General features: G+C 34.7%; 106 protein-coding genes (2 of these 106 cut by a window edge). 69 read left to right on the top strand and 37 right to left on the bottom strand.

What is annotated here, in order from left to right; all coding sequences use genetic code 11:
• A protein-coding gene (locus MQX03_RS09730) for an MBL fold metallo-hydrolase (protein WP_242802765.1) crosses the window boundary here: on the bottom strand, positions 1-979 show its 5' portion. The gene continues 431 nt to the left of window position 1, outside the view; the window shows 979 of its 1,410 coding nt (coding positions 1-979); the start codon lies at positions 977-979; the stop codon falls past the left edge of the window.
• Between the two features lie 112 nt (positions 980-1,091).
• Complete coding sequence (locus tag MQX03_RS09725; protein ID WP_242802764.1) at positions 1,092-2,147, bottom strand: hypothetical protein; 1,056 nt, start codon at positions 2,145-2,147, stop codon at positions 1,092-1,094.
• 165 nt (positions 2,148-2,312) lie between these two features.
• Between MQX03_RS09725 and MQX03_RS09720 the strand changes: the two genes are divergently transcribed.
• From MQX03_RS09720 to MQX03_RS09640, 17 genes are all read left to right on the top strand, one after another.
• Positions 2,313-3,839, top strand: coding sequence for a helicase HerA-like domain-containing protein (locus MQX03_RS09720; RefSeq protein ID WP_242802763.1), 1,527 nt, complete (start codon positions 2,313-2,315; stop codon positions 3,837-3,839).
• Between the two features lie 114 nt (positions 3,840-3,953).
• On the top strand, positions 3,954-5,177 hold the full coding sequence (locus tag MQX03_RS09715) for a 3'-5' exonuclease (RefSeq protein ID WP_242802762.1): 1,224 nt from the start codon (positions 3,954-3,956) through the stop codon (positions 5,175-5,177).
• Positions 5,178-5,433: 256 nt separating this feature from the next.
• Positions 5,434-6,633: a diaminopimelate decarboxylase gene (lysA, locus tag MQX03_RS09710; RefSeq protein ID WP_242802761.1), complete on the top strand. Its 1,200-nt coding sequence runs from the start codon at positions 5,434-5,436 to the stop codon at positions 6,631-6,633.
• A gap of 44 nt (positions 6,634-6,677) precedes the next feature.
• Entirely contained in the window at positions 6,678-7,124 is a 447-nt protein-coding gene (locus MQX03_RS09705) for a hypothetical protein (protein WP_242802760.1), read from the top strand.
• A 215-nt stretch (positions 7,125-7,339) separates the two neighbouring features.
• Positions 7,340-9,073, top strand: coding sequence for a thiamine pyrophosphate-dependent enzyme (locus MQX03_RS09700; RefSeq protein WP_242802759.1), 1,734 nt, complete (start codon positions 7,340-7,342; stop codon positions 9,071-9,073).
• A complete protein-coding gene (locus tag MQX03_RS09695) occupies positions 9,073-10,317 on the top strand; it encodes an MFS transporter (RefSeq protein WP_242802758.1) in 1,245 nt (414 codons plus the stop codon). Before MQX03_RS09700 ends, MQX03_RS09695 begins: the two co-directional genes overlap by 1 nt.
• 111 nt (positions 10,318-10,428) lie before the next feature.
• Positions 10,429-10,914 carry an energy transducer TonB gene (locus MQX03_RS09690; RefSeq protein ID WP_242802757.1) on the top strand — a complete coding sequence of 162 codons (486 nt, stop codon included), beginning with the start codon at positions 10,429-10,431 and terminating at the stop codon, positions 10,912-10,914.
• 3 nt (positions 10,915-10,917) lie between these two features.
• Positions 10,918-11,319 (top strand): energy transducer TonB, encoded by a 402-nt coding sequence (locus MQX03_RS09685; protein ID WP_242802756.1) that lies wholly within the window; start codon positions 10,918-10,920, stop codon positions 11,317-11,319.
• Entirely contained in the window at positions 11,312-11,803 is a 492-nt protein-coding gene (locus tag MQX03_RS09680) for a hypothetical protein (RefSeq protein ID WP_242802755.1), read from the top strand. The genes MQX03_RS09685 and MQX03_RS09680 overlap by 8 nt, the downstream gene beginning before the upstream one ends.
• Entirely contained in the window at positions 11,769-12,038 is a 270-nt protein-coding gene (locus MQX03_RS09675; RefSeq protein ID WP_242802754.1) for a hypothetical protein, read from the top strand. The genes MQX03_RS09680 and MQX03_RS09675 overlap by 35 nt, the downstream gene beginning before the upstream one ends.
• A gap of 164 nt (positions 12,039-12,202) precedes the next feature.
• The gene (gene miaB, locus MQX03_RS09670; RefSeq protein WP_242802753.1) at positions 12,203-13,639 is read left to right on the top strand and encodes a tRNA (N6-isopentenyl adenosine(37)-C2)-methylthiotransferase MiaB; all 1,437 of its coding nucleotides are present in this window, start codon (positions 12,203-12,205) and stop codon (positions 13,637-13,639) included.
• A gap of 255 nt (positions 13,640-13,894) precedes the next feature.
• Entirely contained in the window at positions 13,895-14,401 is a 507-nt protein-coding gene (locus tag MQX03_RS09665) for a hypothetical protein (protein ID WP_242802752.1), read from the top strand.
• Complete coding sequence (locus MQX03_RS09660) at positions 14,373-15,173, top strand: tetratricopeptide repeat protein (protein ID WP_242802751.1); 801 nt, start codon at positions 14,373-14,375, stop codon at positions 15,171-15,173. The genes MQX03_RS09665 and MQX03_RS09660 overlap by 29 nt, the downstream gene beginning before the upstream one ends.
• Positions 15,174-15,216: 43 nt before the next feature.
• Complete coding sequence (locus MQX03_RS09655; protein ID WP_129535658.1) at positions 15,217-16,500, top strand: sigma-54 interaction domain-containing protein; 1,284 nt, start codon at positions 15,217-15,219, stop codon at positions 16,498-16,500.
• Between the two features lie 26 nt (positions 16,501-16,526).
• Complete coding sequence (locus tag MQX03_RS09650; protein ID WP_242802750.1) at positions 16,527-17,228, top strand: hypothetical protein; 702 nt, start codon at positions 16,527-16,529, stop codon at positions 17,226-17,228.
• 17 nt (positions 17,229-17,245) lie between these two features.
• Positions 17,246-17,767, top strand: a complete 522-nt coding sequence (lptE, locus tag MQX03_RS09645; RefSeq protein WP_242802749.1) for an LPS assembly lipoprotein LptE — start codon at positions 17,246-17,248, stop codon at positions 17,765-17,767.
• A 1-nt stretch (position 17,768) separates the two neighbouring features.
• Positions 17,769-19,919, top strand: a complete 2,151-nt coding sequence (locus MQX03_RS09640) for a hypothetical protein (protein WP_242802748.1) — start codon at positions 17,769-17,771, stop codon at positions 19,917-19,919.
• A gap of 45 nt (positions 19,920-19,964) precedes the next feature.
• On the opposite strand, the gene MQX03_RS09635 is transcribed toward MQX03_RS09640, so the two are convergent.
• The 4 genes from MQX03_RS09635 to MQX03_RS09620 all read right to left on the bottom strand — a co-directional run bounded on the left by MQX03_RS09635 (position 19,965) and on the right by MQX03_RS09620 (position 22,479).
• Positions 19,965-20,579 carry a DUF4126 domain-containing protein gene (locus MQX03_RS09635; protein ID WP_242802747.1) on the bottom strand — a complete coding sequence of 205 codons (615 nt, stop codon included), beginning with the start codon at positions 20,577-20,579 and terminating at the stop codon, positions 19,965-19,967.
• 182 nt (positions 20,580-20,761) lie between these two features.
• Positions 20,762-21,136, bottom strand: a complete 375-nt coding sequence (rnpA, locus tag MQX03_RS09630; RefSeq protein ID WP_242802746.1) for a ribonuclease P protein component — start codon at positions 21,134-21,136, stop codon at positions 20,762-20,764.
• Entirely contained in the window at positions 21,123-21,860 is a 738-nt protein-coding gene (locus MQX03_RS09625) for a tRNA threonylcarbamoyladenosine dehydratase (protein WP_242802745.1), read from the bottom strand. Before MQX03_RS09625 ends, rnpA begins: the two co-directional genes overlap by 14 nt.
• The gene (locus tag MQX03_RS09620) at positions 21,853-22,479 is read right to left on the bottom strand and encodes a TatD family hydrolase (protein ID WP_242802744.1); all 627 of its coding nucleotides are present in this window, start codon (positions 22,477-22,479) and stop codon (positions 21,853-21,855) included. The genes MQX03_RS09625 and MQX03_RS09620 overlap by 8 nt, the downstream gene beginning before the upstream one ends.
• Before the next feature lie 94 nt (positions 22,480-22,573).
• On the opposite strand from MQX03_RS09620, the gene MQX03_RS09615 reads away from it, so the two are divergent.
• From MQX03_RS09615 to MQX03_RS09590, 6 genes are all read left to right on the top strand, one after another.
• On the top strand, positions 22,574-23,203 hold the full coding sequence (locus MQX03_RS09615) for a TetR/AcrR family transcriptional regulator (protein ID WP_242802743.1): 630 nt from the start codon (positions 22,574-22,576) through the stop codon (positions 23,201-23,203).
• A gap of 97 nt (positions 23,204-23,300) precedes the next feature.
• Complete coding sequence (locus MQX03_RS09610) at positions 23,301-24,296, top strand: outer membrane protein assembly factor BamD (RefSeq protein WP_129535666.1); 996 nt, start codon at positions 23,301-23,303, stop codon at positions 24,294-24,296.
• 41 nt (positions 24,297-24,337) lie between these two features.
• The gene (locus MQX03_RS09605) at positions 24,338-24,661 is read left to right on the top strand and encodes a DNA-directed RNA polymerase subunit omega (RefSeq protein ID WP_129535667.1); all 324 of its coding nucleotides are present in this window, start codon (positions 24,338-24,340) and stop codon (positions 24,659-24,661) included.
• Positions 24,662-24,785: 124 nt separating this feature from the next.
• On the top strand, positions 24,786-25,988 hold the full coding sequence (gene coaBC, locus MQX03_RS09600) for a bifunctional phosphopantothenoylcysteine decarboxylase/phosphopantothenate--cysteine ligase CoaBC (RefSeq protein ID WP_242802742.1): 1,203 nt from the start codon (positions 24,786-24,788) through the stop codon (positions 25,986-25,988).
• A 121-nt stretch (positions 25,989-26,109) separates the two neighbouring features.
• Positions 26,110-27,012, top strand: a complete 903-nt coding sequence (gene porD, locus MQX03_RS09595) for a type IX secretion system protein PorD (protein WP_242802741.1) — start codon at positions 26,110-26,112, stop codon at positions 27,010-27,012.
• Between the two features lie 69 nt (positions 27,013-27,081).
• On the top strand, positions 27,082-28,731 hold the full coding sequence (locus MQX03_RS09590; protein WP_242802740.1) for a DNA repair protein RecN: 1,650 nt from the start codon (positions 27,082-27,084) through the stop codon (positions 28,729-28,731).
• A 60-nt stretch (positions 28,732-28,791) separates the two neighbouring features.
• Here the strand turns inward: MQX03_RS09590 and MQX03_RS09585 are convergent, their stop codons facing one another.
• A complete protein-coding gene (locus MQX03_RS09585) occupies positions 28,792-29,196 on the bottom strand; it encodes a helix-turn-helix transcriptional regulator (RefSeq protein WP_242802739.1) in 405 nt (134 codons plus the stop codon).
• A 124-nt stretch (positions 29,197-29,320) separates the two neighbouring features.
• Here MQX03_RS09585 and MQX03_RS09580 point away from each other — a divergent pair, with 124 nt between their 5' ends.
• From MQX03_RS09580 to MQX03_RS09550, 7 genes are all read left to right on the top strand, one after another.
• Positions 29,321-31,402 carry a hypothetical protein gene (locus tag MQX03_RS09580; protein ID WP_242802738.1) on the top strand — a complete coding sequence of 694 codons (2,082 nt, stop codon included), beginning with the start codon at positions 29,321-29,323 and terminating at the stop codon, positions 31,400-31,402.
• Between the two features lie 408 nt (positions 31,403-31,810).
• On the top strand, positions 31,811-32,449 hold the full coding sequence (locus MQX03_RS09575; protein WP_242802737.1) for a hypothetical protein: 639 nt from the start codon (positions 31,811-31,813) through the stop codon (positions 32,447-32,449).
• Between the two features lie 304 nt (positions 32,450-32,753).
• Positions 32,754-34,220 (top strand): DUF5687 family protein, encoded by a 1,467-nt coding sequence (locus tag MQX03_RS09570; protein WP_242802736.1) that lies wholly within the window; start codon positions 32,754-32,756, stop codon positions 34,218-34,220.
• A gap of 4 nt (positions 34,221-34,224) precedes the next feature.
• A complete protein-coding gene (locus MQX03_RS09565; RefSeq protein WP_129535672.1) occupies positions 34,225-34,938 on the top strand; it encodes an ABC transporter ATP-binding protein in 714 nt (237 codons plus the stop codon).
• Positions 34,939-35,088: 150 nt separating this feature from the next.
• Positions 35,089-35,649 (top strand): RNA polymerase sigma factor, encoded by a 561-nt coding sequence (locus tag MQX03_RS09560; protein WP_129535673.1) that lies wholly within the window; start codon positions 35,089-35,091, stop codon positions 35,647-35,649.
• Complete coding sequence (locus MQX03_RS09555) at positions 35,636-36,247, top strand: hypothetical protein (protein ID WP_242802735.1); 612 nt, start codon at positions 35,636-35,638, stop codon at positions 36,245-36,247. Before MQX03_RS09560 ends, MQX03_RS09555 begins: the two co-directional genes overlap by 14 nt.
• Before the next feature lie 30 nt (positions 36,248-36,277).
• On the top strand, positions 36,278-37,315 hold the full coding sequence (locus MQX03_RS09550; protein WP_242802734.1) for an outer membrane beta-barrel protein: 1,038 nt from the start codon (positions 36,278-36,280) through the stop codon (positions 37,313-37,315).
• 78 nt (positions 37,316-37,393) lie between these two features.
• Here MQX03_RS09550 and fumC read toward each other — a convergent pair whose 3' ends face one another.
• Entirely contained in the window at positions 37,394-38,788 is a 1,395-nt protein-coding gene (gene fumC, locus MQX03_RS09545) for a class II fumarate hydratase (protein ID WP_242802733.1), read from the bottom strand.
• A gap of 341 nt (positions 38,789-39,129) precedes the next feature.
• Between fumC and MQX03_RS09540 the strand changes: the two genes are divergently transcribed.
• Both MQX03_RS09540 and MQX03_RS09535 read left to right on the top strand, forming a co-directional pair.
• Positions 39,130-40,737: a fumarate hydratase gene (locus MQX03_RS09540; RefSeq protein WP_242802732.1), complete on the top strand. Its 1,608-nt coding sequence runs from the start codon at positions 39,130-39,132 to the stop codon at positions 40,735-40,737.
• Positions 40,738-40,920: 183 nt separating this feature from the next.
• Positions 40,921-41,211, top strand: coding sequence for a hypothetical protein (locus MQX03_RS09535; RefSeq protein ID WP_242802731.1), 291 nt, complete (start codon positions 40,921-40,923; stop codon positions 41,209-41,211).
• A gap of 97 nt (positions 41,212-41,308) precedes the next feature.
• Here the strand turns inward: MQX03_RS09535 and MQX03_RS09530 are convergent, their stop codons facing one another.
• Positions 41,309-42,181 carry a helix-turn-helix transcriptional regulator gene (locus MQX03_RS09530; RefSeq protein WP_242802730.1) on the bottom strand — a complete coding sequence of 291 codons (873 nt, stop codon included), beginning with the start codon at positions 42,179-42,181 and terminating at the stop codon, positions 41,309-41,311.
• A 143-nt stretch (positions 42,182-42,324) separates the two neighbouring features.
• On the opposite strand from MQX03_RS09530, the gene MQX03_RS09525 reads away from it, so the two are divergent.
• From MQX03_RS09525 to MQX03_RS09500, 6 genes are all read left to right on the top strand, one after another.
• Positions 42,325-44,394 carry a T9SS type A sorting domain-containing protein gene (locus MQX03_RS09525; RefSeq protein WP_242802729.1) on the top strand — a complete coding sequence of 690 codons (2,070 nt, stop codon included), beginning with the start codon at positions 42,325-42,327 and terminating at the stop codon, positions 44,392-44,394.
• Between the two features lie 180 nt (positions 44,395-44,574).
• Positions 44,575-45,660, top strand: coding sequence for a peptide chain release factor 1 (gene prfA / locus MQX03_RS09520; RefSeq protein ID WP_129535681.1), 1,086 nt, complete (start codon positions 44,575-44,577; stop codon positions 45,658-45,660).
• Between the two features lie 95 nt (positions 45,661-45,755).
• Positions 45,756-46,433: a hypothetical protein gene (locus MQX03_RS09515; RefSeq protein ID WP_242802728.1), complete on the top strand. Its 678-nt coding sequence runs from the start codon at positions 45,756-45,758 to the stop codon at positions 46,431-46,433.
• 165 nt (positions 46,434-46,598) lie between these two features.
• The gene (locus tag MQX03_RS09510) at positions 46,599-48,644 is read left to right on the top strand and encodes a prolyl oligopeptidase family serine peptidase (RefSeq protein ID WP_242802951.1); all 2,046 of its coding nucleotides are present in this window, start codon (positions 46,599-46,601) and stop codon (positions 48,642-48,644) included.
• 121 nt (positions 48,645-48,765) lie between these two features.
• Positions 48,766-50,892 (top strand): methylmalonyl-CoA mutase, encoded by a 2,127-nt coding sequence (gene scpA / locus MQX03_RS09505; RefSeq protein WP_242802727.1) that lies wholly within the window; start codon positions 48,766-48,768, stop codon positions 50,890-50,892.
• A gap of 119 nt (positions 50,893-51,011) precedes the next feature.
• Positions 51,012-51,515: a hypothetical protein gene (locus tag MQX03_RS09500; RefSeq protein WP_242802726.1), complete on the top strand. Its 504-nt coding sequence runs from the start codon at positions 51,012-51,014 to the stop codon at positions 51,513-51,515.
• Between the two features lie 67 nt (positions 51,516-51,582).
• Here the strand turns inward: MQX03_RS09500 and MQX03_RS09495 are convergent, their stop codons facing one another.
• From MQX03_RS09495 to MQX03_RS09485, 3 genes are read right to left on the bottom strand one after another with little or no spacing between them, the layout of a single operon-like run.
• Complete coding sequence (locus MQX03_RS09495; RefSeq protein ID WP_242802725.1) at positions 51,583-52,743, bottom strand: FtsX-like permease family protein; 1,161 nt, start codon at positions 52,741-52,743, stop codon at positions 51,583-51,585.
• 5 nt (positions 52,744-52,748) lie between these two features.
• Positions 52,749-53,396 (bottom strand): ATP-binding cassette domain-containing protein, encoded by a 648-nt coding sequence (locus tag MQX03_RS09490; RefSeq protein ID WP_242802724.1) that lies wholly within the window; start codon positions 53,394-53,396, stop codon positions 52,749-52,751.
• Positions 53,389-54,831: a DUF4836 family protein gene (locus MQX03_RS09485; RefSeq protein ID WP_242802723.1), complete on the bottom strand. Its 1,443-nt coding sequence runs from the start codon at positions 54,829-54,831 to the stop codon at positions 53,389-53,391. Before MQX03_RS09485 ends, MQX03_RS09490 begins: the two co-directional genes overlap by 8 nt.
• Before the next feature lie 674 nt (positions 54,832-55,505).
• On the opposite strand from MQX03_RS09485, the gene MQX03_RS09480 reads away from it, so the two are divergent.
• From MQX03_RS09480 to MQX03_RS09465, 4 genes are all read left to right on the top strand, one after another.
• The gene (locus MQX03_RS09480; RefSeq protein ID WP_242802722.1) at positions 55,506-56,897 is read left to right on the top strand and encodes an RtcB family protein; all 1,392 of its coding nucleotides are present in this window, start codon (positions 55,506-55,508) and stop codon (positions 56,895-56,897) included.
• Between the two features lie 92 nt (positions 56,898-56,989).
• The gene (gene prfH, locus MQX03_RS09475) at positions 56,990-57,688 is read left to right on the top strand and encodes a peptide chain release factor H (protein ID WP_242802721.1); all 699 of its coding nucleotides are present in this window, start codon (positions 56,990-56,992) and stop codon (positions 57,686-57,688) included.
• A complete protein-coding gene (locus MQX03_RS09470; protein ID WP_242802720.1) occupies positions 57,675-58,184 on the top strand; it encodes a tetratricopeptide repeat protein in 510 nt (169 codons plus the stop codon). The genes prfH and MQX03_RS09470 overlap by 14 nt, the downstream gene beginning before the upstream one ends.
• A gap of 25 nt (positions 58,185-58,209) precedes the next feature.
• Positions 58,210-59,208, top strand: coding sequence for an enolase C-terminal domain-like protein (locus tag MQX03_RS09465; RefSeq protein ID WP_242802719.1), 999 nt, complete (start codon positions 58,210-58,212; stop codon positions 59,206-59,208).
• 26 nt (positions 59,209-59,234) lie between these two features.
• On the opposite strand, the gene MQX03_RS09460 is transcribed toward MQX03_RS09465, so the two are convergent.
• Both MQX03_RS09460 and MQX03_RS09455 read right to left on the bottom strand, forming a co-directional pair.
• Entirely contained in the window at positions 59,235-59,522 is a 288-nt protein-coding gene (locus tag MQX03_RS09460; RefSeq protein ID WP_129535697.1) for a cytochrome C, read from the bottom strand.
• Between the two features lie 34 nt (positions 59,523-59,556).
• Positions 59,557-59,850: a c-type cytochrome gene (locus MQX03_RS09455; RefSeq protein WP_129535698.1), complete on the bottom strand. Its 294-nt coding sequence runs from the start codon at positions 59,848-59,850 to the stop codon at positions 59,557-59,559.
• 179 nt (positions 59,851-60,029) lie between these two features.
• Between MQX03_RS09455 and meaB the strand changes: the two genes are divergently transcribed.
• Complete coding sequence (gene meaB, locus MQX03_RS09450; protein ID WP_242802718.1) at positions 60,030-61,013, top strand: methylmalonyl Co-A mutase-associated GTPase MeaB; 984 nt, start codon at positions 60,030-60,032, stop codon at positions 61,011-61,013.
• Here meaB and MQX03_RS09445 read toward each other — a convergent pair.
• Positions 61,010-61,555, bottom strand: coding sequence for a DUF4251 domain-containing protein (locus MQX03_RS09445; RefSeq protein WP_242802717.1), 546 nt, complete (start codon positions 61,553-61,555; stop codon positions 61,010-61,012). The genes meaB and MQX03_RS09445 overlap by 4 nt on opposite strands.
• A 107-nt stretch (positions 61,556-61,662) precedes the next feature.
• On the opposite strand from MQX03_RS09445, the gene MQX03_RS09440 reads away from it, so the two are divergent.
• On the top strand, positions 61,663-62,469 hold the full coding sequence (locus tag MQX03_RS09440; protein WP_242802716.1) for a M48 family metallopeptidase: 807 nt from the start codon (positions 61,663-61,665) through the stop codon (positions 62,467-62,469).
• 44 nt (positions 62,470-62,513) lie between these two features.
• Positions 62,514-62,825 (top strand): hypothetical protein, encoded by a 312-nt coding sequence (locus MQX03_RS09435; protein WP_129535701.1) that lies wholly within the window; start codon positions 62,514-62,516, stop codon positions 62,823-62,825.
• A 37-nt stretch (positions 62,826-62,862) separates the two neighbouring features.
• Here the strand turns inward: MQX03_RS09435 and MQX03_RS09430 are convergent, their stop codons facing one another.
• The 11 genes from MQX03_RS09430 to MQX03_RS09380 all read right to left on the bottom strand — a co-directional run bounded on the left by MQX03_RS09430 (position 62,863) and on the right by MQX03_RS09380 (position 72,938).
• Complete coding sequence (locus MQX03_RS09430; protein ID WP_129535702.1) at positions 62,863-63,501, bottom strand: outer membrane beta-barrel protein; 639 nt, start codon at positions 63,499-63,501, stop codon at positions 62,863-62,865.
• On the bottom strand, positions 63,485-64,300 hold the full coding sequence (locus MQX03_RS09425; RefSeq protein WP_229982849.1) for an ABC transporter ATP-binding protein: 816 nt from the start codon (positions 64,298-64,300) through the stop codon (positions 63,485-63,487). Before MQX03_RS09425 ends, MQX03_RS09430 begins: the two co-directional genes overlap by 17 nt.
• Positions 64,300-65,052 carry an MlaE family ABC transporter permease gene (locus MQX03_RS09420; RefSeq protein ID WP_242802715.1) on the bottom strand — a complete coding sequence of 251 codons (753 nt, stop codon included), beginning with the start codon at positions 65,050-65,052 and terminating at the stop codon, positions 64,300-64,302. The genes MQX03_RS09425 and MQX03_RS09420 overlap by 1 nt, the downstream gene beginning before the upstream one ends.
• 27 nt (positions 65,053-65,079) lie before the next feature.
• Positions 65,080-66,450 (bottom strand): exopolysaccharide biosynthesis polyprenyl glycosylphosphotransferase, encoded by a 1,371-nt coding sequence (locus MQX03_RS09415; RefSeq protein WP_242802714.1) that lies wholly within the window; start codon positions 66,448-66,450, stop codon positions 65,080-65,082.
• 40 nt (positions 66,451-66,490) lie between these two features.
• A complete protein-coding gene (locus MQX03_RS09410; protein WP_242802713.1) occupies positions 66,491-67,120 on the bottom strand; it encodes a 7-carboxy-7-deazaguanine synthase QueE in 630 nt (209 codons plus the stop codon).
• Positions 67,121-67,126: 6 nt separating this feature from the next.
• Complete coding sequence (locus tag MQX03_RS09405) at positions 67,127-68,011, bottom strand: bifunctional 5,10-methylenetetrahydrofolate dehydrogenase/5,10-methenyltetrahydrofolate cyclohydrolase (protein WP_129535705.1); 885 nt, start codon at positions 68,009-68,011, stop codon at positions 67,127-67,129.
• Between the two features lie 18 nt (positions 68,012-68,029).
• Positions 68,030-69,670, bottom strand: coding sequence for a glucose-6-phosphate isomerase (gene pgi / locus MQX03_RS09400; RefSeq protein WP_242802712.1), 1,641 nt, complete (start codon positions 69,668-69,670; stop codon positions 68,030-68,032).
• Positions 69,671-69,877: 207 nt separating this feature from the next.
• Complete coding sequence (locus MQX03_RS09395) at positions 69,878-70,486, bottom strand: hypothetical protein (protein ID WP_242802711.1); 609 nt, start codon at positions 70,484-70,486, stop codon at positions 69,878-69,880.
• The gene (locus MQX03_RS09390) at positions 70,476-70,985 is read right to left on the bottom strand and encodes an RNA polymerase sigma factor (RefSeq protein WP_242802710.1); all 510 of its coding nucleotides are present in this window, start codon (positions 70,983-70,985) and stop codon (positions 70,476-70,478) included. Before MQX03_RS09390 ends, MQX03_RS09395 begins: the two co-directional genes overlap by 11 nt.
• 25 nt (positions 70,986-71,010) lie before the next feature.
• Positions 71,011-71,880: a TraB/GumN family protein gene (locus MQX03_RS09385; protein ID WP_242802709.1), complete on the bottom strand. Its 870-nt coding sequence runs from the start codon at positions 71,878-71,880 to the stop codon at positions 71,011-71,013.
• Positions 71,881-72,035: 155 nt separating this feature from the next.
• The gene (locus MQX03_RS09380; protein ID WP_242802708.1) at positions 72,036-72,938 is read right to left on the bottom strand and encodes a DUF4349 domain-containing protein; all 903 of its coding nucleotides are present in this window, start codon (positions 72,936-72,938) and stop codon (positions 72,036-72,038) included.
• A gap of 203 nt (positions 72,939-73,141) precedes the next feature.
• Between MQX03_RS09380 and MQX03_RS09375 the strand changes: the two genes are divergently transcribed.
• Positions 73,142-74,500: an acyl-CoA dehydrogenase family protein gene (locus MQX03_RS09375; RefSeq protein ID WP_129535711.1), complete on the top strand. Its 1,359-nt coding sequence runs from the start codon at positions 73,142-73,144 to the stop codon at positions 74,498-74,500.
• 92 nt (positions 74,501-74,592) lie between these two features.
• Here the strand turns inward: MQX03_RS09375 and MQX03_RS09370 are convergent, their stop codons facing one another.
• Entirely contained in the window at positions 74,593-74,970 is a 378-nt protein-coding gene (locus tag MQX03_RS09370) for a MauE/DoxX family redox-associated membrane protein (RefSeq protein ID WP_242802707.1), read from the bottom strand.
• Between the two features lie 151 nt (positions 74,971-75,121).
• Here MQX03_RS09370 and MQX03_RS09365 point away from each other — a divergent pair, with 151 nt between their 5' ends.
• Positions 75,122-75,277, top strand: coding sequence for a bacteriocin-like protein (locus MQX03_RS09365; protein WP_242802706.1), 156 nt, complete (start codon positions 75,122-75,124; stop codon positions 75,275-75,277).
• A gap of 80 nt (positions 75,278-75,357) precedes the next feature.
• Here the strand turns inward: MQX03_RS09365 and MQX03_RS09360 are convergent, their stop codons facing one another.
• Both MQX03_RS09360 and lon read right to left on the bottom strand, forming a co-directional pair.
• On the bottom strand, positions 75,358-76,470 hold the full coding sequence (locus MQX03_RS09360) for an AI-2E family transporter (protein ID WP_242802705.1): 1,113 nt from the start codon (positions 76,468-76,470) through the stop codon (positions 75,358-75,360).
• A gap of 71 nt (positions 76,471-76,541) precedes the next feature.
• Positions 76,542-78,947: an endopeptidase La gene (lon, locus tag MQX03_RS09355; protein ID WP_242802704.1), complete on the bottom strand. Its 2,406-nt coding sequence runs from the start codon at positions 78,945-78,947 to the stop codon at positions 76,542-76,544.
• A 256-nt stretch (positions 78,948-79,203) separates the two neighbouring features.
• On the opposite strand from lon, the gene MQX03_RS09350 reads away from it, so the two are divergent.
• The 17 genes from MQX03_RS09350 (at position 79,204) to MQX03_RS09270 (ending at position 102,432) form a co-directional block, all read left to right on the top strand.
• A complete protein-coding gene (locus MQX03_RS09350; protein ID WP_242802703.1) occupies positions 79,204-81,345 on the top strand; it encodes a peptidylprolyl isomerase in 2,142 nt (713 codons plus the stop codon).
• A gap of 127 nt (positions 81,346-81,472) precedes the next feature.
• The gene (locus tag MQX03_RS09345; RefSeq protein ID WP_229982830.1) at positions 81,473-82,423 is read left to right on the top strand and encodes an MlaD family protein; all 951 of its coding nucleotides are present in this window, start codon (positions 81,473-81,475) and stop codon (positions 82,421-82,423) included.
• A gap of 9 nt (positions 82,424-82,432) precedes the next feature.
• On the top strand, positions 82,433-83,767 hold the full coding sequence (locus MQX03_RS09340) for a (Fe-S)-binding protein (RefSeq protein ID WP_242802702.1): 1,335 nt from the start codon (positions 82,433-82,435) through the stop codon (positions 83,765-83,767).
• A 77-nt stretch (positions 83,768-83,844) separates the two neighbouring features.
• Complete coding sequence (locus tag MQX03_RS09335) at positions 83,845-84,630, top strand: (Fe-S)-binding protein (RefSeq protein ID WP_242802701.1); 786 nt, start codon at positions 83,845-83,847, stop codon at positions 84,628-84,630.
• A 210-nt stretch (positions 84,631-84,840) separates the two neighbouring features.
• Positions 84,841-85,329: a hypothetical protein gene (locus MQX03_RS09330; RefSeq protein WP_242802950.1), complete on the top strand. Its 489-nt coding sequence runs from the start codon at positions 84,841-84,843 to the stop codon at positions 85,327-85,329.
• 50 nt (positions 85,330-85,379) lie between these two features.
• On the top strand, positions 85,380-86,102 hold the full coding sequence (locus tag MQX03_RS09325) for a class I SAM-dependent methyltransferase (protein WP_242802700.1): 723 nt from the start codon (positions 85,380-85,382) through the stop codon (positions 86,100-86,102).
• A 58-nt stretch (positions 86,103-86,160) separates the two neighbouring features.
• The gene (locus MQX03_RS09320; protein WP_242802699.1) at positions 86,161-87,282 is read left to right on the top strand and encodes a glycosyltransferase family 4 protein; all 1,122 of its coding nucleotides are present in this window, start codon (positions 86,161-86,163) and stop codon (positions 87,280-87,282) included.
• Between the two features lie 143 nt (positions 87,283-87,425).
• The gene (locus MQX03_RS09315; protein ID WP_242802698.1) at positions 87,426-88,928 is read left to right on the top strand and encodes an asparagine synthetase B family protein; all 1,503 of its coding nucleotides are present in this window, start codon (positions 87,426-87,428) and stop codon (positions 88,926-88,928) included.
• Positions 88,929-90,176, top strand: a complete 1,248-nt coding sequence (locus MQX03_RS20585) for an oligosaccharide flippase family protein (RefSeq protein WP_394801743.1) — start codon at positions 88,929-88,931, stop codon at positions 90,174-90,176.
• A gap of 13 nt (positions 90,177-90,189) precedes the next feature.
• Positions 90,190-90,699: a hypothetical protein gene (locus tag MQX03_RS09305; protein ID WP_242802696.1), complete on the top strand. Its 510-nt coding sequence runs from the start codon at positions 90,190-90,192 to the stop codon at positions 90,697-90,699.
• Between the two features lie 91 nt (positions 90,700-90,790).
• Positions 90,791-92,059, top strand: a complete 1,269-nt coding sequence (gene serS, locus MQX03_RS09300; RefSeq protein ID WP_242802695.1) for a serine--tRNA ligase — start codon at positions 90,791-90,793, stop codon at positions 92,057-92,059.
• A 235-nt stretch (positions 92,060-92,294) separates the two neighbouring features.
• On the top strand, positions 92,295-93,851 hold the full coding sequence (locus MQX03_RS09295; protein WP_242802694.1) for a T9SS type A sorting domain-containing protein: 1,557 nt from the start codon (positions 92,295-92,297) through the stop codon (positions 93,849-93,851).
• A 6-nt stretch (positions 93,852-93,857) separates the two neighbouring features.
• Positions 93,858-97,253, top strand: a complete 3,396-nt coding sequence (locus MQX03_RS09290) for a hypothetical protein (protein ID WP_242802693.1) — start codon at positions 93,858-93,860, stop codon at positions 97,251-97,253.
• A gap of 9 nt (positions 97,254-97,262) precedes the next feature.
• Positions 97,263-100,634: a DUF6443 domain-containing protein gene (locus tag MQX03_RS09285; protein WP_242802692.1), complete on the top strand. Its 3,372-nt coding sequence runs from the start codon at positions 97,263-97,265 to the stop codon at positions 100,632-100,634.
• Positions 100,635-100,774: 140 nt separating this feature from the next.
• A complete protein-coding gene (locus tag MQX03_RS09280) occupies positions 100,775-101,050 on the top strand; it encodes a hypothetical protein (RefSeq protein ID WP_242802691.1) in 276 nt (91 codons plus the stop codon).
• A 108-nt stretch (positions 101,051-101,158) separates the two neighbouring features.
• Positions 101,159-102,079 carry an RHS repeat-associated core domain-containing protein gene (locus MQX03_RS09275; RefSeq protein ID WP_242802690.1) on the top strand — a complete coding sequence of 307 codons (921 nt, stop codon included), beginning with the start codon at positions 101,159-101,161 and terminating at the stop codon, positions 102,077-102,079.
• A 74-nt stretch (positions 102,080-102,153) separates the two neighbouring features.
• Complete coding sequence (locus MQX03_RS09270; protein ID WP_242802689.1) at positions 102,154-102,432, top strand: hypothetical protein; 279 nt, start codon at positions 102,154-102,156, stop codon at positions 102,430-102,432.
• 320 nt (positions 102,433-102,752) lie between these two features.
• Here the strand turns inward: MQX03_RS09270 and MQX03_RS09265 are convergent, their stop codons facing one another.
• The 8 genes from MQX03_RS09265 to MQX03_RS09230 form a co-directional block, all read right to left on the bottom strand.
• Complete coding sequence (locus MQX03_RS09265) at positions 102,753-103,517, bottom strand: sulfite exporter TauE/SafE family protein (RefSeq protein ID WP_242802688.1); 765 nt, start codon at positions 103,515-103,517, stop codon at positions 102,753-102,755.
• Entirely contained in the window at positions 103,508-103,960 is a 453-nt protein-coding gene (locus MQX03_RS09260) for a FixH family protein (protein WP_242802687.1), read from the bottom strand. The genes MQX03_RS09265 and MQX03_RS09260 overlap by 10 nt, the downstream gene beginning before the upstream one ends.
• Positions 103,961-103,972: 12 nt before the next feature.
• A complete protein-coding gene (ccoG, locus tag MQX03_RS09255) occupies positions 103,973-105,427 on the bottom strand; it encodes a cytochrome c oxidase accessory protein CcoG (protein WP_242802686.1) in 1,455 nt (484 codons plus the stop codon).
• Positions 105,428-105,525: 98 nt separating this feature from the next.
• A complete protein-coding gene (locus MQX03_RS09250; RefSeq protein WP_242802685.1) occupies positions 105,526-106,404 on the bottom strand; it encodes a cbb3-type cytochrome c oxidase N-terminal domain-containing protein in 879 nt (292 codons plus the stop codon).
• 100 nt (positions 106,405-106,504) lie between these two features.
• The gene (locus MQX03_RS09245) at positions 106,505-106,702 is read right to left on the bottom strand and encodes a cbb3-type cytochrome oxidase subunit 3 (RefSeq protein ID WP_242802684.1); all 198 of its coding nucleotides are present in this window, start codon (positions 106,700-106,702) and stop codon (positions 106,505-106,507) included.
• A gap of 12 nt (positions 106,703-106,714) precedes the next feature.
• Positions 106,715-108,976, bottom strand: a complete 2,262-nt coding sequence (gene ccoN / locus MQX03_RS09240) for a cytochrome-c oxidase, cbb3-type subunit I (protein ID WP_242802683.1) — start codon at positions 108,974-108,976, stop codon at positions 106,715-106,717.
• 5 nt (positions 108,977-108,981) lie between these two features.
• Entirely contained in the window at positions 108,982-109,203 is a 222-nt protein-coding gene (gene ccoS, locus MQX03_RS09235) for a cbb3-type cytochrome oxidase assembly protein CcoS (RefSeq protein WP_242802682.1), read from the bottom strand.
• A 109-nt stretch (positions 109,204-109,312) separates the two neighbouring features.
• Positions 109,313-111,691, bottom strand: coding sequence for a heavy metal translocating P-type ATPase (locus tag MQX03_RS09230; protein ID WP_242802681.1), 2,379 nt, complete (start codon positions 111,689-111,691; stop codon positions 109,313-109,315).
• Between the two features lie 90 nt (positions 111,692-111,781).
• Here MQX03_RS09230 and MQX03_RS09225 point away from each other — a divergent pair, with 90 nt between their 5' ends.
• The 5 genes from MQX03_RS09225 to MQX03_RS09205 form a co-directional block, all read left to right on the top strand.
• Complete coding sequence (locus MQX03_RS09225) at positions 111,782-112,495, top strand: Crp/Fnr family transcriptional regulator (protein ID WP_242802680.1); 714 nt, start codon at positions 111,782-111,784, stop codon at positions 112,493-112,495.
• Positions 112,496-112,554: 59 nt separating this feature from the next.
• Positions 112,555-113,370, top strand: coding sequence for a 3-methyl-2-oxobutanoate hydroxymethyltransferase (gene panB / locus MQX03_RS09220; protein ID WP_129535744.1), 816 nt, complete (start codon positions 112,555-112,557; stop codon positions 113,368-113,370).
• A complete protein-coding gene (locus tag MQX03_RS09215; protein WP_242802679.1) occupies positions 113,370-113,696 on the top strand; it encodes a hypothetical protein in 327 nt (108 codons plus the stop codon). Before panB ends, MQX03_RS09215 begins: the two co-directional genes overlap by 1 nt.
• Positions 113,696-114,382 (top strand): RluA family pseudouridine synthase, encoded by a 687-nt coding sequence (locus tag MQX03_RS09210; RefSeq protein WP_242802949.1) that lies wholly within the window; start codon positions 113,696-113,698, stop codon positions 114,380-114,382. Before MQX03_RS09215 ends, MQX03_RS09210 begins: the two co-directional genes overlap by 1 nt.
• Positions 114,383-114,529: 147 nt before the next feature.
• Positions 114,530-115,343, top strand: partial view of an Ig-like domain-containing protein gene (locus tag MQX03_RS09205; protein WP_242802678.1) — the beginning only. Its footprint extends 1,301 nt past the window's final position; 814 of the gene's 2,115 nt are visible here — the first part of the coding sequence; it begins with the start codon at positions 114,530-114,532; the stop codon falls past the right edge of the window.

Here is a 115,343-nt window from a genome sequence, read left to right as displayed (position 1 = left end):
CTTCCTCTTCGGTTCCTTCGTCTGCAACCAAAAGCAAAGGATGTTTTACGTCAACAATTAAACTTCCAACCCATGGTGCGAAATCTCCTTTCAAACCAATATTAATAGAGTTTGGGATAAATCCTTTGTGGAATTCCCCGGCACCTCTCGTATCTAAAATTAAAGCTCCGGTTTCTTCGGCAAAACTTTCAAAATCTTCTACAGCAATTGGGCTTAAGCCTTTTGTCATTACATCGTCAAGGCTGTCGTAACCACCTTTGTTCATCGCAACATTCATCCCGAAATATTTAGGTGGAGCCGTCAGTCCGTCTAGAACTTCTTTGATGAATGACTCTTTATCTGGCTGATTCAGAGCGTAATTAGTTTTTCTTTGATTTCCTAAAATATCTACAGTTTCTTTCTGCATGTTTTTTCCGCAAGCTGAGCCAGCGCCATGTGCCGGATAAACGGTAATGCTGTCATCCAAAGGCAAGATTTTACTGTGAAGGCTTTCGTACAAAATTCCGGCAAGATCTTCCTGCGTCATGCTTCCTGCTTTTTGGGCAAGATCTGGACGTCCTACATCACCTAAAAATAAAGTGTCACCTGTGAAAATTGCAGTTTCAACACCGTTTTCGTCAATCAGAAGGTAAGTTGTACTTTCCATGGTATGACCGGGAGTGTGAAGTGCTTTTATTTTGATATTTCCGATTTCGAAAATCTGATTGTCTTCAGCAATGATTGCGTCAAAATCTGGTTCTGCAGTCGGTCCGTAAACAATCGGTGCATCTGTTTTTTTACTTAAATCTAAATGTCCTGAAACAAAATCTGCGTGAAAATGAGTTTCAAATATATATTTTAAGGTAACGTTGTCTTTTTCAAGGCGGTCAAGATAAGGTTTTACTTCTCTCAGCGGGTCTATAATTGCGGCTTCATTTTCTGATACGATATAGTATGCGCCTTGTGCTAAACAGCCTGTATATATTTGCTCGACTTTCATCTTGGGATTGAGAATTTTTTTTGTTCTTTAATCTACAAAAATCGTATTTTATTTTTTAAAACCTGCTAAAATAAAATATCTGTTATGATAGAATAAATCTATAAAGTTTTATTTAGTCTAAATTGTAAAATAATTGATAGTGAATTTCATCAAGCTCTTTAGAAATTTTATTATCATTTTTAAATTGAAAGTAGGCTTTTTTATTTGCGTTGCCTTCAGGGTAATTAATTACTCCTAGATACTTGTCATAAATATAATTTTTGATTTGTTTATTATCAGAGATTATTGTCATATCCTCAAAATACTTTTGTGTTTCGGGAGTTATTTTCCAGTCATTTTTATGCATTCTGTAAAATTCTAACATCTTTTCAGTTGCGTACACTTCAGATTCAATTTGCATATCATTAAATCCGGTGAGAACATCTTTTATATCTGAATTCTTTTTTAGCCACTCTATTTTTGCTTCTGCAGCAGCAATTGTTGCCTTATTTATCATAGAATCTCTTTTGACAATAGGAGAAAGTTGAATGTCTGGCGCATCGTTTACAGGTAATGTCTTTACTGATGCAATATTCAAAACATCAAAGTAATTTTCTGTTTTCTGTCTCAAATCAACCAGTTGTTCGTTGGTCATGTCATCACTTGAAATTCTTATCTTAAATGTCCATCCTCCACTTTCGTAAATGGCAAGCAAAGAATTTTTTTCGACAGGTCTTATACCTTTAAAAAAATCTGACTCGACAACTGAGTTTTTGAATAATGAATAAATGTAATGTACATTGAGTTGATCATTAGAGAGACTTCCGAATAAAGGTTCCATATCAACACGTGATTCTGAGTTTTTGTTAATGGCAACCAAATAGCTGAAAAATTCATCTCTTAAAATCTGATTGCTTATTTTCTTTTTCGGATAAATATAAACCGTTAATACTGTTCTGCTCCTTTTAGATTGTTGTTGTACGTAGCTGATTGCCATGTTTTGATTCTTAGAATCAAAGGTGCGTACGACCTCTCTCTGAAAACCTGCCCAAATTTTTGGAAAAACAGTTTTTGTCGCCTGATGGGTAAAGTCTTCTTTTATTTTCAAATCAACAGGTTTTTGATTCTGCTGACAAAAAGCAGTAAATGATATAAGATAAAAGAGAAAAAGAGAAAATTTTCTAAACATGTGAATTTATTTAGTTTGATAAATTGCGTTTTATTCTTGAGTTGGTAATGTGTTTGCGAAATTAAATTTATTTTAATGAAAAAATGCAAAAATTAATGTGATTAAATAAAAGAGATTATTAAAACTTTTCTAAAAAACTTTATCTTTAGATGTTAAAAATATCAAATGGCAGACAAAACAAAATTTATTGACGAACTTTCGACAAGATATACTCCAAAAGGAGAACATATAATTCTGGGAAAAGGAATGCTAGACGGCGATGTTGTCACAGAGGTCAATGTCACGATTCCTTTAAAAACTATTAACCGTCACGGTCTGATTGCCGGAGCCACCGGAACCGGAAAAACAAAAACACTTCAGGTTTTCGCTGAGCAGCTTTCTCATGCGGGAATTCCGTCTTTGGTTTTAGACATCAAAGGTGATTTTTCAGGAATTGCCGAGTCCGGACAAATGAATTCCATCATTGAAGAACGCTATGCAAAAACACAGCTTCCTTACAATCCGCAGGCCTTTCCGGTTGAATTGATGAGTATTTCCGGTGGAAAAGGGGTGAAGTTAAGAGCTACTGTTACAGAATTCGGACCTGTTTTATTAAGTAAAATTTTAGAACTCAATGATACGCAGCAAAGCATTATGTCAATCGTTTTCAAATATTGCGACGACAAAGGTTTGCCTTTAATTGATTTAAATGATTTAAAGAAAGTCCTGCAATATGTGACGGATAACCCTCAAGGTAAAGCTGAATTATCAGCCAATTACGGATCGATCGCATCCGCTTCTTTGGGTACTATTTTAAGATCTATTGTTGCTTTAGAGCAGCAAGGAGCCGCAGATTTCTTTGGAGAGTTAAGTTTTGATGTTCACGATTTGCTTGAAACAAGAGATGGAAAAGGTGTTGTCAATATTTTGAGAGTTGCTGATATTCAGAATAAACCGCAGTTATTTTCAACATTTATGCTTTCGCTTTTTGCTGAAATTTACATGACGTTTCCGGAAGAAGGCGACAGCGGAAAACCAAAATTGGTTCTTTTCATCGATGAAGCACACTTAATCTTTGACGAGGCTTCAAAAGCTTTGGCTTCTCAGATCGAAACAATGGTAAAATTGATCCGTTCAAAAGGTGTGGGAATTTATTTTATTACTCAAATTCCTGGCGATGTTCCGGAAAATGTGCTTTCTCAATTAGGTTTAAAAATTCAGCATGCGCTAAGAGGTTTTACCGCAAAAGATAAAAAAGAAATTTCTAAAGCCGTAGAAAATTATCCCACAACAGAGTTTTATAACGCCTCTGAGTTAATTCAGAATTTAGGAATTGGTGAAGCCTTTATCACCGCTTTGGACGAAAAAGGAATTCCAACACCATTGGTTCATACATATCTGATTTCTCCGGAATCCAGAATGGATGTTTTGAATGATGCAGAAGTTTCAGAATTAATTTCAAAGTCTGCATTGGTTTCAAAATACGAAAAGCCAGTTGACAGCGAGTCAGCGTATGAGATTTTAGTTAATAGAATGGAGCAGGCAGTTGAAAATTCAGCTCCTACACAAAAAACTAAACCTGTAAAAGAAGAACCGGGAATGTTTGAACAGGTTCTAAAAAGCAGAGCCGGTAGAACTTTTGCCAATACTCTGATGCGTGAAGGAGCAAAAGCGATTTTGGGCATGTTCGGTTTAGGCGGAAGAAAAAGATAGGCGTCTATCTTTTGCAGTTTTTAACGTATTTTGATTATTTTAGCAGAATTCCATAGGTGCTGAGATTTTTAAGGTTCAGTTTTTGATAGAAATTCTAAGTTAGATAAGAAATAAATGTATTCGATTATAGATATAGAAAGCAATGGTGCAGGGTTCAGGAAAGAATGCATTATCGATATCGCCATTTTTAGATATGATGGTCATAAAATTGTCGACCAATTTATTTCCCTTGTCAATCCTGAAAGTGACATCACGCCTTTTGTTCAGAAATTGACCAATATTAGCCCGAAAATGGTTAAAACCGCTCCGAAATTTCATGAATTGGCAAAAAGAGTCGTTGAAATTACAGAAGGCACAACGTTAGTAGGGCACAACATCGATTTCGATTACAGAATGCTTCGTCAATCGTTTCAACGCCTTGGTTATGATTTCAAAATCAACACTTTAGATACAATTCCTTTAGCAAAAAAACTGATTCCTGATGAGGTAAGTTATTCATTGGGAAAATTGGTAAGATCGCTCGGCATTCCTTTAGTCAACGCGCATCGTGCAGAAGGTGACGCAAGAGCAACTTTAGAATTGTTTAAATTGTTGGTTTCAAAAGATACCGAAAACGAGATTATTCAGGAGCAGCACGAAGAGACGAATGCTAAGACTTATATCAACAAAATCAAATTGTTAACTCAAGATTTGCCGAGCGAAAAAGGTTTTGTTTATTTCCAGAATGAATCTGGGAAGATTATTCTTTCCGAGTATGTTCAGGATATCAATAAGTTTTCAAAAAAGCTTTTCAATTCTAAATCGAAAAAATTTGAAGAAATTCAGCGTGATGTTGAGCAGATCAATTTTGAATTAACGGGAACTGATATCATTGCCAAGCTGATTTTAAATTCAAAAAACATCAAAAAGAGAGAGTCTTTGCCTTTTGGTTTGTATTTTAGAAACAATAAATATGTTGCTGAAAAAAATACATTGAATAAAACTGAAAAGCCAATTCTGAAATTTAAAGCTTTTACTCAAGGGTCTAAGGCAGTTCAGTTTATCAGTAAAATTGATGAATATAAAGATGTTGAAGTTTTTAAGAAGAAGATTGATTTCAGAAAAAGAAACGAACTATGGTTGGGAAGTGGTAGAAAATTAGGAGAAAAATTGTTTTTAATCATAGAAAACGGAAAAGCAGTTTCTTATGGTTTCTATGAATTGTTTACCCAAATTCAGACTTTAAGTAAAATCTCAAAATTAAAAATCGATTTGCCTATGTCTGCATCAGATCTTACCAATGACTTGCAATTGGCTTTGATTAAAGGTGATTTTGAGACGTTGCCGTTACCGAAATAAGAGAACAATTTACAATCAAATGTATTTTTATTAAGAAGAAAATCCATTTCAAATTCAATTTCTCAAAATAAATAGTATTTTTGCAAAAGAATAAAAATAAGCAATGCAAAATTTTAAACAAAAACAAACCGGAAAAAAGGGAGCTGTAAAGTTTTCAAAGGTTTGGAATACCTAAAAGAGTTGTGTTGCATAAAAAATAATTATTGTGGCAGACTCTTTTCGAAGAATCTGCCTTTTTTTATGTAAAATTTAAAATATGAATCCAAAAGAATTATTAAAGATTGCCCAAGAATTTGGCACACCAGTGTATGTTTACGATGCTGAATCGATCAAAACTCAATACGAAAAACTTACATCTTCTTTTTTAAAACACACCAAGTTCTTTTATGCTGCAAAGGCTTTAACGAACATCAATATTTTAAAATACATAAAGAACCTCGGCGCTTCTTTGGATTGCGTTTCGATTAGTGAAGTGAAATTAGGTTTAAAAGCCGGTTTTCCTAAAGAAAAAATACTGTTTACTCCCAATTGTGTTGACTTAGCTGAAATAGAAGAAGCAATGATGCACGGTGTTCATATTAATATCGATAATATCTCAATTCTTGAGCAATTCGGGAACAAATACGCAAATACATATCCTATTTTTGTAAGAATCAATCCACATATTTATGCTGGCGGAAACCATAAAATTTCCACAGGACATATCGATTCAAAATTTGGAATTTCTATTCATCAGATGCGTCACATCGAACGTGTGATGAAAAGCACCAACTTGAATGTAGAAGGTCTTCACATGCATACAGGAAGCGAAATTAAAGATCCTGAAGTATTTTTGCAGGCTCTTGAAATTATGCTTGAATTATCTGAACATTTCCCGAACTTGAAATATTTGGATATGGGAAGCGGTTTCAAAATTCCTTATCAGGAAAGCGATATGGAAACAGATGTGAAAGCCTTAGGTAAAAAAGTTGAGAAAGCGATTTCAGATTTTTCTAAAGAAACAGGTAAGAAATTTGAACTTTGGTTCGAACCTGGGAAATTTTTGGTTGGAAAATGTGGATATTTATTGGTGAAAGCGAATGTTATCAAGCAAACTACGGCAACCGTTTTTGTTGGGGTTAATTCAGGATTTAATCATTTGATCCGTCCGATGTTTTATGATTCTTACCATACCATTGAGAATTTGTCAAACCCAAAAGGTGCTGAAAGAATTTATACCGTAGTTGGAAACATCTGTGAAACTGATACTTTTGCTTGGGACAGAAAATTAAATGAAGTAAGAGAAGGTGATGTTTTGGCTTTCCATACAGCCGGAGCTTACGGTTTTGAGATGAGTACAAATTTCAATTCAAGATTAAAACCTGCTGAAGTTCTTTTCTTAGACGGAAAGGCACATCTGATCAGAAAAAGAGATGAATTTGAAGATCTTTTGAGGAATCAGATTGAAGTTTTGTAAATTTCACTAAAAGGTGTATCTTTAAAATACCGAAAAATTACATCATGAAAAAATTACTTTCAGTTTTGGCTATTGCTGTTTTTACATTTTCTTTTTCTCAGACCAATGTTAGCGTAAAGTCTGATAAACAACAATTGGAAAAAGTGTATAACGGAGGTCAGGCAAAATTCAATAAAGATTTGCAAAATAATTTAGGACATACTGCAAATGCTTTTCAGGCGCTTGGAGATTTTAAATTAAATTTCAGTATTGATAAAGACGGAAAAATTTCTGATATCAAACTTTTCCCGCAACTCTTTGATCAGGCATTTGAAAGAGAAGTGAAAAGAGATGTATTGCGAATGAAAAAACATTTTGCCAATAATACCAATCAGAAAATTTCTGTTGCTCTGAATTTTTCCAGAGACTACATAGATTCCGGAAATAATGGTGCTCTATTGACGAATGACAATTACGCAACGTCTCAACAAAGCTTTTGCTCAACAAAATAATTTAAATTAAATAAAAATCATACTCCGCAAGAAATTGCGGAGTATTTTTTGCTCTATACGGAAAATAAGATGTTGAATAAATTTTGATCAATGCTTCTTTAAGAATCTTTTATTAACTAAATTTGATTGTTCGTTTATCATTCGAAATCATGAATAATCAATTGATTTCAGATTCTATTTTCTAAGTAGAAATTAATCTAAAAAAAATAGTAATTATGGCTAAAAATATTGCAGAGCAAATTGTTGAAATGCTCGAAAATGCCAATGTCAAAAGAATATACGCAGTAACTGGCGACAGTCTCAATCATTTAAATATCGCTGTGAAAAAAAGCAGCATCGAGTGGATTCATGTAAGGCACGAAGAAGTTGGAGCTTACGCTGCCGCCGCAGAAGCGGAACTGGATGGTTTTGCTGTATGTGCAGGAAGTTGCGGTCCCGGTCACGTCCATTTGATCAATGGAGTTTACGAAGCCCACAGATCGCATGTTCCGATGTTGGTAATTGCATCAACGATTCCAAGCAATGAGATGGGAATGGATTATTTTCAGGAAACGAATACCATAAAATTATTTGACGATTGCAGTTATTATAATCAAATGATTACAAGACCGGAACAGGTTCAGAGAACTTTGCAAACGGCGATTCAGCATGCGATTTCTAAAAAAGGTGTTGCCGTAATCGGACTTCCCGGTGATGTTTCCGAGCTTGATGCTGAAGAAGCGACAACTTCCAATCAGATATTCAGAACAAATCCTGTGATTCGTCCTTCAGATGAAGAATTAAATCATTTGGCAAATTTGATTAATGAAAGCAAAAAAGTAACGATTTATTGTGGCATCGGTGCCGAAAAATCGAACGTTGAGGTTGTGGAATTAGCGAAATTTTTAAAAGCTCCTATTGGATATTCTTTTAGAGGTAAAATGGCCATTCAGCCGAATAACCCAAATGAAGTAGGATTGACGGGACTTTTAGGATTACCTTCAGCTTATCATGCGATGCACGAAGCTGATCTTGTACTATTGTTGGGAACAGATTTCCCTTACGAGAAATTTATGCCTGTAAAAAATAAAATCGTTCAGATTGACGAAAGTTCTGAAAGATTGGGGAGAAGAGCAAAACTGGAGTTAGGTCTTACAGGTGATGTTAAAGAGACGATCAAAGCTTTACTTCCCTTATTAAAAGAAAAAACAGATATCAACTTTCTCAATCAGCAATTGGAATTTTACGAAAAAGTAAAAGAACACCAGTTGACTTATGTAAAAGAGTTCGGAAAAGAAGACGCTATTCAGCCAGAATATGTTGCACATACTTTAGATCAGATTGCGAAAAATGATGCAATTTTCACCGTTGATACAGGAATGTGCTGTGTTTGGGGAGCAAGATTTATTACAGGAACAGGCGAGCGTAAAATGTTGGGTTCTTTCAATCACGGATCGATGGCGAACGCAATGCCGATGGCAATCGGAGCTTCTTTGGCATATCCCGGAAGACAGGTGATTGCGATGTGTGGCGACGGCGGTTTGTCAATGCTTTTAGGCGATATGGCAACTATTTTTCAATATAAGCTTCCAATCAAACTGATTGTTTTCAACAACCGAAGTCTCGGTATGGTAAAACTGGAAATGGAAGTCGGCGGAATGCCGGATAACGAAACCGATATGATTAATCCGGATTTTGCGATGATTGCACAGGCGATGGGTTATCCTGGGAAAAATGTTCACAAACCGGAAGAAGTTGCAGGAGCTATTACCGAATGTTTAAATCATGACGGACCTTTTCTTCTCAATATTTTCACGAATCCAAATGCTTTGGCGTTGCCTCCCAAAATTAAATTTGAGCAGGTGATCGGAATGACAAAATCTATGGCGCAGCTTATGCTTGGCGGAAAGATGGAGGAAGCTTTAGACACTGTAAAAAGTAATTATAAACATATCAAGGAATTATTGTAATGAGTAGTACTTTGAAAAAATTCTATGTCATTGCGTGGGTATTTGGTCTTATATTTTACTTTTTAGATTACGTGATCAGAGCTGCTCCGGCGGTAATGATTCCGGAATTGGTCAATAATTTTAAAACTACCGAACTGAAACTGATCAGCATGGTAGGAACTTATTATTACACCTATTCTACCTGTAGTTTAATTGCGGGAATTGCTTTAGATAAATTTGGAGGTAAACGCTCTCTTTTTGCAGGTTGTCTGATTTTAGGATTAGGATGTTTATTTTTTTTAATTTCAAGCCAGACCGCCGGAATTACAGGAAGATTATTACAAGGAGCAGGTTGTGCTTTTGCGTTTCCCGGCTGTGTATATCTTGCCAGTAAAGGTTTTTCATCAAAATCTTTGGCAACAGCCATCGGAGCAACACAATGCATCGGAATGTTGGGTGGAACTGCGGGACAATTTTTAGTAGGACCTTGGGTGGAAGAAGGAATTAATATCAACAGTTTTTGGCTTTGGTCTGGAATTATCACCATTATTACAGCTGTTTTGCTCTACTTTTTTACTCCTAAAGATGATCAGTCTGATGAGCCCGAGGAAAAGCCGCATCAATCTGTTGGTTACTTAGAAACCTATAAAGTTGTTTTTAAAAACCCACAATCCTGGCTTTGCGGAATTATTTCAGGACTTCTTTTTGCGCCAACAACGATATTTGCAATGACCTGGGCAGTTGCTTTTTTCGAAAAAGATAAGCAGTTTCTTTTCCGTGATGCAACGATTACCAGTGCGATGGTTGCTTTTGGTTGGGCTTTTGGTTGCCCGTTACTAGGCTTTATTACCGATAAAATAGGTCGCAGAAAACCTGTTTTGGTTGGTGGAGCATTATTGATGATTTTAAGTTTTCTTCAAATGATTTACCTTCCGGATATGTATGCTGCAAAAATCAGTATGTTTATTTTTGGAGTAGGTTCGGGTGCAGCGATGATTCCGTATTCTGTGATTAAAGAAACCAATCCTGATTATGTAAAAGGAAGTGCTACGGGAGCAATCAACTTTATTACTTTTGGCGTTACCACTTTACTGAGTCCGGTTTTCAGCAGATGGTTTGGGAAAAGTTTAGATATTTCTGCGGGAAATTTACATTTTGAGCAATCCGTTTTATTCTGGGTTGCAGGAATTGTTTTGGCGATTTTAATTTCATTTTTACTGAAAGAAACCGGAAGCAAAGTCAAAAATCAAACGATAGCTGTTTAAATAATTTAAATACGACAATATTAATTAAACTTCGCACTCATGTGTGAAGTTTTTCTTTTTTATAAATTATCTAAGTTTTATCTTTGTTTTAAGAATTTAAAAATGAAAGCCATGAAAAATTTAATTTTATTATTAACCATTTTTGCTTTTAATATTTCTTTTGCACAGGATGATCTTGAGCAGAGAGATGATTCTTTCATTATAGAAAATAATAAAAACCTTTTAAAAATTGATATCAAGGAACCATTTCTACAGGTATCATTAAAAGACTGTAAAGATTTTAAAGCTGCAGGTTTTGAACGTGGTGTTACTTCTTATAAAGAACTTTTGAAAAAATATATGTTTACTTATTTGAATTCAGATTATTATACTTTAACAGGAGAGTTCACATTTACACTAACCATTGATGCTACCGGGAAAGTCATTGATGTGGAAGGCTCACCAAAAGTTGTAAATAGCGAAGTTTTCTTTGATGATATGCAGTATGTTGTAAGAAGAATCAAGAAAAGCTGGATTCCCGCAACCTGCAACAATCAACCTGTAAAATCTGAAATGAAACTTAAAATGAACTTTTCTTCGGTATCAGCGGATTTTTAATTTATGAAAAAATATATTTTACTTTTTTTCCTGTTTGTTGGTTTTATGACGTTCGCTCAGGAAACGCAAAACGAAAACAGAATATCGGCCAATGCAGAATTTCCAGGTGGAGATTCTGCTTTTTCCCAAGAATACCTGAAAATGATTCATGCCTACATCGACTTGGGAAAATATGCTGTAAATGGGCAGTTTGTTTTTATTTTTGATATAAATTCCAACGGGAAAATAAGTAATCTAGATGTTTTGCCAAAAGTGAAAAACAGCGAAATGTTCATTGAAGATATGCAGTTTGCAATCAAAAGAGTAAAGCAAAAATGGAAACCCGCAATGAAAGAAGGAATTCCTGTTGTTTCAAAAAAAGTTATTAAAATCAATTTTACTTCAGACCATTTTGATCATGATTAAAAAAATATTATTTTTATTAAGTACTGTAACTTCTGTTCTTCAGATAAATGCACAAGTTTTATACAATTATCCGAAGGGTCAGGACTTTTATGAAGGTGGGCGAAAAGGTCTTTTCGAAGATGTTCAGCAGGTTGTTGTAAAAAATAATATAAAACCGTGCGAAAAAACAGAAGCATTATTTATGAGATTTATTGTGTATCCGGACAGTAAAGTAAAATATGTTGCTGATGATGATACAAGTGCTGTTGAAAATAATAAGTGTTTGAAAAGTAAAGTGCTGGAAGTAATAAAACAGACTAATAATTGGAAGCCTGCCGAAATAGATGGAAAAAAAACACCGGCAATGTTTTGTGTCCTTTTTTCGGATGATTTGTTATTGAATAATAAGCCGGATGAAGAAGATTTCTCAAAACCGGTTTACATCTACAAAGATAAAGAAAGCGATATTTATGAAATTCAGAGAAAATTTTGCGAAATGTTTTGACGCAAACGGTTATCGTTCAAATGCAGATTATTCTTTCGTATTAAATTTTGATGTTGATACTAGTGGAGATGCTGGATTCTTTTACATAGAGAATCAATCAAATTTAGAAAAGTTCAACGAGATGGTCGTAAAATGTGCATCTAATACAAAAAAATCATATTGGAAACCAGGTTACTACAAGGGAGTGCCGGTAAAACAAGTTTTTAGAATGCCAATTAGATTTAATGCAAATTAATTGAATTTTTCTAAATCGACTATTTAAACTATAATTGCTTTTCTGACATTCTGTCACAATATTTTGTATCTTTGCAAATTCAACAAGTTTAAAATTTAATGTTTTTTTAGTTCAAATTTTTATTGAGCAGTTAGCTTTAAATTTTAAGCCTTAAACAGACTATAGTGCAAGAAAAATATATAGACGAAACAAAGCAGGGAGAGGCATTTGCAATTGCAGAGAAAACAGGTAATTCTAAAAAACTTTTTTTAGAAAGCTACGGCTGCCAAATGAATTTCTCTGATTCTGAAATTGTTGCCTCTATTTTGAATGATCAGGGTTACAACACCACACTAAAAGTTGAGGAAGCAGATTTGATTTTATTAAATACATGTTCCATTCGTGAAAAAGCTGAGCAGACCGTGAGAATGCGTCTTGCACAGTTCAAGAATCTTAAAAAAGAAAGACCCAATATGACCGTTGGTGTTTTAGGTTGTATGGCTGAGAGGCTCAAAACTAAGTTTTTAGAAGAAGAACAATTGGTCGACTTAGTTGTTGGTCCTGATGCTTATAGAGATTTACCCAATCTTTTAAAAGAAACCGAAGACGGAAGAGATGCCATCAACGTAATTTTATCCAAAGAAGAAACGTATGCAGATATTAATCCTGTTCGTTTAGGCGGAAATGGCGTGACCGCTTTTGTGACGATTACCCGTGGGTGCGACAACATGTGTACATTTTGTGTAGTTCCTTTTACGAGAGGAAGAGAAAGAAGCCGTGATCCGCATTCAATTTTAGAAGAATGTAAAGGTCTTTGGGAAAGTGGTTACAAGGAAATTACCCTTCTCGGGCAAAACGTTGATTCTTACCTTTGGTACGGAGGCGGTCCCAAAAAAGATTTTGCCAAAGCATCAGAAATGCAAAAAGCTACTGCAGTTGATTTCTCAAAACTTCTCGATTCTGTTGCTAAAGCTGTTCCTCAGATGAGAATCAGATTCTCTACATCGAATCCTCAGGATATGAGTCTTGATGTATTCAGAACGATGGCAAAACATGACAATATCTGTAATTACTGCCACTTGCCGGTTCAGAGCGGAAGCAACAGGATGTTGGAAGCCATGAACAGACAACATACCCGTGAAGAATATTTAGAATTAATAAGAAAAGCGAAAGAAATCGTTCCTGATATTTCTTTTTCACAAGACATGATCATCGGTTTCTGTGGCGAAACTGAAGAAGATCACCAAGATACCTTAAGTCTGATGAGAGAGGTAGAATTTGACTATGGTTATATGTTCTCTTACTCTGAAAGACCGGGAACGCCGGCTCACAAAAAAATGGAGGACAATATTCCGGCTGATGTTAAACAAAGACGTTTGGCAGAAGTAATTGCTTTGCAAGGTGAATTGTCTAGAAAAAGAATGGAAGGTTATGTTGGTAGAGTTCACAGCGTTTTGATTGAAGGAATCTCAAAGAAAAACAAAAACCAATGGAAAGGCAGAAACTCTCAAAATGCAGTTTGTGTTTTTGATATGCTGGAAGGTCAGAAATTGGGTGACATTGTGGATGTTTTTGTTCACGGTAATACGCAGGGCACGCTTTTAGGGGAAACGGTTAAGTAAATAATTTTTTATGGCAGCTTTATCCGCCCTCCGTTCCCGCTTTTTTGCTCGTCGTTCCTCCTCGCAAAAAGAGCTCCACTCAGGTCGGGCTGCAAATTGTGTTTTCAATACAAGATTTGAAGCTAAAAGTAAAGATTTACAAAAAATATGTTTATCATGATTGTCTCTAAAATTGATACAAATAAAGATATAAACAAGATTATATTAAATTTTAGAAGAAAACGTTATTAGAATTTTACATTATTATAAGCACAAATGAAAAATATATTTCTCATCATATTGTTAATACCTCTGCTGATTAATTGTCAGACAGAAAAAGCAGTTTCAAAATATCCAAGTCATGTAGGGAATATAGAATTTGATGAAAAGCTAGATGATCCTAATTTTAAAAGGTGTCTTGATGAGAAATATGTTTTTCAATACTATAATGATTCAAAAGGGTTTCAATATAAAAGTGAAAAAAGAGGAATCGAAAAAGAAATTCTGACACTAAATCTTCCAGAAAATAAAGAAGCAAATGGCTATATTACGATTCGTTTTGTAGTCAATTGTGAAGGGAAATCTGGAATGTTCAGAATGCAGCAGATAGATAATGAATACAAAGAATATACTTTCGACAAAAAATTATCAGATCAGTTACTTAATTTTACAAAAAAATTAAATGGCTGGATCCCTAAAGAAATTGAGGAAAAAAAAGTAGACTATTACCAGTATCTAACCTATAAAATTGAGAATGGAAAAGTTTCAGAAATATTACCTTAGTCTTTTAATTCTCGTAGTTTATTCTAATTTACAATCACAGGTAAATTGTAATGTCATGCAAAATGACGATTGCAAAAAGGCATGTGAGTTATTTAACTATTGGGGTGAATATCAAGGATTAATAGAATCCCAGGAAGGTTTTGATAAAGCAATTGAATTATGCCCGAATTTTGCTAATTCTTACATGGAAAAATCAGTTCCATATTTGAAAAGGGGAGATTTTATCAGCTGGAAAGCCCTAATTGACAAGGCAGTGAACCTTGATCCGGCAAAATATTTAGGATATCGTGGTTGGTGCAGGTACCAATTTCTAAGAGATTACAAAGGCGCAATTGCAGATATTGAGGCTTTAGAGAAAATTTATCCTACAGGATATTTAGGGTATTCTGCCAATGGCGATTACGAATTGCATATCGCTAAAGCGATTTGTTATTCGGCTTTAGGACAAAAAGATAAGGCGATTTCTATCATAGAAAATCAGTTGGCAAAAAAGGAACATAATGTTGGTTTGTTCGATTATTACCAATTGGGTGTAACTTATTTTGAACTCAGCAAATACGACAAAGCTTTAGAAAACTTCGAAAAACAAAGCAAACAGTACGATTTTGCCGAAAATATTTATTTTAAAAGTAAAGTTGCTAAGATAAGAAACAAAGATTATTTAGATTTAAAAAAGATGGCTTTAAAAAGCTACGATGAAGGTAAAACCATGAAAGATGGTTACACACATCATTTCAACAAAGTTTACAGAGCAGAAATAGAAGAACTGTAAATTTTAAAAATCTTTAATTTTTTTTAATCTTTAAATCAAGAAAATGGCAGACTTACAATCTATAAAAGCACGCTTTGGAATTATCGGAAATTTTCCGGCTCTAAATCGTGCCCTCGAAAAATCTATACAAGTTGCACCTACCGATATTTCCGTTTTGGTTATTGGGGAAAGTGGTGTGGGGAAAGAATTTATCCCAAAAATCATTCATTCAGAATCGAAAAGAAAACATCAGCCTTACATCGTTGTCAACTGTGGCGCAATTCCTGAAGGAACGATCGATTCAGAGCTTTTCGGACATGAAAAAGGTGCGTTTACAGGCGCTACAGCAACCCGAAAAGGATATTTTGAAGTGGCAGATGGTGGAACAATTTTCCTGGATGAGGTTGGTGAACTGCCTTTACAGACGCAGGTTCGTTTGTTGAGAGTTTTAGAAAGTGGTGAATTTATGAAAGTAGGTTCTTCGCAGGTTCAGAAAACCAATGTGAGAATAGTTGCGGCAACCAATGTCAATATGATGAAGGCGATTCAGGATAACAGATTCCGTGAAGATTTGTTTTATCGTTTGAATACCGTTCAAATTGATATGCCCGCTTTGAGAGAAAGAAAAGGTGATATTCACTTGCTTTTCAGAAAATTTGCGATTGATTTTGCGGAAAAATACAGAATGCCGGAATTGCAGCTCGAAGCTAGCGCCGTTCATTATATCGAAAATTATACTTTTCCGGGAAATGTGCGACAACTGAGAAATTTGGTAGAGCAAATGACGGTTGTAGAAACCGATAGGAGTGTAACTGTAGCAAAATTGACAGAATATATTCCTATGGATTCTCATTTGCCAATGGTGGTAAATCATCCCAATACGCAAAAACAGTCCGATTTTGGAAACGAAAGAGAAATCATGTATAAGATTCTCTTTGATATGAGAAATGATATTAATGATTTAAAATCCTTAACTTCGGAATTGATAAAAAACAGAGGTACATCAGACTTAAGCAATCAGGAAAAGAATTTGATCAATAGAATTTATACGCCTGAGCCACAGCAAAATGCAAGCCCGAACTCTTTGTTGTTTTTTGAAAATAATAATAACCAAAATGTTCAAACTCCGACGATTATTTCAAATTCTGAAGATCATTACGAAGATTTTGAAGACATTGAGGTGGAAGAAAACAGACCCGAATCTTTATCACTTCAGAACAATGAAAAAGATTTGATTATCAAAGCGTTAGAAAAACATAACGGAAGGAGAAACAGAGCCGCAGATGAGCTTGGTATTTCGCAGAGGACTTTATACAGAAAAATAAAACAATACAACTTAGAAGACTAAATCAATAAACATTAAATCAAAAAATTATGAACGTAAACTTTACCGCAAAACCAATCAATTTTAAATTAGGAGAATACCTGAGCAAAGGTTTTGAACTTTTGAAAAAAGATTTCGGAAATATTTTTGTAGCATTTTTATGCTGCCTTGTAATGGGGATTATTCCTTTCTGCGGAATGTTGGGAGCCGGAAATTTCTATCAGTATCTGAGAAAAGTAAACAGAGGTCAGCAGGCAAGTCCGAGTGATATTTTTAATTTCGATAAATTTATGCCTTACTTTATTGTACAGCTAATATTGATCGGAGGGATTTTATTGTTATATATTCCGTTTATTTTCCTAATGCCGGCTATAGCTTACACTCAGGGCGATGATCCGTCTCCGGTGCTTTCACTTATTATGATTCCTTATATGCTGATTATTTATGCAGCAATTTTATATTTTGTATTGAAAGGATTTTATATTCCGGCATTGATTTCTTTCAAAGATGTGACAGATATCAAATCTGCTTGGAATACTTCAAAAATTATGACCAAAGATAATTTACTGTCAATATTCTTGTTCTCACTAGTGGTAGGAATACTTTCTCAGATAGGCATTATTGCCTGTGGTATTGGTGTGCTTGCTACATTACCTTTTATGTATGTTGCAAACTATTTTGCTTATGAAGATGCAATGAGCCAGATTGAGCGTGATGAGATTTCAGAAATTGGAATCCAGGAAAAATATTAAGATTTAAAAAAGTTACAATGAGTCAGTTTAAAAACCTCTTTCTTTTAATAATTTGTGTCGGATTTTTAAATTCATGCTACACATTCAGCGGTTCGTCATTGAAAGATGAAAAAACAGTGCAGATCAATGAATTTCCAAACAACTCACCTTTGGTAAATCCTACTTTGTCTCAGCAGTTTTCAACAGATATTCAGAACAGGTTTTTACAGAGAACGACTCTTAAAGGAACAAAGCAAAATCCGGATATTTTAATTGAAGGTGAAATCACAGATTACACGATTACACCCACCACAATCAGTTCTACCACGCAAAATACGGCAGCAGGAGTTATTCAGGATTCACAAAATAAATTGACCATTACTGTAAAAGTGCATTATGAAAATAAAGTGCGTCCCGAGGCAAGTTTTGACAGAACCTATTCTGATGAAGCTGTTTTCAACAGCAGCTTGTCTCTGAATGCCATAGAAACATCTCAGGTGAAAATTGCGACAGACAGAATTATCAATAAAATATTTAACGACATCGTAGCGAATTGGTAAGATGATAAATACTAGAGTTTTAGAATTATTAAAAAATCCGAAAAATATTCAGTCAGAAGATCTCCATCTTTTGAAAGAGGAAATTAATTCTTTCCCCTATATTCAAAACATCAGAGCGCTGCATTTGTACGGTGTTCATTTGTATGACAAAGAAAATTATCAGAAAGCACTTTCTGCAACCGCTGCGTACACGACGGATAAAAAAATACTGTATCAGCTGATTAATGGTAAAATCCAAAAGATTAAGCCAGAAATTATTGCAGAAAAGCAGGAAGTAATTCCGGAAAAAACAATTGAAACTCCAGTTATAGAAACCGAAATTGTAGTAGAAAATGCAATTCCGGAAGAAGAAGTTTCGGTGAGAAAAGCTCCTAAAAGTTTTGCTGATCATGATTACGAAGCTGCTTCTGAAGGATTACTTGCAGATCAACCAGAAATAAAACATTTGGTTGTAAACGGTGAACGCAATAGAATTTTGTTTGATGGTGAAGAAAACTTTCTGGATGAAGATAATAATGAAACAATTGACCTTGAATCTACTCTAGAATCAGGTGTGATTGTAACTCATAAAACAGTTTCAAATCAAAATAATTTAGATGAATCTGCCAAAGAAGATGCAATTGTTGCAGAAGAATTAGCAGGAACTTTTTCTGAAACTGTGATTGATGAAACTCCCATTCCGGAAACTCAGATCGAAGAAATCACCGACAATGCTGAATTAAATTTAGAAGAAATTGTATCTAAATCTGATTTAAATAAAAACGAAGAAGTTGTAGAAGCTCCAAAGTCAGAAGTTATTATTAACCAAGATAAAATCGATTCAGAAAAAGTTACTGAAAAAGTCAATGATGAAAGCGAAGTAAGTTTCCAGAAAGTTGAATCTTTCCCAACGGAAAAGGAACTTTTAACTCAAGAAAATGTTGAATCTGATTTAAATAAATCTGAAGAAATTACAGAAGTTTTAAATCCGGAATTAATTATTGAAGAAGAAAAAATAGAATCTGAACAAGTTGCAGAAAAAATAAATGATGCGGCTGAATTAAGCTTCCACGCAACAGATTCTTTCCTTCCGGAAGTTAAAATCGAATCTAATAAAACTGCTGAGAATTTACAGTCTGTAACTCCAAAATCAAATATCAACAAGCATGAAGACGAAATGCGCCGTTTGATAGAAGAAGTGGAGAAAAGGATGAAAACAAATAAAGAAAATGCTCCGGAAAAAGCGCAAGTTGAAGAAGAGGAAATCAGCCACGATATCAGTTTTGCAGAAACTCAGGCATTTCATGTAGGCGAAGAGCAAAAAGTTGCTGAAGAAGTGGTGGTGAAAGCTGCTGAGTCAATCGTTGAAGAGAAATTAGAAGAAGAAACATCTCAGGATCATATTGAAACTACAGAAGAGGTTTTAGAAACAGAAAAAGAAGCCATTTCCGTATGGAAACCTATGACTTTTGAAACCGGCCGCCTGGATTCTGTATCGGATAAGTCTACTGAGGCTTCCCAACCAAAAGAAGAAGTTCAAAAAGCTGAAGAAGCTCCAAAACTCGAACCTATAGTAGAAATTCAAAAAGAAATTCCGGTTGAAGTTCAATCTATAGTTGTTGAATCTACTGAAGCCTCAAATGTTTCGAAAGAAATTGAAAACGAAGAAACTCAGGAAGAGCAAAATAATGACGCTCCGGTAATGAACGTTTCGTTCTTTGGATCTGGAATTGCAAGTTTAGGGCAGTCTTATAAATCTGATCAAAAAGAAAAGGCAGACGCTAAAGAATTGGAAGATAAAATAGCTCAGCAGAAAATTGACGACAGCAATGTTCCCGGATTTATCAATACATGGCAAAGCTGGTTGAAAATCGACCGTGCTGAAGAAACGCCAGTAGACAAAACGGAGATCAAAAATAAAGTCATTGAGTCATTCATCGAAAATAATCCGAAAATCAGCCAGTTAAAAGATGAGGTTAATTTCGTTGTAAAAGAAAAAACAGACGATATTTCCCACCTGATGACCGAGACTTTAGCGAATTTGTATATCGAACAAAAACTGTACTCAAAAGCGGTCAATGCCTTCTTAATTTTGTCGAATAAATTTCCGGACAGAAAAGAATATTTTGAAGAAAAAATTCAGGAAATAAAAGATAGCAGAAGTAAAAATTAAATTAAATAAAAAACGGCAGAAGTGAATTTCTGCCGCTTTTGCTTTTTATGTATTTGTAGTAAAACTTAAATCTTTCTTACTTTTCAATTTTCGCCAGGCTTTTCGGCCAAAAAATATAACGAGAATCAAAGTAATGACAGTGAAAATCGCTGCTATAAAAGGTGCTGCCATTGCTAAAATAGCCATAATTCCTGCACCGGCAGTTTCAGTAGTTCCCACAACTGAATTTCCTAGTCCGCCCGTCGTTGCGGTAGATGCTGCCCGAATTCCTGCAAAACCTGTACTTATTGTTGCAGCCGTTCCGCCACCAGCAATCAATGCCAAAGCCCACTGCGGAAACGTCCCCAGCTCGGTAAACTGGCTTGCAAATAATATGGAACCTGCCACCGTTGCCATCGGTATCGAAATAGTATCGAGTAAATGATCTATAAAAGGAATATAATACGCTAAAATTTCAGCAATCATTGCAATTCCTGTGGTGATTAATGCGGGTAAAGAGGAGATCCATTCAAAGCTTTCGCTCATAGGAATCCAATGGAAATAGGAAGCTAAACTTACCGCAAACATCGGTAAGAAAACTCTGAAACCTGAAGCTGCCGCCAAACCGATACCGATAAAAGCACTCAGGACATAAGGTAAATAGGGAACTTGATCTAACATTTTATTCGTCAATTGTTTGCTTAAAGCTACAAAAAAATATAAAATGTCAATCGGAATTTATTTTTGTAAAGAATTCAGTGTAACAGAAATAAAAATCTGCTTGATCAGCTCAATCTGCGAGATGAAAATAAAATGTTTCAGTTTTAAAACAAAAAATCTGTAAAATTCATGGGAAATTAAACTCAAGTCTTCTTCTGCGACTGACACAATTTGATAAACTGCGCCTCAACCTCCTGAAACTTTTCAGGCATTTCAGCAGAAACCCAAAACAGCATCGCCGTAGTTTTTTCGCCGAAATATTCTTTAAACAAATCTTTATTCAGTCGATAGCATTCTCTCAAAAGCCTTTTGATACGGTTTCTATGAACTGCTTTTTTAAAATATCTCTTAGAAACGGAAACTCCCAATTTTACGTTATCTGTCACCAAATCCGGATGATTTTTCAGAATAATGATTCTCAGATTTCCACTGTTTTTCCATTTGCCTTTTTCGAAAAGCAAAGTGATTTCATCCTTTTTTTTGAGTTTTTCCGCTTTCGGATATTTAAAGTTCTGCATCCGTCTTTTTCACTAAATGATTGATGACTTCCGCAGCCGCATACAATCCGAAGATTGCAGGAATAAAACTGATGGTTCCATAGAAAGATCTTTTATAATTGCTTCCGTCGGTCATTTTCAGGCTGTCTTCATCCTGAATTTCGCTTGAGAAGACACATCGGATACCTTTATCTATTTTTTCCTTCTTCAGCCTTTTTCTTACCTGTTTTGCAAGATGGCATTCTGCAGTTTTGTGGATGTCTCTCACCAATACTTTAGAAGGATCAGATTTTCCACCGGCCCCCATAGAGCTTACAATTTTGATTTTTCTTCGCTTAGCTGCAATGATTAAGCTCACTTTTGGAGTGATGCTGTCGATACAGTCTAAAATATAATCGAATTTTCCTCCATCTAAAACTTCAGCCATCCTTTCCGGATTCAGAAACTCGTTGATCTTTGTCAATTCAAGTTGTGGGTTAATGTCCATCAATCTTTCTGCAACGACTTCCACTTTATGTTTTCCTACAGTTGAATGAAGTGCAGGAAGTTGTCTGTTAATGTTGGTAATATCTACAGTGTCGCCGTCTACGATAGTCATTTTTCCAATCCCGGCTCTTGCCAGAAACTCGGCAGCAAAAGATCCTACGCCACCTAAACCTACTACGAGAACAGTCGCATTATTCAATATATTAATGCCTTCTTCTTTGATCAGAAGCTCTGTTCTTTCCAGCCAAAACTTATCCATTTTTTATCGTATCTAAATTTTCTACAATCTGTTGTTGAAGTTGTTCTATCGAAATTTTCTTTATTTCTGAAACTTTTTGATATAATTCTTTGATGTCAAAATTATCATTATCAGTTTCTAAAAAGAGTTTATCTAAAGGAACAGTTTTCAAAGTATTCTGCAAAGATAGATGATACAAAACAGCTTTCCCAAAACTCAGATAAAAATTATTCTTCAGAAGATCATCTGCAACGCTCTGTTTTTTATTAAAACCATGAATGATCATCGCTTGTTCAGATTTTTTTCTGAACGAAATAACTTCGTAAAATTTCCGTACACAATGAATGATTAAAGGTTTTTTAATCTCATTGGCCAATTGAATCTGTCTTAAAAAAACTTCTTCCTGAATTTTCATATCCACAGAAACGATGCCATCCAAACCGCATTCTCCAATTGCAAAACAATTTTCATTAATGATAGATTTTAACCATTTGAATTGATTATCAGTGTTTTCTGGTTGGATGTCTTGTGGGTGAATTCCTGCGGAAAAATAAAAATTTGGCGGAGTTTTTTCAATATCCAAATTGTAAATTCCGGAGCTTAAATTTTTCTTGTGATGATGAAAATCAAAAAAATCCATATTCAAAAATACAATAAATAAAAGGTGAGCAAAAATTATTAAACGTTCGTTTATTAATATGTTAAAAATTTCTTAACTTTACTAAAAACAACACATGGGGAAAAAATTCACAGACAAGCAGATTCATATCTTAGATATTGCCGAAGAGTTGATTGCAAGAAAGGGTTATGAAGGAACTTCGGTACGAGATATTTCTTCGAAAGCTAATATCAATGTGGCGATGATTTCATATTATTTTGGTTCAAAAGAAAAGATGATGTCTTATCTTTATCAATACCGTGTGTTGAAAACGAGAGAGAATTTTTCTGAATTTGCCGACACCATCAAAGATGGAAAACCGGAAATGCAGCTGAAAGAAATGATCAAGTACATCGTTGCACAGCTTTTTAAATACAATTATTTCCACGGTTTTGTGACTCAGGAATTGCGCCATACTGAAAACCTGAAAGACGAACTTCTCGATTTTTATCAGTTATTTGTCAAAAAATTAGATGATGTTATCAAAAAAGGAGTGACTTCGGGAGTTTTTACGTTTACTCCAAAACCTGAAGATATCTTGACAACCATTATTGGGTCTACACTTTTTGTGATTCGAAATAAAAACTTCTATGAACTTTATGTTCCTCATAAAGATGATGAAACTTACACCAAAGAAGCTGAAAAAAAAGTAAGAATGAATCTTTTGATGAATGTTTTTGCCGTTTTGGGATACGCAGCCGACTAATTTTGCGTTAAATAATCATAAAAAAAAATCTTTTAGCAAAAAAGTTATATTTTTGCAAATTAATAGGTCGGTAAAACCGAAAACTGTTGAATTTTATATGAAGAAATATATTTTAGGTATTTTTGCCATAGCTGTCATTTCGGCGTGCACAAGTCAGCAAGATAAAGCGATGAAAAGTGCGGATAAAACTTTTATCCTAAAAGCTGCTAATGAAAATTTCGCTAAAAAAAAGTGGAAAAATGCTTTAGCACTTTACGACAGACTTCCTAATCTTGTTGCAGGTACAGATGATGCTCCGAATGTGGTTTTCAATTCTGCGTATGCAAATTATTACGATAAAAACTACAAATTGGCAGGTCACCAATTTAAAAACTTTGCAGTAAGTTTTCCTCAGGATAACAGAAAAGAAGAAGCATCTTATATGTCTGCTTTATGTTACTATAACGGCTCTATGGATTATAACTTGGACCAGACTAGTACAGAATTGGCAATCAATGAGCTTCAGGATTTCCTGACCAATTATCCAAACTCAGAAAGATCAAAAAACATCAATACTTTGATTGATGAGTTATCTTACAAATTAGAGTTTAAAGCCTACGAAAATGCTAAACAGTATTTCAAAATGGCTGATTATAAAGCTACAAGTGCTGCTTTCGAAAATGTTTTAGAAGATTTCCCAAGTACAAAACTTCGTCCGAAAATCTATGATTACATGATGAAATCTCGTTATTTCTTAGCGATTGGGTCAGCTTATGATTTGAAAGACGAGCGTATAGAAAGTGCTTTGGCATTCACAAAACAAGTAGAAAAAGAGCTTCCGGATACAGAATATTCTAAAACAGCAGTGGATTTTAGACAAAAACTGGAAAAAGAGAAAAAAGATTTTGTAGTTGTAAAGAAACTGAATGACGAGAGAATCGCAGTATTCACAGCAAAACAAAAAAAGATCGCTGATAAATTGGCTCAAGACACAAAAACTGAACAACAAATCAAGGATCAAGTGTCAAACGAGAAAAAAGCAATGCAAATTCAGAGAGACAGCGCAGCGTTACAAACACCTCCGCCGGCAGCTACTTTCAGAATCCAAAGATAATTCGTAAATTTGCCATCTTATAATTAAATAATTTTCTGAAAATGAGCGTAAAAGATACAAAAGCAGAAGTAAATACTATTACTTACGATAAAGATAAGATTGAAGAAAAAGTAGGTTCAATCTATGAAGCTATTGTTATCATGGGGAAGAGAGCTGAGCAGATCAATGCAGAAATCCGTACTGAATTACACAATAAATTAGACGAGTTTGCAGTTCACAATTCTACATTGGAAGAAGTTTTCGAAAACAGAGAGCAGATTGAAATCTCTAAACATTACGAAAAACTTCCAAAACCAACTTCTATCGCTATCCAGGAATGGTTAGACGGTGAAGTATACTTTAGAAAGACTGAAGAGAGAAACTAATCACTCCGGTGATTTTTTATAAATGAAGGTCATAAAGAAATTATTTTCTTTATGACCTTTGCTGTTGCTACAAGTTTCCATTCTTAGAAAAAAGAAGTATTTTAGTGCTTTAAAAATAATCTACATGAATATTTCCAGGAAAAAGATTCTCATTGCCGTTTCTGGTGGAATTGCTGCCTACAAAATTCATTTTCTCATCAGAGATTTTGTGAAAAAAGGGGCAGAAGTTCAGGTCATTATGTCTCCTGACGCAGAGCATTTTGTAACGAAGTTGAGTCTTTCTACTTTATCTAAAAATCCTGTTTATACAGATTTTTACGGCGACAACGGAACGTGGAACAGTCATGTAGAGATGGCACTTTGGGCAGACGTAATTATCATGGCACCTTGCACGGCTAATACTTTAGCCAAAATGGCTCATGGCATTTGCGATAATTTAATGATTGCAACTTATATGTCGGCCAAATGTCCGGTTTTCATCGCTCCTGCAATGGATTTGGATATGTATCAACATCCGTCTACTAAACAAAATTTAGAATTGGCAGAAGATTACGGCCACATTGTAATTCCTGCAGAAAGTGGAGAATTGGCAAGCGGTTTAATCGGTCAGGGAAGAATGGCAGAGCCGGAAACCGTTTCAAAAGCGGTAGAAGATTTTTTTAGTTTAAATGAAAAGAAATCTTTACAAAATAAAACAGTTTTAATTACAGCAGGACCTACGTATGAAGCCATTGATCCTGTAAGATTCATAGGAAATCATTCTTCAGGAAAAATGGGATTTTCTTTAGCTGAAGAGGCTGCAAAACGCGGTGCGAAAGTGATCTTGATCTCGGGCCCAAGTTCTCTCAATTCAAAACATGAAAATATTCAGCTTCACAGAGTGACTTCTGCAAGGCAAATGCTTGATAAAGTATTTGAATTTTATGATGGAATTGATATCGGAATTGCCAGCGCAGCCGTTGCAGATTACGCTCCGAAGGAAGTTGCTTCAGAAAAAATTAAAAAAAACGAAGACACTTTTACCATTGAATTAATTAAAAATCCTGATATTCTAAAAACTATGGGCGAGAAAAAGTCTCATCAGTTTTTAGTTGGATTTGCCCTTGAAACTCAAAACGAAGAAGAAAACGCAAAAGGAAAATTGGCGAAGAAAAATCTGGATATGATCGTTCTCAATTCGCTTCGTGATGAAGGTGCAGGTTTTAAAAATGACACCAATAAAATAAAGATATTCACCAAAACAGATAAAATAGAATTTGACCTAAAATCAAAAGAAAATGTGGCAAAAGATATTCTCGATACCATTGAAGCTCAGATTCTAAAATAATTTTTATAAATTTCCGTTCTCAACATTTAGATCATAATGAAATCGCCATGATGGGTTTTGATTATCAAACACCGAATAATAGGCGATAACATATGATCTTTAAAAACAATTAAAGCTACATATGAAAAAATATATAACACTTTTATTTTTACTTCTTTTTTTCAATTTTAGTTTCTCTCAGGAGCTTTTGGCAACGGTTCAGGTGAATGCTCAGCAATTGGGAGGTAGTAACCAGCAGGCTTTTAAAGCTTTGGAAAAAAGTCTTAGAGATTTTGTCAACAATACAAGCTGGACAGGGAAAAAGCTTCAGAATTTCGAAAAAATCAAATCTAATTTTGCTATTGTTCTTAGTGAAAGAGACGGTAACAAATATAAAGGGAGTATTGTTATTCAGGCAGTTCGCCCGGTTTTCAGTTCGTCTTACGAATCTCCACTGTTGAATCTTCAGGATACAAAATTTGCTTTTGATTATGTTGAAAACGAAAATTTAGTCTTTAACGAAAGACAGTTTTCAGGAAAAAACTTAATTGATGTTATCAGTTTTTACGTTTACTTGATTTTAGGTTATGATGCCGACAGCTTTCAGGCTTCGGGTGGAACGCAGTGGTTTACAAAAGCACAGCAGATTGCCCAAAATTCTCAAAACCGTGGATATGACGGTTGGGGACAAATCAATGATCCGAGAAGCCGCTCTATTTTGATCGGAGAGATTTTAAATCCGAACATGAGTCAACTTCGTCAGTCGATGTACACGTATCACAGAGCTGGTTTAGACGGGATGTTTAATCAGGATCAGACACAGTCTAAAAAGATTATTTTTGATGCATTAATGCAGTTGAAAACGTACGAAAACTCATTCCAGCAGAATTATTTCTTCAATACATTTATCAATACCAAAAATGATGAGATTTTCAATATTTTCAACTCAGGAAACAACGGTGGAATTGTATTGAATGACTTAAAACAGTTGATGATCATCTTTGCACCAAAATTTGCCGACACCAAATGGAATAAGTGGAGGTAAAGCATCTTATTCTTGAATTCTGAATTCTAAAATTTTATATTTGCAGTATAAAGAAATCTGCCACTCATCATGCTTTCGAGAATATACATTAAAAATTTTGCCCTTATTGATGCATTAGATGTGTCCTTAAAAAATGGTTTACAGGTGATTACCGGTGAAACCGGAGCCGGAAAATCTATTATTTTGGGTGCACTTCGACTGATCTTAGGTGAAAGAGCTGATGTAAAATCAATATCAAAAACTGACGAAAAAAGTATTGTCGAAACTGAATTTGACCTGAATAATCAGTTTAAAAAGTTCTTTATAGAAAACGATCTTGATTACGAACATCAAACCATTATCAGACGTGAAATTTTGCCTTCAGGAAAATCAAGAGCGTTCATCAATGATGTTCCAGTGACTTTGGATGTGCTAAAAGAACTGACTTCCCAATTGATCGATATTCACTCGCAATTTGAAACGTCTAATCTTTTTACGGCAGATTATCAGTTTAAAATTATCGACGGGCTTTCAGATAATAAAAAGATTATTGAAGAGTATCAGCAGGATTTTTTAGAATTTCAAAGCCTAAAAACACAGCTTAAAAAATTTCAAACACAGCTTTCAGAAAATACGAAAGAAAGCGACTACAAACAGTTTTTGCTGAATGAACTGGAAGATCTGAAATTGGATGATGTAGATTATAACGATTTGCAGAATCAGCTTTCTGTGCAGGAAAATGCAGGAATGATTTCTGAAAATATTGCTCAGATTCTCTCAAGATTCCACCAGGAAGAAATCGGGATTCTTTCTTTCTTTAATGAAGCTAAAAATAAACTGTCGAAAATTGCAGATGTTTCTCACTCTTTTTCTGAATTAGATGGAAGGTTGGAAGGTTCTTTTGTTGAATTAAAAGATATTCTTCAAGAATTGGAAGACGAAGCGGAAAAAATCGAGATCAATCCTGAAAATTTGGTCATCCTTTCTGAACTGAATAATAAAATCAACGCTTTATTTCTGAAACATAATGTTTCTGATCTTGACGAATTAAAAGAAATCAGAGATCAATTATCCGGCGAACAAAAAGGAACTGCAGAAATTGAAGCATATATTTCAGAAATTGAAATGAATATTGCTAAAAAAGAAAAATCCCTTCAGTCTTCAGCTGAAAAACTTTCAAAAAACAGAAAGAAAAGTGTTCCTGTTTTCATTAAAAAAGCAGAAGATTTATTAAAAAAATTAGGTCTTGAAAAAGCCAAAGTAGACATCGAATTGAGAGACGTTCCTGAATTCAATCAATTCGGGAAAGAGACTATTCAACTTTTGTTTCAGGCAAATTCAGGATTTCCACTAAAACCGATTCAGACTGCTATTTCCGGAGGTGAAAGATCACGTGTGATGTTGGCTGTAAAGAAAATCATTGCGGAAAGCGATATGCTTCCCACGCTTATTTTAGATGAAATCGACACCGGAGTTTCCGGAAAAGTAGCCGAAGAAATCGGAAATCTGATGCGTGAAATGTCTCAGGATATGCAATTGATTGTCATCTCCCACTTAGCGCAGGTTACGGCAAAAGGAAATGACAATTATAAAGTGGTAAAAGAAGATATCAACGGCAAAACGCAGTCGACAATTATCACTTTAAACGAAGAAGAAAAATTAAATGAGATTGCACAGTTGCTTTCCGGAAGTAAGATTACGGAGGCGGCTTTGGCGCAGGCAAAAGAGTTGATTGGTTAATTTATTTTCGAAAACGATTATTATGAGTATCTCATGCTGAGCCTGTCGAAGGATCTCATCTTATCTTATTTTTTTTTCTAGTTCTTCAATTCTCTTCTTTAGCAAAGCAATCTCAGTGTCTTTTTGTTGAATTTCTTTTTTCAGCATTTCCATCAATTCTTTTTGGCTTTCCAAAAGAAACTCAGGAATATTACAATAAAAATTTCCTGCAATACTTCCAAAAGAACTGCTGGTTACAGTGTTTTCGAAATAATTATTAATATTTGTTACTTCTTCAGATTCTTTTATTTCATCAACATTCGTTTCCAATAATTTTGAAATTCTTTCCCATTCTTCCTCAGAAATTTCAACCTCACCTTTCTCTTTGCGGCTGTATTGGGTTTGGCTGATATTCAGATATTCTGCAAGATCTTTCTGTGTAAAATCTTTTTCGTTTCTTCTTTTGATTAATTTTTCCTTTACCATAAAGCATTTTTTACAAATGTAGAAATTATTCGAATATAACCGAATATAGTCGAATAAAAAATATGAGTGAATTATTTGAAAATTGTTTTATTATTGCATCATTAAAATTACAAAAACAACAAAGATGAAAAAACTCAGTTCCCTGATGCTTTTGGCATTGGCATTATTTTTTACTTTAATGGGCTGTAGAGAAGAAGACCTTTACGTTCAGAAAAGTACCAGCACCCAACTTTCTACAACAGAAGATGTACACAAGCGATATACCTCTTCTTACATTTCCTCAAGAACATTACAGCAAGACCTCAAAAATGTTAAAGTAAAAAATTCTGTTGCAGATGCTTTAAGCAGGATGCCGAAAGCAAATGTGTCAAAATCACAGTTTGGGGACGCTTCCGTGTATGAATGTATTTATGACGCTGTAGAAAATATCAGTACCTACACGCTTCCTTTAGTCGAATACTCTGCAAAGAACCCTTATTTTCTGAAGCACATCATCACTGTAGAAAACGGAGTTGAGAAAAGTGGTTTCATGAAAATAATTCCCCTTATGGTACCGGCGACAAATACAGAGGTTTTAGACAGCTTTTCGGGTACTGTGCAGATTCTTGATGAAAACATGAAAGTTTTCAGTCAAAGTACGTATAGTAATGGTGTTTCTCAAACAGCGCAGACGGGCTCATCTTCTGTATCTTCTAAATTTGACTGTACAAATGTTTTGTACGTTATTGTGCATGGTTGTACCAGAGGAGATAATCATCCGCCGGGGGCTACGTGTGATAATGGAGAAGTAAGTGATGGTTACTATGAGCTTACCACTCAATTGATATGTGGAAATTGGGGACCAGAGGACAACACTATTGCTCCGAGTGAAGGAACGATTGGCGGTGGCGGTGGTGGTGGTGCAACGATTGCACATCAGCTGCTCAACCATTCATTATTTCAGCATGCAAGTCTTCTTTTAGACCCGAACAAAAGAGACTTACTAAACCTTGCGATGGCTTATATACAACCGATTGGTATGTTAACTGGGATTACTTTAGAAGATTCTCAGGTTATTGCCATCAACCAGAAGCTTGATGTTTTTATGAACAATCCTCAGCTTTTTGATAATTTTGATTTGCTGCAGAATGTTTGGAATACCACAAATTACTATTTTCCGGGAACAGCCAACTACTACGACCAAAGAATCGTAAAGCTGATGCAAAATCTTTTTGATAACCCTACGCAGCAAAATGCAGATTTAATTTTTGGAGCTACGCAATTTTATATGCAGAATCCAAATACTACTTTGGCGGAGTTTCAGCCAATGTTAACATTTGCACACAACTTTTTACAAGAAAATCCTAACACAATAAATCCTGAACAAATATTTCAAAGACTAAAAGATTTAGATAACGCGTTGACCCAAAATCCAAATTTTTTGATAAATATTCCTTGTTCACAACTACCAGATTGGCAAGAGTTAGCTAACCATCCTATACCGCAATCTGTTATAAATAAAATATTTCAACTTAATGGTAATACTAGTTGGTTTAGCAGCACCGTTATTCAAAATTTAGACTACTCTAAATCTTTTACGGTAAATATGGATGTGTACCCAGTTAAAATTACTAACATGCCTGAAAAATCACCAGGAGTGAAATATACTCATGCAGAATTTTTCGATTACTTTCGAAAAAACATAAATAATTTTACAGATATTAATCACGGCAACTTTTATCCAGTTGTTGAACCCCAATATGGAATTGATGACACTCAACTTTGGTATTCTAATAATCCAATTGGTTCTTTAATTACAATAAAAATTCCAGCTGATAATGGCACTGTTGTTTGTAGTGGTTTTAATTCTCAAGCGTGGATTTTCACAACGGTTAAATCGCCTTGGGATGGAGAGCATCCTGTAAGTGGGAATAGATTATTTGGTTATTTCGTTGATGCTGCAGGAAATATGGTTATATATACTAGAGGTGTAGATAGATTTACCACAAAAGTCTCTAATAATGCGTTACAATATACTGTTGAGAGTTTTGGGTATTCAGAAGCTAAAACAATGTGGCAAAATATGCAGCAAAAAGTTTCTACATTTGTGAATAATAAAAATGGAAACTCTTCAATTATTCCTGGTGTTGATTATACACCAAGTTATATATTTATAAAAGATTATCTAAAAGGAAATAAACCATTAACAGCATTAGGATGTCACTAAAGTTTTATACCATTTTTAACTTTTTGTTTTTTTTATTGATACTATTAATATTTTCGATATTAGCAAGTGTTTTAATTTGCATAGTACAATATAACTTCCAGTATTTGATTTTATATTTATTTCGCATGATAAGTCATGTTTTTGAAGCATATAACTTGTTTTGGATTAGCTGCTTTTTCATTATTTACGTGCTGATATCATATTATTTAAATAATTCTAGAAATATATTTTTTGTTGTTTTATTAGGGTCGGTACTAGGTATTATATTATATCAGTATGATTTAAGAGCAATCTTTATTTATAAAAGTCTACCATTAGATAATTTTTTTTACATATATTTTATATCATATGCAATTACATTAATTTGTGGATATAAATTATTGAAACAATTATGGAAAAACATTAATTATGAAAAATAGAATAATAATAACATTTATATTACTCATAGCATTGAGCATTCATGCTCAATCTTACACTTTTGATTATGATTTAAAAATTCGATGTGTTAATCCAAAAGGAAAACCAAAAATTTCTACAGGACAATATATTTTAAATTCTGATAATCCTAATTATAAGATGCATATAAGGCAAGATAAAACAGGTGTGTTGATTGATAAAATTGATAGTGAAAAGTACATTATGTATGATTTTCTACACTCTAAAATATCCAATAAAAATTTTTTTAACTTTTATCCGAGTAGGGAAATTAGTTATTCCGATAATAAATTAATAGATCATATAGATGTAGAGAAAATAGGAGAGAATAAATATTTTATAAAATGCTATCCCACAAAAAAAAGTAAACATACTAATTTAGAAATAATTGTTAATCTTAAGCCAATAGATAAAGACTTACTAAGATTTTATTATTTAGATTTGGGTGATAGTATTCGCCAAAAACTTATTGATAGCTTGAAAGAAAAATTAGAAGGGAATTATAATTATCTGATCGAAAGTTTTTCAACAAATTATAGAAATGGTTATAAAACTGAAAGCTATATAGATGGTATAGAAAAGATTAATCTTAAAATTATTACACCAAAATAATAAAACCGCAGAAATTTCTGCGGTTTTATTATTGATCTAATGTGCTTACCCTAAACTCTAAAGGATTATACCAAAAGCTCTCGACGTTTTATACAAATCGTCGAGAGCTTTTAAAAAAATGCAGGCGTGCTTTTTAAAATTGCACGCCAGCATTTTATTTTTGCTTGCTTAGCTTTTCAAATTTAAAATAGTTGTATCCAAATAATTGAAAGATTTTTTACAGTAAAATACCATTAAAACTCAGTTTTTGCATAAATTCTGTAACAAATTCTACATTATATTTACTAATGTAAAAAAGTAAACTATGTTTGTAAAGTTCCTGAAGTTAGAAATCAAAAGTTTTTTTCGTGGCACTTCCGTCGGAATTAATCTGGCAATGAAGATATTCCGGTTTTTAGGAATTTTATCGATGATTGCTTATTGCATCGGGGTGGGTTTTCTTGCTTTTTTCTATGTAGAGAAAGAAATGGAACAAGACCCTTTAAAGGTGGTTTCAAAATTCATGATTATCGTGTGGGTGGCTGATCTGATTTTTAAATATATGATGCAGCAGATGTCTACACAAAACATCAAACCGTTTCTCACCCTCAATATTTCCAAGAAAACGCTCGTCAATTATATGCTGATTAAGACTTTTCTCTCGCCGTTCAGCTGGATGAATTCTTTTTTCTTTGTGACATTTGCGGTGATCTGTATGTTCAACGGTTTTGGAGTTCTGGGAAGCTTAAGCTGGCTGATTGCACTTTCATTGCTGTTTTATCTTAATAATTTCATCAATATTCTTTTTAATAACAGAGAAAATATTGCTATTGCAGTAGGAGTTTTGTTTGCAATTATTGGCGGTTTGGCGTATTACAAAATTGTTCCGGTTTTAGATTATTCTGAAAAACTTTTTTATGCATTTTATGATCAGCCTTATTTTGCGGTACTTTCAATTGCCTTATTTGCCGGATTATGGTGGATATGTTTCAACCACGTAAAAAAAGAATTCTATCTTGATCAAGGCCTGGAAGATAAAAAAACAATAGGTAAGACAGAAAACATTGCTTTCCTCAATAAGTACGGAGCAATCGGAAGTTTCATCAACAACGATATCAAAATGATGAGACGCAATAAAGTCACCAAAGGAATCATCATCGGAAGTTTCATGTTTATATTTTATGGTTTGCTGATGTTTTCGTCAGACATCTACAAAACGCCTTACATGATGATGTTTATGGGATTGTTTGTGACCGGCGGTTTTCAGTTTTTGTTTGGGCAGAGAGTTCCATCTTTCGACAGTTCGTATTATCCGTTAATGATGACTTTGAATGTTCCATACAAAGAATATCTAAAGGCGAAATGGTGGCTGATGAATATTGTGACGGCAGTTTCCATCGTTGTTGCCTTGTTCTATGCGATTATCAGTTGGGAAACGTATTTTACTTTTTTCGCTGCAGGTTTGTATAATATTGGGGTCAATTCTCAGTTCACTTTGTGGTCAGGAGCATTTAATAAAACGCAGATTGACCTTAATTCCAAAGAAAAAGTAATGGGACAGAAGAATAGTTTTAACCTGAAAAGTTTATTACTATTGATACCAAAAATGCTTTTGCCGATGGCGGTTTTTGGTATATCTAAATATTTCTTCGGAATGACCGGCGGAATGATTTCTATTGCAATTCTTGGACTGATAGGATTTTTATTCAGAGAAAAAATATTTGATACGATTGTAAAACAATACAAAAGTGAGAAATACAGCACATTAGAAGCATTTAAATCTAAAAATTAATACAATGATTACTATAAATAATTTATCTAAAACGTACGGAAAAGCAACCGTTCTCAATATTGAAAATCTTGAAATTCCTAAAGGTGAAACATTCGGTCTGGTAGGAAACAACGGAGCAGGGAAAACTACGCTTTTCAGTTTAATGTTGGATTTAATTCAGCCGACAACCGGTTTTGTAAGCATCGACGGAATAAAAGTCAACGAATCTGAAGCCTGGAAATCTAAAGTTGCCGCCTTCGTTGATGATACTTTTTTAATTGGATATTTGACGCCGGAGGAATATTTTTATTTCATCGGCGAACTGAGAGGGCAAAATAAAGCTTCGGTAGACGAGTTTCTGAAGCAGTTCCATGATCTTTTTAATGGTGAAATTGTCAACTCCGGAAAATACGTGAGAGATTTATCCAAAGGAAATCAAAAGAAAGTAGGAATTGTAGGAGCGATTATCGGAAATCCGGAAATAGTCATTTTGGATGAGCCGTTTGCCAATCTTGATCCTTCTACACAGATCAAATTGAAGAATTTAATTAAAGAATTATCCAAGCAAAGTGGTGTTACATTCTTAATTTCAAGTCATGATTTGGCGCATACCACCGAGGTCTGCAACCGAATTGTTGTTGTCAATAAAGGTCTTCAGGTAAAAGATATCCAAACCAATCCGGAAACATTGAAAGATTTAGAGCAATATTTTGCCGATCAGGTGAATATCCCAGTTTAAATTAAAGTCAGAATCCAGTTTCTTTATCAGAAATTGGATTTTTTTTATTGTTCATTTTCAGTTAGTTATCATTTTGAGAACAAAAAATATTTTTTTTGTGTAACCTTTTCAACTTTTTACGGTCTTTATAGTAGAAACAGAATAACAACCATGAAGCTTTTGTTTAAAAATAAAAAAGAAGATTTGCTGAGCCGTTTGAAAAAACAGGATCCGGCCGCGCAGAAAATCTTTTATGATCAGAGTGTAAAGAAATTTCTGAGTGTGGCAAAAAGCTACATCAGCGATATTTATCAGGCGGAGGATTGCGTAATCAAAGCATTCTGTAAAATTTTTAAACATATTGAAAGCTTTCGAGGTGAAGGAAATTTTGAAGGTTGGGCGAGAAAAATTGTGGTTAACGAGTGTCTCAATTTTATTAAAAGCCACAAAACGGTTTTTTATCTCGACGACGTCAACGCTTCTGTTTTGGAAGAAATTCATGAAGAGCAAATCGTCTTTGATTTTAATGCACAGGAACTTTTAGATCAGCTTCCGGATGCTTACAGAATGGTTTTTAACCTTTATGTGATTGAAGAATATTCGCATCAGGAAATCGCAGATACTTTGAATATTTCTACCGCTGTAAGCAAAACGCAACTCTTCAGAGCCAAAGAAAAATTGAGAAAGATTTACTTTCAACAACAAAAAAAACTGAAAAATGAACACGTCTAAAAATAATTTGGAATATCAGATCAAAAAGCAAGTCGACGAGAGAGAGATTTCTCCTTCAAGAGATTTGTGGTCTGAAATTGAAACGCAGACTCAAATAGTTGGCGACGCTCAGACAAAAAAAATCAATTGGTTTTTGGTGGCGGCTTGTTTAGTTTTAATGATCAGTTTGGGAGCCGTTTTGATTTTTAATGAAAACAAATCATCAGAAATTCAGGTTGCACAGAAAGAAACTCTTGTAAAAGACCCGATTGTAAAATCTGAAATTAAAAATACTCCTGAAATTATTCAGCAAAATCAGGAAAAGCAAAATAAAGTTGAGAATTTAGCTTCTACAAAATCTGAAGTGATGAGTCCTGAAATTAATGAAGAAAAACAGATGCTTCCTATCATTAAAGAAAATTCTAAAGAGATTGCTGTACAGATTTCTCAGATTCCGGCAGAGAAAATTATTGCAAAAGCAGATTCGGCAAAAGTTCAAGTCAAAAAGAAAAGATATGTTGATCCTTCAACTTTACTTTTCTCCGTAGAACATAAAAGCGTTATCGAAAAATCGAAAGATGGAAGCAACGTTGCAAAGGTTGATCTCAATTCAAATTAAATCAATTTAAACTTAAAAAATAATAATACTATGATTAAGAAATTTATCATTACAGGAATATTGTGCCTTGTTGCTACATCAATGAATGCACAAAAATCGCTTAAAATAGACCTTTCTTCTAAAAGCGAAACAAAAGTAAGTCCTATTGTAAAAGAGAAGATTGAAGAGTATTCTATGAAGATCAATGAGATTATTCAGGAGGAGAAAAATCTGATGGAAGCAGAATTACTTGCTCTTCAAACTAAAAGTTTAGATAAAGCGGAATTTGATAAGCAAAAATCTCAGATTGCAGATAATTATTCTGAGAAAATTGATCAGAGAATTGAATCTTTGGGTTTTGATCTGGATAATGTAATCCAAAAGCAGGTAAGATTTTCATTGCTGAATTCTGATGTGACTTCTAATGAAGAATTGAAAGCGAAACTGATGAAGAAGTTCCGGCCAACGAAAGATTTTTCAGGATATTTCACTTACGGTATTATGAATCTTACCAATGACCTTCCGGATAATGACTTAGATAAAAACATGGGATATGCGAGCAATCTTGAATTTGGTTTGAAATTTAATTATCAGTTTAGCAGAACGAGTCCTTGGGGATTAACTTCAGGAATCGGATTTTCATGGAGAACGCTTCGTCCAGATAATAATATGATTTTTGCTAAAGATGCCAATGCAGGAGTTTATTTAGCAAACTATGGCGGCGATGTTGATAAAACTAAATTAAGAACAGGCTACATTATGGTTCCGCTGGGTATTCAGTATAATTTCTCAAAGCTGAAAAATGCTGGAATGGATGTTCAGTACAGACCTTACTCTGATGGATTTAGAGTTGCTGCGAATATGTATGGAGGCGTAAAAATGTCAACTAACAACATTGTAAGAGGTGACGGTCCGGATTTCAGAGACAGAGGCAATTATCAGGTAAATCCTTTTGTGTATGGTGCGCAGTTTACGGTTTCTTACGACAACATCAGTCTTTTCGTGAAAAAAGATTTCAGCAACTTTTTCAAAGGAAATCACTTCGAAAATGACAAAGCCATTATTTTTGGCATAGGATTTGGACTGTAGTTTTAACACATTCATATTAACAAACAAAACACTCCGCAGATTTTTCTACGGAGTGTTTTGTTTTTATGAAGTGGTATATTATTTTAAACTTCCCACCATATCTTCAGGCTTCACCCACTCGTCAAACTGTTCAGAAGTTACAAAGCCAAGATTAATGGCTTCTTCTTTTAACGTAGTTCCGTTTTTATGAGCGGTTTTTGCAATTTTTGCGGCATTTTCGTAACCGATATGCGTATTCAAAGCAGTTACTAGCATCAAAGATTTATCGACCAATTCTTTGATTCTGTCATGGTTGGGTTCAATTCCAACTGCACAATGATCATTAAACGAGATACATGCATCCGCAATCAACTGAGACGACTGTAAGAAATTGTAAGCCATCACTGGTTTGAAAACATTCAATTCATAATTTCCCTGAGTTCCCGCGAATGAAATCGTTGTATCATTCCCTAAAACTTGAGCGCAAACCATCGTTAACGCTTCATTCTGTGTAGGATTTACTTTTCCGGGCATGATTGATGAACCTGGCTCATTTTCCGGAATGTGAATTTCACCAATTCCAGAACGTGGTCCTGAAGCCAATAATCGTACATCCTGAGCAATTTTATATAAAGAAACCGCCAATTGTTTTAATGCTCCGTGAGATTCTACAATGGCATCATGAGCAGCCAAAGCTTCAAATTTATTTTCTGCTGTCACAAAAGGAAGGTTGGTGAATTTTGCAATATATTCTGCAACTTTTACATCGTAACCTTGAGGTGTATTCAAACCTGTTCCGACAGCCGTTCCTCCCAAAGCAAGTTCGGAAAGATGGGGTAAAGTGTTTTTTAAAGCTTTAATACCGTAATTTAATTGAGCAACATATCCTGAAAATTCCTGACCTAAAGTCAAAGGAGTGGCATCCATCAAATGTGTTCTTCCGATTTTTACAATATTTTTAAAAGCTTCTCTCTTTTCAGCTAAAGTATCTCTCAGTTTTTCAACCGCAGGAATTGTAGTTTCAACCACTTTTTTATAAGCTGCGATGTGCATTGCGGTTGGGTATGTGTCGTTTGAAGACTGAGATTTGTTGACATCATCATTCGGATGAACTTCTGTTTTGTCTCCTAGATTTCCTCCTGCATTTACGTGCGAACGATTGGCAATCACCTCATTCACATTCATATTCGACTGCGTTCCGGAACCGGTTTGCCAAATAACCAATGGAAACTGATCGTTAAGTTTTCCTTCAAGAATTTCTTCACAAACTTTTGCGATCATATCTCTTTTTTCAGCAGGAAGAACTCCTAAATCTGTGTTTGTAAAGGCTGCGGCTTTTTTCAAATAAGCAAAAGCTTCGATGATTTCGTGAGGCATAGAACCTTCCGGACCGATTTTAAAATTGTTTCTTGAGCGTTCTGTCTGTGCGCCCCAAAACTTGTCTGCAGGAACCTGCACTTCACCCATGGTGTCTTTTTCTATTCTGTAATTCATTGTGATTAAAATTTTTATTTAGATTTATATTAAGCCACAAAAGGCACAAAGATTTAGTTTAAATTAAGATTAATAAAAAATTCTTTAAAGTTCACAAAATGAAATCTCGAAGAGGTTTCGGAAACTTAGGTGTTCTTAAAAAAAAAGTATTAATTTAAACTTAAATAACTAATGTGTTTAAAACTTTTGTGTCTTTTGTGGTTAAAAATATGTTTTGCATAAAGTTAATGAGAAATCAAAAACCTCGCAATTTATAATCATTATAAATACAATGTAAAGTTGTTGATTTTGATCATGTTTTTTTGTGTAAGCCGTATTTTTGCACCGAAAATAGAAAGTAAATGGATTTTAAATATCAGGATCCGTATCCAATTTTGAAAGATGATACGGTTTATAAAAAATTGACTTCAGATTATGTGAAAGTTGGACAACATGGTGAGAGAGAAATTTTAACCATCGATCCAAAAGGTCTTGAGCTATTGGCTGAAGAAGCGATGGCTGATGTTTCTTTTATGCTTCGTTCTTCGCATTTAGAAAGTTTAAGAAGAATTATTGATGATCCTGAAGCGACAGATAACGATAGATTCGTTGCGTATAACTTGTTACAAAATGCTGCTGTAGCAGTAGAAGGAGCTTTGCCTTCTTGCCAGGATACCGGAACAGCAATCGTAATGGGTAAAAAAGGTGAAAATGTTTACACCGGGGTTGAAGATGGCGAATATTTAAGCAAAGGAATTTTCAATACCTATCAAAAAAGAAACTTGCGATATTCTCAAGTCGTGCCTTTGACAATGTTTGATGAAAAAAATTCTGGTTCAAATCTTCCTGCGCAGATTGATATTTATGCTAAAAAAGGAGATTATTACGAGTTTTTGTTCTTGACTAAAGGTGGTGGTTCTGCCAACAAAACTTTCCTGTATCAAAAAACAAAATCTTTATTAAACGAAAAGTCGCTTGAAGCATTTGTAAAAGAGAGAATTTCAGACTTGGGAACTGCAGCTTGCCCGCCTTACCACTTGGCTTTAGTGATTGGTGGAACTTCTGCTGAAGCAAATTTAGCTGCAGTAAAGAAAGCATCTGCAAAATATTATGATCATCTTCCGACAGAAGGAAATGAAGCCGGACAGGCGTTCAGAGATTTGGAATGGGAAGCAAAAGTTCAGAAAATCTGTCAGGAAAGTGCGATTGGTGCTCAGTTTGGTGGAAAATATTTAACACATGATGTTCGTGTAATCAGACTTCCTCGTCATGCGGCTTCTTGCCCTGTCGGAATGGGAGTTTCTTGTTCGGCTGACAGAAATATTAAAGGAAAAATAACCAAAGAAGGAATTTTCTTAGAACAATTAGAACAGGATCCGAAAAGATTTTTACCAGCAACTCCGCCACATTTAGAAGCGGCGGTTGATATTGATTTGAATAAGCCAATGCCTGAGATTTTGGCTGAATTGTCGAAGTATCCAATCAAAACAAGATTAAAATTGAACGGAACCTTGATTGTTGCAAGAGATATTGCTCACGCAAAAATCAAAGAATTGTTGGATGCAGGACAACCAATGCCTGAGTATTTCAAAAATCACCCGATTTATTATGCAGGACCTGCAAAAACTCCAGAAGGAATGGCTTCAGGAAGTTTCGGACCGACAACCGCAGGAAGGATGGACGTTTATGTGGATGAATTCCAAAGTCATGGCGGAAGTATGGTGATGCTGGCAAAAGGAAACAGAACTGCTGATGTCACCAACGCTTGTCACAAATACGGAGGTTTCTACATCGGTTCAATTGGTGGTCCTGCAGCGATTTTGGCAAAAGAAAATATCTTATCGGTAGAAGTGGTAGATTTCCCGGAATTAGGAATGGAAGCAGTAAGAAAGATTGAGGTAAAAGATTTCCCTGCATTCATCATTACTGATGATAAAGGAAATGACTTTTTCGCCAATCTTGCGCATTAAAATTTTAGGTTTGAGAGTTATATGCAACAATTTTAGAGTTACAATTGTAGTCTAATGTCTAACATCTAACTTCTAATATCCAGATCAATTAGTTTAAAATAAAAACAAATTGCAAAATTTAGGTTCTATATCTTTTGATGAAAAAGAAAAAAGTCCTATTTTTGCCTAAAATCTATAAGAAAGATGATGTTATCAGCATTTTGGCCGTTTTATCAGTTCCTTTGGACAATCTATTTTGTTACAATGTTCCTAGTAGGATTCTGGTGTATTTTTATGTTTTTCGGTTTCGTTATCCCTTTGTGGTTAACAGAAGGTTTGAAAGAATATTTCGGTAAGGTAAAACCTTTCGATCCTGAAGACATCAGAAGAAAATTGATTACAGAGCAAGAAGGTGTTGAAGTAATCTTCAACCAGCCAAAAGGTCACGGACCTTTCATACACGATAGCCACGGGCACGACAAAGGACATCATTAATTGAATGTCATTGCTTTTCCACCTTAATTCTGGAAAAGTAATATCATAGCAAAACAACATATATAAAACCACTGATTTATCGGTGGTTTTTCTGTTTTCAGATAGTGTCTGTTCGCAATTTTTCCGGAGAAATGCCAAATTTTTTCTTGAAAGCACGGGTGAAATTTTGAACATATTCATAGCCACAGTCTATTGCAATTTCTTTGATCATTAGTTCTTTATTGACTATCAATTTCTTGGCTTTCAGCATTCTGAGCTCAGATATATAGTCGACAATGGTTATGTGATAATGAATTTTAAACTCTTTTCTGATCTTGCTTTCATTGATTCCTAAAATTTTACTGATCTCTTCTATTTTTATATTTCTATGAAAGTTGTCGTCAACAAATTTCTTTATAAGTAAAGGTGTTTCAGGCAAATCTTGCGCCGTATCTTTTTCATTAAACTGTTCTAAAATTAAGATTAACAGCTTAATAATTTTAGCTTCCACAAAAAGTTTCTGCATCACACCTTTTCGATAGTAACTCAGAATTTCTTTAATAATCATATGCATTTCTACCGTCATGTTGGGTGGAGTTTCTTTATGCAGGAAAATGAAATTATTATGAATCATCTGCTCAAGAATTTCAGCGCTTTCACGGTTAGATTTTGGGTCGATTAAATTAAAAATATATTGATACCTAATCTGAATCTGAAGGTATTTCAAAGATTCCTTATTCGTCCAGAGTTCAGCCTGGCTTTCTTCTGAGGTGTAATGTAGAATGTATTGATTTTTTTTAAAAGTAAATTGGGTTTTGCAATCGCTTGCATTCAGATTGATATCCGGACTTAAAAGAAACAATAGATTGAAGCTTGATTTTCCTTCAACATAATTAGTTTTTATAAAATTATTCACCTCCGAATCATCATGAAATACTATTTTGATGTCATCAGACATAAATATCAATCCTTTTTTAGTTTGCTTCTGCATGAGATTTTTTCTTTTAAATGATATATTCATTGGTTTAAGACTAGATAACAAATAAATTGAAAATGATAAGTCTGCCCCAAGTATGAAATGTAATTTTGTGCAAAATTAAATTAAATTTAGAATAAATAAAAATAAGATTGATCATGTTTAAAAATTTATATTGTAAAATAGCAAAAGTGGGTTTAGGATTGCTTTTTATTACAGGAGGTCTGGCGTATGCACAACAGTGGGAAGATGTAGGTTCTGCCACAATTTCTGCAGGGGCAAGCAGTTATAATAATCTGGCAATTGATGCACAGGGAAATTATTATGTTTCCTATTATGATATTTCTGTTACCAAAGGATCGGTGCAGAAATTTAACGGAACTTCGTGGTCTTATCTTGGAGGCACAGCAGGTATCACAACAGGATCGGCAACATTTAACTCTTTATCATTAGATAACTTAGGAAATGTATTTTATACCAACCAGGACGGATATCCCAATGCAGGAATGGAAGTCAGAAAATTTGATGGAAATGCATGGACTTCTTATGCAAAACCATTTGCAGCTACTATTAATCATCAGGCTTCTGCTGTATCTCCAAACAATACTATTTTTGTGTACTCCAATGCAGAATCAGGATCTGTAAAACGTTACGTAAATAATACATGGGAACAGGTTGGTGCCAACGGTTTTGGAACACCATCGTTCTCAGAAATGCTCGTAGGGACTAATGGTAAAATATATGTTTGTGGAATTTCTTCGGGTGTAAAAGTTTTTGAAAACTCTGCAACGGCAAATTCATCAGATCAATGGTCATTAGTTGGTGGAACAAGTGTGGGAAGCACATTTACAGAGGGGGTCAATTCTACAGCAGACTTTGCGCTGGGAGCAGACAATACAATCTATGTTATTTACGCTTCAGCACCATCCAATAACAGACGTCTTAATGTTAAAAAGTTTGACGGAACCAACTGGTTACAAGTGGGAAATGCCGATTTTGGAATTTCTGATAATCTTTATAATGTATCAATCGCCGTAACTCCTGCCGGAAAACTTTACGCTGTTGCAAGCGGATGGGCTGTGAACAATGGAAAAAATACGGTTTATGAATATAATTCAACATCTGATACTTGGGAAACTTTTGGTGGTGATTTTGTCTCTGATGGTACTGCTGTATATAACGATTTGCAATATGATGCAGCAAATAATTCATTAGTTCTTACCTATTCACAAAATGGTGTGAAGGTGAAGAGAATTGCATTGCCGTCAACTTCTATTACATGCAACAATACTGATCCCGGCAATAATCCGGGAGACACAGGATGTGTAACTTTTAATTACAGAGGGCAGTCAGTAGTTTACACGACGGTACGTGGAGCAGATGGTAAAATTTGGCTACAGCAGAATTTAGGAAGCGCTCAGGTGGCAACATCTCAGTCAGATGCAGATTCTTACGGAGATCTTTTCCAGTGGGGAAGATGGGACGATGGTCATCAGTTGAGAAACTCTCAAACATCTGCAATTCCGTCAATCAATTCTCCGGATGGACTGAATGGATCAGGATCTTTTATCATAGGCTCATCCGCTTCTGAAAGATGGTGGAGTACCAATGCATTAAGTGATCAATGGACAGCAGTAAATGCTTCAGCGGTATCATCTTCGAACGGTGCTGACCCGTGTAAAGCAATTGGCCAGGGATGGAAAATGCCGTCTCAGGCAGAATGGACGACAGCGGTCAATGCAGAAGGGATATCTAATCCTGCAATGGCGTATAGCAGCAAATTAAAATTACCGGCAGGAGGTAACCGATCTTTTACAAACGGAACGTTCGATTTTGTAGGTCAAAGAGGATATTTCTGGAGCTCTGATACTTCTAATTCCGGAGGGAGGTTTCTTTATGTAGGAACTTCGTCGGCAAATCCGTCGTCCGGAGCTTCCAGAGGTCAGGGAGCGTCGGTAAGATGTATAAAAGATACGTCAGGACTAAGTACTTCAGATATAAGAAAAGTTACTGTAGGCGTTTATCCTAATCCAACCAACGGAATTCTTAATGTAAAAGTTGATTCAGAAATTCAAAATGTAAATGTAACAAATGTCGTTGGCCAAAGAATGAATGTACCGTTTAACAATTACCAAATCAATATGAACGGTTTGCCAAGCGGATTTTATATTGTAGAATTAGCTTTGAAAAACGGACAGAAGATTTCAAAAAAAATTATTAAAAACTAAAAAATCAACATACACCAAATCCAAAATCTTTAAATTTTTAATTTTATTTTACAGAGAAAGCCTATGTATTTTGCATAGGCTTTTGTTTTTAATTTAAAAATATAGAACATCATAAGACTCAAGCAAATCGGCTTTTTTCTTAGTTCTCAATTCCGTATCTTTGCAAACTAAATTTTTAATATGTCTAAGTCATTAATTCCAAAATTAGAAGCGATAAAACAAAGATATAATGAGGTTGCAGACCTTATTATACAGCCAGACGTAATTTCGGATCAGAAAAAATATTCTTCGTTAAATAAAGAATACAGCGATTTAGGAAAAATTGTACATGTTTACAATCAATATAAAGGTGCTTTAGACAATATCGCAGAATCTGAGGAAATCATTGCAGATGGTTCAGACAGAGATTTGGTCGATATGGCTAAAGAAGAAAAAGTAGAAGCTCAAGGGAAACTTCCAGGTCTTGAAGAAGAATTAAAAGTTCTTTTAATTCCTAAAGATCCTACCGATGATAAAAATGTGATTGTAGAACTTCGTGCCGGAACAGGTGGTGATGAAGCTGCGATTTTCGTGGAAGATGTCTACAGAGCGTATGCCATGTTTTTTAAAACTAAAGGCTGGAAGCACGAAATAACAGACTCCAGTGAAGCTGCAAAAGGGTATAAAGAATTGATCATCAAAATTGAAGGTGATGGCGTGTACGGAATCATGAAATTTGAATCTGGAGTTCACCGTGTACAGCGTGTCCCTGAAACAGAATCTCAAGGTAGAGTGCATACTTCAGCAATTACTGTTGCTGTTTTACCGGAAGCTGAAGAAATTGATTTTGAATTAAATCCGGCAGATATCGAAATGCAGACTTCACGTTCAGGTGGAGCGGGTGGACAAAACGTAAACAAGGTTGAAACCAAAGTACAGTTGACGCACAAACCTTCAGGAATGGTGGTTGTTTGTCAGCAGGCTCGTTCTCAGTTGGCAAACAGAGAGTTGGCAATGGAAATGCTTCGTACCAAATTATACGATATCGAAGTTCAGAAATCTGTGGGAGATATTGCTGCACAGCGTAAATCGATGGTTTCTACCGGTGACCGTTCTGCAAAAATCAAAACGTACAATTATCCTCAGGGAAGAGTTACCGACCACAGAATTAATAAATCAATGTATAATCTTGATGCGTACATGAATGGTGATATCGGAGAAATGATTGATGCGGTTATCATGGCAGAAAATGCAGAGAAAATGAAAGGTGAAGAGGAGAATTATTAAGAATTACAAAATATACAAAACAAGCCTCTGATTTTTCAGAGGCTTTCCTTTTTCAAATGATTAAATCAGAAAGTATACTCACTAAAATATTTATAATGAAAAATTACAGAATTTTTTTATTGCTATTCTTTACAATGCTAGGACAGCAGCTTGTCGCTCAAACGGAAGTGAAAAAGCCGAGCGAAGTATTTAACATGTATTTTGAAACCTTTGTTAACAATGATGATATTGCTTTAGATAAGCTGAATGATTATTTAAGACCAACAGTAGAAGGTCAGAATGCTTATCAAGTAAATTTTAAGGAGACTTCAGAAGAAATGTTGAGCTCTACTGTGGAGAATTTCCTTTCGGCTTTTTCTAAAACTACTGCTTCTGCTTGTAAAAAAGAAGCAAAAGATTATTTTACAGCTATGTTCGGGAATTTTAAAATCGCAAAGCTGACGATTAAAAATATAAAAGTTGTTCCTAACGAATATATTGAAGATGAAAAAATCGCCGAAATAAAGTATATCGTTAGTTTTAAAGTGCCTACAAAACTAATGACAGGACCTGCAGGTGATCCTCAAAAAGTAAAAGCTGAAGAATTAAAAAAATATCTGGTTCAGGCTGTTCAGGATTTTAAGAATGCAGATAAAACAGTGCAAATTGAACAGGAGTTTAGCTTGTATGAACTTAAACAGGATAATAAAATATATTATTGGAACGGAAGCCCCGATCAAATTGTTTCTACCCTTACTGATTTCTATTTGGAAAGTTTCGGATCAAATGAATAAATTGATTCGCTCATAATAGATTATATCATAAAAGTTCCATTTTTATTGGAACTTTTTTTATTCCCACAACTTTCCTTAAATTTGAGAAAATCATTCACAATGAATCTTAAACCTATCTTATTAACGGCTGGAGTTTTGTTTTCAGCAACTTTTTATTCTCAGAAAATGAATTATCCTAAAGCAGTAAAAGGAAATCAGACCGATACTTATTTTGGAACTGCTGTGGCAGATCCGTACAGAGATTTAGAAAATGACTCTGAACCTACGAAGAAATGGGTCGATGAAGAAGTTGCTTACAGTCAGAATTATTTATCAAAAATTCCTTTCAGAGAGCAAATTAAAAAGCAATTAACAGACATCTGGAATTACGAAAAAATTGGTGCACCTTTCAAGGAAGGAGATTATACGTATTATTATAAAAATAACGGACTTCAGGCGCAATCTGTATTGTACAGAACCGATAACAAAACTAAGACTACAGAAGTATTTTTAGATCCGAATAAATTTTCGGAAAAAGGAACAACTTCGCTTTCAAGCTTATCTTTCAACAAAAAAGGAAATTTAGCAGCGTATGCAATTTCAGAAGGCGGAAGCGACTGGAATAAAATCATCATCCTCGACGCTATTACCAAAAAACAAATCGACGAAACAATCGTTGATGTAAAATTCAGCGGAATTTCCTGGCAAGGCGATGAAGGTTTCTACTATTCAAGCTATGATAAGCCAAAAGAAGGAACAGTTTTGTCTGGAATGACTGATAAACATAAAGTGTTTTTTCACAAATTAGGCACAAAACAATCTGCAGATCAATTGATTTTCGGTGGAGATAAAACTCCGAGAAGATATTTGGGAGCAGGTATTTCTGAAGACCAAAGATATTTAATCATTTCTGCAGCGAACGCAACCAACGGAAATGAATTATACATTAAAGATTTAAAGAAAGGCGGTGACTTTGTTCAAATTAATAAAGGCTTTGATATCAATGTAAATTTGGTAGATACAGAAGGCGACAATCTTTTCATTTTTACGGATAAAGATGCTCCGAATATGCGTTTGGTAAAAACAACTATCCAAAACCCATCTCCCGAAACCTGGAAAGATGTTATCCCTGAAACAGAAAATGTGCTGGGAATTTCTGGTGGTGGCGGTTATTTCTTTGCAACCTATATGGTTGATGCTATTGATAAAGTAAAACAGTTTGATAAAACAGGAAAACTAATCAGAGAAATTGCTTTGCCTGGAAAAGGTAATGTCGGCGGATTTGGCGGAAAAGAAAAAGAGAAAGAAATGTACTATTCTTTCAGCAACTATATTACGCCGGGAACTACTTATAAATTCAATGCAGATACCGGAAAATCTGAGGTATATCAAAAGCCAAAAGTGAAATTCAATCCTGAAGATTATGTTTCTGAACAGGTATTTTACACATCAAAAGACGGCACAAAAGTTCCGATGATGATTAATTACAAAAAAGGAACAAAGCTGGACGGAAAAAACCCTACGATGTTATATTCTTACGGAGGTTTCAACATTAGTTTACAGCCTTCTTTCTCAGTTGTCAATGCCATCTGGATGGAAAATGGTGGAATTTATGCCGTTCCGAATATTCGTGGTGGTGGTGAATATGGTAAAAAATGGCACGATGCAGGTACTAAAATGCAAAAGAAAAATGTATTCGACGATTTTATCGCTGCAGGAGAATACCTACAAAGCAAAGGCTACACTTCAAAAGAATATATGGCACTTTCAGGAAGATCAAACGGCGGATTGTTGGTTGGTGCAACGATGACGATGCGTCCGGATTTGGCTAAAGTAGCTTTCCCAGGAGTTGGCGTTTTAGATATGCTGAGGTACAATAAATTTACTGCCGGAGCAGGTTGGTCTTACGATTACGGAACTGCCGAAGACAACAAAGAAATGTTTGATTATCTGAAATCATATTCTCCGGTTCACAATGTAAAAGCAGGAACTTGCTATCCTTCAACAATGATTATTACAAGTGATCATGATGACAGAGTGGTTCCGGCGCACTCATTTAAATTCGGCGCAGAATTGCAGGACAAACAGAAATGTGCAAACCCAATATTGGTAAGAATTGAAAAGAATGCAGGTCATGGTGCAGGAAGAGCGACCGATCAGGTAATCAGCGAAAATGCAGATTTGATTTCTTTTGCTTTGTATGAAATGGGAATTAAAAAGCTTGGAAAATAATTGAAAATTATAGAATTAAAGGGCGACTTTGCAGCATTGCAACGTCGCTTTTTTTATATGAAAATTAGGACAGATTTGTTACCGCAAAAATGCTTATTTTTAAAATCTTAAATCAGAACTCATGAGAAGGGAAATTCAAAATAAAAATCCCCAATTTATAATATCAGAAAAGCAAACTGAAATCTACCCATTTGAAAAAGATGGATTAGAACTAAAATCATCATACACAAGACAAGACGTAAAAGATGATTCTCTTACTAAGACTTCTCCGGGAATTACACCCTTTTTACGAGGTCCATACTCAACGATGTATGTTCAAAAACCCTGGACAGTTCGTCAGTATGCAGGATTTTCAACTGCAGAAGAATCTAACGCTTTTTACAGAAGAAACTTAGCGGCTGGTCAGAAAGGACTTTCCGTGGCATTCGATTTGGCGACGCACAGAGGGTATGATTCCGACCATGCAAGAGTTGTAGGTGATGTTGGTAAAGCCGGTGTTGCGATTGATTCTGTTGAGGATATGAAAATTTTGTTTAATGAAATTCCGTTAGATGAAATCTCAGTTTCCATGACGATGAATGGTGCGGTTTTGCCGATTTTGTCATTCTATATTGTCGCTGCAGAAGAACAGGGCGTTTCCCAGGATAAGCTTTCAGGAACCATTCAGAACGATATTTTGAAGGAATTTATGGTGCGAAATACATATATTTATCCGCCAACGCCTTCCATGAAAATCATTGCTGATATTTTTGAATATACTTCTAAAAATATTCCGAAATTCAATTCAATTTCAATTTCAGGGTATCACATGCAGGAAGCCGGAGCCACGCCGGTTCTCGAAATGGCTTACACTTTAGCCGATGGTTTAGAATATGTAAGAACCGGAATAAAAGCAGGAATGAACGTCGATGATTTCGCTCCAAGACTTTCATTTTTCTGGGCAATCGGAATGAATCACTTCATGGAAATTGCAAAAATGCGTGCTGCAAGATATATTTGGGCAACATTGTTGAAACAATTTAATCCACAAAATCCAAAATCTTTAGCCCTGAGAACGCATTCTCAGACTTCTGGTTGGTCTTTAACTGAACAAGAACCATTTAATAATATCACAAGAACTGCCATAGAAGCTTTATCTTCAGCTTTAGGTGGAACTCAATCTTTACACACCAATGCTTTGGATGAAGCGATTGCGCTTCCGACAGATTATTCGGCGAAAATTGCTAGAAATACGCAAATTATTCTTCAGCAGGAAAGCGGAATCTGCGATGTCGTTGACCCGATGGGTGGAAGCAATTTAGTAGAAGCTTTAACGCAGCAGATGATTGAAGAAGCGATGAAATTCATCGATGAGGTTGAAAAAGAAGGCGGAATGACGAAAGCCATTGAAGCCGGAATTCCAAAGATGAGAATTGAGGAAGCTTCCGCAATAAAACAAGCAAAAATCGATAGTGGCGAAGAATTTATCATTGGTGTCAACTCTTTTAAATCAAATTTAAAACAGATGCAATTGGAGATTTTAGATATCGACAACACAGAAGTTCGCAGAAAACAAATTGAAAGACTTGAATCTATCAGATTAAGCAGAAATTCTGAAGCGGTTGAAGAAATTTTAAATGAAATCCGTGAATCTGCAAAAACCGGAAACGGAAATCTATTGGCATTATGCATCGAAGCTGCTCGCAGAAGAGTTACTTTGGGCGAAATGAGCGATGCGATGGAAGAAACTTTCGGACGTTATAAAGCCAACATCAGAACCATACAAGGAGTTTACGCTATGAATGCAGGTAAAAACGAATACTTTGGCCAGGCACTTCAGCTTACCCAAAAATTTGAAGAAGAAGAAGGTCGCCGCCCAAGAATTATGGTGGCAAAAATGGGACAAGATGGTCACGACCGTGGTGCAAAAGTGGTAGCAACTGCCTTTGCTGATATGGGATTTGACGTTGATGTTGCTCCCTTGTTTCAAACTCCAGAAGAGGTGGCAAAACAGGCTGTAGAAAATGATATTCATATTTTGGGAGTATCTTCTTTGGCAGCTGGTCACAAAACTTTGGTTCCACAAGTCGTTGAAGAACTGAAAAAACTCGGAGCAGAAGATATTACGATTGTCGTTGGTGGAGTAATTCCGCAACAAGATTATGAATTTTTATATGCGAACGGGGCAGATTTTATTTTCGGTCCTGGTACAAACCTTCCAAAATGTGCAGTAGATATTTTGAATAGATTTTTAAACGAGACGGTGTAAAAAGAGAAAGTTTCTTTTAAAATCACCTTAGATTATTTTAAATTTAAGTTAATAAAGCCCCATCGATTTCTTTTTGCACAGCTTTTGTACTGTAGACCATAACCAAAAAATAAAATATTATGGCTTATACAGTAATTTCAGTATTTCCGGCAGATGTAAACACAGAGGAAATCAAAGCAGAATTAAAAAATCAGGGATTTAACGAATCAGATATTATTGTTTCAACATCTAAATTAGATGCCGATTCATCTGTTGATAATTATCAGGATGACGAAAAAACAAAAAGTTTCTGGGATCATGTTTTTGTAAATGATAATGAGATTTTAGCGGCTTACAGTAAAGAAAGTATTGGCAAAGTCAATCTCGTGGTCTACACTTCTAATCTTACCGAGGCGCAAAGCGCAAAAAAGGTATTAGATCAGTTTGGAGCGTTAAAGATTTATAATAAACCTTCTGTTAATCAGAGTGATTCTGAAGAAACAGCAGGCATACCGGAAGATGTTTACAATGGTATCATTGCAAAAGCAAAACATAATGTTTACTTTTTAGACAATGAAAGAGTTTCTACAACGACCAGCAAAGGTATGGGAGATACTATGGATGGTTTGGGTTCGAAAGATTAAAACATATTCACAACCAATAAAGAAAATGACCGCCAATTTTGACGGTCATTTTCTATTTAGATTTTCTTTAGATTTTCCATGACTTAATGAGCCAGCGGTAAATCAATTCTTTTACGAAAAAATAAACTAATACCGGAATTATGATGATCACCGACCAAAGGAATGGATTGATGTACGATGATAATAATCCGTTTGAAACGGTTGAGGCAGAAGCAAAATATTGTCCTACGGCAATAAGAATCAAACTTAAAATCAATACAATCACCAAATGAATGCTAAAACGTCTGCTGATATCATTCACCATTTTTCTCGGAGAATATCCCAAACTGTTTTTGATGGAAACTTCTTCCTGTTTTTCTAAAAACTGAATTTTAATAAAACTCACAATAATGTAAAGGCACAACGCAAAAATGAAAATTCCTAGCACGGCGATGGCTTTTAAAACAAGGAAAAGTTTAGACTTTATCTTTGCAGAGCGCAGACTTTCCTGATTAGATTCGTAGCCGTTTTTATTCATTTTAGAAATCAACTTTTCATCCCCGGAATCTGCTACTTGTACCAAAACCCGGTTAAAAATCTTTGGTTGTGTGGCAAGTTCTGGTTTTGTAGCTAAATTTAAAGAATCCAAAAACTTTTTAGGAATCAAAACTGAATGTATTCTGTCTGAAAGTCCGATGAGTTTTCCTTTGTAAGTTTTATTTTCTTTGTTGACTGTAATGTTCAGATTGATCTCTATTTTCTTTGCAAAATCTTCTGAAATCTGTGGCAAACCTTGGTTGAGTGCAAATCCGTAATTATAAAGATTCAAATATTCCCTTGAAATAATGATAGGAATTTCGTCACCTTTCACTTTAAACTCTTCCTCAGTTACAGGAACATCGATAGCCTTCAAATCTACACTTTCGAAATACAAATCGGTATAGAAAGGAATAAAATCACCGCCATTTGCCGAAGCTTTAAATTCGTTGGCAGAAAAGGGATAGACGTTTTTTATCTCAGTCCATTTTTTAAGTTGGGCAATATCATTTTCGTTAAAACCAAGCAACTCTTTTCTTCCGATATTGTCGGGAGTCATTTTTTTGCTGAATGTCAGCCAGTAATTTCCTTCACTGCTTTTGCTTCCAAAAAGTTTGTTTGCATTTTCATACAGCTGCAAACAAGATAACACCAAGATAAAGGCAATGAAAAGTCCGGCGTAAAGGATGATTGAATTAAAAAATTTCTTCATAATATTTAGAGATGAAGAAGTTGATATTGATGCTCGAACGGAAATTTATTCAGCTCAAAAAAGATGACTGAACTTCCGCTTTGCTTAGATACTTCGTCAATCAAATTGAACGCAATCTGCTTATTGTTGACATCCAAATGACTGAAACATTCATCATAGATCAAAAAATTCGTAGGATTGATGAGGCTTCTCACGATTGCACTTCTTTGACGCTCACCGTACGAACAGTTTTCTGCTTTTTTATTCAAGAGATTTTCAATTCCCAATTTTTTTGCATATTCTTCCATAGTAGGAATATATTTTTTTCGGTCTTCATTAAAAACTCTTAGCAGAATATTCTCAGAAATGGTCAGGTTTTTAATCAAACGAACATCCTGAAAGAGAAGACTCACCCCATTTTTTCTATTGTTGACAATCTTTTCAAGATGTAAATCTTTTACAACTTGCTGGTCATATTTGATGTTTCCCTCATACTGAAAGTGAGTTCCCAGAATAGCCGTTGCCAAAGTAGATTTTCCACTCCCTGACGGCGCTACAATCAGGTGTTTGTCACCTTTTCTGAAACGGATGTTTTTCTTCCAGATTTCAGATTGTTCGACGTTTCGGGGAGTGAAATATTTTGGAGAAATATTTTCTAAACTAATATTATCCATTCATGATTAAATAATAAAGTGCATTCTCGTCTTTCTTATCCAAAGTGAACACCGTTTTAGAAACCATATCTCCGTTATTTTCTTTAGATTCGTTCACTACATCGATGATTTTCACAGAGCTGTTTTCTTTATTGCTGTTGTAATCTTTTCCGTCTGACCAAGAATAGGCAGTGATTCCGGACTTTTTATTAAGCTTAGAATTTTTGCTTTCTTTTTTACCTTTAAACTGATAAATTGCTTTATTGTCTTCAGAGAAAATTACCTGATTGTCACCAATCACATACTTTTTACCTTCTCCTAAAGGACCTTGTAGAAATGTTGTAAGCTGAGCTTTATTTTTCGGATTAAAACCTAGTACAAAAGCATTGTTTGAACGGTAATAATCCATAGAATCTGCAGGTTGCTTAAATTCCACAAAAGCATAATCACCTGTAAATGTTGAAGTAATATCTTCTAATGTCTTGTTTGTTGATGCTAAATAATGATTGATCGTCGCCTCAAAACCAGCTTCTTTAATCAGATATTTCATAAAGTCTAAACTGAAAAATCCTAAAGAAAAAGACTTAGCTTGATCTAGGTCAACATTTTTCACCAAATCATAATTGATACTGTTTTTATCGTAATATTTCTCAACAATTTTTTTCATGTCGCTGTTGAAAAACGTTTTGGTATCCATTTCAGATGTTCCTTTGTCAAAATTAAAATCAAAACCAATTCCTGAATCTTTGATTAGCTTATTTACAGCAAGAGTTTCTATGTAACCTTTCGATGCAAAACTCGCAACAGAAGCAATATTCATCCATCCGCTGATGTCTTTATCGCTTACCAAAGATTTGTTTACCTGATCTTTTATTGCCGAATTAGCAGTTCCTTTTCTTCCCCAGAAATCTGTGAAATATTTTTCGTTCAGTTTAGAAACATTGTCCATTCCTGATGAATATGAATTGTAAGGATTGCTGTATGAATAATCGCTAGACACAACAGCCATTTTACCTTTTATGCTTCCCGTTAATTTGCTGTCAACGTAGATGTAATCTTTTTTGTCGATCGTCACTTTAGTTTTCGTAAGATCAGACATACTTTTCTGGAATTTTGCTTTATCATCAATCCAGAAAAAAGCTTTGATGTCTGGGTCGTAAGTCGATTTTCCAGGGTCTGCGATAAAGTAAAGAGGCTGATCGATGTCAATTCCCGATTCTTTCGGTTTGTTGACCAATTGCAGGAAAAATTTCTCATCGTTATTCAAATCTTTCTTCTCTTTCAGTATCTTTTCCACCGGAATTTTATCCGAAATCTTGTTGAGGTTTACACGTGAAAGTCCGAGAGTAGCATCGGTCGTATACGTCAGTATATCATTATTGTTGCCAGAACTGCAGGAAAATAATACTGCAAACGCAAATACATAGAATAGGTTTCTCATTAAATTTTTTTTCATAATTTTTTGTTTAAAAAGCAAATATACTAATTTGGAATTCACGACAATGAAATTTCATTTAAATGAGATTTATTTAAGTCAAAAACTTAAAAAAAGAAAAAATAATTTTGAGTTTCAGAAAAATTTATATCTTTGCATCTGAAAATCAAGTTCAACCAATAAAAAAACAACGAAGTAATGTTCAAATACAATCAACATACATCAGTAGGATTGCCTTTTGCAAAGGCGAGGCTTCGTGGTTTGGTACATTCTTAGAACAACAGTATAATGAAATATCAAAACCCGAAGTCGTAAGATTTCGGGTTTTTTATTGCGCAATATTTCAAACTCAAAACGTTTCCCCGAAATCATTTTTTAGGAGCTTATTGACTACGTCGAATTGTTACTTATTATTTTTTTAAGGAGCAATTTCCCGCTGTCCACTGTATCTTTTTTTGCCAACGCTTTTATCAAGCCAATGCAAAAAAGGATGCCGTTTCCATCGGGGCTAAGGATGACGCTCTGTCATTCTGAAAGTAGCGAAGCGAATTGAAGAATCTCAACATATGAAAAAGAGATTCTTCCTTCGTCAGAATGACAAAAAACAAACAACTAAGAGTTTAGTTGGTAAAAATATTTGATGCGAAAAAGTCTAACATCTCGTGTCTTATATCTAACATTTTATTAAAAAAACAATGGGAAATTTAAAACTAAAAGGAAAAGATATATTAAAATTAGGCTATCCAAACAACCAGAGCATCAACATCGCTTTGGAAGTGATGAAGAGGAATTTTGCAACCAAAAATATTCATTATGTGAAATCTCTTTTAAAGGAAATCCAGCAGAATCCTGAGAACTTCGAGAAAGATTTAACCTTCGGACAAATCGCAGAAGCTTTGCTTTCATCAAAGAAAACAGAAAAAAGAATGCTCAACACTCATCGGGCATCATTTCAGATTTTCGGGAATAACATTTCAGATGAAGCAAAAAACCAATTGTACACCGCACTGAAACTTCCAATTGCAATGCAGGGAGCTTTAATGCCAGATGCACACAGCGGTTACGGACTTCCAATCGGTGGAGTTCTCGCCGTAGAAAATGCGGTGATTCCTTACGGAGTCGGGATGGATATTGGTTGCAGAATGAGCCTCAGTATTTTGGATACACCAGTTTCATATCTAGACGGTGCAAGAGACAAATATGAAAAAGCTCTTGCTGAACATACCAAATTTGGAATGTACGAAACACACAAATCTCACGTCGAGCACGAAATTTTCGACAGAGATACGTTCGATTCAATTCCGATTTTGAGAAGATTAAAAGGAAAAGCCATCAAACAAATGGGAAGTTCCGGCGGCGGAAATCACTTTGTGGAATTCGGGGAAGTGGAGATTACGGAGGAAGATAAACAAATCAATCTTCCAAAAGGAAAATACCTCGGAATTCTTTCTCACAGTGGTTCGCGTGGATTGGGAGCTGAGATTGCTCAGTATTATTCGAGAGTGGCAACCGAACAATGTCCATTGCCAAAAGAAGCACAAAACTTTGCGTGGCTGGATTTGAACACGCATCTCGGATTAGAATATTGGACGGCGATGAATCTTGCGGGAGATTACGCTTCTGCTTGTCACGACGATATTCACAGAAGATTGGTGAAAGCAGTCGGTGGCAGATTAAAAGCAAGAATCGAAAACCACCACAACTTTGCGTGGAAAGAAATCCACCACGGAAAAGAAGTGATCGTCCACAGAAAAGGTGCAACTCCGGCCAACGAAAACGAGTTGGGAATGATTCCGGGATCAATGACGGCAAAAGGTTTCATCGTCCGCGGAAAAGGAAACCCCGATTCGCTGAACTCGGCTTCACACGGAGCTGGACGGGCTTTTTCGAGAGGCGAATGCAGAAACCGTTTTACTCAGAATGACATCAAGAAAGAATTAAAACTCAAAAATGTCACCTTGATGGGCGGAAATGCGGAAGAAGCACCAATGGCGTACAAAGACATCAACGACGTGATGAACGCACAAAGTGAATTGGTAGATATTCTCGGAACGTTTCAACCTCGAATTGTAAGGATGGATAAGTAAATACACTCTGTCATTCTGAACGTAGTGAAGAATCTCAACATTTCAAAAGAGATTCCTCCTTCGTCGGAATGACAAAAAAAATTAAAAAACAAATGGACAAAATAATACAAATCACCTCAGGAAGAGGACCTTTAGAATGTCAATGGGTAGTTGCCAAAGTGCTGAAGGTTTTCCTTGAGAAAGCAAAACAAAATAAAATCGATTACGAAATCATTCACCGTGAAAATGGCGATGAAAACCTGACTTTGAAATCTGCGACTTTACTTTTAAAAGGAAAAGAAGTCAATGAATTTCTAAAAACCTGGCTTGGAAGCATTCTTTGGATTGGAAAAAGTGCTTTCAGAAAACTGCACAAAAGAAGTAACTGGTTTATCGGGATTTTCGAATTGGAAGGTTTAGAGAAAATTGAATTTAATGAGAAAGAAATTCAGTTTCAAACGGCGAGAAGTCAGGGAAGTGGCGGGCAAAATGTGAATAAAGTAGAAACCGCAGTTCGTGCAACTTATCTGAAAACGGGACAAAGTGTTTTCGTGCAGGATTCCCGTTCGCAGTTGGAAAATAAAAAGATTTCCATCATCAGATTAAAAGAAAAAGTGATGGAATTTCATATTCAACAATTGGAAAAACAAATGCAGGAGACGTGGAACAATCACTTGAATGTTCAAAGAGGAAATCCGATCCGAACATTCTCGGGAACTGATTTTAAAAAGAATCATCAGGAAAAATCTTTCAAAAAAGAAAGAAATCAACTGAAAAACGAATTAAAAAATTACAGAAATGACCTTAACTAAAAGTAAATACTATTTCGAAGCGTTGGATAATTATCCTTACAGCTTGCCAGATTGTTTGGAAGCATTGAATTATGCGCTTTCTTACGACCCTGAAGATGCCGATTCCCTTTGTCTGATGGGAAGAATCTACAGCGAAATGCTCAACGATTATGAAAAAGCAAAACTCTATTTCGAGGAAGCGATGCTATGTGATGTCACGAATCTGAATACACCAAAATTTTACATCAAATGTCTGTTGGATAATGAAGATTTACAGGAAGCTGAAAAACTGATTAACTATTCTTTAAAAATAAAAGGAATTGATAAATCGATTTTATGGTTTTACAGAGCTCTACTTTCTGAGATGAGAGGAAGTTTTCCGAATGCATTAAAGTTTTTGACTGAAGCAGAAAAATATTGTTTCACAGCGCAAAGTCTTGATTTCATGAAGAGCCGAAAGAAATTTATAAAATCTAAAATGCCCAAGAAATCTAAAAACAAGAAGGAGACGAAATAAGTCTCCTTTTTTTGTAAATTTAATTATGGAATTACGATTTAAACTCAAAAAACTTCATTTAAAAGAAACATTCTCCATCGCTTACGGTAACTACAATCATCGCGATGCATTGCTGATTGAATTATCTCATCAAAATAGCAAAGGTTACGGCGAGTGTGTGGCGATTGATTATTATCAGATTAATCTTCAAAGTTTTGTTGTAAAATTAAAAGAAATCCAACATCATATTGAAGTTCAGAAAATCATTCATCCCAAAGAATTTTTTAAATTTTTATTAAGTTTAAATCTGCATTCCTTTTTACTCTCTGCTTTAGATTGTGCATATTGGGATCTTTTCGGAAAGTTGGAGAAAAAAAGTTTTATTGAGCTCAATCAACTTCCTTCTGAAAATTTAATGGAAAGTTCAATTACCATTTCCGTCGCAGAAATAGACCAGCAGATTCAAAAAATTGAAAAAAGTAACTGGAATAAGTTTAAAGTAAAATGTAAAGGTTTAGATAAAAACCATGTCGAAAAGCTTTTAGCAATAGACAGAAATATCGCCTTAGATTCCAATGCAAGTTTTTCTGATGAAGACTGTATTTGGCTTCAGGAAAATGTAGAGGTTCGAAAATTTTCATATTTGGAACAGCCTCGTCCAATTGATCATTATCAAATCTTAAATAAAGAAAACTTTGCAAACTGGATGGCAGACGAAGATTGCCAGAACATAGATTCGCTGAGTGAACTCATTCCATATTACAAAAGCATCAATATTAAACTGATGAAGTGCGGTGGATTGACTCCTGCTTTAGAAATGATTAAAAAAGCAAAAGAACTTAATTACAAAATCATGATTGGCTGCATGACAGAATCTACAGTTGGAATTTCTGCAGGATGTCTTCTTGCGGGGCTTGTAGATTTTGCAGATTTAGACGGTGCGACTCTCATTTCCAATGACTATGCAACCGGAAATTTTCTGGAAAATGGGAAAATTATTCTTTCAGGAAAGCTAGGTTTGGGATTGGAACTTATAAAAAATTAAAACAAAAAAGACTTTCCGAAGAAAGTCTACTTTTTATTTACTGAAATCAGATAGTCATAAACCATTTGGTGTTGCTCATCGGTTAGTTTGGCTTTTGGCGCCATTCTGCTTAGCGTTTTTATCCATCCCTGATTATCATGTTTCGCAGGATCCGGTAACTTATGACATTTATTGCAAGAGTTTTCGAAAACGGTCTGTCCTTGTGCTAACTGTTCAGATGAGGTGTATTTAGGTCCGGTTACAGCAACGCTTTTTGGTCCGCATGAAGCTAAAAAGGCTGAACCTAGAATGATACTTAAAACTACTTTTTTCATAATAATTTGTTTTTGGTGAAATTTTATCTTAACCTTACTTTTTCACTGAAACTACATAATCATAAACCCACTGATGCTGTTCGTCTGTCAGCTTTGCTTTTGGCGCCATAGAATTCATAATACCAACCCATTGCACAGAGGTGTATGCTGTAGGGTCTGGTAAGCCATGACATCTTTTGCATGAATTTTCAAAGATTGTTTTTCCCTGAGCGATTTGTTCAGCAGTACTTGTTGCAGACTTTGGAGCTTCAGCAACCGGTGTAGATTTTGGTGTACAAGATGCCAATAAAACAGAAGCAAAAGCTGCAGCAAAAAATATGTTTTTCATGAAGTTTATTTTTGATTAAAACAAAAGTAAGCAATTCTTGAAAGGCTTCGACGAATGGTATTTAATTTAGAAGCATTAAAATTAATAAGGTATTTACTCTAATTATGAGGGTTATTTTTATATTTTTGAATTACTTAAATGTAAGAGGCACATCCCACTTTAAAAACTTAATGAATTAAATGAAATTTTCTACTGAAGACTTAATAGAAGGTATAAAATCAGGTAATAAACGCCTGATTGCGAAAGCTATTACCTTAGTCGAAAGTAAAAAGGAGGAACATCGTAATCAGGCGGAAGATTTATTGAAAAAAATTATGCCTCTTACCGGAAAATCAATCCGTGTGGGAATTACGGGAGTTCCAGGAGCTGGGAAATCTACGTTTATTGAAAATTTTGGAAGATTGGCGATTTCAAATGGTAAAAAAGTCGCTGTTTTAGCAATTGACCCAAGTTCTGCCATCAACAAAGGAAGTATTTTGGGTGATAAAACCAGAATGGAAGAACTCGCAAAAGAAGAAAATGCATTCATCCGACCTTCCCCGAGTTCCGGATTTTTGGGTGGAGTTGCCAATACGACTTTCGAAACGATGATGATCTGCGAAGCTGCAGGTTATGATTATATTTTAATTGAAACTGTTGGAGTAGGTCAATCTGAGGTTTTGGTTGCAGATATTACCGATGTCTTTTTATTTTTAAAAATTATCGGTGGTGGAGATGAGCTTCAGGGCATCAAACGTGGAATTATGGAAATGGTTGACGTTATTTTCATTAATAAAGTGGAAGAAAGCAATCTTCAAAAAGCTAAGAATACAAGGCTTGAACTAAAACGTGCTTTAGATTTTCTCCCATCCAAAGAAAAAGATTGGAAAGTTCCTGTCTTGCTGGGTTCTGCTTTATACAATGAAGGTTTGCCAGATGTTTTCCAGAAAATCAATGAGTTTATAGATTTAAAAAAGAAAACAGAACGGTTTGATTTGGTACGAAAAGAACAATCTGAAAAACGTTTTGAATATTGGGTTCAGGAATATATTTTAAATATGATGAAGCGGAATGAATCACTTGAAGAAGCCTACATTCAGCATAAAAAAAATGCTTCAGCGTTGGTTTCAAATCCAAGTACCGAAGCAAAATTATTTGTTGAGAAATTTCTTAAGAAAGATTAGAGTTTTTCCTTTTCTTTTGAGACTTCATTTTCAGAAATATATCCATCATAAGAAATTGGCTGTCTGTCATTACTTCTGATTGATGTTAATGCTCTTCCGTTTTTATAAATTTCAATGTTGATATCAGAAACATTTCTCACATCATTCGGTTTGATTTTGTAAACCCAATTTCCTTTTTTAGTCTGACTTTTGGTTACGGCATAATCTTTTGATGTAAATCTGTAACTATTATCAGATGAACCGTATGTTGATGTAAACGCTCTACCGAAATAAGGAAGCGTAACTTCCATCACTCCTTTTTTTATTTCTATTCCATAGTTGTTACCAGAGATTTGAAATGTACGAAGCTGAAGTGCATTCGGAATTGAATTGACAACATTGATAACGTCATAATTCATAGGATTTGCTTTTTCAGCATGAAAAGTAAACTCGTCTGAACCTACTAAATTGTTTATTATTTGAGGGTCAACCTTTTGAGCAGAACAGCTTTGAAAAGTAAATGCTAAAAGAAAAATTGAGATTATTTTGAGATATTTTTTCATGATACTATATTAATTAGTAAATTTAAATAGCAAAATCTATGCAAATCTATCCTCGGTTTTATTTTTGGAATAGAAATTGTAAGGTTGAACTTATAATATGCACAGCAATGAAAATTAAACATCTTTTAGGAATAGGAGCAACAGCAGTAGCCGTTGTAGCTTGTACAACAAACCCAATGACAGGAAGGAAGTCATTGCAGATTGGAACACTAAATCCTCAAATAACTTCCACTGCTGTACAGCAATATCAACAGACTTTAAAAGAGTCTAAAGTTATTACTGGGTCACAAGCTCAGATGGTAAAGAATGTGGGACAAAGAATTAAATCAGCAGCAGAAAAATATTATTCTAGCATTGGAAGAGGTTCAGATTTAGCAAATTATCAGTGGGAATTTAATCTTCTTCAGGATAATCAGGTGAATGCTTGGTGTATGCCAGGTGGTAAAGTTGCGGTTTATACCGGAATTCTACCGATAACAAAGGATCAGACAGGTCTTGCTGTGGTTATGGGACACGAGGTATCACATGCTTTGGCTGGCCATGGAAATGAAAGAATTTCGCAAGCGATGGTAGCACAATATGGTGGAGCTATTTTAGGAAGTACAATAAGTAACGCACAGCTAGCAGGCATATTTGAAAAGGCTTACCCTATCGGTTCTCAGGTAGCTTTGCTGAAATATGGAAGAACTCAGGAATCTGAAGCTGATGAAATGGGTTTAAATCTGATGGCAATCGCAGGATATGATCCAAGAGAGGCTATTCCTTTTTGGAACAGAATGGAGGCTAGTTCTTCAGGCGCAAGACAACCAGAATTTTTGTCTACTCACCCAAGTCCGGGAACCAGAATTGCAGATATTCAAAAAGATTTACCCAAAGCATTAGAATATTATAAGGCTGCAGGAGGGAAAATTTAATTTAGATTTTCTCACTCATTATTAACCAACAAAACACAACGCATATGAAAGGTATTTCAATAACAGGACTTATACTTTTAGCAGTATCGGCATTACTCTTTTATCTCACAACTGATTTTACTGTTAATAAAATTGAGATTTCCCACGTGATGGGTGTAATGGCGGGAATTGGTATTGGTCTCATCATCGGTGGAATGATTGGTTATGTGAGCAAAGGTTCAGCGATTAAAGCAGAACAGCAAAGAAAAGAATTTAAGCAACTTCAGAAAGATAAAGAAGAATTAGAAAAACAAGCTGCAATCATCGCACAGCGTGAATCGGAACTTGAAAGGCAAAATAAAAATCCTCAAATTTAATTTGAGGATTTTTTATGACTATTTGTTTTATTTAAATTTAGAATTTATACCCTACACCTAATAAAAATAAACTTGATCTGTTATCGTAATCAATTTCTTGGTTTGACCCTGCAACATTGTTGATGAATTTTCTCTGATCTTTTGAGAATGCACCTTCATATCTTGCTGAAAGAATGATCTTTTTGATTTCACTTTGTACACCTAGTTGGTAACCTACTGTAAATTCTTTAGCATCCACTTTCTGTACGAAGTTATCAAAATCATCGCTTTTCGCTAAATTAAAACTTCCAACGGGTCCTGCGTAAGCACTCAAGAGATTCCCTAATACATTTACCCCAACCAAAACAGGAATATCTACTCTGCTGTTTTTAGCTTTAATAGTAGTTTGAGCTGAATTTACATCATTTTGTACAGTAACTTCATTGCTGAAATTGGTATAATAAATTTCCGGCATTAAGTATAAAGCTGTTGGTAAATCGATTTTTAAAGATAAACCAACATTAAAGCCGGTAATGTTTTTTCCTTTTTGTTCCACAGTATTTGAGGCTGCAGTTTTAAAATTTTTCCAAGAAGCAGAGCTTGTTGGGATTGCTACATTAGCTTTGGCTGCCAACGAAATCTGCGCTGAAGCAAAAACTGAAAAGCCTATCAATGCGGCACTAATTAATTTTTTCATTGTCGTCTATTTTTGTAATAGTATTTTCAATTGTTTTATTGTTCTCCAAAAGATATTCTCTCAATTCCTTGAATAACTCTGATGAATAAACGAAATCTATCAGATTTTTATTGCCTGCAGTAATAAGAATGTCTTTATTGCCTTCCCATTCTTTGATTCCTAATCTCAGATACACAATTTTTTCGCCAATCGTCATCACAGAGTTCATATCGTGTGTATTTATAATTGTTGTAGTGTTGTATTCTTTGGTGATTTCAAGTAGTAAATCGTCAATTACATTAGATGTATAAGGATCTAGCCCAGAATTGGGTTCATCACAAAAAAGATATTTCGGGTGGTTTACAATGGCTCTTGCAATCGCCACACGTTTCTGCATACCTCCGGATATTTCAGATGGAAACTTCCTGTTGGCCTTATCTAAATGTACTCTTCCGATTACTTCAAAAACCCTTCTTTTCTTTTCTCTGAAAGTAAGGTTTGTAAACATATCTAAAGGAAACATGATGTTTTCTTCCACAGTCAATGAATCAAACAATGCGCTTCCCTGAAAAAGGGTTCCGATTTCAGATCGTAAATGTTGTTTTTCTTCACGGTTCATAACATTGATGTCTCTTCCGTCAAATAAAATTTCTCCTGATGAGGGCTGATAAACATTCAATAAACTTTTTAGGAAAACTGTTTTACCAGATCCACTCTGCCCGATAATAAGGTTTGTTTTTCCTTTTTCGAAATTGGTTGAAATTCCTTTAAGCACTTCAACATCACCAAAACTCTTTTTAAGATTTTTTACCTCAATCATCAGCTTAATATTAATTGTGTTAAAATTAATTCGGAAATAATGATGAAAACCATTGTCCAAACCACAGCTTGCGTACTTGCTCTACCTACTTCCAATGAGCCTCCTTTTACGAAATATCCGAAATAAGAAGGAACTGTTGCTATGACAAATGCAAAAACTATGGTCTTGGCAAAAGCATAATAAATGAAAAGATTGGGCATATACATTTGGATACCCGTAATATAATCTGCGGTTGTCCAATTTCCTGTTAGAATTCCTGCAATATATCCACCACAAATACCACAAACAATACTTATTGCAATCAAAATGGGATTAAAAATAAGACAAGCGATAATCTTCGGTAAGATTAGGAAATTTGGAGAGTTTACGCCCATGATATCCAATGCATCAATCTGCTCAGAAACCCTCATCGTACCAATTGTTGATGCGATATATGATCCTACTTTTCCTGCGAGAATCAAACTGATAATCGTGGGTGCAAACTCAAGAACTAATACTGCTTTGGTTGCATACCCTACAAATGAAGTCGGAATTGGAAATGAAGATGCATCAAAATTATTAAACATCTGAATAGATACCACGGCTCCGACAAATATCGACGTGAAAGTAACCAACCCGAAAGAGTTGACTCCCAGATCATTGATTTCTCTCATAAAAAGCTTCCAGAAAACTCTCATTTTCTGAGGCTTCTGAAGAGATTTACCGATAAGAATCATATATTCTCCTATGGCTGTAAAAAACTTTTTAAACATTCTGCTAAATTAGACTATTTTATTTATTTACTTGGCGTTTTTATCGCCTCCTACAACCAATACAATGGTTTTTAAAATGATTACCAAATCAAGCACAAAACTCCAGTTTCTTACGTAAAAAGTATCGGCAAGTATTCTTTTATTCATCTCCACTTCTACGTTTCCGGAGTCTCCGCGGAAACCGCTTACCTGTGCTAAACCTGTAATTCCAGGGCTCGCCAGACTTCTCAATGTGTATCTCCCTATTTTAGGCTTATAATAATTATCAACTGCTAACATGTGAGGTCTTGGACCAACAATAGACATTTCGCCTTTTAAAACATTAATAAACTGAGGCATTTCGTCTAAACTTGTCTTTCTCAAAAACTTTCCGATTTTTGTTATTCTCGAGTCGTTGTCACTGGTAGTTTTTGTAGTAGATTCATCGTTCACAATCATTGTTCTGAATTTAATACAACTAAAAACCTCTTCGTGAAAGCCGTATCTTTTTTGAACAAAAAAAACAGGGCCTTTTGAGTTTCTTTTAATTAAAATGGCAATTATTGGAAACAACCATGAACAAATCAAAACTAAGACCAATGTAGAAAACACAATATCAAATGTTCTTTTTAGAAAGAAATTTGAATAATAATCTAAAGGATATTTTGCTTGATTTAAAACAGGTTGTGTCTCAATATATCCCAAATCATAATAGAAAAAGTTGCTCTTTGAAATATTGGGAACCAGTGACACGTGAACTTTGTGTTCTTCGGCTAATTTAAACAATCTCTTCTCTAAATCTTTGTCAAGAGCACTGTCTGTCGGTATGAAAAGTGTATGGATTCCGTTGGTTTTCCAGAATTCTATTAATTCATTAAAAGAAAGATTAGAAGAATTATAACTGAAAATTTTGTATCCGTAGTCCTTTCTGTCTTTCAAAATGTCTTTTAAAACATCAGTAGAGCTATTCTCACCCAAAAACATAATATTTCTATGATTAATCCCAACTGAACGTAAATACTTTATAATGAAAAATATTATTGATCTTAAAAAGAAAATAAAGAAAAATAAATATAAAGTAAGCCAGTAAATGTCAGAATTGAAAAAAAGATTGTTGCTGACCTTGCCAATCAATAAAATTCCTATAGTAAAGATCACAAAATGACTGAACAATCGCTCAAGAAACAAAGTATAAGTAAGGTTTCTGGGGATATTATAAATTCCTGTTCTACCACTCAAAAGCATCCAGAATAAGAATAATAATGCCAAAGAAAAACTGTTTTGATACCATGTTTCTTCGTGATTTCTCAAACCCTCATTTCGGCTTATAAAAAAGAATATAAACACAGATGCAATAACCGAAAGGTCAAGCAAGACAATAATCGATTTTAGATATCTAGAGTATCGAATTCTTTGCATCTAATGAAATTTAGGATACGAAAAGCTAATTTATGGAATTTTACGGAATATTTAAATATTTATGCGTCTGAACCGATGCCTGCCAACGTGGATTTGCAAGAATAAAGTCGGTGATTTTAGGATAAATTTCTTCACGCTTACTCCATTCGCTTTGCAGATATAATTTACAGTTTTCCGAAACTTTTGCAGCCTGCTCTTCGGCAAATTTTAAATCATTATTATTAAAAACAATTACTTTTAATTCGTGAGCTTTCTGATAAATTTCTTCTTTTGGCAATCCTGTTTTCTTTGGTGAAAGGGTAATCCAATCCAATTGTCCGCTCATAGGATAAGCTCCGGAAGTTTCAATGTGAACGGTACATCCCAACTCCTTTAATTTTCCTGTCAAAATATCTAAATTCCACATCAAAGGTTCGCCACCTGTTAAAACTACAATTTTACAATGTTTTGCTGCAGTTTCTGCAATTTCCTCAGCATTCATTAAAGGGTGAAGGCTGGGATCCCAGCTTTCTTTCACGTCACACCAATGACAGCCGACATCGCAACCGCCCAATCTGATGAAATAAGCTGCTTTTCCCGTGTGTGCACCTTCTCCCTGAATAGTGTAAAAATGCTCCATCACCGGGAGCATTTTACCTTCTTTTAATAATATATCTTCTACTAAATCCATTTCAAATTAGTCGTTGTAGACTGAAGTTTTGTAGGCAATGATGGTGTTTTTCATCAACATTGCTCTTGTCATAGGACCCACTCCTCCGGGAACAGGCGTAATCCAGCTTGCTTTTGCTGCACAACTGTCGAAATCAACGTCACCAGCCAAATAATATCCTTTTGGAGAGTCGTCGTCTACTCTTGTAATACCTACATCAACGATTACTGCTCCGTCTTTGATCATTTCACCTTTTAAGAAGTGAGGATCGCCTAAAGCGGTAATAACGATGTCTGCTTTTTTTGTATATTCTTCAATATCTTTAGTGTAAGAATGCGTAAGTGTCACCGTAGAATTTCCAGGGAAATCTTTTCTTCCCATCAAGATACTCATCGGTCTTCCTACAATCTTGCTTCTTCCAATAATGACACAGTCTTTACCTTTTGTTTCGATATTGTATCTTTCCAATAATGTTAAAATCCCGAAAGGCGTTGCAGGTAAGAAAGTATCCATTTCCAAAGCCATTTTTCCGAAATTAGTAGGGTGGAAGCCGTCAACATCTTTCCTTGGATCAATAGCATTGATGATTTTCTCCTGATCAACCTGATCGGGTAAAGGTAACTGAACAATAAAACCGTCTACAGATTTATCTTTATTGAGTTCCTCGATTTTTTCCAATAATTCAGACTCAGAAACTGTGCTTGAAAATTTGATTAAGCTTGATTGAAAACCAACTTCTTCACAATCTTTTACTTTAGCATTTACATAAGCCTTGCTCGCTCCGTTGTTTCCTACAAGAATTGCTACCAAATGTGGGGCTCTTCTTTTGCTCGCAAGGATTTTATCAACTTCAACCTTGATCTCTGCTTTTATTTCTTTGGATACTTTTAATCCGTCAAGAATTTCTGCCATTTTACTTTTATTAGATTTTTACTTATTTCTTTTATAATAATTAATCAACCCATTTGTTGAAGAATCATGAGAGCTAATTGCATTGCTACTTTCAAGTTCTGGCAAAATTTTGTTTGCTAAAACTTTTCCTAATTCAACTCCAAATTGGTCAAAACTGAAAATATTCCAAATCACACCTTGTACAAAAATTTTATGTTCATACATTGCAATCAATTGTCCTAGTGAAAATGGAGTTAATTCCTTGAACATGATTGAGTTAGTAGGGGTGTTTCCTTGGAAGATTTTATAATTTAACAAGAAATCAATTTCTTCATCAGACTTTCCGGCAGCTTTTAATTCTTCTTCAACTTCTTCTTCAGTTTTTCCGAAGGCAAGTGCCTCAGTCTGAGCGAAAAAGTTAGCTAAAAGTTTATCCTGATGATCAGAAACTTTGTTTGGACTTTTCGCATAGGCGATAAAATCAGCAGGAATCAATTCTGTTCCTTGGTGAATCAATTGATAGAAAGCGTGTTGTCCGTTTGTACCTGGCTCTCCCCAAATGATTGGCCCGGTTTCGTATTCTACAAACTCACCGTTTCTGTCAACACATTTTCCGTTACTTTCCATATCTCCCTGTTGAAGATAGGCTGCAAATCTGTCTAAATACTGAGAGTAAGGAAGAATTGCATACGTTGTTGCCGCATAGAAATTACGATACCAAATTCCCATTAATCCCATCAAAACAGGAATGTTTTCAGAAAAATCTGCTGTCTGGAAATGTTGATCTGTATCAGATGCTCCTTTTAATAATTGTTCAAAGTTTTCATATCCAACTGAAAGAACAATGCTTAAGCCAATCGCACTCCAAAGTGAATATCTTCCGCCAACCCAATCCCAGAATTCAAAGATGTTTTCTTCTGCGATTCCGAAGTCTTTCACCGCCTGAACGTTAGTGGATAATGCCACAAAGTGTTTTGCTACATCTTCCTGCTTTCCTGCTTTTAAGAACCAGTCTTTTGCTGAATTTGCATTTGTCATTGTCTCCTGAGTCGTAAAAGTCTTGGAAGCAATGATGAATAAAGTTGTTTCAGGATTTAAATTCTTCACCACTTCAGCGATATGATTCCCGTCTACGTTTGAAACGAAATGAACATCCAATCTTGTTTTAAAATGCTTTAAAGCCGAAACTACCATCACTGGTCCCAAATCTGAACCTCCGATTCCTATATTCACAACATCTGTGATTTCTTTTCCGCTGAAACCTTTGTGATTTCCTGAAATAACGTTTTCAGAAAAAGATTTCATGTGATCCAAAACTCTTTTGATTTGAGGTTTGATATTTTCACCATCAACCAATATTTCCTTATCAGAAAAATCTCTCAAAGCTGTATGCAGAACTGCTCTTCCTTCTGTTTCGTTAATTTTATCTCCCGAAAACATCTTAGAAATCGCATCTTTTAACTGACATTCTTCTGCAAGATTTAATAATAATTCTTTCGTTCTTGCATCAATTAAGTTTTTAGAATAATCGAATAGAAAATTGTCTTTTTTAATAGAATACTCTTCAAAACGGTTCGGATTGTATTGAAAAAGGCTTCTCAGTTCAAAGTCATTGTTTCCGAAATGTTCGTCAAGTGCTTTCCAGCTATTGGTTTGTGTAGGATTTATTTTTGATAACATATATTTCTTAGGGACTTAGATTATTAATTCTAGAAATTAATTTTGGATTAAAAATTTCTAAAAAGGGTATCATTAAATTTCTAATTTGCAAATTTAAGGAAAAATAAAACCTCAGATGAATTTGAGCGTTATAAATAACAATTTTTTAAAAAACAAACCCCAGATTAAGTCTGAGGTTTCATGGTTATTATTTTTTGAATTATGAAATTATTCGTCTATTTCGTTCAGTATATTTTCGAGTTGTTTGGCACTTTTTCCATAGAAATATTTTGTCCATAAAACAATGCCTGCTACAACTGCCATAGTTCCTATGAGAACGCTCAGGATCAAAACCTGCTGATAATGGGTTGACATATTTTCTAAAGACTCTCCTTTTTTCTCCAACATATTATAAAGCACTAGTCCTAATGTGATCATAAAGTGAGGAAGAAGAAGGAACCCGAAAGATTGGTATCTTTCCATGTTTAGTTTCAATTCATGATATATTTTCCAGAGGCTGTTTTGGGTATTTCCGGTATACAGTTCGGTCTGCTTATAAAATTTATAAAATCCGAAAAAGTAATAAGAAGATATTACCACAAGCATTGCGTAAGAGGTATAATAAATAACATGTTGTGAGGCAGGGAAATCTAATTGTTGTGGAAAGAATCCGAGAAGAATAATGGCAATAATCTGAAATGGAAATTCCATTTTCATACTTTTTTGGATCTTTTCTATAGGATGTTTGCTCTTTTTTAACTGTTCTATATTGTTGGGAATGTTGACGCTATCGGCGTCTTCGTTATTCCATTGTTCTTTTAATTGATCAAAATTCATAGCCTGATTTTTTTATGATTTGCTGTATTTTTTCTTTGGTTCTGTTAAGCTTTACACGGGCATTACCTTCACTAAGTCCTAAGTTGTCCCCGATTTCTTTATGTGACATACCTTCCATGAAATAAAATATAACGGCTTTTTCTAGAGCTTTAAGTTCTTGGACGGCAGTGTAAAAAACTTCCAGCTGCTTGTCTTTAGTAGGATTGTAATCTTCATGCTGGACTTCAAAATGATTGGGAACATCTGTGTGATTATTTGTACGCCTTTTTTCTTTTTTTAAATAAGTAATTGCGGTGTTAATGGCTACGCGGTACATCCACGTTGAAAATTCACTGTTACCTTTGAAATTCTGATAAGATTTCCAAAGTTGAATAAGGATTTCCTGCTGCAGATCTTCCCGGTCTTCCAAAGAATCCGCATAGATTCGTGAGGCCTTATACAAAATACCTTTGTGTTTGTTGACGAGACTTAAAAAAGCGGTTTCAGTTGGATTGCTCACGATGATTTCATGGTTTGGTTATGTGTTAAAGGCTTGAAATTGGTTTCAGAGTGTATCCTTTAGATTTTAAAAGTTGGATAACTCCGTTTTTACCCATAAGATGAGCGCCTCCTACGGCAAAGAACGAACTTTCTTTTTTCATCATTTCTGGCATTTTTTCTGCCCAGTTATTATTTCTGTCCGTAAGCATGGCTTTTTCCTGTTTGGCATTCATTATTTTGTCATTCTTAAAGAGTGTGTAAAGAGATTTTATATCTTCTTTTTTAAATGCAACGATCATTTCCTTAAGTAGGATTTCATATTCCTTTCCCATTTTTAATTGTTGAATGACTGCTTTCAAATCATAAGCTTTATTAATGGAGGTCATCTGATCTTCTACTTTTTCAAGCCCGAAGACTTTCTTTTTAATTTTCAACGCATTTTTGAGAAGTTCTATTTCATACAGTTTTACTTCAGTTTGTGGACACGGTATAGCTTTCATCGAAATCAATGCATACAATGCCTGTGAGCTGGAATTGTCCATCTTCGTCAAATCTGTTCCGTAATCGGCAAGGATCTTATCTAGTTCCTTTGCTTCCGCAGGAGTAAGCTGATCTGATAGTTTTTTATCCGTCTGATACATTTTCTGCATCGCTGTCATTTCAGCAGGATCGGTATAATTAATCTCCATTACAAATTGATCAGATTTTTCAAGAGCTTTTATAACTTTTGACTTTATCTCAAAATCCTGACTACACATAATATGGAATGTTCCTGCAATATAAGATGGTTTTGTGAGTCCATTTCCTGAAACTTCCCAAAGTGTACTGTTTTCGAGGTTCGTATTCTGAGCTTTTGATGTTGTGAAAGTTGCTGATAATAATACTGCGAACCCAAGTTTTACTAAATTTTTCATATGATTAAGGTTTTAATTTTTTATTCTTTAAACAGTAGGTAAGTGCAGTATTATAATCGTTACAGTTTTTTTTGAAAAAAATAAAAAACCTCCTGAAATGGAGGTTTGAAAATCTAAAATTATGTTGATAACCATTACGGTTAGGATAGTTTTAATTAAATCTGATCAGGCTTTTTAAAATATTTTCTTTTTTTCAACAAATAAATAATTGCTGCTGCGATCAATAAAATTGGCCAAATGGTGATTAATCCCACCGCAATTCTCTGAATTAAATAAAAACCTTCCACAAAAGCATTTTTTGCATCGTAAAAGAAATTAAATTTATATTTGTTGTCAATGTTTTTTGAGTTGGTTACGGCAATTTCTGCAATGCGAAGATTTGGCTCTTTTATATAAATTTCAATAGTGCTGTACTTTAAATTGTCGGTTACATCAAGATTTGCAAGCTGTTGCTGGTTTTCTTCAGACATATTCTCGTCGCTCATTTTCACTTTATCTTTTGTGGTTTTAAGCTCAGAAATATTTTCACCGGTTTTCTTGATCCTTTTTCCTTCCAATTCTGCATATTTAATACTTGAAGTCACATCTTCGGCATTGATAATTCTTGAATTCAGGAACAATTTTTTATCATTAATTAGGGTTAAAAGTTCGCCCAATTTTGAAGTGGGAACTCTTACCTGCATAGAATTTTCAGTCTGATGTTTTTTCACAAGCATTGCGTCTTCATCGGAAGTATTATAAGTTTCCTCTGAAATTACTCTGCTTTGTAAATTGCTGTGGGTAACAAATCCGCCAAGTTCCTGTACTGATTTCTCAATCGAAATAGTTGCATCATAAACATCTTTTACCTCCATGTTTACATTGGCTGTTTTGATAAATTGTTTGTCTTTTACGGACATCGTTGCAACTGACGAAACACTATCAGAAATATTTATCAAAGCAGAATCTGCTGCTACAGACATTTCATAATCACTCGTTGTTGCTTCACCTTTTTTACAAGAATAAATTCCTGATAAAATTGCAGTTGCAATGGTTAATCTGATGTAAATCGTTTTCATAGTATTGATTTTTTAATGTTTTGCTTACTTCAAAGTTGAGAACGAAACTTTTGTAATGTTTGAAAATAGGAAGTAAAAAATTTGTAAATAAAATATTCAGTTTAAATTATTGTAAATCAGTGTTTTGTAAAATAGTAAAGTCTGTGTCTATGGTATTTCGGATTGATTTTTGCTTAAATTTTACAAATCAAACCAAAATCAATATGTCTAATACTTTTTCCAAAATCAGAAATGCCATAGAATTATTTAAATCAATCGACTTTGATCAGTTAGGCGAAATTTCACAAAAAGTAAATCTTCCCAAACTCATGGAAAATTTTTCCAAACTGGACGATAAACAGTTAAGTGGAATGATGAAAATGCTTGACCCGAATAAAAAGAAGAAAGAACTTCCGCCGATTGACGGTGATTTCTACGATATTTATCACACTTTGACGCCAGAACAAAGAGAAGTTCAGCTTAAAGTAAGAGCGTTTATGGAAAAAGAAGTGAAACCTTTAGTTAATCATTATTGGCTGAGAGACGAATTTCCTCATGAATTAATTCCTAAATTCCAAAAATTAGATATTTGTGGAGTAACATATGAAGGTTACGGTTGCAAAGGAATGCCCTTTCTGATGGAAGGTGTTATAGCGATGGAAATGGCAAGAGTCGATGCTTCAATTGCCACCTTTTTTGGAGTACAATCTGGCTTGTCGATGGGCTCAATTTACATTTGTGGTTCAGAAGAACAAAAACAAAAATGGCTTCCTCAAATGCAGAAGTTCGAGAAAATTGGTGCGTTTGGATTAACAGAACCTGAAGTTGGTTCAGGAGCAGCAGGTGGTCTAACGGTGACATGTAAAAAAACTCCGGATGGCTGGATCTTAAATGGTCAAAAAAAATGGATCGGAAACGCAACGTTTGCTGATTTAATTATTATTTGGGCAAGAGATTTAGATGATGGTGAAGTAAAAGGTTTTATCGTTGAAAAAGACAATCCCGGATATTCTGTTGAGAAAATCAAAGGGAAAATGGCTTTGAGAATCGTTCAAAATGGTTTGATTACTTTGAAAGATTGTATTGTAACAGAAGATAATCGTTTACAAAATGCTAATTCCTTCAAAGACACGGCAAAAGTTTTGAGAATGACAAGAGCTGGCGTTGCTTGGATGGCGACAGGTTGTGCAAGAGGAGCTTATGAAAGCGCATTAGATTATACAAGAACAAGAGAACAATTCGGAAAACCGATTGCCTCGTTCCAAATGATTCAGGGACATTTAGTAGAAATGCTTTCTAACTTAACGGCAATGCAGACCATGGTTTTCAGGCTTTCGGAAATGCAGGACGAGGGAATTTTAAAAGACGAGCACGCTTCTTTAGCCAAAGTTTTCTGCACCATGCGAACCCGAGATATTGTCTCAAGAGCACGAGAAGTTTTAGGCGGAAACGGAATTTTGCTTGAATATGATGTAGCAAGGTTTGTCGCTGACGCAGAAGCAATTTACTCTTACGAAGGAACAAAAGAGATCAATTCACTGATTGTCGGTAGGTCAATTACTGGCTTCAGCGCATTCGTTTAATATATTTGAATGATCAATTGTGAATCTTTTTCTGCAAGTGAATTTTAAAAAATTTGCAAGTGAAACGGATTCACAATTGATCATTTACTTTTTCAGCTAATTAGAGCTTTATATTTATCTTTATTATCGATAATCATCCAAAGATTGATAAGAAACAGTACTCCGGCGATTGACATTCCTGTTGTGGATTTGTCGATTGTGAAAACGTGCAGAATAATTCCAACCATTATCGGTAAAATCACGATTGCTCCTAAAGCTCTTGTTTTTGGGAAGATAAATAATAAGCCACCAATAACTTCTACAGCTCCCACTAACGGCATCAGCCAATGTAATTTATTGAAAGCATCGAAAACTTTCATTTGTTCGGGTGTAAATTCGGGCATGGGCATGTAGTGAAGAAACTTGTCTAATCCGGCATTGAAGAACATCAGCCCAAAAAGAAGACAGATAATAAATTTTACGATTTTCATGATGTTGATTTTTATCAAATTTAAATAAAATTAGTTTTTCATTTGAAATTTTTAAATAAATCCTTTTTTATTCTCTTTTTAGAGAAATAATTATATTTTATATTCTTATATTTTATATATTTGTTTTACAAATCAAACTAAACAAATAATTATGTTGAAAAACCTTAAAAAATTAGAGCGTTCGAATCTAAAAACGATTAAAGGAGGAGATGATCCTAATATTGGTTACTGTCCTGATAGCGGAACCTATATTCCTTGCGATCAACTTTGTCCGAATAGAAGAAATCCTCTTTGTGCTCTTGGATAAAAAACAGAAAGCCCTTCAATTTGGAGGGCTTTATTATTTTAAGGTAAATTACTCATTACCTGTTGCTTATTGCCAGTAAATTAATCCATTTCCTTTAATGTGATGTTTTTGGAAATCTTATAGCTTTTCTTTTTCTTGTTAGGTTTTTCATCTTCGCCTAAAAGCTTGCCCCAAGGTTGCAACCCATCCACTCTTTCGAAAATAATTTTAATGATTGCAATCGCAGGAATACACAAAAACATTCCTGAAATTCCCCAAAGATGTTCACCTAAAAGAATACCGATGAAAGAAAATAAAGCATTGATTTTTACTTTTGAGCCCACTACAAAAGGAAGAACGATATTTCCGTCAATTGCATGAACGATGACGTAGCCGATGGCAACATAAACACATGTAGAAACAGTTCCCGTTGCAAAAGCGATGAAACATGAAATTAATAATGAAATACAAATTCCGATGTAGGGGATAACGTTTAATAATCCTGTTAAAACGCCTAATAAAATGGCATATTTTACGCCCAAAATAGTTAGAACAATTGTTGTGAGAACAGAAACGATAATCACCTGAAGACACAATCCTATGATATATCTTTTTGTCATAATTCTTACCTCAGAAACAACTTCTTGAACGCTCGATTTGTGCTTTTCATTGAAAACATTGACAATGAAATTATTTAGAATTCTTCTGTAATTTAAGATGAAAATAAAGAATAAGATGAAAAAAGCTAAAAATCCCAAACTTGAAGAAAAAATTCCAAAAGTAAATCCTAAAATCACTCCGGATGAAGACAGAAGCTTGCTTAAGCCTTGATCCAAATAGTCAAGTTGTTCATCAATTTTCACATTAAAAGTATGAGAGACCCACGTCTGGAGATTATGGAAAACCAGATTAAACTGCTTCGTTAGATGCGGAACATCACGGCTAAAACTTGAAATTTGCGAACCGAAGAAAAAGATCATTCCTGTCAAAATAACCAACATCATCATCACCGAAATAATAGTGGAAATTGATCTTGGAAATCTTAGTTTCTTTTCTAAAAAATTAGCAATCGGCAAAAAAAGCATCGCCATCAAAAACGCCAGAAAGAAAGGAGCTAAAATGCTTTGCCCTAACTTAATAAGGTAGCCGATTCCGATAATAGAAACAACGGCGAGTGCGAGTTTTAGAAGAAAGGGTAGTTTAAAAAGGTTCATGAGGATTTTTTTCTACACATAACAAAAACCTCACCGTTTACGATGAGGTTATAAATTTATTAATAAAAATTTTATTTTTCGATAGCAAGTTCAAGAACTTCAGTCATCCAATTCACGTAGTTTACTTTCAGATTTTTCAGATAATCCTGCTTTATTTCTTCCACATCTTTTCTGTTGGCTTCGCAGAGAATCACTTCTTTAATTCCTGCTCTTGTTGCAGCGAGAAGTTTTTCTTTAATTCCGCCTACAGGAAGCACTTTTCCTCTTAAAGTAATTTCACCCGTCATTGCCAGATGAGGTCTCACTTTTTTATTTCTGAATGTAGAAACCATAGAAGTCAGCATTGCGATTCCGGCAGAAGGTCCGTCTTTTGGGGTTGCGCCTTCCGGAACGTGAACGTGAATGTTTTTCTTTTCTAAATCATCTTCGGTAATTCCTAAATCTTCGTGTTTAGCTTTAATGTATTCCAAAGCAATTGTAGCAGATTCTTTCATTACTGTTCCCAGATTTCCGGTCATCGTAAGATTTCCTTTTCCGTTGCTGGTAATGCTTTCAATAAATAAAATGTCACCTCCAACGCTCGTCCAAGCCAATCCGGTTACTACACCTGGAACGTCTGTTAATTCAGACAAGCTTTTCGGTCTTGGGACACCTAAAATTTCATCTACTTTTTCGACAGATATTTTAGCATCATATTCTTTCATCATAGCGGTTTGCAGGGCAACCCAACGAGCAATTCCTGCAATTCTTTTTTCTAAAGATCTGACACCGCTTTCCGAAGTATGTGCTTCAATAATATGTTTCAATTCAGGATTTCCCAATTTGAAAGATTTTGCCGTCAAACCGTTTTCTTCCTGTTGCTTTTTAATTAAATGTCTCTTGGCGATCTCAATCTTTTCCTCCAAAGTATAACCTGCAATCTGAATGATTTCCATTCTGTCCAAAAGCGGGGTTTGTATGGTTGAAAGTGAGTTTGCCGTCGCCAAAAACATGACTTTAGACAAATCATAACCCATTTCAAGGAAATTATCGTAGAAAGCATTATTCTGCTCAGGATCAAGAACTTCAAGTAACGCCGAACTCGGGTCGCCGTGCATTCCTTTTCCTACTTTATCAATTTCATCTAAAACAATCACAGGATTTGATGTCCCTGATTTTTTGATGGATTGAAGAATTCTTCCTGCCATCGCACCGATGTAGGTTTTTCTGTGTCCGCGGATTTCGCTTTCGTCATGAAGTCCGCCCAAAGAAACACGTACATATTTTCTTCCCAAAGCATCGGCAACCGACTTTCCAAGAGAGGTTTTACCAACTCCCGGAGGCCCTACCAATAATAAAATTGGGGATTTCATATTGTTTTTTAATTTCAAAACAGCCATGTGTTCCAAAATTCTTTTCTTAATATCTTCTAAACCGAAATGTGCTTTATCTAAAACTTTTTCAGCTTTTTCTATATCGAAAGTGTCTTTGGTAAAGGTTTCCCAAGGAAGATCTGTGAAGAAATCCAAGTAATTTCTCTGAACATTGTAATCGGGAGAATTTGGGTTTTGTCTCTGTAATCTTCCAATTTCTTTTTGGAAATGCTCTTCAACTTCAGGTTTCCACTTTTTTTCGCTTCCTTTTTTTAATAAATCTTCTACATCGCTTTCCGGACCGCCACCTAACTCATCCTGAATGGTTCTGATCTGTTGGTTCAGGAAATATTCTCTCTGCTGCTTGTCAAGATCTTTTGAAGTTTTCTGATGAATCTGATTTCTCAGTTCCAGTTTTCTGAAATCTTCATGCATCATTTCGTAGCACTTGTTGGCTCTTTCCATCAGGCTTTTTTCCTCAAGCAATTTTTGTTTTTCTGCGTAAGGGAAACTAGCATTAGTGCAGATGAAGTTTAATAAATCATCATTGCTGTTGATGTTTTTTATCGCAAAATTAGCTGCATTGGGAATGTTGGGATCCAGCTCAATGATTTTTAAGGCTAAATCTTTTACATTTTCCAGTAACGCTTCGTATTCTTCCTTATTTTTTGGTTTCGAATCTTTTAGTCTTGTAATTTCAGCTTTAAAATAAGGTTTGCTGCCTGTGATTTTTTTTATTTTAAATCTGTGGAAACCTTTAGTGATGGCAGTAACGTTTCCTTCAGGAAGTTTAATGATCTTAATGATTTTGGCTAAAGTACCAATCTGGTAAAAATCTTTTTCCGTAGGCTGCTCAATATCAGAGTTTTTCTGGCTTACGATTCCAATGAAATCGCCGTTCTGCTGAGCTTCTTCAAGAAGTTGAATGGAGGTTTTTCTTCCTGCTGTAATTGGGATGACCACATTCGGGAACATTACCATATTTCTTACAGGAAGTATCGGGAAAATAATCTGTTCAGAGTTTTTTGCGCTTTCGTCAATATCAGAAAGATTGATCTCTTCGGCTACAATATCAAATCCGTCGCCCAAGATTTCATCAAAATTTATATCTTCAAATTCTGTCATAATAAGTTAAATGACAAATTGTCATTTATAGTTTTAATCGTTAAAGGATAAAATCAAAATATGTTGAGCATAGCTTTACATATAATGTGTACGTAATTTTCACAATACTTATGCCATTTGTTTTTTGATAAAAAATACGGTCAAAATTTCCATATTATGCGATATTAAATTTTAAAAATTAAAAAACCATCTTATATTTCTGTAATTTCTTAAAAATGTGTATTTTCGCACACTGATATAAAACTATATTTATAAAATGGCAATTTTAGGACAGATTAGGAGTAGACCTTGGCTTTTGATGGGAATGATCGCATTGGCGCTATTGGCGTTTTTGGTAAACCCAGAAAGTCTCGATAAAGTTTTTGGAAAAAATCCTGATATTTTAGGAAAAGTAAATGGTGAGAAGATTACCCGTGAGGAGTATAACGACCAGCTTTTCGTATTACAGCAGCAGGCTGAGCAACAGCAACAACCAAAAACCGGACTTGAAGAGCAGGCTTGGCAATTGCTTGTGCAATCAAAATTGGTAAAGCAGCAATTTGAAAAAATGGGATTTGAAATGACAGACGATTTGTTCTGGAACCAAATTCAGTTTGATCAGATGTTTGCTCAAAATCAACAGCTTTTTGACGAAAAAGGTAATTTCAAGCTTCAGGAATTGAAGAAAGAGATTGAAACTCTACAAAATACAAACCCTGAAGGATATGCTCAGTGGTTGAAAACCAAAAAAACAATCGAATACAGAATCATGGCAAGACAAGTGTTTGCTAATATTTCTACAGGTATTACGACTGGTAAAAAAGAGGCTGAGGAATTAATGAAAGAAAGAGATCAGTTAGCTGATATCGATTTTGTAAAAGTTGATTACGCTTCTTATCTTCAAAAAAATAAAATCAAAGTTACTACTGAAGATTTAAAGAAATACATCGACCAGCATCCTGTAATGTTCAAAACTGAGCCTAGCAGAAACTTGGGAATTGTATTTTTCCCTTCACAGCCAAGCCCGGCAGATGATGCAGCGGTATTGAAAGATATTACCAAAGTATTCTCTGTAGGTACAGACGAAAGCGGCGGAAAAGAGAACTTCATGAATACTACAAACGATTCTATGTTTGTCATGGCAAATTCTGATATTCCTTTTAATAATCAATATGTTCCGGTTAACCAAATGCCTCAAGGTTTACAAGGTAAATTGGAAACTGCTGCGATTGGTCAGACTTTCGGTCCTTACAAAGAGCAAAACTTATATGTTGTTTCTAAATTAGTAGACAAAAAAGCTTCAGATTCTACTTTATCTAAGCACATCTTGATTGCTTACAAAGGAGCTGAAAGATCTACTGCTACAAGAACAAAAGAACAAGCGAAGAAAATTGCTGATAGTTTAATGGCAGCAATCAAAGGAAATCCTGCGAAATTTGCAGAAGGTCTTAAATTGTCTGATGAACCAAACGCTGTTGAAAGAAATGGTAGCGTGGGTTGGACGACTCCTCAAAGTCAGTTTGCACCTCAATATTTGTCTTTCTTAGCAAATAACGCTAAAGGTTCTACAGGTCTTACTGAGACAAGTTTTGGTTACCATATCATCAACGTAGAAGATAAAAAAGCAGGAACAATGGGTTACAAAGTCGCTCACCTGGTAAAAACAATCAAGCCTTCTGATGCTACAGAAGCTACAGTTGATAAAAATGCAAGAAGATTCATTCAGCAAATTCAAGGGAAGTCATTCAATGATTTTGTGAACATTGCTAAAAAATCAAACTATCAATACTCGAATGCAAAATCTGCGAAGAGATTTGACGGTCAGTTACAAGGTTTAGGAACTGATAAAGATGCTGAAATCATCACTTGGGCATTTGATAAGAAAAGAGAAAAAGGAGATACAGAATTCTTTACTGTAGAAGGAACAGGAGATAAAGTAGTTGTCTACTTAAACGGAAAACAAGAAAAAGGTCTTGCTGATCCTGAATCTGTGAGAGATCAGATCGAAACTGTTGTTATGAATAAATTGGCAGCAAAACAAATCTCAGATAAGATTGGTAAAGCGACAAGTTTAGATCAGGTTGCTAAAACTTTTGCTACTACTAAACAATCTGCACAGGTTAATTTACTAAACCCATCAGTTGCAGGAGCAATGGAGCCTAAAGTTGCGGGTGCTGCATTCGGAGTTAAAAAGGGAGCAATTTCTAACGCTATCGAAGGTGGAACTGGAGTTTATGTTTTAGTTAAAAAGAACGAAACAATCAACAAACAAGCAGGAGATGCTAAACAATTTACAGAATCTGTTACACAGAGAAATGCAGGAATGTTTGGTCAGGCTTGGTTGAAGAGTTTACAAGATAACGCAGACATCGATGATTATAGAATCGAGATCTGGAGCAAGCTTGGAAATCAACAATAAGATATCCAAAATCAACAATATTAAAAGTGGCAGAGTTTTTGCCACTTTTTTTGTGTTTAACCCATAGCGATACAGAAAAACATTAATTTAAATGTACTATATTTGCTTATTAGAAAAAATATAAAAAGTGAAGTTCAGTAAAGAAATAAAAGCTGGTCTAATAGCGATTTTAGCTGTAGTCGGCTTTGTCGTTTTGTTCCAATTCATGAAAGGCAGAAGCCTTTTTACTACCGACAATATATTTTATGCTAAATACGATAACGTTGAGGGGCTTACGCAGTCTTCACCGGTTTCTATCAATGGTTTAAAAGTAGGGCAGGTGGACAAGATTATACCACAAACATCAAAGGATGGTAAAATTCATTTTATCGTTAAAATTACCGTTGATGATAACTTTCAATTTTCGAAAAATTCAAATTTGGAGATTTTTGAACCGAGTTTGATGGGTGGTAAAGAAATGAGAGTGAACTTGTTTTACGGAGGTCCTACTGCAAAAGATGGTGACACTTTAAAAGGTGCTTTCAAACTAGGAATGATGAATAGTCTTTCTTCTCAGGTTGGTCCGGTAAAAGATCAGTTACAAACTGTTTTGCATAGAGTAGATTCTTTGATGGTGAATGCCAACCAAGTGATGAACGAGCAGAACAGAGAGGAGATTAAAATTTTACTTCACAATCTAAATAAAACAGTTGGTGCTTTAGAAACTACAGCAGGAAGTGTCAACAAATTAGTTGGAAATAATGATCCTAAACTTCAAAAAGTTCTTGATGAGGCGAGTCTTACCATGAAAAGTGGTAAAGTTACTTTAGATAAATATGGTAATTTAGCTGAGAGCATTGATACTCAAAAATTGAATGCTACAATTGCTAATTTAGATAATACTGTTGGGCAATTAAATAAAGTTGTTTCCGGGATTGACAGAGGTGAAGGAAGTTTAGGGAAAATCATGAAAGACGATCAGTTATACAATAATCTGAATGCTGCTTCCACAAACTTAAATGCTCTTATTGAAGATTTAAAAGCTAATCCTAAGAAGTACGTTAATTTCTCAGTATTTGGTAAGAACAGTAAAGACTAATTCATCATTATGCAATATCTTGACAATATTATTTTTCTGATTCTATTAGTTGCAGGTTTTGGGTTATTCGGAAAAAGCCTTTTTAAGATTTATAGAAATATCAGATTAGGAAGAGAAATCAACCGCAGCGACAGAAAACCTGAACGTTGGGAGACAATGGCTCGTGTAGCGACGGGTCAGAGTAGAATGGTGAAAAGGCCTGTTGCGGGCATTCTTCACCTTTTTGTATATGTAGGTTTTGTTATTATTAATATCGAATTAATTGAAATTATTGTTGACGGAGTCTTCGGAACACATAGATTTTTAGCCACTATTTTGGGACATACTTTCTATAATATTTTTACAGCAACTTTAGAAGTTTTAGCAATACTTGTAATCATTGGTGTTGTATTGTTTTTCATTCGAAGAAATTTGTACGGAGTTAAGCGATTAACGATGAAAGAACTTTTCGGATGGCCAAAGAATGATGCCAACTGGATCTTGATTATTGAGTTTGCCTTGATGGTTGCTTTCTTTAGTATGAATTCTTCAGACTTCATCTTACAACAGAGAGGAGTTTTAGCAGAACATGGTAGTTTTCCTATCAGTCAAATTACTTTAGTTCCATTTCTAGAAATTTTCAGTTTCGATAGTGGGTTTTTAGTTTTTGTTGAAAGATTTGCATGGTGGTTTCACTTTGTGGGTATTTTGTTCTTCATGAACTATCTTTATTATTCTAAACATTTACACATCATTTTAGCTTTTCCAAGTACTTGGTACGCCAATTTAGATTTGTATGGAAAATTTAATAATTTAGATTCTGTTACTGCAGAAATCAAATTAATGATGGATCCAAATGCAGATCCTTACGCAGCTCCGGCAGAAGGTGATGTTGCAGAAGCTCCTTCAAAATTTGGTGCTGAGGATGTTTTTGATTTAAATCAGGTTCAATTATTAAATGCCTATTCTTGTACAGAATGTGGTCGTTGTACTTCTGTTTGTCCTGCAAATATTACGGGTAAAAAACTGTCTCCAAGATTGATTTTAATGAAAACCAGAGATCGTCTGGAAGAAGTTGGAAGAAATATTGATAAAAACGGAAAGTTTGAAGATGACGGCAAGAAATTGCTGAACGATTATATCACAAAAGAAGAACTTTGGGCTTGTACTACTTGTAATGCTTGTACTGAGGCTTGTCCGGTATTGCTTGATCCACTTTCTATCATTTTCGAAATGAGAAGATTCTTAGTAATGGAACAGTCTGCGGCTCCACAAGAGTTAAATCTGATGATGACCAACGTAGAAAACAATGCTGCACCATGGCAATATAATCAGGCAGATCGTCTGAATTGGGCAAATGATTAATTATTTGTAAAAAAAATTAATTAATTTATTTTCTGAAAATTTAATTCAAATTAATACAAAATACATTTTATAACAAAATGGATTTCACTATAAAAACAATGGCAGATTATGCTGCCGAAGGAAAATCACCTGAAGTTTTGTTTTGGGTTGGCTGTGCCGGAAGTTTTGACGACAGAGCAAAAAAAATTACCAAAGCATTCTGTAAAATTCTGAATAAAATCGGAGTTGAATTCGCTGTTTTAGGACAGGAAGAAAGCTGTACAGGTGACCCCGCAAAAAGAGCAGGGAACGAATTTGTTTTCCAAATGATGGCAATGACGAATATTGAAGTTCTGAATGCCTATGATGTTAAAAAAATCGTAACGGCCTGTCCGCACTGCTTTAATACACTGAAAAATGAATATCCAAGTTTAGGAGGAAACTTTGAAGTAATTCATCATACTCAATTTTTAAAACAATTGATGAATGAAGGAAGATTGAAAATTGAAGGCGGAGCTTTTAAAGGAAAAAAAATCACATTTCATGATCCTTGTTATCTGGGAAGAGCAAATGGCGAATATGAAGCACCGAGAATGCTGTTAGAAAAGCTGGATGCCGAATTGGTTGAAATGAAACGTTGTAAAACGAACGGTCTATGTTGTGGAGCAGGAGGAGCACAGATGTTCAAAGAACCTGAAAAAGGGAATAAAGACATCAACGTTGAAAGAACTGAAGAAGCACTTTCATTTGAGCCTAAAATCATTGCAACTGGTTGTCCGTTTTGTAACACGATGTTGACGGATGGTGTAAAGCATTTCAATAAAAATACCGAAGTAGAAGTAAAAGATATTGTGGAACTTTTGGCTGAAGCTGAAGATTTATAAAAACTAGCCTTTTAGTAAAATATAAAACTCAGGATTATTCTTGAGTTTTTTGTTTAAAAATATCAAATCAATAAAATTCCGTAATTTTACTTTTTAAAATGTATTGGAAATGAAATCGCCATGACTGGTTTGATTCATAAACCGATGAAGATGGCGATAGCATACTTGTCCCGACTGTTTGGGATGACCATTAAAAATAAATATCTACATATGAAAATTGAAGAATCAAATATAGTAGAAGCTGAAGACTACAGAGTTATTATATATCCTGCGTCAAGGGCTTTTACCACCAAAGAAGCAAAAGTTATTACAGAAAAGCTATACGACTTTCTTGCAGGATGGGCAGCTCACGGAAAACCTCTTTCATCATCTTTTAAAATTGAAAAAAATCAGTTTATTGTTATCTGCGTTGATGAGGAAAAGGAGATGGCATCCGGCTGTAGCATTGATGCTTTAGGCAAGATTATGAGAGAAATTGATGAGGAATATCAATTGGGACTATTTGATCGCATGAAAGCTAGTTTTATAGAAAATGGTGAAGTAAAAACGTTAAAATTAATAGACTTTAAAAATAAAGTAAGAAGCGGAGAATTGTCTGCGGAAATTGACGTTTTTGATTTTTCGAAAAACACCTATCTTGAATTTTTAGGAAACTTTTTGCTTCCTTTTAACAGAAGTTGGGCGGCAGGAATTAAATAATCTTTGTACAAAAGTTCATCATTTGAATTAAAATATTCAGCTGTAATAATATGAATAACGATAATGTTAAAGATTTCTACAATGATTTCGTAAACTACCAGACAAATTCAGGAATCAACGAAAGAATCTACACTTTATATAAAAAAATGCGATCTCTGAACCTTGTGTCTTCTTCAAATGTTTTGGAGTTGGGGTGTGGAATAGGCGTAATGACTAAATTATTATCCAGTACGGTAAAAGAGGGATATATCGAAGCTGTGGATTTAAGTGATAAATCAATAGAATTAGCAAAATCAAAACTAGATAAAAAAAACATTTCTTTTTTTGTAGGCGATGTTGTAAACTATATTCCCGAAAAAAAGAACTATGATTTTATAACTCTATTTGATGTTATTGAGCATATCCCAATTGAAAAACATTTTGATCTTTTTAAAAATTTGGCAAAATTATCAGATGATAATACCAAGATAGTTATCAACGTTCCTAATCCTGAGTTTATTGACTACTTAACGAAAAATGATCCGTCATCTTTGCAAATCATCGATCAGCCCATACCTTTGAGAACTATTTTAACGAACGCCGAAACGAACGGACTTCAAATACTTAATTTCGATACCTATAGTATTTGGGTTGAAAATGATTATCAGTTTATAGTTATTCAGAAAAAAACAGATTATGATAAAATTTTTGTTAATGACAAACGAACGATACTTCAAAAAATAAAACATAGACTAAATAGTCTTTATATACAATTTAAATATGGTGGTCAGTAAAATGCGAAGATTATGATTGTTTAGCCATATTAAAAATACATTTTTGAACTGATAATTAATGAAGCATAAAGTTTTATTTATTTCATCTTGGTTTCCGAATAAACTAGAGCCTACCAATGGAAACTTTGTGCAACGCCATGCAGAAGCGGCATCTTTAATATGCGATGTTGAGATTTTACATGCAATAGGAAACTTTCAGCAATCAGAAAAGTTTATATTTGATGACCAAGTCATTAATAATATCAGAACATTAATTGTTTATTATAAAAATTCAAAAAATCCTCTTCAGAATTTTTATAGAAGAATGATTGCTTATAAAAAAGGCTTCCATCAACTTCAATATCCAGATCTTATTCATGCAAATGTTTTGCATAATTCTATGCTTTTTGCTGTGTATCTTAAAAAAAAGTTTAAAATACCTTTTGTTATAAGTGAACATTGGAGTGCCTTAAAAATAGAAAATCAACATAAAACATCTTTTATTATTAAATTGGTTGCTAGGTTGATTGGTAATCAGGCTTATAAGATTCTTCCTGTTACTAAAAACCTAAAAGAAAGTTTAGAGAAATTAGGAATTAGAACATCAATGGAAGTAATTCCGAATGTGGTAAATACAAATCTTTTTTTTCCTGCAAAAATAAGTACAGAGAAATTTACCTTTATACATGTTTCAAACCTCACGGCTAATAAAAGTGCAGATAAAATTTTAAATGTTGCCATTAAACTTTTAAAAGAAGGCTATTCTTTTAAACTGCAGATTGGTGGTGACGGCGACACTTCTGAATTAGAAAAAATAGTTAAAAATGACAACCTCGAATCTGTAATTGAAATTTTTGGAATTCAGACTCTTCCTCAAATTGCAGAAAGAATGCAGCGGTCTGACTGCTTTATTCTTTTTAGTGATTATGAAAACCAGCCATGTGTAATTGCAGAATCTTTTGCGAGCGGAATTAGAGTGATTTCTACAAATGTAGGCGGCATATCGGAGTTTTTTCCAGACAATTTTGGAATTTTGCTCGAAAATAAAGAAGAAGATTTACTTAAAGATGCTATGCTAAAAATGTTGATGAGTGAGAAAAAACATGACCCTTCAACAATGAAAATCTATGCAGAAAAGACTTTCTCACAAGAGACAATCTCTGAAAAATTTTTTAAAATATATAATGAAACATTGAAATGAATCAGGGATTTTCAATTTTAATTAGTAACAGCCAACCTCAGATTAAAAGTTTTTTTCAAAAAGAAACTTATGATTCTTTCTACGTTGAAACGCCAGAATATTATGTTATTCTTGAAGGAGTGGTTCTCAATAAAAAAGCATTGTTGAAAGATTCATTTACAAATGATTTCCCCAAGCTTTTTATCAGTAAATATCATAAAGTCGGTTGGCGCATATTGCAGGATCTTGAAGGCGAGTTCAGAGGTTGCATTTGGGATAAAAAAGAAAATAAAATCCTTGTATTTACGAATCCCACATCTAGTCAACGTGTTTTTTATTCAAAAATAGATTCAGTTATTTTTATCGATTCAAATTTGGTGAGAATGAGCGAAACAATTAAAGAAAATAACATTTCTGTTAACCCCGATATTACCTCACTCTATCAAATTTTAGCAATTGGAAATTTATTAGAGAATAGAACTCCTATTGAAAATATATACAAAGTTTTAGATGGTCATTTTTTAACGATAGATTGTACAACGCAATCGATTATTGAAAGAGAATATTTTGATATCGCTCAAACAGAATATTTTTCAAACTCCAAAGAGGTGGCATTAGATCAGATCCATGAAGTTTTTGCTGCTGGTGTAAAAATGGAATATGAAAAAGATTTAGAATATAATACGTCGCATTTGGCATTATTGAGTGGCGGATTAGATAGCAGAATGGCACTGATGTATGCTATCAAGGAAGGCTTTGAAATTGGTTCAACTCTCTGTTTTTCGCAGTCCGAATATCTTGATGAAAAAATTTCTAGAAAGATAGCTGCAGATTATGACTTAGATTTTGAGTTTATACCGCTTGATAATGGCTTATTTTTAAAAAAAATAGATGAGCTTACAAGAATTTCTGAGGGTTGTATACATTTTATAGGAGGTATACATGTAAGTCATGCAGTAGATAATTTGAAGTATAGAGATTTTTCGCTTTTTCATGGCGGGCAGATTGGTGATGGTATTTTAGGAGGTTTTAATTCTGAACCCCGACGAAAATCACCTTCTCATTATAAGATTATTGTGAATTCGGATTTTCTTCCTCACATACAATCCAATATTGATTCTGTTTTAAAAAAATATGATCGTGAAGAAATATTCTTACTAAAAAATCTCGCATATAATAGGACAGTTCTTGGCTCACACGTTCTCCGGCAAAAAGCGTATATGGTATCACCTTACATGACCAAAGATTTTATGCAATTGTCTGTTAGTCTTCCTGAAGAGTGGAAGTTTAAGCATAAATTGTATCAGCAATGGCTTCTAAAACATTGTAAAGAAGCATCTAAATACACTTGGGAAAGAACTTTAATGAAACCAGATGCTCAATGGAAAATAAGGTTTGGTGAGAAGTATTTGAAGGGTGCTCGTAAAGCTTTTTATCAGAAACTATTAAACAAGCCGACAAAAACGAGTATGTATCCTTATCAGTTTTATTTTGATAATGATAGATCTATACAACAATATTATTCAAATTATTTTACAGAAAATATTGATCGTCTGGAAAATTATACTGAATTGCAAAACGATGTGAAATCACTCTTTAGTTCATCTTCATTTTTTGACAAAGCTTACGCAATCAATATTTTATCTATTTTTAAGCTTTATTTTTAAATGAAAAGCTTACTATTTTTCTTGCAAAATTTTCTTAAAAACGAGGGACATTATGTTTTGATTTCATTATTGATTGCTAAAATCTGTGGACTTTTTTCATCACTTTTTATCATTAAGATACTCCCAACAGAAGATTTTGGTAAGCTGAGCATAGTTGCGGCGGTTTTTTCTATTTTATCTGCATGCAGTGGTTTTGGGAGTCATCAAAGTTTATTGAGATTCGGCTCTATTTCCGATCAGGAAGCAGAAAAGAATAACTTATCGGCTTATCTTTTTAGAAAAGGCTTTTATTATCAAATTTTATTATCAATAATTTTTTTGATAGTCAGTTTTTTTTACATTACAAAATATGAAGATATTTTCTATATTTTTTTATTTTTCTGTATTCGTCTTATCGGCTTTTATTTTTTTACTTATGTGCAATCAGATCTTAGAGTGTATAATAAAAACAGAGAGTTTGCTGGGTTTAATAACTTTTTAAGCATATCTGGGCTTTTAGTCCTGCTAATTTTAACCTATTTTTTTCAATTAAAAGGGTATCTCATTGCGATGGCTTTCACTCCTTTTCTGTCTTTATTTTGGCTGAAAAAATCAAGTATGAATACTGTAAAGTTGGCTGATAATTTTAATTTGAAAGAAATTAGACAATACGGATTTAATACTTCTGCAACAACCTTACTCTCCGATGCTCTTTTTTCAATAGATATTATTATTCTAAGTTTTTTACTCAATGAAGATGCGGTGGCAGATTACAGAGTAGCTATTTTGATTCCTTCAAATGTGACATTTTTGGCATTGTCTTTTATGCAGAGTGATTTTCATACTTTGGCAAAGAACTATCAAAACCGCAGTTTTCTTAAAAACTACATCATTGGATACTACAAGTTTTTTATTCCAATTTGTTTGCTTGTTTTAATCATTAGCACATTATTTAGTAAAGAAATTCTGATAGTAATATCCAAAGAAAAGTATGCAGAAAGTTCTTATATATTTGTTATTTTCATGGCAACTTTTTTAATGAATATTTTGTTTAGAAATCTTTACGGGAATCTTTTATCTGCGATAGGTAAAATGTCGGTCAATACCAAAGGATCTGTGATTTCATTCATTACACTTATTGTATTTTCTTTCTTTTTAGTTCCAAAATATCATATTTTAGGAATGGCAATTAGTGTTTCTGTGACTTTATTAAGTTCGGGATTTTTCTATTTTTATCATTTTAATAAATATTTAAAGAATCTAAAATAATTATCTTTGCCATATGAAGAATCTATTTTTTGGAATTTTATTGGGATGTTTTGCGCTTATGGGATGTAGGAGCGATGAAGATTCTTTTCAAAAAATTGATCAGATCATGAGTCTGTACCTTCAGGATGCCACTGGAAAAAATTTACTGATTCCAAATCAAATCGGATCATTTAGTACAATTGCGATGAATGATATGCTCGCACCAGTAGATAATGCGCCAGTTTCAAACTCGGTGAAAACAGTTTCTGATTCTATACAATACATCGAATATATTGCAGGCGCCACAAGGCAGTTAGAAAGTGGCGGAGAGACAGAAAACAGAATATATCGATCTCAGATTAGAGTTGATTTAATTAAAAAACTTACAGATAGTACGTTTGCTGCTGTTGATAATGATACGCTGCAAATTTTTTATCGCTGGACTCCTGCCGTGTTCGAGGTTTCTAAAGTTTTGTACAACAATTCTGAATTACCATTAACAAAAGATTCAGAAAATCGTAATGTGGTGAAAATCACAAAATAATCTTAAATTTGCATAAGCAGTTCGTTTTTTAAGGTTTAAATCTCAGGATTTTAAACTTTTAAACGCTGAAACTTAAATTATAAAACACTTTATGTTACAAGTCAATTTTTTGCGCGAAAACAAAGAACGCGTTTTAGAAGGTCTTCAAAAAAGACAATTCAAGGGTCTTGAGTTGGTAGACGAGGCAATCGTTACTGACGAAGAGAGAAAAAAAATTCAGTTTGAATTAGATTCTCAACTTTCAGAAATCAATAAAATCTCCAAAGAGATTGGTATTTTGATGAAAGAAGGGAAAAAAGAAGAAGCTGAAGCCTCAAAATCTAAAACAGCACAATATAAAGAGTCGAGCGCAGAATTGAAGTCTCAGTTGGAGGTTATCGAAAAAAAGTTGTTGGATATTCTGTATCAAATTCCAAACGTACCTTACGAATTGGTAAAGGCCGGAGTTTCTGCAGATGATAACGAAATTATTTATCAGTCTCATGATGTTGAAGGTTTAGGCGAAGGCGCAATTCCTCATTGGGAACTGGCTAAAAAATACAACTTGATTGATTTTGAATTAGGTGTAAAAATCGCTGGAGCTGGTTTCCCTGTGTATTTTGGTAAAGGAGCGAGATTGCAGAGAGCTTTGGTTCAATATTTTTTAGATAAAAATGTGGATGCCGGTTATCTGGAGGTAAATCCGCCTCACGTTGTGAATGAAGCTTCAGGTTACGGAACAGGTCAGTTGCCTGACAAAGAAGGGCAGATGTACTACATCAATGCAGATGATTTATATTTAATTCCTACAGCAGAAGTTCCGGTGACGAATTTATACCGTGATGTTTTGTTGGATGAAAAAGATCTTCCGATTAAAAATACAGCATTTTCTCAGTGTTACAGAAGAGAAGCGGGAAGTTACGGAGCTCATGTGAGAGGTCTGAACCGTCTTCACCAATTTGAAAAGGTAGAAATTGTAAGATTAGAAAAACCTGAAAATTCTTACGCTGTTTTGGAAGAAATGGTAGAGCACATTAAAGAAATCCTTACTGATCTTGAATTGCCATACAGAGTTTTGAGATTGTGCGGTGGAGACACAGGTTTTGCGTCTGCAATGACGTATGATTTTGAAGTGTGGAGTGCAGCTCAGGAGAAATGGTTGGAAGTAAGTTCAGTTTCAAATTTTGAAACCTTCCAGGCCAACAGATTAAAGTGTCGTTACAAAGCTGACGGAAAACCCCAGCTGGTACATACTTTAAACGGTTCTGCCATGGCTTTGCCGAGAATTATGGCAGCATTGCTTGAAAACAATCAGACTGAGGAAGGTATTAAGCTTCCGAAGAAAATCGCTGAGTATGCGAGATTTGAATTGATTAATTAAAATTTTATACTAGTATACAATAAAAGCCATCCGATTCGGATGGCTTTTGTCATTTTGATAGTGGTTTTAATGAGCTATTTTGTCATACAGTCTTAAAATAACACGTCAAGTTTTGGCGCCTCGTTGAGTTAGCTTTGTCAAAATAAATATCACATCATCATCAAGTTTTTATCAAACTATTGTGGTATGTATTTAAAAAAGTTAAATTAGCGCCAATAAAATAAAAACTCAAATCATGAAAAAACTCTACATGAGTGCAGTTCTACTATGCACAACTGCCGTATGGTATGCTCAGGATGTGGTATGGCAGAAAGATATTAAATCCTCTACTCAGGATTTTCTCTCACAAGTCACCACAACAATCGATCAGCAATACCTCATTACAGGAAGTTCTATTCAATCGAAAAAACTCACTTCCGAAAACAAACAAAATAACGGTTACGATTTTCTTTTGGTAAAACTCAATCAGCAAGGTGAAGAAGTCTGGGAAAAGTATTTCTCGGGACAAAACCATGATTTTCTCTCTGCAACGGTGGCTACTCAGGAAGGTGGTTTTCTGTTGGCAGGAACTTCTTATTCAGGAAAAGGGTTAGATAAAAAAGATGACGCTAAAGGCGGATCTGATATCTGGCTGATCAGAATCAATGAATTTGGAGATGAGCTGTGGCAGAAAACTTTGGGAACTTCACAGGATGAGGAAGCCAGAGCGGTGATTCAAACTACTGACTTTGGATTTTTTGTTGCAGGGAATGGTACAGCCCTTCGACAAGCTCAGGATTCGAAAGGTTTTGGGTCTAAAGATGTTTTGGTTTCAAGACTCGATAAGAACGGAAAAGAACTATCTCAGATTATTTTAGGTGGACGTGGTCTTGATGAAGTGGAGAAGATGATTCCTACGCTTGACGGAGGTGCGTTGTTGGGAATTTACTCCAGAAGCAACACAGGCGGATCAAAGAAAACCGAAAACTTCGGTGAAGGGGATTACTGGATTATAAAGCTTAATAAAGAAGGGAAAGTAGAATGGGAAAAGAACTTTGGTGGTAAAGGTGATGATCACATAAGAACTTTAGCAATGACTTCTACAGGATTTATCGTGGGTGGTGAATCGAGATCTGAAAGATCAGGAAATAAATCTGTGGGCATTGAAGAAGGAACTGACATTTGGTTAATATCCTTAAATGACAGAGGTGAAGAACTTTGGCAGAAATCTTACAATTTTAAGAACAGGGATGTTCTGATGGGGATGAATGTGGTGAAAACCGGAGACGATAAAATCTCGAAAGGAATTTTACTCGGAGGTTATACTCAGGCGGAAGGCAGAATAGAAGCAGATGATGAAACATTTTGGATGCTCTATCTGAATCAGGATGGCAACGAGCAGTGGAGAAAACACGTCAAAGGAGAATCGAGAAAAAAGGAAGAAAGATTATCTGATATTAAACTCAACAGAGACGGTTCGATTATTTTGGCAGGAACAAGTGCTGAGGAACTAGGAAAAGAAAACTGGAAGATCGTAAAGTTAGGAGATAAGCAATTGGATCAGCTGATTGAAAAACAAGATATTAAGATTTATCCGAATCCGGTGTCTGATTATTGTTATGTAGAGATTGGTTTAGATTTCAAGGAAGCTGATATCACACTATATGATATGGGTGGAAGACAATTGCAGAGTCTGAAAACGAAAAATAAAGTGACTAAGATTAATACTCAGAATTTGATTCAGGGAGCGTATCTGGTGACGATAAAAACGGATACGAATAAAACAGCGAATGCTAAATTGATTAAAAAATAAAAACACATGAGAAAAATAATTAAAATAACTTTAATATTAATATATTCTGTTACATATTCTCAAAAAGATGCGATTGTTAATTTTTTGCCTAAATCTCCTGAAGTTGCCTCTTTAGGTAAATATTTAGACAAGCCTATCTCATTATCTACAGGTACTGTTACTTTAGATGTACCCTTATATAATCTTGAGGTAGATAAAGATTTATCAATACCAATTGGATTGAACTATAATACTGGAGGAGTACAGGTTAATGAAGTTCCTGGAATGGTTGGGTTAGGCTGGAACTTAATTGCTGCGGGTAATATCACTAGAAATATTAGAGGAAAAATTGATGTGGTAAATCAACCTTCCTATTTTCAGAGCACTGTTAATACTGCTATCAGTAAATTATCATCAGGAAATCTGATTGACATAAATAATTATATGGAACAATATGGAGAAAGTGATTTTGAGCCTGATGAATATAATATAATGCTTTTCAATACTAATTTTACATTTTATTATGATTACACTACTGATAAATTTGTAAGTGCACCAGTTAATGATTATAAGATAGAGCCTTTTATTTTTAATTCTGTAATAAGTGGATTCAAAATTATTGACCCAGCGGGAAACCAATATTTTTTTGGTAGTAATCAGGAAACGGGTAATGATTTATATTCATCCATAATATATGATTCAGGAGGAGCATTTTTTAATGAAGATTACAATTCGAGTAGTGCAGGGCAAGCTCAGGTTCAATCATGGATGTTGGTGAAAATTGTTACAACAAATAATAAAAAGGTTCGTTTATTTTATGAAAATGCTAATAATTATAATCTTTCAAATGACGAAGTTATAAGGATTTCCCAGTTTATGTATGTTCCTAAAACTACAAATTTTGATGGTCTTTCAAGATATGATATCGTTGTATGGGAAAACAATAATCCTGTAGTGGTTGGAAACTATTATCCTATTACTAAATCTCTTTTTGATACAAACAAAACAGGAAAAGTATTAAACAATTTTCTTACACCTAATATTGATGATCAGCAGCTTAAAAAAATTATATGTGATGATATTTCAATAGAGTTTAAAAAAAACCCAAATATAAGAAAGGACATTAACGCTTTCGCTTTATCTGAAATTGAAGTTATATATAAAAATCAGGTTAAGAAAAAATTTAAATTTCAAACATCCTATTTTAATGATGAATATCCTACCGGGATGTATGATTATTCAAGAATTGAATCAGGCTTTTTCTCAAATTATTTTGAAAAATCAAGATACAGACTAAGGTTAGATAAGTTGATTGAATTAAATGCTACAGAACAAGGAAACGAAATAAAAAGCTATTCATTTGAATATTTTCCTGGTGAACTCCCGAGTAAATTGTCTTATGCTCAAGATTTTTGGGGTTATTATAATGGAAAGGTTAGCAATAAAAGCTTAATTCCTCAACAAACGGTTACCTATACTAACGGATATGCGGGAGTTTGGGGAAATGCAGATCGTTCAATTGATTTAAATTTTAGTAAAATTGGAATGCTGAAGAGAATAAAATATCCTACAAAAGGCTATCTCGATCTGGAATATGAAAATCACACTTTTGAAGCAATTAATGATTATAATGATCTTCCCATTTCAGAAGATTTACTTAAAGTGAAAATGCTGATAAATCTTGCTGGAGAGCAATCAATAGACCCAAATACAAACCAGATTTTAATGAATGATTATTATGAGATGCCTTTTGAAACTACCGCCCTTCATTCAACGTTTAAAACGGATGTTAGCATTATAGAAACAACTAGCACAAATCCCAACCATTTAAGCTCTGAAGACGGATATTCTGTTAAATTAATAGATCAAAACAATGTAGTTCTAAGACATTTCACTAATTTATCCTCAGGAGATCATTTCATACTTCCTAAAGGAAACTACAAAATTATTGCCCAAAGAGTAAATTATAATGAACCTTTAGGATTTAATATAAGCCTTTCTTATTTTGATATATTAAAAAAATCTGAAAATGTCTCTGCGACACCAACTATTAAATCAACGGGAGGAATGCGGATAAAAAATATGACGCATAGAAACTATGATGAAGAAGTTGTATCTAAAACTGAATATGAATATCTAGATTCACAGGGTTTTTCATCAGGAATTATGTGGGGCTATCCAATATTAAGAATTTCAGAGTTCTATAAGGATCTTGATAAATTATATGGGGTTATTAATTTCCCCTTAAAGTCAGCTACAGGGTCAATGGTCACTTATTCAGAAGTTACGGAAAAGAAAATTAACAATATTAATAATGAAAATATTAAGATAAAACACTATTTCGAAAACAATTTTATGCCGGAACTAGGGGAGAGAACATTGGAGACTCTCGATAGAATTCCCAAAGTAAACTGGAAAAAAAATAAACTTTATAAAAATGAATTTTTTACAACAAATACAAATGAAATAGTTCAAAAAGACAGTATAGAATTTGCAAGCAGAAATTCCAGAATAACACCAAATTTTGGTTTAAGAATAGAACCAAGAGATAAAAGATTGGCTTTTGCATACAATGGAGCAGTCTATTATTCTCAAATATATTTGTATGAAATTTATCCCTTATTTACAGATTTTTCATTTGTAAATAAAGAAATTAAAACAGAGTATTTTGATGGAAATAAAAAATTGAAAACAATTACAAATAACATATATGGACATAACGTACATCATCAACTAACAAATAAAGAAATAATTTTTCCAGATAACAAAATCAATACAATTAATTACAGCTATGCTCATGAAAAAAATAATTTTAAGCTGATCAATGCCAACATGATTGCCCTTCCTCTGGAAGTTTTGGTAACCGAAAAAGAAAGTCCTTCAGCTTCTGGAATACTTGTCTCAAAAACAGAGACCAAATATGACGATGCATCTCATTTGCTTCCAAGTTCTGCATTATCCTATAATCTTGCCAGTGGAAATGCCTCTACACAGGTAACGTTTAATAAATACGACAGCAAAGGCAATCTTCTTCAGTACACCGCCAAAGATGGTATTTCCACTTCAATCATCTGGGGATATAACAACACCCAGCCGATAGCCAAAGTATCAGGAGCTACTTATGCACAAGTGAGCAGTCTGGCAACTGCAATTATTGCCGCTTCAGATCTTGATGCTTCGAATCCTTCTAACGAACCTGCATTGATTAATGCATTAGATGCATTCAGAAAAGATTCAGGTTTATATAATTACCAGATTACAACCTATACTTATGATCCATTGATAGGAGTGACGAGCATCACGCCACCATCAGGCATCAGAGAAGTTTACTTGTACGATTCAGCTAATCGATTAAAAGAAATCAGACAGGATAATTCGACAGGTAAACTGTTGAAAGAATTCAAATACAACTACAAACCATAAAAACACACCATGAAAAAAATAATCATCCCCATCAGTATGTTGTTTTTAGCAGGTTTATCCCATGCACAGACTACTGTACCAAGCACAACAGAAAACTATGTCTATACAAAAACATATATAACCGATCCTACGGCAGCTAACCCAAAGACTGCTGAGACCGTCCAGTATATGGATGGTTTGGGAAGGCCTAAACAAGTCGTGAATATCAAAGCTTCACCATTAGGCAGAGATGTCGTTAGCCATATCGAATATGATGGTTTTGGAAGACAGGTGAAAGACTATCTTCCCGTGCCTCAGAGTGGAACAATGAATGGAGCTATTGTACCTACACCGCTTTCCAATGCCACACAAACTGACATCTACGGATCGGAGAAAATCTATGCAGAAAAAATCTTAGAAAACTCACCACTGGACAGAGTCCAACAGCAGATCCAAGTAGGAAACGACTGGACTAGTAAACCCATCAAATTTGATTATGACGCCAACGTAGCTAGCGACTATGTAAGAAAATATGAAACTACTACAACATGGGTCGAAGGCAGAACGCAAACCGCTGTTCAGCTCCTTCAATATTTCCAGCCTTCACAATTATACAAGAATACGGTAACTGATGAAGACGGAAACAAAACCATAGAATTTAAAAACGGACAAGGGCAGACTCTTCTCTTGAGAAAAGTTCTGAGTGCTACAGAAAATACAGATACCTATTATGTGTATAACGAATATAATCAGCTTGCATTTGTTATTCCACCATTAGCTTCGGCACCTACTGTAGAATCATCGACAGTAGAAAACCTCTATTATCAATATCGGTACGATGGCAGAAACCGTTTGGTAGAAAAAAAGCTTCCCGGAAAAGGATGGGAATATATGGTCTATGACAAGGCTGACCGATTGGTGGCAACACAAGATGCTAATCTAAGGCAAACCTCAAAATGGGTTGTTACAAAATATGATACATTTGGAAGAGTGATTTATACAGGATTGATGCCACTTCCAAATCAAACTCGTGCAGGATTACAGAATATAACCAATCAGTATGTTATCACTGAATCAAGAAACAATACAGGATTTACCAGAAATGGTATGCAGATTTATTATACAAATGATCTGTACAATCAGATAGAAACTATATTGACGGTAAATTATTATGATATTTATCCTGTAGGAAGCCCTGCAATACCTACGCAGGTTTTAGGACAGAATATACTGCACGAAAATGCACAGCTATACAACATCAGTACAAAAACACTACCTGTTGCTTCTTATGTAAAGAATATTGAAGATGACAATTGGACAAAAAGCTACACCTGGTATGACACCAAAGGAAGGCCTGTTGCAAGCCATTCTGTAAATCATCTGGGTGGTTATACCAAAACCGAATCTTTACTAGATTTTTCAGGAGTACCAAAACAGGCAATTACAAAACATAAACGATTAGATTCTGATACAGAGCGTGTAATTACTGAGAATTTCACCTACGATCATCAGAACAGACTGCTTACCCACACCCATCAGGTTGATAGCAATCCTCTTGAATACCTTGCTCAGAACGACTACAATGAACTTTCGCAGTTGAAAAACAAAAAAGTAGGCGGAGCAAGTTTGGGAAGCGGAATTCAGACAGTTGATTATGCTTACAATATCCGTGGGTGGATGACGCAGATTAATGATCCTGCAAATCTAAACGGAAAATTGTTTGGATATCAAATAAAATACCACAACCCTGTATATACCAATAATGCTACAGGTAGATATAATGGCAACATTGCAGAAGTTGACTGGAAATCTGCGAATGATGGTGTTTTAAAAAGATACTCATATCAGTATGATGCATTAAACAGGCTGAAAAAAGGTTCATATGCTGAACCTGACACCTCTGTTCCCCAAAATGGATACTTCAACGAAGAATTGAGCTATGATCTTAATGGTAATATTGGAACACTGAAAAGAAACAGGAATGCAGCTTATGTAGGAGCAGAGCTTATAGACGATCTTACGTATAATTATACAGGAAACAGACTTAATTCTGTTGCAGATGCATCGTCAAATTATTTAGGCTATCCTGATACTTCTGGTAATCTAATAAACTACGATTTTAATGGGAATATGAAAGATCATGTTGACAAAGGTATCTTACAGATTGATTACAACTTTTTGAACCTTCCTAATTATATTAAATTCGATCAATTTATCACAAGGTTTTGGGAAGATATTTATAAAAATACGCTCTACACCTATCGTGCAGACGGCACAAAAATAAAGAAAACCCACACTTATTTTTCAGGAAAAACACAGGCTGTAATCATCAAAAAGACAGATTATCTCGACGGGTTTCAATATATTGACAATATAATTCAATTTGTCCCCACTTCAGAAGGGTATTTTGATTTTGTGAAAAATAAGTATATTTACAATTATACAGACCATTTAGGAAATACAAGATTAAGTTACCTCCACAATGGCAGCAGCATAGGAGTTCTTGAAGAAAACATCTATTATCCTTTTGGATTAAAGCATGACGGATATAATCCTGGTGAAAACCCAAATTATCAATATGAGTATAACGGTAAAGAATTGCAAGCGGAAACAGGGATGTATGATTATGGGGCGAGGATGTATATGCCTGACATTGGAAGATGGGGTGTGATAGATCCGCTGGCGGAGAAACATAGAAGACATTCTCCATATAATTATGCAGTAAATAATCCCATAATTTTTACTGACCCTGATGGTCGTGATATTAGATTTGGAGATCATATCTATACATATGACAAGAAGAGAGATTACAGTAAATATAATGATTTCGACGCAAATGTCTTTAAAGCTTTAGACCATTTATATTCTTCAGGAGCTCTTAATGTTACTATCGGCGAAGGTAAAGAAGCGAAAACTGTTAATATCATGGATGAAATGATTAATGATAAGAAAAATACATTTACCATTTTAGAGCAAACAAAAAACGGTGAGCCTAATGAATATAATCCTAACTTAAATTCTGTGAAATTTAATACATCAGAAGGTGTAAGATTTAGAAAAGATGGTGCCAAATCAACAAGAGAACCAGGTAATTTAGGATATAATAGTCCAACTTCAAGGCTCGGACATGAAATTATTCATGGTTGGGGTGATCTTTTAGATACTTCGAATTATGGAAAAAGAAGGCTAAACGACTACGCTGGAAAGAAGGAAAAAAATATTTTTAATCCAGAAGGTTTGAATATTGGATTTAAAAATGAAGAAGAAGAGTTTACCACTGTTAAATTAGGTAATCAAATGAATAAAAAACTTGGAGAAGATTATAGAACTAATTATTCAATAATACCATATCCTGTAGAAAATGTAACTTCCACAAAAATTAAACCTCCATCAAATCCATAATTATGATAAAAAGCACATATTTATTGTTTATATGTTTAATCTTTACATCTTGTTGTAATCAATTAGTAACACTGCATTATTATAATGGTTTAAATATTAGTCAAAACTATACATGGGGATCATCTTTACAGATGTTCTTCATGAAAGACTATGACATGACAACAGTTCCAATTAAAAGTAAAGATTTAAAAAATGATATTTCTATTATTAAGAATCAGATAATATTAAAAAATCAAATCATTGTCCCTGATGATGGTAATTATACTTTTGGATTTATTATTGAAAAGGACACATTATTTGCAGATAACAGCCTAGAATTTTGGAGGTATAAGAATAAAGGGATGGCCTCTAAGATATCCGAAACTTCAAAAAGAATCATATTGAAGGAATATAAATTACCTCCAAATCAACAGTGAATTCTAGTTAGATAGATTTCCTGTTGCCGAAAGATTGCATTGTATGGTAGATAAACAAAACCATAGTAAGTTGAGAGTAATTACCAGTAAAAGTACAACGTTAATGAGTTGCAAGAGATCGGAATGTATGATTACGGCGCTAGATTTTATATGCCGGATATTGGGAGATGGGGCGTTGTTGATCCGCTAGCGGAAGTTAACAGAGCTTGGTCTCCGTATCGTTATGCTTATGACAATCCTATGAGATTTATTGATCCAGATGGAAGATTAGAAGATTGGTATGAAGATAACGAAACAGGTAATATTGCATGGCATGATGGAAGTGCAGAAAGAGCTGGGCAAACCAACCTTACTCAAAAGGCGAATGGAGGTTCTATTTCCATAAGTGGAGGTGGCAATAATAATATTTTAAACAGTGACGGAAGTATTACTAAAAACGGGGAGACAGTTACAAATGGGTATTCTACAACCACCTCTTTCGGAAGAACAATAACTTCTCGAAATCCTTGGGAAGCAATAGTAAATGCTTCTGGTGATGCTGGTTTAATTAATTGGGACAGTGATGCTGTAAGAGGATTTACCGGAGATTTTGTTAATGTTGGTGGTGGATTTTCTGGAATTTCTACAGCTGGAGGAGGAACAAGTTTTGAAGCAAATTGGGTATTGCACGGACCTGAAGCTAGTTTTTTACCTGCTATCACAACAACTCCCTCGGTTGGCGCAGGCTATAATTTGGATCTAACTATTAATGTGGGCAATGCTAATTATACAGGAAATGCGTCTGATATTACGAGAAGTATGTTGGTTACTAATACTAGGAATGGTGATGTTCCTACAGGATGGGTCGCTGGTTCATTAACTGCTGGAGGAGAAATTGGAGTAACAGGTACGGCGACAAAAGTAAACGGAGGTTTCATATTTGGCACACAGTTAAATGCTGGTGGAGGACTTCCATTGGAACCTGTACCAATTAATGCTTCTGCTGGAGTATCAAATACTTATTTAATTAAAGATTTTTATAAGAAATGACGAACAAGAAAATATTTTTTTTCATAACAATATTTATAATACTAATATTATGTTTTTGTTATGCCAGTAATTCAATGGACAACAGAGATCAACATAATTATGAATATTTTATTAAGAGTGATTTAAAGGGTACGGTTATAGAAGCAAAAGAATATGCTAGAGGAGTAAAATTGCAATTAGATAATAAAACAGTTGTTTTTTATCCGACGACCAGTAATTTAAATGAAAATAATATTTTCCTTTTTACAGTAAAAAAAGGTGATAGTATTATTAAAGAGCCATTTCAAGATACTCTAATTTTAAAAAAAAAGAATGGAATATTTTTTAAATACACCTTTTTTAAATTTAAATGAAATAACCCCTTTGTAAACACAAAGAACCTCGCAATTTGTGAGGTTTTTTGTGTTTACATCGCAGCAATATTTTTCTGCAGATAATCTTTAAAACGTTTTTTAGAAACGAAAGTTTCAATAAGCTTTAGGAGAATGTTTTTTCTTCGGTGTCGAGTTCGTTAATTAATTTTAGTTGTTCCAGAACTGCGGTATCTTCTATAGAAACTTCGTGGGGAACATTATTTTTTTCCATTGAAGAAAATAATATCGTCAACGGAAATCCCGAAATGTTTAGCGACAAAAACCAATTTATCAGCAAAGATAATCACTTCAATGATAAATCAATGGCAATTCGCATTATGAGGATGCGTGCTGTGATCTCCCGGCAAATGACATTCACCTACATTGTCTTTTGAAATGGTCATTGCTTCAGCTCTTGGAGAGATGTACGGAATTCCCAACTCTAAACCTCTCAGAATAAATAATCCTCCCAAAATAATCATAATGACCGGAACTGCTTTTAAAATTTTAAGTCTGAAAGCTTGATTCATAAGGTTTCCGACTAAAACTACTGCAAACATGAATGGAAGGGTGCCTAAACCGAATAAAGCCATATATGAAGCTCCCTGTAAGATTCCTCCGGCTGCTAAGCTTGCCGTTAATGCCATGTAAACCATTCCGCAGGGAAGAAAGCCATTGAGAACTCCTGTGGTGAATCTTGAGCGGTAATCTGCTTTCTGTAAAAGTTTTCCTAAGTTTGATTTTACTGAGAATAGAAATTTAGATAAAAAAGGAATTTTTGAAGCAAAGTCTTTTCCTCCAAATGAAAATAAGGCCATCACAATTAATAAAACTCCCACAGCAATCGTTAAATACTGCTGAAAACCTGCCATCTCAAATCCTTCACCGATAATTCCTAAAATTCCACCCAATAATGAATAGGTGAAAATTCTTCCGAACTGATAGGTTAAGTTTTGAAGATAAAAATTGGTCGCTTGTTTTTTGGTTAATCCCATTGACAAAGCAATCGGGCCGCACATTCCGATACAATGGAAACCGGAAGCAAAGCCTAAAGCAATCGCCGATACCACAAATGCTATTTCCATATTACATCATAATCGAGTCGGTAGTCTGTCTTGTTGGTAGTCCACATCAATCGCAAAGTATAATTTCCTTTCGTTAAAACTCTTGCAGGAATAGAAAATGACTGATTGGCGTCAAGTTGCTCAGATCTTTTGATATCTAAATTCTGATCATCTGATCTGTTCAGCACAAATTTAATATTTGAATTTGCGTTGTTGATGGTTGCAGGGAAGGTTAATTTAATTCCCTCAGCATTTTGAGAAAATGCCGGTTTTTCTTTAATGGTATCTGCTCTTTTCTTTGCATCGATTACTGATTGGTATTCTAATTCTTCTTCGTAATACTTATCAGTTACCATTTCCGAGTTCTTCTGTCCGTTCGGAAATAAAAAAAGCATTGATAAAATAAATATGATAAAAGAACCGAGCGCTAAAAATACGCCGTGTCCCCAAGTGAAATTTTTCATTCTTTAAAAAAATTAAAATTGTAATTTAAATGGTCCTTCGAAATAAGTTTCATAAGAATCTATAAGCTCGCCCTTCATATCGTAAACTCCGATTTTGATGTTTTGCTTAGAAAGTTTCATGGCATTCTCCGGAAAGCTGATGTTAATCGTTCCTTTGGTAATCTTATCTCTGGCAACCGTAATTTTGCTTGATGCGCTATAGCTGATTTCACCTTGTGCAGGTTCAATGACTTTGATGGTCACGATTTTTTTATCGTTCGTTTTATTCAGGAAAGTGTAGTTGTAAGTATTGGTGATTTTTCCTTCTCTTACAAAGAATGTGCTTCCGGCTGGTTTAATGAATTTTGCTTCCATCTCGCCACGGCTTGACAGTAAATATCCTAAGAATCCAACCAATAAAACTAGAACTACGGCAAAGCCTTTCATTCTTCCGGTAAATTTGTAAGGTTCTCCGGTTTCTATTTCTTTTTCGGACGCGTAACGTACAAGACCTTTAGGCAAACCTACCTTTTCCATCACTTCATCACAGGCATCGATACATGCTGTACAGTTGATGCATTCTAATTGCTGTCCGTCTCTAATGTCGATTCCTGTCGGACAAACTACCACACATTGGTAACAGTCAATACAGTCACCTTTTCCGGCAGCTTTTCTGTCTTCACCTTTTCTCCATTTAGAACGGTTCTCACCTCTATTGAAATCGTAAAATACGTTGATGGTTTCTTTATCAATTAAAACACCCTGCAATCTTCCGTATGGACAAACCAATGTACAAACCTGCTCTCTGAACCAAGCGAACACAAAGTAAAATGCTGCGGCAAAGAGAATCATTACAATAAAGTTGGTTGGATGTGCAAATGGCCCTGCTGATATAATCTCGATGACCTGCTCGTAACCTACAATGTACATGAACATAAAGTGGGTAATGATTAGCGAAATCACAACGTAAACTGACCATTTCAAACTTCTTTTCCAGATTTTTTCGCTGTTCCACTCTTGTCTGTCCAGCTTCATCTGCTTGTTTCTGTCTCCTTCAATCAAGTATTCTATTTTACGAAATATCGATTCCATAAAAATTGTCTGAGGGCATATCCACCCGCAGAAAATTCTTCCGAATGCAATCGTAAAAATGATAATGAAAATAAGAGAAGCAATAGCTCCTAAAGTAAGGATGAAAAAATCTTGCGGATAAAATGGCTGTCCAATGATGAAAAACTCTCTATCGATAACATTAAACAGAAAGAAAGGATTGCCATTGATCTTGATGAACGGCACTGTAAAATAGACAATCAGTAAGAAATAACTTACAAAGTCTCTGTAGTTGGTATATTTACCTTTTGGTTTTTTTGGAAAAACCCATTTTCTCTTTCCGGATTGTTCCATTGTTCCTATAGAATCTCTATAGGTTTCAGGATCTAAAACCTGTCCCTGTCCGCCACGCAGAATATCTTCTTCTTTATCTGACATTATAGTTTGGTTTTATTTAAAAAAAGAAAAAACATAATTCGTTACTATTTTTTAATTTAATAACAAATTATGTTTAATCATATATTTTCAAGTTTTAATTACTGTTTCTCCCACTTGGCTTCATCACCATAAGCTGGTGCTCCGCCTTTGTCTGTTGTAATTGGTGGAAGTTCCTGGTTGATGTGGTAAACGTAAGCAGCAACATTCTGAATGTCTGTACCTGTTAATACTCCGTTTTTACCCCAAGCCTGCATTGCAGTTCCTGTTACACCATTTTCTACAACGTGGAATACGTTTTTGAATAATGTTTTCTCAGGTTGGTTGTGCCAGAAGTTATCTGTCAGGTTAGGACCAATACCTCCTTTACCACCGTCTGAGTGACATGATACACAGTTGCTTTTGAAGATTTCTTCACCTGCAGCGATGTTATCTTCAGAAAATACAGCTGTTTCTATTGTTACAGGCGGCTGGCTCTTGTTGTATTCTTCGATAGATGCCATTTGCTCTTTATACTCAGCATCATATTCGCTCAATGGGTGAGCAAAGTCTGTGAAAGAATATGCACAAATATACACTACACAAAATACAGTTCCAAAGTAGAATAATCCTAACCACCATTTTGGTAATTGGTTGTCTAACTCCATAATCCCGTCGAAACCATGGTCAATAAGGATATCTTTTTCTTCTGTATCAGACTGCTTTTTGAAAGCTGCGTCATACTGTCTCTTTAAGAAAGGAATTTTCTTTTCAGATAAGTACGCTGCTTTTTCTGCGTCAGATAATTTTTTGAATTTATTATTTTCAATCAAATCTCCGATTGCACTGTGAATGTATGCCAAGATTGCACTGATTGCTACAGTTCCCCAGAAATAAGGTGAAGCTAAAAACGAGTAGCTTTGAACAAATAAATAATAAAAAACTATAAGAAGCCCCATTATTATCAAGATGTTTACAAAAACCGGTGTTCTTTGTTTCATAAGTGAATGTTTATTGTTTTTAAATGTCATATGAAATCACCATCGTCAAAATGTTATTATCAATAACTAGGCTAACGGCGATTTCATAATCAATAATAGTTTAATCTTTTAAATTAAAATCATCTTCATCATCCCCAAGAGGTGCGTTCTCTTCTTCTCTGTAATATTTTTTAGGTCTGCTAAAAACATAAATAATTAAACAGATAAAGAACAACATAAAGAAAATAAGAGCCAAAGTTTGATACAAACCTGCATTTTCCGTATTGGATAATATATCTTTAAAGTTCTGAGGAATCATGAGCTTTTAATGTTAGTTATTACTAGCTGTTTTTATTTCAGTAGTTTTAATATCTGTACCCAATCTTTGTAGGTAAGAAATCAATGCTACAATTTCCTTCTTCTCCAATTTTACGTCTGGTCTTTTAGCGTATTCCGCTTTCAAGTCAGCTGCTTCAGAGTAGATGTCTTTTACAATTTTTGCAGCCTGGTTGTCTGCCCATTTATCTGCAGAATCAATTTGAGCTTTTGTATAAGGTACATCAAAAGTATTTTTCATCAACTTCATTTTGTCAACCATCTTAGATCTGTCTAGATTAGTTGCAATCAACCAAGGGTAACGAGGCATGATAGAACCTGCAGAGGTAGATCTTGGGTTATACATGTGTTTGTAATGCCAAGAACTTGGGTTTTTACCACCTTCTCTATGCAAATCTGGTCCTGTTCTTTTTGATCCCCAAAGGAAAGGTCTGTCGTAAACGAATTCCCCTGCTTTAGAATACTGTCCGTTTTTACCGTTAAATCTTACAATCTCGTCTCTGAATGGTCTTACCATCTGAGAGTGACAAGCATTACAACCCTCACGGATATATAAATCTCTACCTTCTAATTCTAACGGTGAATAAGGCTTCACTGCTGAAATCGTCGGCACACTTTTCTTCAATGATAGGGTAGGAATAATCTCTACCATACTTCCTATTGAAATGGTTAGTAATGACAATACAGTTAACAACATTGGCATTCTCTCTAACCAAAGGTGGAATCCTTCTCCTTCCTTACGTTTGTTCCCGATGTTTGCCAAAGCTGGTGCTTCTGCAGGAACTTCTTTTTGGAATGATCCCTGTCTAACAGTTTTCCAAACATTCACAACCATTAATAAACCACCCGAAAGATAGAATAAACCTCCTAAGAATCTTAATTTGTAGTAAGGAATAATTGCCGTTACAGTATCCAACCAGTTTTTCCATAATAATGTTCCATCCGGGTTGAATTGCTTCCACATTAGACCTTGAGTAAATCCTGCGATGTACATTGGTACTGCGTAGAAAATAATTCCTAATGTACCTAACCAGAAATGCCAGTTAGCTAATTTTACAGACCACATTTTTGTTCTCCACATAATTGGTACCAAGTAATAGATAACACCGAATGCCATGAAACCATTCCATCCTAATGCTCCTAAATGTACGTGACCGATAACCCAGTCTGTAAAGTGACCAATTTTGTTGATGTTTTTTGTTGCTAAAAGCGGTCCTTCAAACGTTGCCATACCATAACAAGTAACTGCAACTACGAAGAATTTCAAAATAGGATTTTCTCTTACTTTATCCCAAGCTCCTCTTAACGTAAGAAGACCATTCAACATACCTCCCCAAGACGGTGCGATTAGCATAATTGAGAAACCAGTTCCCACTGCCTGCGCCCATGCCGGTAAAGCTGTATACTGAAGGTGGTGAGGACCAGCCCAAATGTATACGAAGATCAATGACCAGAAGTGAATAATCGATAATTTATAGGAAAATACAGGTCTGTCTGCTGCTTTAGGTAAGAAATAATACATTAAACCTAAAACCGGAGTCGTCAATACGAATGCAACTGCATTGTGACCGTACCACCATTGTACGATAGCATCTTTTGCTCCTGCATATGCTGAATAAGATTTCCAGCCAGAGAAAGATAAAGGTACTTCAAGATTGTTGAAGATGTGAAGCATCGCTACGGCAACCCAAGTTCCAAGATAGAACCAAATGGCTACGTAAAGGTGTCTTACTCTTCTTTTCTTGATGGTTAAAATCATGTTTACACCGAAGATAATCCAAGATACGGCAATCAAGATATCGATTGGCCATTCGTGCTCAGCATATTCTTTTGAAGTGTTGATCCCCATAAAGAAGGTGATGTACGTAGCTACAATCATGAACTGCCAAGTCCAGAAATGAATCCAAGACAATGTATCACTATACATTCTTGTTTTTAATAATCTTTGTGTAGAGTAGTAAACCCCTACATAAACGATATTACATACAAATGCAAAGATTACTGTCGTAGTGTGCAGCATTCTTATTCTACCAAAACCAAACGCACCATGTGTGTTGATCAAACCTTGTATGTTACCAGATGATAAACTGTTTATCGTTGTATCATCAGTCCCGAAAAAGAATTCAGGAAGCTCAGGGTAGAAAAGCATCAAAGCTGCTGTCAGCCCAAACACGAATCCTATAATCCCAAAAACTATGGTCGCGTATAGGAATGCCCGAACAATACTGTTGTCATAACTAAACTTTTGTGTCTCCATATTAACTATTCACTTTTTTCTTCAAATTTATTACTTTCTCCTTTTTCACTTTTATCGTTCTTGTTGCCAGAATCTTCTTTCTCCTTCACCTCATCATCAAAAAGTATTCTTACAGCCGGTGACTCATCGTCTTCAAACTGTCCTTTTCTGGCATTAACTATAAAAACGATCAGGAAAACTGCAGCTAAAGAAACACTGCATAAGATCATTAAATATAGAATATCCATTAGACAACAAAATTAACCTATTTTCGGGGTTCAAAATTAGTGAAAAATAATGACATTAATCACGAAATACGGGCTTTGGCTAATTTAAAATCAGTCTAAATAAGGGCTTTTAAGCGGTTTTTCGAAAATATTTGCGACCTAGAATCCAGGTCGAAAGTGTAGTAAATGAAATCACGGTGATGGAGCTCAGCGGCATCAAAATGGCGGCAAATAATGGTGACATGTGACCGGTAACTGCAAAGCTCAAACCAACAATGTTGTAAAGAAAACTGATTACGAATGTTAATTTTACAATCGTCATTGATCCTTTGCAAACATTCAGGTAATTGTCTAAATGTGAGACTTTTTCGCCATTCATAATCACGTCTGAGGATGGCGTAAAGCTGTTGGTGTCGTCAGAAATGGCAATTCCCACATTACTTTGTTTTAGGGCTCCGGCATCGTTTAATCCGTCACCTAACATTGCGACTTTCATTCCGTTGTTTTGTAGGCTTTGGATGAAGTTTAATTTGTCCTCGGGGCTTTGGTTAAATGCCATCGAGCTCACATTTGGGATGATAGTTTTTAGCTGACTTTCTTCTGAAGAATTATCTCCGCTTAAGATGAAAATCTTGTACTGAGCGATTTTTTTAAATAAATTTTTAAGGTTTTCCCGGTATTCATTTTTAAAAATAAACTTTCCGATAAACTCGTTATTCTTGCTGATGTAGACAGCAGTCTCCAGGTTTTTAGATTCCTGATTGTTATATTTTGCGGAACCTATTTTATATAAATTGCCTCTTACATTTGCTTCGTAACCTTTTCCTGAAATCTCAACAAATTGTTCAACCGGAAAATAATCATCATTAATTTCAATGAAATCGTACAGTGATTTTGAAAGCGGGTGGTTTGAATTTTTTAATAAAGTTTTGACATTCATTAAATCAAATTCCTGGATCTCAGAACCTTCAAATTTGATATTTGTCTTTTTTCTTTCGGTAATCGTTCCTGTTTTATCGAAAACGATGGCATCTAATTTTGAGATTTTCTCAATCGTCAGCGTATCTTTTACATAAAATTTATTTCGACCTAAAATCCTCATAATATGTCCGAAAGTAAATGGAGAAGATAATGCCAATGCGCATGGGCAGGCAATAATCAGAATCGCTGAAATCACCTGGAACATTTTTTCTAAATCAATAAATGACCAGTAAATTCCTGAAATAACGGCAATTCCTAAAATGATAAACGTGAAATATTTACTGATGTCGTTGATCAGTGTGTCTAATCCCGTCTCATGCTTTTTGAAAGCTTCTTTGTTCCAAAGCTGAGTTAGATAACTTTGGTCTACGTTTTTAATGACTTCTAATTCAAGAGAAGATCCGACTTGCTTTCCTCCGGCAAAAATTTTATCGCCAGGTTGCTTGCTGATACTTTCGCTTTCTCCGGTAATAAAACTGTTGTCGATGTTTCCTTCACCGTTAATCAAAACCGCATCCACCGGAATGATTTCCTGATTTCTAACTAAAATTCTGTCGCCAATTTTAATTTCAGAAAGCAAAATGTTTTGCTGTTTCCCACCGAAATCAACTTTGGTAACTGCAATCGGATAAAAAGATTTGTAATCTCTGTCGTAAGAAAGTGAACTGTACGTTCTTTTCTGGAACATTTTCCCTAGTAGCATAAAGAATAGAAGTCCGCATAATGTGTCAAAATATCCCGAACCGTAATCAGTCATGATTTCATAAACACTTCGTCCGAATAACACGAAAATTCCCAAAACAATCGGAACATCAATGTTGACGATTTTGTTTTTTAAACCATACCAAGCAGATTTATAATAATCTGAAGCTGAATAAAATACCACAGGAAGTGAAAGTAAAAACATTAGCACACGGAATAAACCTTTGTAATGTTCCATCCAAACGTCTTCGCCACCAATATATTCTGGAAAGGCTAAGAACATTCCATTTCCAAAGGCAAAACCTGCAATCGCTAATTTTACCAGAAGAGATTTATCTAAATGATCTTCGTTTTTGTCAGCAGTTTCTAAACTTATGGCTGGTTTGTAACCTAAATTGGTTAAAAAGTTAGCTAATTCGCTTAATTTTAAATCGTTATGATTGAATGAGATCTGCAAGTTCTTTCTTGTAAAGTTGACCTGAGAATATTTAATATCTTTATGAAGCGTATGAAGACTTTCTAAAAGCCAGATGCATGAAGAGCAGTGAATCACTGGGATTTTGAATGTGACCAAACTTGTATTTCCTTCTGAGAAATCAGTGATTTTTTCAAAAATTTCAGGTGTGTCGAGATAATCAAACTGTGAAGAATTTTCGTCGTTCGGACGGATTCCTGCGCGCTTATTTAATTCGTAGAAATTAGTTAGATTGTTGGTATTCAGAATTTCGTAGACCGATTTGCAACCATTGCAGCAAAAAATTTTCTCATCAAAAGGAATTCTCTCCTTTTCTATGTCTTGTCCACAATGAAAACAGTTCTCGCTCACCTTCATAAATTATTGACTGACAAAATTATAACAATTTTTTTTGTTTATCGAGTTTAAATGTTCTATTTTTGTGATAAATGTCATATTAAAATGTCGCAGGAACAACAGATTGCTATTGAAGAAAGATTTGCCAGGGTTTTTAACGATAAATCCTTCAAAGAAAGGCTTTCCAATACTGATTTTGAAAGATACTTAGGTGCAAAAAAGAAGATGAGTTTTCAGAAACACGACATCATTTTTGATGATGGTGAAATTCCGAAAGGAGTTTATTTTTTGGAAAAAGGAGCTGCAAAATTGTCGAAGTCTGGCTCTTTTGGGAAAGATCAGATTTTAAGATTTATAAAAGAGGGTGATATCATCGGATATCGTGCTTTGCTTTGTGGTGAAAACTTTCAGGCTAAAGCAGAGGCGATGACTGATGTAGAATGTACTTTTTTACCTGCAGAAGTTTTTATGGATCTTCTTGAGGTTGATCCTCAGCTGTCATTCATCATGCTTCAAAAAATAGCTTATGAGTTGGGAGAATCTTCAAACACCATTACATTTTTAGCTCAAAAAACAGTTAGAGAAAGATTGGCGGAGATTTTAATTCTTTTAGAGCAAAAATTAGGTACAGATCCTGAAGGTTTCATCAAAATCTCATTAACAAGAGAAGAGATAGCAAACATTATCGGTACTGCAACGGAAAGTGCCATCCGATTGATTTCTGAATTTAAAGGAGATCAGCTCATTGAAGTAGATGGAAGAAACATTAAGATTCTCAATCACGATAAACTCATGAAACTCGGTCACGTAGTTTTATAATTATTCAATATACAAGTCGGCGGAAGCCGACTTTTTAACTTATAAACAATACATATATTATGTCTGTTCATTCTGAAATCAAAAGAGTTACCACTGAAACCTTACGAAAAATGAAATTCGATAAGGAGAAAATAACCATGCTTACCGCTTACGATTTTACCACTGCGAAAATGGTAGATGCCGGTGGAATCGATGCCGTGCTCATTGGCGATTCGGCAGCTAATGTTATGGCGGGTTTTGAAACTACATTGCCGATCACTTTGGATCAAATGATTTATCATACTCAAAGTGTTGTGCGTGGAATAGACAGAGCTTTGATCGTGGCTGATTTGCCTTTTGGAACTTACCAAAGTAATCCTGATAAAGCATTGGAATCATCAGTAAGAATGATGAAAGAGGGTGGTGCTCACGCCATAAAAATTGAAGGTGGAAAAGAAATTTCAAAATCTATAAAGAAAATCATCAATGCTGGAATTCCTGTAATGGGACATTTGGGATTGACACCGCAGTCTATTTATCAATTCGGAACTTATAAAGTGAGAGCGAAAGATGAAGAAGAGGCTGAAAAATTAATCAGTGATGCAAAGCTTTTGGAAGAACTAGGCTGTTTTTCTATTGTTTTAGAAAAAATTCCTGCAGATTTAGCTAAAAAAGTTTCAGAAAGTATCACAATTCCAACAATTGGAATTGGGGCGGGTCCTGACTGTGACGGACAGGTTTTGGTATATCATGATATGGTAGGAATGAACAAAGGTTTTTCACCAAAATTCTTAAGAAGATATTTAGATTTATATACAGAAATCACCGGAGCTGTGGCACAATACGTGAAAGATGTGAAAAGTGCTGATTTCCCTAACGAAAAAGAAAGTTACTAATGAGAAATAATTTACAAATGGCGCAGGGGATTATCTCTGTGTTGGCAATACTTTGTCTGGTTATTGGATGGTTTGGAATGTTTTCGCCGGAAGTCAACGAGATTATTTCAAGAAAATTATTTTATCTTTTAATAGGGTTGAGTTTTGTTTTGCAAGCCCCATTGCTTTCTAATGCGAAATTTACATATCCTATGTATGCTGCTGCTGCATTATGTATTATCGGAGCTTTTCTACCTGTGGAATCTGATTTTTCATTCATTAAAACAGTTGGTTTGCTGGGTGGAGTGATTATTTCGTTTACCAACAGATCTGTGAACCGTCAGTAATTATGAAGGAGCAAATTGTTTATGAGGATAACCACCTTTTGGTCATCAATAAAAAAGTTGGACAATTAGTACAAGGCGACAAAACTGGAGATGAGTCTCTGCTGGATTCCATTAAAAATTATATTAAAATAAGAGATAACAAGCCTGGAAATGTTTTTCTGGGCTTGGTTCATCGTATCGACAGACCAACTTCGGGCTTGGTTATTTATGCTAAAACTTCAAAAGCACTTTCCCGTTTGACGCAGATGGTTAAAAACAGAGAGGTCAAAAAAACGTATTGGGCAGTTGTTCCTAAAGAAATGATTCCTCAAAGCCAAAGACTGGTTCATTATTTACAGAAGAACGAGAAAAATAACAAAGCAATTGTTTTTACCAAAGTGACTGATGGCGCAAAAGAAGCAATTCTTACTTATAACATTATAAAGACTTTAGATAATTATCATCTTCTTGAAATTGATCTTGAAACGGGAAGGCATCATCAGATTCGTGCTCAGTTATCAAAAACAGGAGTTCCGATTAAAGGTGATTTGAAATATGGTTCGCCACGATCAAATCCTGATGGCGGAATAAATTTACACGCAAGAAAATTGGAATTTGTACATCCTGTTACGAAAGAGAATTTAGAGATTATTGCTCCGGTTCCGCAGAATGATACGATTTGGAGAGCTTGTGAGAATTCAATATAGTGGGATTAATCAAGTTTTCAAAATCAATTAATAGTCATAATGTCTATTAATATTTTAATTATTTTTCAATGTTTTATTGTTTTTTTTAAATATAATTGATGTTATGTAAAAAATAGTATATTTGTTTTAATCTAAATTGAAACAAATATGAAGCAATTTTACCAAAGCCTTTTTCTTAAAAGGAAATCAACAAAAATTTATCTAAAAAGTGCCGTCGCTGGTCTGGCATTTTTATTTGCGGGTCACAATACTGTACATGCACAAGTAAGTGCTTATAGTTTTGCGCAGTCTTCTGGAACTTTTACGACAATTTCGGGAACGGTATTGGGAGAGGCAACAGGCAATACCGCAGCAACCAATTTAGATAGTAATGTCTATCCCGTAACGTTACCATTTGCATTTCAGTTTAATGGAACTCCTCAAAATAATATTAATGTTTCTAGTAATGGATTTATTACTTTTGGAGCAACTGCACCTCTTACGAGTTTAACATCTCCGATTAATGCTTCAGGTAATTATGATGGTGTGATCTCTGCATTTGGGAGAGATATTAGTAGCTTTTTTAATGTTTCTGGAAAATCTGGGAAAATATCTTGGGAAACGGTAGGAACTGCACCAAACAGAGAAGTTGTTATTCAATGGGAAAATTTCAGATTAAATTCTGCAACTACAGTAACATCTGTTTTTTCTTTTTCATTTCAAATTAGATTGCAGGAAACGACGAATGCTATAAAAATCGTTTATAATAGTGGTTCTTTTCTTGTAGGAAGCACCAATGTATCAGGAACAGTGCAAATTGGTTTGAGAGGAAGTACAATTACAGATTTTAATAACCGATTAAATGCCACGACTTTAGAATTTGTAAATTCAACTCAAGGTACAGCTAATAGTAGTACGCAGGCTTTTAACATATCTAACGCAATTCCTGGTACACCAAGCGCGGGATTAGCATATACTTGGT

The sequence above is a fragment of the Chryseobacterium aahli genome (assembly GCF_022699665.1).
GTDB lineage: Bacteria > Bacteroidota > Bacteroidia > Flavobacteriales > Weeksellaceae > Chryseobacterium > Chryseobacterium aahli.
This window is presented reverse-complemented; position numbering and strand designations above follow the sequence as displayed.

What these genes read in the sequence shown, in the direction of transcription:
- MQX03_RS09620 (WP_242802744.1), bottom strand. Translation starts at nt 22,479, where the DNA reads ATGGATTTTTTTGATTTTCATCATCACAAGAAAAATTTAAGCTCCGGA.
- MQX03_RS09490 (WP_242802724.1), bottom strand. Translation starts at nt 53,396, where the DNA reads ATGGATAATATTAGTTTAGAAAATATTTCTCCAAAATATTTCACTCCC.
- MQX03_RS09725 (WP_242802764.1), bottom strand. Translation starts at nt 2,147, where the DNA reads ATGTTTAGAAAATTTTCTCTTTTTCTCTTTTATCTTATATCATTTACT.
- prfA (WP_129535681.1), top strand. Translation starts at nt 44,575, where the DNA reads ATGTCTAAGTCATTAATTCCAAAATTAGAAGCGATAAAACAAAGATAT.
- MQX03_RS09705 (WP_242802760.1), top strand. Translation starts at nt 6,678, where the DNA reads ATGAAAAAATTACTTTCAGTTTTGGCTATTGCTGTTTTTACATTTTCT.
- MQX03_RS09555 (WP_242802735.1), top strand. Translation starts at nt 35,636, where the DNA reads ATGAACACGTCTAAAAATAATTTGGAATATCAGATCAAAAAGCAAGTC.
- MQX03_RS20585 (WP_394801743.1), top strand. Translation starts at nt 88,929, where the DNA reads ATGAAAAGCTTACTATTTTTCTTGCAAAATTTTCTTAAAAACGAGGGA.
- MQX03_RS09245 (WP_242802684.1), bottom strand. Translation starts at nt 106,702, where the DNA reads ATGATTCCTCAGAACTTTAAAGATATATTATCCAATACGGAAAATGCA.
- MQX03_RS09250 (WP_242802685.1), bottom strand. Translation starts at nt 106,404, where the DNA reads ATGAAACAAAGAACACCGGTTTTTGTAAACATCTTGATAATAATGGGG.
- coaBC (WP_242802742.1), top strand. Translation starts at nt 24,786, where the DNA reads ATGAATATTTCCAGGAAAAAGATTCTCATTGCCGTTTCTGGTGGAATT.
- MQX03_RS09560 (WP_129535673.1), top strand. Translation starts at nt 35,089, where the DNA reads ATGAAGCTTTTGTTTAAAAATAAAAAAGAAGATTTGCTGAGCCGTTTG.
- MQX03_RS09360 (WP_242802705.1), bottom strand. Translation starts at nt 76,470, where the DNA reads ATGAACCTTTTTAAACTACCCTTTCTTCTAAAACTCGCACTCGCCGTT.
- MQX03_RS09325 (WP_242802700.1), top strand. Translation starts at nt 85,380, where the DNA reads ATGAATAACGATAATGTTAAAGATTTCTACAATGATTTCGTAAACTAC.
- MQX03_RS09585 (WP_242802739.1), bottom strand. Translation starts at nt 29,196, where the DNA reads ATGGTAAAGGAAAAATTAATCAAAAGAAGAAACGAAAAAGATTTTACA.
- ccoS (WP_242802682.1), bottom strand. Translation starts at nt 109,203, where the DNA reads ATGGATATTCTATATTTAATGATCTTATGCAGTGTTTCTTTAGCTGCA.
- MQX03_RS09700 (WP_242802759.1), top strand. Translation starts at nt 7,340, where the DNA reads ATGGCTAAAAATATTGCAGAGCAAATTGTTGAAATGCTCGAAAATGCC.
- prfH (WP_242802721.1), top strand. Translation starts at nt 56,990, where the DNA reads ATGGACAAAATAATACAAATCACCTCAGGAAGAGGACCTTTAGAATGT.
- MQX03_RS09695 (WP_242802758.1), top strand. Translation starts at nt 9,073, where the DNA reads ATGAGTAGTACTTTGAAAAAATTCTATGTCATTGCGTGGGTATTTGGT.
- ccoG (WP_242802686.1), bottom strand. Translation starts at nt 105,427, where the DNA reads ATGTCAGATAAAGAAGAAGATATTCTGCGTGGCGGACAGGGACAGGTT.
- MQX03_RS09350 (WP_242802703.1), top strand. Translation starts at nt 79,204, where the DNA reads ATGGCAATTTTAGGACAGATTAGGAGTAGACCTTGGCTTTTGATGGGA.
- MQX03_RS09655 (WP_129535658.1), top strand. Translation starts at nt 15,217, where the DNA reads ATGGCAGACTTACAATCTATAAAAGCACGCTTTGGAATTATCGGAAAT.
- MQX03_RS09495 (WP_242802725.1), bottom strand. Translation starts at nt 52,743, where the DNA reads ATGAAGAAATTTTTTAATTCAATCATCCTTTACGCCGGACTTTTCATT.
- MQX03_RS09660 (WP_242802751.1), top strand. Translation starts at nt 14,373, where the DNA reads ATGGAAAAGTTTCAGAAATATTACCTTAGTCTTTTAATTCTCGTAGTT.
- MQX03_RS09715 (WP_242802762.1), top strand. Translation starts at nt 3,954, where the DNA reads ATGTATTCGATTATAGATATAGAAAGCAATGGTGCAGGGTTCAGGAAA.
- MQX03_RS09385 (WP_242802709.1), bottom strand. Translation starts at nt 71,880, where the DNA reads ATGAAAAATTTAGTAAAACTTGGGTTCGCAGTATTATTATCAGCAACT.
- porD (WP_242802741.1), top strand. Translation starts at nt 26,110, where the DNA reads ATGAAAAAATATATAACACTTTTATTTTTACTTCTTTTTTTCAATTTT.
- MQX03_RS09565 (WP_129535672.1), top strand. Translation starts at nt 34,225, where the DNA reads ATGATTACTATAAATAATTTATCTAAAACGTACGGAAAAGCAACCGTT.
- lptE (WP_242802749.1), top strand. Translation starts at nt 17,246, where the DNA reads ATGAGTCAGTTTAAAAACCTCTTTCTTTTAATAATTTGTGTCGGATTT.
- MQX03_RS09215 (WP_242802679.1), top strand. Translation starts at nt 113,370, where the DNA reads ATGAGAAATAATTTACAAATGGCGCAGGGGATTATCTCTGTGTTGGCA.
- MQX03_RS09480 (WP_242802722.1), top strand. Translation starts at nt 55,506, where the DNA reads ATGGGAAATTTAAAACTAAAAGGAAAAGATATATTAAAATTAGGCTAT.
- MQX03_RS09410 (WP_242802713.1), bottom strand. Translation starts at nt 67,120, where the DNA reads ATGGATTTAGTAGAAGATATATTATTAAAAGAAGGTAAAATGCTCCCG.
- MQX03_RS09635 (WP_242802747.1), bottom strand. Translation starts at nt 20,579, where the DNA reads ATGTTAGATCAAGTTCCCTATTTACCTTATGTCCTGAGTGCTTTTATC.
- MQX03_RS09665 (WP_242802752.1), top strand. Translation starts at nt 13,895, where the DNA reads ATGAAAAATATATTTCTCATCATATTGTTAATACCTCTGCTGATTAAT.
- MQX03_RS09535 (WP_242802731.1), top strand. Translation starts at nt 40,921, where the DNA reads ATGATGTTATCAGCATTTTGGCCGTTTTATCAGTTCCTTTGGACAATC.
- MQX03_RS09305 (WP_242802696.1), top strand. Translation starts at nt 90,190, where the DNA reads ATGAAGAATCTATTTTTTGGAATTTTATTGGGATGTTTTGCGCTTATG.
- MQX03_RS09525 (WP_242802729.1), top strand. Translation starts at nt 42,325, where the DNA reads ATGTTTAAAAATTTATATTGTAAAATAGCAAAAGTGGGTTTAGGATTG.
- MQX03_RS09610 (WP_129535666.1), top strand. Translation starts at nt 23,301, where the DNA reads ATGAAGAAATATATTTTAGGTATTTTTGCCATAGCTGTCATTTCGGCG.
- MQX03_RS09440 (WP_242802716.1), top strand. Translation starts at nt 61,663, where the DNA reads ATGAAAATTAAACATCTTTTAGGAATAGGAGCAACAGCAGTAGCCGTT.
- MQX03_RS09395 (WP_242802711.1), bottom strand. Translation starts at nt 70,486, where the DNA reads ATGAATTTTGATCAATTAAAAGAACAATGGAATAACGAAGACGCCGAT.
- MQX03_RS09375 (WP_129535711.1), top strand. Translation starts at nt 73,142, where the DNA reads ATGTCTAATACTTTTTCCAAAATCAGAAATGCCATAGAATTATTTAAA.
- MQX03_RS09640 (WP_242802748.1), top strand. Translation starts at nt 17,769, where the DNA reads ATGATAAATACTAGAGTTTTAGAATTATTAAAAAATCCGAAAAATATT.
- MQX03_RS09330 (WP_242802950.1), top strand. Translation starts at nt 84,841, where the DNA reads ATGAAAATTGAAGAATCAAATATAGTAGAAGCTGAAGACTACAGAGTT.
- MQX03_RS09285 (WP_242802692.1), top strand. Translation starts at nt 97,263, where the DNA reads ATGAAAAAAATAATCATCCCCATCAGTATGTTGTTTTTAGCAGGTTTA.
- MQX03_RS09290 (WP_242802693.1), top strand. Translation starts at nt 93,858, where the DNA reads ATGAGAAAAATAATTAAAATAACTTTAATATTAATATATTCTGTTACA.
- MQX03_RS09685 (WP_242802756.1), top strand. Translation starts at nt 10,918, where the DNA reads ATGAAAAAATATATTTTACTTTTTTTCCTGTTTGTTGGTTTTATGACG.
- MQX03_RS09680 (WP_242802755.1), top strand. Translation starts at nt 11,312, where the DNA reads ATGATTAAAAAAATATTATTTTTATTAAGTACTGTAACTTCTGTTCTT.
- MQX03_RS09425 (WP_229982849.1), bottom strand. Translation starts at nt 64,300, where the DNA reads ATGATTGAGGTAAAAAATCTTAAAAAGAGTTTTGGTGATGTTGAAGTG.
- MQX03_RS09335 (WP_242802701.1), top strand. Translation starts at nt 83,845, where the DNA reads ATGGATTTCACTATAAAAACAATGGCAGATTATGCTGCCGAAGGAAAA.
- MQX03_RS09675 (WP_242802754.1), top strand. Translation starts at nt 11,769, where the DNA reads ATGAAATTCAGAGAAAATTTTGCGAAATGTTTTGACGCAAACGGTTAT.
- MQX03_RS09320 (WP_242802699.1), top strand. Translation starts at nt 86,161, where the DNA reads ATGAAGCATAAAGTTTTATTTATTTCATCTTGGTTTCCGAATAAACTA.
- MQX03_RS09690 (WP_242802757.1), top strand. Translation starts at nt 10,429, where the DNA reads ATGAAAAATTTAATTTTATTATTAACCATTTTTGCTTTTAATATTTCT.
- MQX03_RS09365 (WP_242802706.1), top strand. Translation starts at nt 75,122, where the DNA reads ATGTTGAAAAACCTTAAAAAATTAGAGCGTTCGAATCTAAAAACGATT.
- MQX03_RS09500 (WP_242802726.1), top strand. Translation starts at nt 51,012, where the DNA reads ATGGCTTATACAGTAATTTCAGTATTTCCGGCAGATGTAAACACAGAG.
- MQX03_RS09550 (WP_242802734.1), top strand. Translation starts at nt 36,278, where the DNA reads ATGATTAAGAAATTTATCATTACAGGAATATTGTGCCTTGTTGCTACA.
- MQX03_RS09485 (WP_242802723.1), bottom strand. Translation starts at nt 54,831, where the DNA reads ATGAAAAAAAATTTAATGAGAAACCTATTCTATGTATTTGCGTTTGCA.
- pgi (WP_242802712.1), bottom strand. Translation starts at nt 69,670, where the DNA reads ATGTTATCAAAAATAAATCCTACACAAACCAATAGCTGGAAAGCACTT.
- MQX03_RS09280 (WP_242802691.1), top strand. Translation starts at nt 100,775, where the DNA reads ATGAAAGACTATGACATGACAACAGTTCCAATTAAAAGTAAAGATTTA.
- MQX03_RS09295 (WP_242802694.1), top strand. Translation starts at nt 92,295, where the DNA reads ATGAAAAAACTCTACATGAGTGCAGTTCTACTATGCACAACTGCCGTA.
- MQX03_RS09460 (WP_129535697.1), bottom strand. Translation starts at nt 59,522, where the DNA reads ATGAAAAAAGTAGTTTTAAGTATCATTCTAGGTTCAGCCTTTTTAGCT.
- MQX03_RS09270 (WP_242802689.1), top strand. Translation starts at nt 102,154, where the DNA reads ATGGACAACAGAGATCAACATAATTATGAATATTTTATTAAGAGTGAT.
- MQX03_RS09265 (WP_242802688.1), bottom strand. Translation starts at nt 103,517, where the DNA reads ATGGAAATAGCATTTGTGGTATCGGCGATTGCTTTAGGCTTTGCTTCC.
- fumC (WP_242802733.1), bottom strand. Translation starts at nt 38,788, where the DNA reads ATGAATTACAGAATAGAAAAAGACACCATGGGTGAAGTGCAGGTTCCT.
- MQX03_RS09570 (WP_242802736.1), top strand. Translation starts at nt 32,754, where the DNA reads ATGTTTGTAAAGTTCCTGAAGTTAGAAATCAAAAGTTTTTTTCGTGGC.
- MQX03_RS09435 (WP_129535701.1), top strand. Translation starts at nt 62,514, where the DNA reads ATGAAAGGTATTTCAATAACAGGACTTATACTTTTAGCAGTATCGGCA.
- panB (WP_129535744.1), top strand. Translation starts at nt 112,555, where the DNA reads ATGTCTGTTCATTCTGAAATCAAAAGAGTTACCACTGAAACCTTACGA.
- ccoN (WP_242802683.1), bottom strand. Translation starts at nt 108,976, where the DNA reads ATGGAGACACAAAAGTTTAGTTATGACAACAGTATTGTTCGGGCATTC.
- MQX03_RS09380 (WP_242802708.1), bottom strand. Translation starts at nt 72,938, where the DNA reads ATGAAAACGATTTACATCAGATTAACCATTGCAACTGCAATTTTATCA.
- MQX03_RS09605 (WP_129535667.1), top strand. Translation starts at nt 24,338, where the DNA reads ATGAGCGTAAAAGATACAAAAGCAGAAGTAAATACTATTACTTACGAT.
- MQX03_RS09340 (WP_242802702.1), top strand. Translation starts at nt 82,433, where the DNA reads ATGCAATATCTTGACAATATTATTTTTCTGATTCTATTAGTTGCAGGT.
- rnpA (WP_242802746.1), bottom strand. Translation starts at nt 21,136, where the DNA reads ATGCAGAACTTTAAATATCCGAAAGCGGAAAAACTCAAAAAAAAGGAT.
- MQX03_RS09720 (WP_242802763.1), top strand. Translation starts at nt 2,313, where the DNA reads ATGGCAGACAAAACAAAATTTATTGACGAACTTTCGACAAGATATACT.
- scpA (WP_242802727.1), top strand. Translation starts at nt 48,766, where the DNA reads ATGAGAAGGGAAATTCAAAATAAAAATCCCCAATTTATAATATCAGAA.
- lysA (WP_242802761.1), top strand. Translation starts at nt 5,434, where the DNA reads ATGAATCCAAAAGAATTATTAAAGATTGCCCAAGAATTTGGCACACCA.
- MQX03_RS09540 (WP_242802732.1), top strand. Translation starts at nt 39,130, where the DNA reads ATGGATTTTAAATATCAGGATCCGTATCCAATTTTGAAAGATGATACG.
- MQX03_RS09370 (WP_242802707.1), bottom strand. Translation starts at nt 74,970, where the DNA reads ATGAAAATCGTAAAATTTATTATCTGTCTTCTTTTTGGGCTGATGTTC.
- MQX03_RS09575 (WP_242802737.1), top strand. Translation starts at nt 31,811, where the DNA reads ATGAAAAATAGAATAATAATAACATTTATATTACTCATAGCATTGAGC.
- MQX03_RS09260 (WP_242802687.1), bottom strand. Translation starts at nt 103,960, where the DNA reads ATGAAAAATTTCACTTGGGGACACGGCGTATTTTTAGCGCTCGGTTCT.
- MQX03_RS09470 (WP_242802720.1), top strand. Translation starts at nt 57,675, where the DNA reads ATGACCTTAACTAAAAGTAAATACTATTTCGAAGCGTTGGATAATTAT.
- MQX03_RS09455 (WP_129535698.1), bottom strand. Translation starts at nt 59,850, where the DNA reads ATGAAAAACATATTTTTTGCTGCAGCTTTTGCTTCTGTTTTATTGGCA.
- MQX03_RS09590 (WP_242802740.1), top strand. Translation starts at nt 27,082, where the DNA reads ATGCTTTCGAGAATATACATTAAAAATTTTGCCCTTATTGATGCATTA.
- serS (WP_242802695.1), top strand. Translation starts at nt 90,791, where the DNA reads ATGTTACAAGTCAATTTTTTGCGCGAAAACAAAGAACGCGTTTTAGAA.
- MQX03_RS09415 (WP_242802714.1), bottom strand. Translation starts at nt 66,450, where the DNA reads ATGCAAAGAATTCGATACTCTAGATATCTAAAATCGATTATTGTCTTG.
- MQX03_RS09515 (WP_242802728.1), top strand. Translation starts at nt 45,756, where the DNA reads ATGAAAAATTACAGAATTTTTTTATTGCTATTCTTTACAATGCTAGGA.
- MQX03_RS09225 (WP_242802680.1), top strand. Translation starts at nt 111,782, where the DNA reads ATGTCGCAGGAACAACAGATTGCTATTGAAGAAAGATTTGCCAGGGTT.
- lon (WP_242802704.1), bottom strand. Translation starts at nt 78,947, where the DNA reads ATGACAGAATTTGAAGATATAAATTTTGATGAAATCTTGGGCGACGGA.
- meaB (WP_242802718.1), top strand. Translation starts at nt 60,030, where the DNA reads ATGAAATTTTCTACTGAAGACTTAATAGAAGGTATAAAATCAGGTAAT.
- MQX03_RS09510 (WP_242802951.1), top strand. Translation starts at nt 46,599, where the DNA reads ATGAATTATCCTAAAGCAGTAAAAGGAAATCAGACCGATACTTATTTT.
- MQX03_RS09405 (WP_129535705.1), bottom strand. Translation starts at nt 68,011, where the DNA reads ATGGCAGAAATTCTTGACGGATTAAAAGTATCCAAAGAAATAAAAGCA.
- MQX03_RS09580 (WP_242802738.1), top strand. Translation starts at nt 29,321, where the DNA reads ATGAAAAAACTCAGTTCCCTGATGCTTTTGGCATTGGCATTATTTTTT.
- MQX03_RS09615 (WP_242802743.1), top strand. Translation starts at nt 22,574, where the DNA reads ATGGGGAAAAAATTCACAGACAAGCAGATTCATATCTTAGATATTGCC.
- MQX03_RS09420 (WP_242802715.1), bottom strand. Translation starts at nt 65,052, where the DNA reads ATGTTTAAAAAGTTTTTTACAGCCATAGGAGAATATATGATTCTTATC.
- MQX03_RS09650 (WP_242802750.1), top strand. Translation starts at nt 16,527, where the DNA reads ATGAACGTAAACTTTACCGCAAAACCAATCAATTTTAAATTAGGAGAA.
- MQX03_RS09530 (WP_242802730.1), bottom strand. Translation starts at nt 42,181, where the DNA reads ATGCAGAAGCAAACTAAAAAAGGATTGATATTTATGTCTGATGACATC.
- MQX03_RS09625 (WP_242802745.1), bottom strand. Translation starts at nt 21,860, where the DNA reads ATGGATAAGTTTTGGCTGGAAAGAACAGAGCTTCTGATCAAAGAAGAA.
- MQX03_RS09465 (WP_242802719.1), top strand. Translation starts at nt 58,210, where the DNA reads ATGGAATTACGATTTAAACTCAAAAAACTTCATTTAAAAGAAACATTC.
- MQX03_RS09445 (WP_242802717.1), bottom strand. Translation starts at nt 61,555, where the DNA reads ATGAAAAAATATCTCAAAATAATCTCAATTTTTCTTTTAGCATTTACT.
- MQX03_RS09430 (WP_129535702.1), bottom strand. Translation starts at nt 63,501, where the DNA reads ATGAAAAAATTAATTAGTGCCGCATTGATAGGCTTTTCAGTTTTTGCT.